Here is a 112,885-nt window from a genome sequence, read left to right as displayed (position 1 = left end):
AGCCACTCATCGCTTATCTTGAGTGCGTCACCTTGAATCGTGACACTAGGAACTTCAAACTGGTTTTCGTATCCATCGCCGCCATCAAGAATATCCACCGTTAATATAGCATCGGGATTCAACCGCTCAGGAGCCTGAGTCTCAGAAGTTGGGTTCTCTCTTTCTTGCACTGCTGGCCTAGTAACATAGCCATTAGAAACGAGTTGCTCAGGTAAAACAGCGCGAATATAGGCAACAAAACTTAACCCACCAGAAGACTCACTAAAATCTCGAACGCTCTGATTAAAAGTGGATTCAATACCGTTTTGAGATGCAATTAAAAGATCATTCGAACTCGATTCATCCTCACTTGTTGTATCTTCATTAAATGCAATATCGAGAATGTCAGTATTAAGAACAACCACCTCTACTTCTGGAACTAATTGTTCGTTGGGCAACATTTGGATCCAAGAACCGTCACTTAAAACCGCCCAAAGAACATTACCGATTTGAATGTAGAGTATTGGCTGCATAATTCGCCCCATATGAAACAACGAACTTTAAGTATGGTCGACGAATATGACTGTTCAAATGAAACTAGAAAAAACATGGCCCTAAATGGCTCTAATGAGATATTGAACCAAAAACATACCTCATGTATGCGAGAAAGAGCCATTGGGGTAAACTACTTCTGGCGTAATCCATCCACTGGAAATTGATTGAAATTCCCCTTGCTACAATCGGGCTCATATCCAAATGGAGCAGGGAAAGGAATCGTATCGCAGCTTGTTGAAACGGAAGATTCAAACTTTACTCTCTTTCCTATCATGATAGGAAATAACCATGTGGCATTATTTCTTAAATCAAACTCCTCTTTAGGGTCATCAATCAAATTGTATATTTCAGGGATCTGTAATGGGCGCCCTTTCTCCGGCATGATATCTTGATCAATAAAGTGCATCTTGTAATTTTCCCACTTATAAGCGTAGGTTTCAGATCCATTGTTAACGATGAAACCATCTCGATTAGACTTTTCACTATCTCCCTTTAAAAAGGCCCACTGATCAATACTATCTATTGTTCTATCGCTTGGTAATTTGTATCCACCGACATGAGAAAGTGAGGCAAATAGATCCACAACATGGATAATTTCATCACTCACTCTGCCCGGTTTGATGTGGTTAGGCCAAGAGGCAATAAATGGTGTTCGGAGAGAGCCTTCAAGAGCCGTAAAGTACGCACCACGCCATGGTCCGCTAGAGCCTTGGTATGGCATATGCCACTCTGGACCGTTGTCAGAAAACCAAATCACTAGTGTATTGTCTTTAATTCCTGCTTTTTCTATTGCACCAATAACTTGCCCAGCTCGAAAATCTATCTCAGCTAACACATCTGAGTAATTTCCTTTGCCTGTTTTACCAATAAAATCAGGATGAGGTAGCGTCGGTAAATGTGGTTGAGTAAAAGTAATTACAGAGAAAAATGGCTTATTCTCTTTCACATTTCGATTTATAAAATCTGTGGCATGTTCAACTAGCTCACTGTCAATCGTTCTACGTGAGTCCAAATTATATTCTTTGACCCCTTTAGGGTCCTGCCCTGCTCTAGCTGAAAGGATTTGAGGTTTAGGTAATATAGCTTTATAACCGGGTTGAGAGCTATATTCTGACTCATCCGTCGTATTTGCAATGCCATACCATTCATCAAAGCCTTGATCCGTTGGAAAGCGCCCTTTTTGGTCTCCCAAATGCCATTTCCCGTAAAGGCTCGTGTTATATCCTTGTTCCTTAAACTTCTCTGCAATGGTTATTTCCCAGTTCACCATACCGTAAGGCACTCCCCAAACAACCTTATCTGTCCCAGATCTAAGCGCTCGCCTCCCCGTCATGAATGAGGAGCGAGTTGGCGTGCATTGCGGTTCCACATTAAAATTAGTAAGGCGTACACCTTCTCTAGCAAGTTGATCTAAGTTTTTAGTTTCAACACCTCTGGTACTCCCATAGGAACTTAGTTCCCCCCACCCAAGGTTATCAACCAACATTACCACGACATTTGGTGTCTCTTCCGCAACCACTTCTAACGGGATACATAGAAACAGGATAGTTGCTATTTTATTTTTCATAGTGTCGCCTTTCATTGAAATTCAATCCTGTAAGTGCGTCTTATCACACTTAAAACACACTAAAGTCTAGTCCATGTTAGTTAACATTTTTGAAAAACAGGGATTACTTGGAAGCAACAAAAAACCTCTACTATATTCAACTGACTACATTGTCTCATTTGGTGTCATCTCACTCGACTTCGCCATGATGAACACAATTAGTAACGTTATATAACGATAATGGACTCATTTATCGCGGAGGATTTTCATGCGAAACTCGATTAAAAAGGTAATGGCATTGGTCGGTACATTAGCTGCGTCCACAGCCTTTGCTGCCGATAAGCCCAACATCCTTGTGTTCTGGGGTGACGATGTAGGTGTATACAACATTAGTGCGTATCACAATGGTATGATGGGAGGGAAGACTCCTAACATTGATAAAATCGCCAATGAAGGTGCCATTTTCACAGACGCTTACGCACAACAGAGTTGTACTGCCGGACGAGCCTCATTTATTCTGGGTCAACATCCGTTTCGTACCGGTCTATTGACTATTGGTATGCCCGGCGCAAAAGAGGGTATTCAATCGAAAGATCCTACTATCGCAGAGTTACTTAAAAATCACGGCTATGTGTCTGGTCAGTTTGGTAAAAACCACCTTGGTGATCAAGATGAGCACCTACCAACTAACCATGGGTTTGATGAGTTCTTTGGTAACCTATACCATTTAAACGCGGAAGAAGAGCCTGAGTCTGAGTTTTATCCAAAAGATCCAGAGTTTCGTAAAAAATTCGGACCTCGAGGCGTGTTGAAGGCGACTGCGGATGGCAAAATCGAGGACACTGGTCCCCTTACTCGTAAGCGTATGGAAAACGTAGACCGAGAGTTCATGGATGCTAGCTTGGCATTTATGGAAAAAGCAGTAAAAGAAGACAAACCATTCTTTATTTGGCATAACTCAACCCGTATGCACGTCTGGACACATTTGAGTGAAGAATATCAAGGGAAGTCAGGTTACGGCTTATACGCCGATGGCATGATGGACCTAGATGATCAAGTAGGTGTCATGCTTGATAAACTTGAAGAGCTAGGCGTAGCAGATAACACCATTGTTGTTTTTAGTACCGATAATGGCGCTGAGAAATTTACCTGGCCAGATGGTGGTACTACACCGTTCAAGGGCGAAAAAGGTACGACTTGGGAAGGCGGATTCCGCGTTCCGATGATGGTACGCTGGCCTGGAAACATTAAACCAGGAACGGTTATCAACGATATCTTTTCACAAGAAGACTGGATGCCAACTCTACTCGCAGCTGTGGGCGAACCTGATGTGAAAGAAAAACTATTGAAGGGTCATAAAGCAGCGGGCAAAACCTTTAAAGCACATTTAGATGGCTACAACCAACTTGATCTGCTGACTGGTAAAGCTGATGAAGGCGCACGCAAAGAAATCTTTTACTTCGATGCTGGTGGTAATTTAAACGCCGTTCGTTATAAAGACTGGAAGATCCACTTCAGTATTATGGAGGGTGCCATTAATGAGGCATACCGCAAAACACCTAGTTGGCCTTTGATTGTAAACCTTCGTATGGATCCATTTGAGGTCGGTCCAGATGCAGCACTTTACGTCAGACATTTTTACGCTGATCAAATGTGGATGTTCGTTCCTGCTCAAGCTATCGTGCGTAAGTTCCTAGAGACATTTAAGGAGTTCCCTGCAACGAAAGGTAGCTCGTTAAGTATTGAAAAAGTGGTAGAAACAATGACACAGCAACCTAGAAACTAGACCCTAGGTATCGAAGCTATTGTGGAATTAACTAAGGCCTCAATTGTGAGGCCTTTTATTTCGTTGCAATTGTTTGGTTGCAGCAAGTTATGGTCAAACAAAGATTATCATTTAGTGCTCTCTTTAAACACTTGATTCCAATCTTGTTTCATATCGACAAATAGCCAACCTTGCTCTTCACCTACTTTAAACGATTTATCTAACTTACCAACATGAGAATCTTTATCATACGCCCATTCACGCTTGTCATCCGTGTGATGGATAATCGCAGAAAATCTTGGACCTGAACCTGCTTTCGTCCACTCTAACATCTGTAAATCACCATCAGAATTACCAAAAGCCATGACCGGACGTTTGCCAATGAAGTTTTGAATCGTCACAGGCTTTACTGCTTTGTCATTGACAAAGTCTATTTCCGGCATGCGTTGGATGGTAGGTTTTCCATCAACACTTTGATATTCCGCCTTTAACGTCGTTCCCACGATGTTTTGCGTTGGAATGCCGTATACTTCCGGCGCCCAAACGCGCATAAATTCAATTCCGCCTCCAGAAACGATGTAGGTCTGATAGTCGTTCGCTCTTAAATAGTCGAGCAGTTCGAGCATAGGTTGATATACCATTTCAGTGTATGGTCTACCCGTTGTTGGATGGACAGCCGTTTTCAACCATTCCTTAACTTCTTGATGAAACTGTTCAGTAGACATTCCAGAATGGGTTGCCATAACAAGCTTCATTACACCTTCGAGTCCTTGTTTACCAATCCCCTCCATGTCACCTTTTAATGCGGAAGCAAAGGGTTCGGTTGTCTTCCAATCAGGATGCTCAGAGGCCATTTCTTTTACTCTATCGATCGCAAAAAACAACTGTAGATAAACAGGCTTTTCTGCCCAAAGTGTTCCATCATTATCAAACGTCGCGATTCGTTGGCTTTCAGGAACATAGGAATCCGAACCTTGAGTCGTTGTTTTCGTAACAAACGCCATAATAGCTTGCTTAGAGTCAGTGTTGTTCCATGACGGAAGTGGATCTTGCATATCAGCAGCAACAGCGTAACTAGACAGAGCAAAACCTGTTGCTAAGACAATCGTCTTTAACTTTATAGCCATCTTAATTCCTTATATTGAGGTGCTAGGTGCGAATCCAATCAAAAGTATAGTTCAATTGAAACAGGCGCATATTGAACTGACATATCCAACGGCCACCAAAGAGTGACACCGTCACTAAATTGGTTCACTATTTTATTGAAATAGGAACATGGAATTTACCGATTAGAGTTTAAATTCATTGGCTTCAACTGATGTAGAGGCACTTTTACGTCCCTTTTTCTGATTGAGCTCTTCAATAACATAGTCGGGAGCGACCTTCGTTAGCTCTGTTAAACAGTCATCCGTTTTAGGGTTGCCGTATCTGACATAGATGTCACACACGGCATACAATTGTTCTGGAGCACCGGATATCAAATACGCTTGCTCAAAAGCGTTGACAGACTTCTTCAAGTCTAACTCTTCTTGCAGAACACCATTTAAATACCAAAAGTAACTGTTCGTCGTTGCCATCGTCGCAGCTTTGTCTATTTCAAACGCCGCTTCTTTCTTTTTGTCTAATCTAACCAAAGCGAGAGATTTAGAATAATGCAGCGAGGCATCTTCTGAATTTAGCTTGATACCCTCGTCAAGCACGTTGATAGCTTTTTGGTCTAGCTGTTGCGCTCGGAAGTTGTCTGCATAGCTTAACCAAACTTGAGGGTTGTTTGGCTCAAGCTTAGTTAACTCTGGGTATATCAGCGCCGCTTTATCCCAATCACGATGCCAACGGTAAACGTCTGCAAGTAATAACTTGGAAACATTATCGTTCTTACTGGACAAGTGTGCTGTCAGCTCTGAAACAGGCCCCTCAAGTGACTGCTGTTGCTCCGAACTCAAATTGGCGTAATCTCGAACGAGGTTAATCGCTGCTGTAATTCGCACCATGGCGGCGTCATCACTCAATAACGGTGAAATCAAACGCCAACGGTGCTCAATCATATATGGCTGTGCTCCCACGATCGCAGCTTCGCGAATACCTGCATCTTCATCCTGCAACCCACGCGCAACTGCAACCAATGCATTTTGGCTTGGATAGTTGGCTAACTCACGTAAAGCATCAATACGTTTTTCTGAAGACAACTTTTTATTTTGCGCATCATAAGACAGCTTTTCGACTCGTTGCGCCGGTGTCATTTGAGCTTCTTGTGGAGTGACAACCGTTGTCGGCGATACTTGATCTGGGTCTAGCAATGTTGTTTCTTGTGCCACTGCTGTTTGACTCGCAGCAATGCCGATCGAGATCACGAGTAATGATTTAGAGAGCAGCTTAATTTTTTGCATTCAATAACCTATATTCTTTCATTTCCGGGCCTGTAGCAGGCGTAGTGACTATCTTAAAACTTCGTTTCAAACACAGTCTGTGTTTGAGTAGCTTGCTGGTGTAGAATCTGGTCACTGTATTTGCCGTGAACCACTGGGTTACCTGTCGCTCGTAAGATGTACGCCATCGACTGATCAACATGGGTAAAAAACTTCTTCCAACCCGCGCAGAGATAATTAAGACCAGGCTCACCTTGCCTAGTACGGATAAAACGGTTTTTGGGACATTCTCCAAAACATGTAAATTGATAATCACATTGAAGGCACTGTTGGGGCAGCGTACGACTTTTAGCAAACCCAAATTTCTGCTGCTCAGAGCTATAAGCGAGCGTATCGAGCTTTTCGTGATGAATGTTTCCAACCTTATATTCTGGGTACACGTAATGATCACACGCAAACACATCACCATTAGGCTCCATTGCTAAGCCCTTCCCGCAGATTTCACCTAACGTACACAGTGGGTTTTTTCTGCCCATCCAGGTTTCGATACTGGCTTCAAAGTACTGCACAAACACGTTGCCGATATCGTGTAAAACCCATTCATTGAAAATCGCGATCAGAAAATTTCCCCATGCTTCATCCGCAACGCAAAAAGGCTCAACAACGGCATCTTTATGACCTGGGATCAACCGTTTATCTCCTTGCTTTAGTTGCTCGTTTGGCTCCCAAGTTTGAGGGGCGGTTGTTCTGAATGTTTTCTGCTCAACTATTGGAATAAACTGCATTTGAGGGGAGCGTACTTCATCTCGCAAGAATCGGTACACTTCAAGTGGGTTACGGCCGGTCAAGTTGTTAACACAAGTGAGCGTAGCAAACTTTACTTCGTGCTTATGTAATAATTCAACCGCATTCATAACTTGCCGGAATGTGCCTCTACCAGCTCGGTTTGTTCGGTAAGCGTTGTGCATCATTTCTGGGCCATCAATGCTTAAACCGACGAGAAAGTTGTTCGCCTTTAAAAACTCACACCATTCATCGTTAAGCAGTGTGCCATTAGTCTGGAGGTCATTGGAGATCGTAATGCCATCGGGACGGTATTTATTCTGTAGCTCAACAATTGTCTTGAAATAATCCAAACCTAGCATTGTCGGCTCACCACCCTGCCAAGAGAAAATAATTTCAGGTGTATTTTGTCCCGCTATATATTGACGGATATAGGTCTCGAGCGTTTCCTCATCCATGACTGGTGAGCAGCCTGGCTTGTACTCAAGTAAATCTTGTTTGCTTAGGTAGTAACAATAGGTGCAATCGATATTGCACACTGCACCGATAGGTTTCGCCATGACATGTAATCGCTTGGATGCTTTTCCATTGAACTGCGGACCTTGAGTTATGTGCATTCATCACCTTCTTAGTTGCTAGCCTGTGCCCAACGGCGCTAAGACTAATCATTAAGTTAATCGCCTAGTGTGATGATAATGTTCAATTATTCGTGGCGCTTGTTATAGTGTGTATAACTGTTTTTCATAGACTTGCCTGATAAAATTCTTTGATCATAAATGTTGATGGAGCTCCCCTATGAAGCATTCCAAAAGTAATACTCTTTACCTTGGTGCCGCTATTTCGATTTCGCTAATTATGACTGGATGTGCAACAACACAACCTAGCCCTCTTGCCCAAAAAATCGATCAAGATATGGTTCTTATTGAAGGTGGACAATTTACGATGGGCTCGGATAATCCGTCAGCAAATAAATCCGAGCGCCCGGCTCGCACCGTTCGCGTGGAAGATTTCTATTTGGCAAAATTTGAGGTAACCCAAGAGTTATTCGAATCGGTTACAGGATCTTCTCTGAGTTATTTTAGAAACCCAAATACGCCCGTGAATAACATTAGCTGGCAACAAGCCAATTATTTTATAAAGAAATTGAATGAAAAAACGGGAGAGCACTATCGTTTACCCACCGAAGCAGAATGGGAGTTTGCAGCGAAAGGGGGGAATCTAAGTCAAGGATTCACTTACGCGGGGTCTGATGATATTAACGACGTTGCCTGGTATGCCAGTAACTCAAACAATAAGGCACACAAGGTAGGTCAGAAAAAACCGAATGAGCTTGGCTTATACGATATGACGGGTAATGTTGGTGAGTTTGTTATTGATGCGTTTGATGAAGGCTATTACAAATCAGCACCAAGTGATAATCCGGTAAACGCAAAAGATGAAAAAGAAAGCCTGGCACACAAGTCTGTACGAGGTGGTAGCTTTGCCTATGATGCTGACGAATCCGAAAACTATCGTCGCGATTTTGCTAGCCAGTCAGTCATCATGTCCGACATGGGGCTGAGATTAGCGAAAGACGCTGATTAAACCAAGTAAGAAAAAGTGGAGCGATAAAAGCTCCACTTTTGGTAATTAGCTTCTATTGACCCCGACAATAGAGGCTTTAAGCTGATCAATAGCTTGTTTAGGCGCATAGTGACTAAGCTCTTGTATGCACCTGTCGAAAGCAAAAGCGACAGCGCCTTTTTTATGATTTCTCGCTAGAACCTCGCATTGAGCATACAAGTGTTGTGGATTGCCACCGACTTCAAATGCTGTATGCAACGCTTTACTGGCTTCTAGAACATCGCTCTTTTCTAAAGCTAGACCGTACACGTACCAATAATGCGCATTAGTTTCACCAATTTCTGCGGCGCGTCTAAGTAGCTTTTTCGCATCATCAGCTTTGCCTTGGCGTAACAAAGAAAGACCTGCGCTGTATGGTAATGTGCTGGATTTAGGTTGAGCTTTCATCCCTTGTTGTAGCACCGTGAGCGCAGCTTCTTCTTTACCTAGGTGACGATACAAATCTGCTAGGTTAACGTAGCTATTTTCGAAATAGGGTTCGATGCTGATCGCTTGTTTATACAGCTCGGCCGCTTTGTCGATTTCACCTAAGCTGCGGTACACATTCGCCAAATTGGTTCTTCCGAAACCACGATCGGCATTAAACTCTTGAATTTCCATGTACTCTTCTAAAGGCGATTTAATGATATCTTTTTGTAAAGGGGTCATTTGTGCGTAGTTCGCTACCAGCACCGAGGCAGCTTCCGCTCTCACTGAAAGCACCGGGTCACCAAGCAATGGCTCTAGAATCCGCCACCGATCATGAAATTCATAACCAGACGAGCCTGAAATTGCCCCTAATCGAACCATTTCATTCTCATTCTTAACGGCCCTAGCCAAAGATACTGTTGTATTTTGGTCAGTATTGCCCCCCATTCTCTCCAGGGCTGAAGCACGAATAATGTCTTTTAACGACGAATCCTGAGCAGAGTATGCCAACGCATTTGCTGCTCCTTGATGACCAATTGAATCCGCATAAAATGCGACAGCAAAATGTTGTTGATTACGATACTTCGAATTCGGGTACCATTCTGCTATCTGTTCATCGGCCCATTGATTGCTTTTATCTTCATGGCATGACATGCAAACATTGGGCGTTCCAATATGTTTGCTCAAATCCGGTCGTGGAATATGCCAACTGTGGTCTCTACGAGGATCGACTTGCATGTAAGTCGTTTCTGGCATGTGACAAGTCGTACATTGCGATGCTTCAGATCCAGCCTTATGAAAGGTATGCTTTTCAGGTGTATATTCCGATGCAATATGGCATTGCGAACATACTGCCTCTTCTGGGATCGTTAACTCTGCCGTGTGTGGATCATGACAATTAGTGCACGTGACCCCCTTCTCCGCCATTTCAGATTGAAGAAACGAACCATAAACATAATCTTCGTCGTAAATCTGTCCATCATGATAGTAGAGTTCAGGTGTTATAAGACTTAAGCGATATTTATCAAAAAAGGAACCTTTAACATGATCACCTGTTTCATTTAACTGGGTTCGGCGACTATGGCATTGAGCGCATGTTTGCACTTGATTGGTTGCTTCAATTGATTTCGGCTGTAACGTACTATGGCCTTCCTCAAACACCCAATCCGACACTGCTTTAGACAAATTTCGATCAAAGCCATAATGGCTGTCATGCTCAAAAGAAGTGCCAGCATTTTTGTATTTCTTGGCCAGCTCTATGTGCTGACTAGCGGGACCATGGCATGCTTCGCATCCCACATTAATCTCTGACCATGAGCTGTTGTAAGTGTTTTTGTCAGCGTCGTAATTCTTCTTTAGATTCGTTGAATGGCAATCAGCACACATGAAGTTCCAATTTTGCCCGGTATTGGTCCAATAGAATTCATCCGTTGTTGTCGTTTCTGGATAAAGATGAAACCAACGCTGTCCCCCTTCAACTTTAGCTCTTGTGTCCCAAGCAAAAGGAATAAGCTGCACGCGGCCATCTTCAAACTCGACCATGTACTGCTGTAGTGGCTCCCAGCCAAATGTATAGCTGATCTTATAGTCATGCCATTGCCCGTCAGAGCCTTGAATGTTGACCCAATATTCGCCGCCTTTTTTAAAAAACCGATTAGGCATTCCTTTGTGCGTTACAACATGGTTATCAAAATCACCACGTACAGAGGTTGTACTTGCATGCTTCATGGCCATATCGTGATGTGACCCTTTCCAAGCCTCCACCTCGTTTTGGTGGCACTCTGCACAAGCTTGTGTGCCAGCATATTCTGGATTTAAGCCTGAAGGAATATTTGGTTTCTCTGTGAATAACTCTTGAGAAAAAGCCATAAAACTGACAACAACGTTGACCAGCAATAAAATGCGAAACCGGCCTGCCCACTGACTCATAGATATCCTTATATTTATAATGTACAACCTAAATCAATATAGACACTAAATCACTGGTTATACAAATAATTACAAGCAATACATAACGACTTTAGTATTGCTTTAGGACCGTAAAACAAGCGAGCATCCTATTGTTTTTCATTTCCATCCCCTCTTCTACTACGCAATAAAAATAAGGCTCTTCAGTGATCTAAATCTACTTTACGAATCTCTACAAACTAACAGGACAATCCTATTTCTTCTTAATTAACAAATAGTTACCACCAAGCAATAACTTATGGTTATATCGAGTATAAGAGGATTTTTCTATATACATCATTAACTTATGCAGCAACTAAGCATAAGGCTCACTTGTGCTTATCTTTACTCTCAACAATCTGGAGTTTTTATGGCAAATCAATTGAGCAAAATCGCTGTAGGCGCAGGACTGTTAGCGGCGTCCAGTGCTGCTATGGCAGCCGACAAACCGAATATTCTGGCAATTTTTGGTGACGATATCGGCTACTGGAATATCAGCGCATACAACCAAGGTATGATGAGTTACAAAACGCCAAACATCGACCGTATCGCGAATGAAGGTGCGTTGTTCACAGATCACTACGGACAACAGTCTTGTACTGCTGGTCGCGCGGCCTTTATTACGGGTGAAGAGCCATTTCGTACGGGTTTGTTAACAATTGGTATGCCAGGCTCTGACCACGGCATACCTGATTGGGCGCCAACCATTGCAGATCTGTTAAAAGAACAAGGTTACATGACGGGTCAATTTGGTAAAAACCACTTAGGTGACCAAGATAAGCACTTACCGACAAAACACGGCTTTGACGAATTCTTCGGTAACTTATATCACCTAAACGCAGAAGAAGAACCTGAAACTTATTACTACCCTAAAGACCCAGAGTTTCGTAAAAACTATGGCCCTCGTGGTGTCATTAAGTCTTATGCCGACGGTAAGATTGAAGACACTGGCCCAATGACACGAAAACGTATGGAGCACGCAGATGAAGAGTTCCTAGAGAGCTCTTTGGCATTTATGGAAAAAGCAGTTAAGGCGGATAAACCCTTCTTTATTTGGCATAACGCCACTCGTATGCACGTTTGGACTCGCTTGCAGGAAAAATACCAAGGTAAATCAGGTGTAAGCATTTATGCCGATGGTATGCTGGAACATGATGATCATGTAGGTGTTTTACTCGACAAGCTGGATGAGCTAGGTGTTGCCGACAACACTATCGTTATCTACTCAACGGACAACGGCGCAGAAACCATGACTTGGCCAGATGGTGGCGCAACACCATTCCATGGTGAAAAAGGTACAACTTGGGAAGGCGGTATGCGTGTTCCTCAACTGGTTCGTTGGCCAGGCGTAATTAAGCCAGGAACCAAGATCAATGAAATGATGGCACACCAAGACTGGTTGCCTACATTATTGGCAGCTGCTGGCGTACCTGATGTAAAAGAAAAACTGGCAGAAGGCTACAAAGCAAATGGCAAAGAGTGGCGTGTACATTTAGATGGTTATAACTTCATGCCATACTTTGAAGGTAAGGAAGAAAAAGGCCCTCGTGAGTCGCTGCTTTACTTTACGTCTAATGGTGAATTAAACGCTGTCCGCTGGAATGACTGGAAACTTCACTTTGCAACGCTTGAAGGGAACCTAAGTAACGCAGTTCGTTTTGCTCCGAACTGGCCTAAAATCATCCACCTACGCGCTGACCCATTCGAAAAAGGCCCAAGCGAATCACAAATGTACTTGCGTTGGATGGCTGACAACATGTGGCTATTTGTACCTGTACAAGACGTTGTGGGAGAGTTCTTTAAAACACTCCCAGAATACCCAATGCAGCGTGGCACAGCGATGAACCCTGCTTCACTAAACTACGACTCTCTAAAAATGCAAGAGAAGCTGCAACAACTAGACAAAGTTGAACAAGAAATCAGCAAGTTTAAGTAAACTAAGTTAACGTTAGTTAATCAGTAACATAAGCCAGCAGACCATTCTGCTGGCTTATGTGTATCGCCACATAGGAACTTACTTAAATCGCCTGTTTAGCCTATACAAAGTGGGCATTGTGAGTACAAACTGAAAAACAAAAAAAGGAGAGCTAACCTGCTCTCCTTTGTATTTTAACCGTGGATAAACTAAGCCACATTAACCGATTTAGCTAAACTGCTACTTTGGAAAAACTCATCATGCAATGCGCAAATCGCGTGCTGGTATTCCTTATCACCGACAACAAATTGCACATTTACATTTCTCAATGATGAGTGCAGTGCAACTGGCGTAACGCCATTATTCATCAATGCAAGTACACCTTTTGCCAACGTCTTGTTGGTATCAATTTGAGAACCAATGGCTGAGATAAGCGCGACCATACGACCTTTAATCGAGGCATTCGGATAACGTTTCTCGGCTTTATACAATACTTTGTTTAAGCTATCAGTACTGCCACCTAGATAGTAAGTAATAGAGTTAGCGTTCATCTCTTTACCAACCAAACTTACACGAGCATCGGAGATGATTTCCATCAATTCGTAACTAACGTTATCGGCTTTTCCTACCATTGCTTGGTCAAACAAATGCAGTGCAAATACTTTCTCTTTACCTGCGATGATCTCGACTTTGTCTTCTTCCGGACGATAGCTTGAAGAGATCAAAGTACCTTCGTGTTCAGGTTCGAATGTATTTTTAATCTGTAGCTCAATACCACTTTCACGTAAACCCGCAGCGGCATTTGGGTGAATCGCTTCCATGCCAAGGTTCGCAAGTTGGTCTGCTACGTCATAGTTTGTACTACCAATTGGTAATACTTTTTCAGGACCAACAACGCGTGGGTCCGCTGAGCTCAAGTGGTACTCTTTGTGAATTACTGCTAAATCCGCTTTTGTTATTGCTGCAATTCGGCTAAATGTCATCTCACTATAACCTCGGTCATAAGTGTGCATTAGGCCCTCTTTACAGTAAGCATAACCTGTCACGATTGGCAGTTCTTTTGATACATCGATATCAGCAAACGCGTCACTAATCGACTCATCAAGGCTTCTTGGCGCTTGATTATCCCAACCAGACAGGTCAACGAACTTAGCGTTAATACCCATATTTTTTAGTTTTAGTGCTGTGTTGTAAGCACTATGTGCCTCACCGATAGACGAGAGAAACTCTCGAATTTGAGGCAAGTACTGGCGCAACGAAAATTGACCGTACTGACAGGTTTCTAAAATATTCGCGATACAGTTTTTCGCTTCAGCAATGCGGGAGCGAATGAATTTATCCGCACGGATACGATTCATTGGGTCCGCAAAAATATTTTCATTGGTCAGCAACATACGGCTTTCAACGTACGCTAACGCTTCTTCCCATTTGTCGTCGCGTTTCGCGATAAGCTGATAAACGCCTGGTTTACTGGTTTTTTTACACTCGAGCAGCGCATCGGTCATACCACCGTATGCAGATACGACAAAAATACGATTGTATGGCGTTTTGGGACGAAGAATAATATTGTCGAGAACAGCATCAAATGCTGTCATTGATGTACCGCCGATTTTTTCTACGGTAAATGTCATGATAAGCCTTTTTTGATTGGTAACTTTAAAAAGAAAAAAGAAGAGATAGTAAAGTGTGGGGTGGCAAAGCACCCCACCATCATCTTTTAGTCAACGAGAGGATAAACACCGTTTTCATCGTGCACTTCAGCGCCAGTAATCGGTGGGTTAAACACACACGCCATTACCATTTCTTTATTCTTATAAGCTCTCAAGTAGTGCTCATCGTGTTTATCAAGGATGTATAATGTACCTGGTTTGATTGGGTACGTTTCTCCACCTACAACTTCAATCTCACCTTCACCACTCATACAAAACACCGATTCAAGGTGGTTTTGATAGTGAATATGAGTTTCTGTATCTTCATAAATCGTTGTGATGTGGAAAGAGAAACCCATGTTGTCGTCTTTCAACAACATGCGGACACTTTCCCAGTTATCTGAAACAACACGTCGTTCGCTGTTGCGGCATTCATCTAGAGTTCTGACGATCATAATTAAAATCCTTATTAAGATGCTTGTTTGAAATGTTTCGCAGCGATAGTCTCTACTGCATTTTCAAAGATGCTTAGTCCTTGATCTAGCTCTGATTCGCTAATGGTTAGTGGGCAGAAGAACTTCACAACTTCATCGTCTGGACCCGCTGTCTCTATCACCATTCCATTCTCGAAACAGTTTTTCGCAATTTCAGATGCCATGTCACCATTGATACATTCAATACCAACCATCATGCCGCGGCCTTTTTTCTGCACAAACATTTGTGGAAAGCGACGAACACAACGGTCAATAACAGCACTTACCTTGTCTGAACACTGCTTGATGTGTGTTTCAAAATCATCGTTTGCCCAGTAAATTTCTAGTGCTTTTGCAGCAGTAATAAAGGCGTGATTATTGCCACGGAACGTACCGTTATGCTCGCCTGGCTTCCACTGGTCAAGCTCAGGCTTAAGTAATACGACAGCCATCGGCAAACCGTAACCACCGATCGACTTCGATAGCGTCACGATATCCGGTTGGATACCAGACGGCTCGAAACTAAAGAAAGTACCGGTACGTCCACAACCTGCTTGAATGTCATCGACAATCACAAGAATGTCATTGGCTTTACAGATTTTGCTCAAACGTTGTAACCACTCGTTTGAAGCAGCATTTAAACCACCTTCACCCTGCACAGTTTCAAGAAGTACAGCGGCTGGTTTATCCATACCTGCAGAGTTGTCATTTAGCATGGTTTCGAACAGCGCGAGACCATCTACGCCAGCGTAACCTTCAAATGGAATACGAGTGACGTTACTTAGGCTAGAACCGTTACCTTGTCTGTGATGCTGGTTACCCGTTGCAGCCAGTGCGCCAGCAGTACAACCATGGAAACCGTTAGTAAACGCAACGACGCTGTCGCGGCCTTTTACTTTTTTAGCCAGCTTCAATGCCGCCTCAACAGCGTTAGTGCCTGTTGGGCCCGTAAACTGAACCTTGTAATCCAAGTTTCTTGGTTTAAGGATGTAAGTATCCAACGCTTCCAGAAACGATGCTTTCGCTTCTGAGTGCATATCCAAACCGTGAGTAATACCGTCCATTTCAATGTACTCAAGCAACGCTTGTTTTAGTACTGGATTGTTATGGCCGTAATTTAGAGATCCCGCTCCAGCAAGGAAGTCTAAGTATCGTTCACCTTGTTCTGTTTCTAGCCAGCAGCCTTTCGCTTTACGAAAAACGACCGGGAAATTGTTTGAATATGAGCGTACGTTGGATTCCTGCTTTTTGAAAATATCCATGATGAGACCGTTTTTAATTCCTATTGTTTGAGGATTATTTGAGAGGAATGCGATACAAATATTCTGTATCGTGTTTGCCTTTAAAGTGGGCTTCTTCATCCAAAAATGTGCTTACTTGGCCAGAATTGCCGTTCATCGCATCTAACTTTTTGAACAGTGCCCAAGAGGCTTTATTATCTTCCGTGATGGTAGTTTCTACCGATTTAACACCGCCTAATTCCTCTCGGGTGAGAAGTTCTTTCAACATGCGGAATGCTAAACCATGACCTCTAAAGCGAGGTGAGACTGCAACTTGCCAGACAAATAAAACGTCTTGCTCGTCTGGTTTCTGATAACCGGAAATGAAACCTGCGATTTCGCCTTTTTGCTCAACCAAAATACTGGTTTTGCTGAAATGCGTAGACTGTAGGAAATTGCAATAAGATGAGTTCATGTCCAATGGAGGACAGTCTGCAATCAAGCTGTAAATGTCGTCACCATCAGAGATTTTAGGCTCACGAAAAATCCATTTTTTACTTGAGTCTTCTCCAATCTCTGGATAAAGGACCCAAGGTGCTGATGTGATCATGTGAAAATACATATCCTTTGAGGTCTAATTAAATTTCCTTTTTATTATGGGCATCCCTCGCGACTAAAAATCAAATAATCCGCCTTTTTATCGGTATTTTTGTGATTTGCATCACAAAAATAAACCTATTAACCAAAAGTTAAAATAGTTTGAGGTCTAATTTATTAAATAGTCACCTAAATGCGCAGTACAAAAAACAACCAGAATAAGACCATTTTCCATGCTGTTCATTTCTCAGAAAAAAATAGAAATCCAAAAAAAAAAGCGGCATGCTTTCGCATACCGCTTTTATCAATAATTTAACTGCTGATACTAGTTATTTTGATTTCTTAGAAACCGCCTTTGGACGAGGTTCATCCATCAAACCTTTTATCAAAGATACCGTTGCAACAAGCAAAACAATAGTAAATGGTAAACCAGTCGTCACCGCCATTGCTTGAGCAGCAGCTAGACCACCACCCAACATCAATGCAATCGCAACCAAACCTTCAAACGTACACCAGAACACGCGTTGTGGCGTTGGTGCATCGACCTTACCGCCCGCAGCAATAGTATCAATAACCAGTGATCCTGAGTCAGAAGAGGTAATGAAGAACACCACGACTAAGATAATGCCGACAAAAGATGTTATCTCAGCCAATGGCATAACATCTAACATGGCAAAAAGTTTTAAAGGTAGTTCTGCGTTAAACACCGCCTCGTAGCCATCATTAACGTATTGGCTAATTGCGTTACCGCCAAAAGCCGTCATCCATAACACACAAACTGAAGATGGGATAAGAATAACGCAAATAATAAACTCACGAACTGAACGACCGCGAGACACACGTGCGATGAACATACCCACAAATGGTGACCAAGAAATCCACCACGCCCAGTAAAACGCCGTCCAGCCTTGAGAGTAATTCACATCCTCTCGTCCAAATGGCATAGATAAGGCAGGGATATTAGCCACATAGGAAACGATGTTCTCGAAGAAACCAGTTAAAATCGCAATCGTCGGGCCAACAACAATAACAAATAGCAATAGCAGTGCTGCAAGACCCATGTTGATTTCAGATAAGATTTTCACGCCCTTATCGAGTCCAGCCACAACAGAGATTAAAGCGAGCGCAGTAATACCAATAATCAATATAACCTGCGTGGTATTGGTCATTGGGACATCAAACAGGAAGTTCAAACCCGTTGCGGCTTGAGATGCACCGTAGCCTAGCGATGTTGCTAAACCAAAAACCGTCGCTACCACTGCAAGAATATCGATAATATGACCAGTCCAACCCCATACACGCTCACCAAACAAAGGGTAAAAAATTGAGCGCATGGTGAGTGGCAAACCTTTGTTAAATGAAAAGATAGCCAGTCCAAGAGCCAAGAGCGCGTATATTGACCACGGATGAAGTGCCCAGTGGTAAATCGTCGCAGCCATCCCTAATGCCGAAGCTGCAGTTGCATCGCCCTCTGCACCACCTAGCGGTGCCCAGTCAGTACGTACACCATTCTCAACGCTCACGCCACCAATCGCAGAACTAAAATGGGACATCGGTTCTGATACACCGAAGAATACGAGACCAATGCCCATACCTGCAGCAAATAGCATTGCCAACCATCCGGCATAGGAGTAATCCGGTGTTGCTTCAGTACCACCGATTCGCACACGGCCCAATGGTGTGAAGATCAATCCGACACAGACAATGACAAAAATATTACCTGAAGCGAGAAAAAACCAGTCTAAATTGTGTAACAAACCCGCTCGTAGGTCTGCAAAAAACGGCTCTACCTGTTCTCGGAATAATAGTGTTATCACAACAAACATGACGATTGCTAAGCCAGAAATTGCAAAAACACGGTTGTGAATATCAAGGCCAAATGGGCCTACCTTTAGCGCAACGTTATCCTGACCAATTTGATAGTCAGTATCTATTGCGTTTACTTTTCCATCGGGGCGTTGAATGCCACCGTTATTATCGGTGCTCACGGATAATCTCCTTAAAAATACGTGACCAAGTTTAAATTACTTTCGTCGGAGTTCGAGTAATGAAACGTCTTCATCACTACCAAGCACATGTTCATAAAACATTGTTCTTATAAGCGGTTACTCAATCCGCCATCATAATCTTAAAGCCCCCTATCTCTCATTGCATTTTATTGTTTTCACCATAAATAACGCCTATTGCCAAACCGAAGATATTGGGATGTTTCGATTAAAGTGATACTGCAGTTGCGCTTGAAACAGCTCCGCAGTTGCTAACGCATCCGTCAGGGCATGGTGAGGTTGATAAGCAGGGAGGCCATATCTTTCACGAGCGTGCCCTAATCGTACAGAACCGGGTTTCTTGCCTTTCAACTTATTGATAAAACCTCTGCATTCACGGCGTTGTATCGCATACTCAATATCTAACGTATCAACAACAGGAAACTGTATCCCCTCTCCGATGCTATTTAGCAAGGCGTTATTAAAGAACTGCCTTTCAATGTTCTTATAGTGAACGAGTACCACTTTGCCTGACAACGCATCCAATATTTCACCCAAGATCTGAGACAGCTGCGGCGCGTTTTTAACCTCAGAGTCAGTGATACCGTGAATAATGACAGACTCGTGGTTTAACTCTCTGTTTGGGTTAACGACCCAATGAGCAGAGCCATTACATTGAACACGATCAATAGTAAACGGGACAAGTCCGATCGTGAGAATGACATCCTCTTCCGAGTTCAATCCTGTTGTCTCAAAGTCTACCGAGACAAATGGCACTTGTTCAATTGGTGTTTCCCCATTAACCATCGGTGTCGAATAATAGCGTTTGAGCCTCTCGTCTTTCGCTTCTTTAGCGAGTTGCTTGAACAACATTGACCACTCTGGCGTCTGGGATGTATCCAACAAGGGATGTTCTTTTTCTGCCTTTTTTGAGAACCACATCATTTGCTACTTCTCTGGTATCGAAACTTAATGAAGTTCTGTGCGTTACTTAGAATTTGAAATGCTGCTTTTAAGTTTCGACGTTCAAATTCAGACATGTTCTCCGGCTCAATATTGTTGTCTGGCTCTTCTCCATTTTCTATATCAAGGGCTTGGTGACGAATTCGAACCATGTAGATTAGCTCCATCGCATCCCTTAAATCCAAACCTCGACCTTTCGGTAAAATGCCAGCATCATTAATGTCATCTAAACGGTCGAAAGAGTTTTGCGATCGCGAACCGATTGCCAAAGAATGCACCCGTATTAAATCGGCCAACGGAGCCGTCCCCCTTCGCTTCAAGTTAATCGAGTTGCGATGACGACCATCTTTCTCCATCACAAAGTCTTTGAAAAAGCCCAGTGGAGGCGTCCTACGTATTGCGTTATACGCCATACAAGCAAGAAAGCGGTTATTTCTTTTCGCTCGTCTCACAATAAAGCTGCTTAATTGCTCCGCCCATTTCACTCGCCCATGAACACCGAGGAGATCAAAAAAGATATTACTATTTAACAATCTCTCAGGGGTTGGATTGTCTATCCAGTTTCCAAAGCATTCCTCCCATTCTGCACGAGTTTTTCGCCATTCTGGGTTGGTAGCCATAATGTCTCCAGTACAATAAGCATAGCCGCATGCCGCTAAACCATCACAAACAAATTTAGCAAACTTTTCAAAGTACTCTCCGTGAATCTCAACGTCATAACTGTTATCGAGAATAAGGGCGTTATCTTGATCTGTTACAATTAACTGCTCATCCCTCGCCATTGAACCCATTGCGACTAAACAATAAGGAATGGGCGCTGGGCCGAACTCTTGCTCAGCTAATTCAGCGAGGCGTTGTTTGAAACTACTGCCTATAACCGACATGGCTCGACCAATCATGTGCGCGTTGGCATCTTCATTGACCATTCTTACGAAACAGTCTTTTACTTGTTCAGAAACCTGCTTGAGATCCTCGACACTGGTTTGCTGAAAAATAGAGCTCACTAGCAATAGGCTGTTCTGAGATTCGTAACGAACGATGTCCGTCATGCCAATAATTCCTATCGGCTTTTTATCTTTTAAAATTGGTAAATGATGCACGTTGTAACGCAACATGGTTAACATGGCCTCAAACACATAGGCGTTATAATCCAATGAAACCACGTCATAACTCATGACCTCACTCACTGGAATATTGGTATCAATACCTTGAGCTAGTACGCGAATGCAAAGATCGCGATCAGTCAATATTCCAAGCAGCTGTTCATCATCTTCTTCTGTGAGCTCCTCTGTCGGGCGAATAATGAGCAGAGAGGTGACATTTTCCTCTGCCATTAGTATCGCAGCTTCCTGAATTGAAGCCGTTGCCTCCAGAGTTACTGGATCTCTTGCTAAGATTTTACGTGCCTTAGCGGTGGTAAAGTCATTGCTTTCGGAGCGGCTAGATATTGCGCTTCGCAAACGCGCGCTATCTTCCAGTTCCATGTAGTCCGCAAAGTTTTCAAACTCATCACAAAGTTCATTGAAGATGTTTTCCGGAATACAGTAAACGAGAGTGTCTTCTATCGCTTTGGCTGGCATACGTACGCGGTTGTTCATCAACAACCCCATCTGACCAAACAGTCCACCAGCATCAATCCTGTTGTAAAGTTCACCTTTACGTCGATAAATCTCTACCGCCCCACTTCTCACCATATACAAGTCGCGGATCGTATCTCCGAAGTTAAGGATTTTTGTTCCTTGCCGAAAGTATGCAACCTCGGCATTGAGAGCAATTTTTCTAAGCTGCTCTTCAGGTAGGTCATCAAAAGGTGGGTACTGGCTAATGAAATTGAGCACTTCTAACTGTTCGGCTTCCATTTTTTATTCCATACGCTGCCTAAACTACAGCGATAAATATCACCCTGAGTGAAATCAAGCAATAAATAAATCTAAGGATAACAGTACCTAACCGATTTCACAGGACCAAGCCTTAACCAAAAATTAGAGCTCTAACCTTTTTATATGTAGAGCTCTAAGCTATCACAGCTTATATCTATGCAAGCGAGTTGAGTTGAAATGTACAAAAAAATTCAAAATAAATTCAACCCTACGTCAGGGCAACGTTATGGCGGATAAAAACATATCACAAGCAATTGTTTTAAATATAAAAAATAAGAATTGAACATACCTTGCTCAACGAATTCTCTATGCACGGCAGAACTAGTTAACCAACCCCCTTTCGTTGAAAGTTGAACTAAAATTAATTAGAGTACAAATCGTTAAACAGTTATAAACACACGAAAAAGGACAGATAACATGGATCCCATACTGGAAGTTAAGGGACTGTATAAAGTGTTTGGAGAAGACCCAGAGAGAGCCTTCTCGCTTATCGACAAAGGCGTCGATAAAGACGGTATTTTTGAACAGACAGGTTTAACAGTCGGCGTAAACGATGTATCTCTCACCATAAATGAAGGGGAAATTTTCGTAATCATGGGCCTTTCTGGCTCCGGGAAATCCACCCTTGTTCGACTTCTTAACCGGCTCATTGAGCCGACTAAAGGCAGTGTTTATCTCAAAGGAAGAGATATCGCCCACATCTCCGAAAATGAACTTCGAGAAGTTCGTCGTAATAATATCTCAATGGTGTTTCAAAGTTTCGCACTCATGCCACACATGACGGTGATTGAAAATGCCGCCTTTGGTTTAGAACTTGCCGGCATCGATGTTAATGAGCGTCAGAAAAGTGCCCTTTCCGCCTTAGAAAGAGTGGGTTTAGACCCTTATGCAGAATCTTTCCCTGACGAATTATCCGGTGGTATGAAACAGCGCGTTGGTTTGGCGAGGGCGTTAGCCTGTGATCCTGACATCCTATTAATGGACGAGGCGTTTTCCGCTTTAGACCCATTGATCCGTTCTGAGATGCAAGATGAGCTTATTCGTCTACAGAACGATGACAAACGCACAATTGTCTTCATTTCTCATGATTTGGATGAAGCAATGCGCATTGGCGACCGTATCGCCATCATGCAAAACGGTGAGGTTGTTCAGGTTGGTACACCTGATGAAATATTACACAGTCCAGCAAATGATTATGTCGAAGCGTTTTTCCGCGGCGTAAACATCGCAAGTGTCTTGACAGCAAAAGATATCGCGCGCAAGAAGCCAGCGGCTGTTTTTAAGAAATCGGAAAATGACGGTCCAGGCTCTGCGATGCAGATTCTGATGGATCACGACCGTGATTACGGCATTGTCGTCGATAAATCTAGCCGATATTCCGGCATCGTATCTCTTGATTCACTGCGTTTGGCTCATAAAGAAAACCGTTCGTTAGCCAGTGCTCAATTACCGGATGAAGTTACTCTTCAGCCTGATCAGTCAATTAATGACATTTTGGGTCTGGTTGCTGGTGTTCCTTATGCCGTGCCTGTCGTAGATGAGAAAGGAACTTACTTTGGTGTCGTGACTAAATCACGTCTTCTACAAACACTAGATAAGGATTAACACGATGTCTTCAGAGCAAACTAACAATGATCCCTGGTCAAATACTGCTCCTGCGCAAGATGATCCTTGGTCGCAAGTTACAGAGGCCGCACCAAGTAATGATTGGCTCAACTCAGAAACTGTAGAGCAAGCGCCATTCGATATTATGAACCCATTCCAAGATGCGGTTTTACCCCTCGATAGCTGGGTAGAGTCCGGTTTGAACTGGCTGGTGGAACATGGTCGACCTGTTTTCCAAGCAATACGAGTTCCAATCGACTTTATTCTAACGTCGTTTGAAACTGCTTTGGTGTCTACACCTGCGCCTATAATGGTACTCATTTTATTTTTGCTAGCGTGGCAGTTTTCCAATGTAAAACTTGGTTTTTCTACTCTTGTATCCCTTGTTTTCATTGGCCTAATTGGTGCGTGGTCACAAGCGATGACAACGCTAGCACTGGTGTTAACCGCCGTTTTCTTCTGTTTGCTTATAGGGCTACCAATGGGGATATGGTTGGCAAGGAGCCAAACCGCTGCCAAATTTGTTAGGCCAATATTAGATGCAATGCAAACGACTCCCGCGTTCGTTTACCTTGTACCAATTGTTATGTTGTTTGGTATTGGTAACGTTCCTGGCGTAGTAGTAACGATCATTTTCGCCCTGCCTCCCGTTGTGCGCCTGACTATTTTGGGTATTCAGCAAGTACCTGAAGAGCTTATCGAAGCTGGCCACTCTTTCGGGGCAAACAAAAAACAGATGCTTTATCGCATCCAGTTACCGTTGGCGTTACCAACCATCATGGCAGGTGTAAACCAAACCTTAATGCTGTCACTTTCTATGGTAGTGATTGCTTCAATGATTGCTGTTGGCGGCTTAGGCCAAATGGTACTTCGTGGTATTGGCCGACTTGATATGGGTCTTGCTGCCGTTGGTGGCTTAGGCATCGTTATTCTTGCAATTTTGTTAGACCGTATCACCCAGGTGTTAGGGGTTAATGCGGGCAACACTAAACTTCGCTGGTATCACACAGGTCCTGTTTCATACCTATTAAAACTGAAAACAAAGACGAACCAAGACGATCTAAAACTTAGGAGAAACATCAATGAATAATTCATGGAAGAAAGCGCTCTCTGTTGGAGCTCTAAGTACTATCGCATTTTCAACTTATGGTGTGGCAAGTGAATTACCGGGTGAAGGTGTCACTGTTCAGCCTGTTCAATCAACCGTTGCAGAAGAAACATTTCAAACGTTGATCGTAAACCGCGCACTTGAAGAGCTTGGTTACGATGTTAAACCGACCAAAGAAGTGGACTACAACGTAGGCTACACCTCTATTGCTAAAGGTGATGCTACTTTCTTAGCGGTTGGTTGGTTCCCTCTTCACGCCGATAAGTACACGATGTCTGGCGGTGATGATAAGTTCTTCCGTAAAGGCCAATACGTAAGTGGTGCTGCGCAAGGTTATTTGATCGATAAGAAAACCGCGGAAAAATATAACATCACGAACATTGGTCAGTTAAAAGATCCAAAATTGGCGAAGCTATTCGATGCAAACGGCGATGGCAAAGCGGACTTAACTGGTTGTAACCCAGGTTGGGGTTGTGAAATGGTTGTTGAACATCAGTTGGATGCTTTCAAACTCCGTGACACAGTAACACACAACCAAGGTAACTACGCAGCGATTATCGCTGATACGATCTCACGTTACAAAAAAGGCGATCCGATTCTTTACTACACTTGGACACCGTACTGGGTAAGTGGCGTTTTAGTTCCAGGGAAAGATGTTGTGTGGTTAGAAGTGCCATTCTCTTCACTTCCTGGTGAGCGTAAGGACATTGATACGACACTAGAGAACGGTAAGAACTACGGCTTCGAGATGAACTCTATGCGCATCGTTGCCAATAAAGAGTTTACGGAAAAAAACCCTGCTGCTGCGAAGCTATTTGAAATCATCAAACTAAATATCAATGATGTTAGTGCGCAGAATATGATGATGAGCCAAGGTAAGAACAGCTCAGCGGACATCGAGTCTCATGTAAATGGCTGGATCAAAGCGAACCAGAAAAAGTTCGACGCATGGGTCGAAGAAGCGAAGAAAGCCGCAATGTAATCATGCCTTTATCAACCTCTAGAGCCAGTTGGTGTTATCAACTGGCTCTTTTTTTTTACACAAACGCCCCTCCCCCTTACATAGACATACCAACACTTACACTACTCGACCATAAACCCACATTATAATTCACGTTTATTTCACGCTTGCTTTGCTAAAAACAACACAACATAACAATTAAACTATTCGAATAAATATGAAAAAATTATCAAAGAGCTCTGTGTGGGGGCCTTTGCAGCCAATTGCTGCCTTTTCTTTGTTTTCGCTTCTATTTCTGTCTATCTCAAGAGTTTTGCTAGCCTTTTGGCAGATTGACCGTATTGACTCTCTAAACGACTTAATTTACATCCTAGGTCAAGGTTTGCGCGTAGATATTGCAACGCTTTGCTGGTTATTTATTCTTCCAGCACTGCTTTCAACCTTCATGCCATTAACCGGTAAGATGGGAGAGTGTTGGAAGCGAATATTACGCATATGGATGGTTTTAGGGCTTTGGGTGCTTGTATACATGGAGCTAGCAACAGCGCCATTCATTCAGGAATACGACCTACGTCCAAACCGCCTGTTTGTGGAATATTTAATCTACCCAAAAGAAGTCTTGAGTATGCTCTGGACTGGCTACAAATTAGAACTGTTTATTGGTGCGTTAGGTACAGTTTTAACCATCACTTTAGGTTGGAAGTGGAGTAAGAAACTGACCGATAAGGCGCAGCAGGTCAACTGGAAATGGCGACCACTATTGGCACTTTTCGTTGTTCTTTTTGGGGTTGCAGGTGCTCGCTCATCTTTAGGGCACCGCCCGCTAAATCCTGCTATGGTCGCCTTTTCTAACGATCCACTGCTTAACGACTTAGCACTGAACTCATCTTACTCATTGTTGTTTGCGGTTAATAGCATGAAGTCAGAAAAGAGCGCGGAGCAGTTCTACGGAAAAATGGACACTCAAAAGATGTTGGAATTAGTTCGCACTTCATCAACAAAGTCCGACTTCACCCCTTCATTACTCCCAACCATGAACAGTAACCCCGCGACTTACCAAGGTAAACATAAAAACTTAGTGATTTTGCTACAAGAAAGCTTAGGCGCCCAATTTGTCGGTGCTTTGGGTGGTTTGCCTCTAACACCAAACCTTGATGAACTCATGAAGGAAGGTTGGCAGTTCACACAAATGTACGCCACTGGTACTCGTTCTGTTCGTGGAATTGAAGCCGTAACCACGGGCTTTCCTCCATCTCCATCTCGCGCGGTAGTGAAGCTGAGTAAAAGCCAAACGGGTTTCTTTACCATCGCGGACTTACTGAAAGCTCAAGGCTATCACACGCAATTTATTTACGGCGGTGAAGCCAACTTTGACAACATGAAAACTTTCTTCTTTGGTAACGGTTTTGATCAAATAGTAGAAGAAGATGATTATAACAACCCAAGCTTTGTTGGCTCTTGGGGTGTTAGTGATGAAGATCTATATAACAAAGCAAACGAAGAGTTTGAACGCCTTTCAAAAAGCGACAAACCTTTCTTTAGCTTAGTTTTTACGTCAAGTAATCATAGCCCTTATGAGTATCCGAAAGGCAAAATTGAGCCATACGATTCAGAACATATGACGCGTAACAACGCCGTAAAATATTCCGATTACGCTTTGGGCACTTTCTTTGAAAAGGCGAAAAAGTCATCTTATTGGGATGATACCATTTTCATTGTAATTGCAGATCATGATGCACGTGTTTCTGGCGCTAACCTTGTTCCGGTTAAGCACTTTCACATTCCAGCATTGATCCTTGGTAAAGGCATTCAACCACGTAAAGATGACCGCATAGCAAACAACATCGACATGCCGCCTACACTGTTATCTCTAATTGGGGTAGATGCTAAAACACCGATGATTGGTCGTGATTTAACGAAGCCACTAGCTCGCGAAGATGAGCGCGCAATGATGCAATACGACAAAAACTTTGGTTATTTAACGCGCGACAATCTAGTTGTGCTTTCCCCTGGTGAAAAGATATCGACCCTGGCGTACGACTTTAAAGACCAAACCATGAAGCCGCTAGAGGTGGACGAGTCTATTATCGAGCGTGCAAAAGCAAACGCATTATTTGCATCTAAAGCGTATCAAAACAACTGGTATTCTTCCAAACACACTCATTAATACCAATGATTCCGCTGATAAAAAGGAGCTAAACGGCTCCTTTTTCTTATTCTGTCACTCACCTCGGGAATGTTCTGCTGACAACTCCTGTCGTTCCTTTACGTTAGATTGCCCCTACTATTTCTAATTGATTAAGGAACAAACCATGCTGACTATCAATTCATTCGTTCTCTACGTTGAGGACATCCACATAAGCCAAGTTTTTTATTCGAAACTGTTCGAACGCAAAGTCACGCAGTTGTCTCCAACCTTTGCCGCTATTCCAATGACCGAAGGCTTAACGTTGACACTCAAGCAAAGAGATAATCTTTCACCCCACAGCGGAATTAGAGGTGGTGGCACCGAGCTGTCTTTATCAGTGCCCAACAGGCATACGTTAGAGCGCATTTACAAGCGCTGGAAAGACCTAGGTGTTGAGTTTGTTCAACCACCAGCGACATCAGTGTATGGGTTAAATTTTATGGCTATCGATCCAGATAAGCATCGCATTCGTGTTTTCATAAATGAATAAAAATGCGTTAAAAATGCTTTTTACCCATTCCCAATGTGACTTCAATAAATTAGACTCAAGGAAACATTAAAAGCGGCGTAGTAATAAGAAGGAATGCCCATGAGCTCAAGTATGATCCTTAGCGAATCCCTAATCGAGAGCGGAAGAGATATCCCCCTCAAAGAACTGCTTTATGCAAAGCGCGTGCTGGATAACTACATGGCAGTAGCCAAAGAAAGTAGCCCGCTTGAGCTATTAACTGAGATGAAATCGGCAGCAAAGCAAGTAGAATACTTTACAACGACGAGTAACCCGTGTGAGGCTCGTAATGTCATCAGTCAGATGATTGATAAAATCGACACCGCGGAATCTTTTGCTTCGTTCAAAGCATTAGCAGGTAAGCCATCTCAAGCACTCAATGAACTAATTGAAGATCGAGCTCAGCTGATTAAACACGAACGAGAGCTCCTGCTCGCCTCAGGCTATGACGCCTCACGAATCTAATATACGCGACAGGCTAAAAGTCATAGCTAACAACGAAAAAGGAGCTCTTAAAGAGCTCCTTTTGCTTTTCAAAAACCGGATACAAAAGACTTAAAGGCCGATATCTTCCGTTATTGCTTTGATTTGTTTGAGGTCCATTTTATAGACTTCAATCATTTGATCGACCTGACTTAGTCGTGAATTAGCTTCGTCATGTTTATCACACGCGTCCGACTTCACGTCCCAAGATTTGCCTTCTAAAAATACGTCACACTCTTTCTTGAGTTTCTCAATCTTAGGTAATAATTTCGACCGTTCTTTCTCGAGAGACTCTAATTCTTGCGAAATTTTTAGCTCTTTCTGGAATACTTCGCGGGACCGCTCAAACATAGTCGCTTGCATATCCGCTTGACGACTCAGCTTCTCATTTTCTGACTTCGTCGTGTTGATCTTATCTGCCTGCTGCTTCAATTGAGACTCTAGTGACAAGTTGACCTTCTCGACCTCAGTCAATTGCTTTTGCAACTTCTTAAGTGCTTTCTGGTGCGCTTCGTCTTTCGCGGCAAGTAACTCACTAACTTGGTTTTGTATTTCTTGGTCAAGCGCCTCTTCACGCACTTTTACTTGAGATGCCAACTGGGTTTTATCTTGCGTTAGTGCTTGATACTTTTCTTCTAATACGTGGTAAGTCGATTCCCACTTGTTCGCAGTGACAACCGATCCAACAAGGCCACCAAATGCCAAGCCTAACACCGCAGCGATTGCGATATAGATATGCGTACGTTTGTCACGCTCTTCAATGACAACTACGTCGTCTTGCTCTTCCATTTTGTTCTGAGAACTCACCGTATACTACTCCAAGGACTCTTTTACTTTGCTAGCGGATCAATTCCGCAAACATAATTGATGCTGTATAAATCAGAAATGCGCCAATTAATGTTATAACGGTCGCTTTTTGGACTTTTTCATTGGTTCGATAACGAAACAGCACAAATGCTACTGCAATCAACACCGCAATGGCTAATAATCTGGTCATACCGCCTCCTTGTCCACTCATGAAAAACTGCCTAGGTCCGTAGACTGTTTCACAAAGATTCATTGTAACCCATTTATACGTACCATAAGGTCAACTTAGCGTAGATTTTAAAATAAGTGCTCCGATTTTAATCAATTTTGTGTCCTTAATTGAATAACTTATGTCGTAACGATCGAAACACATTTATCGTTCTGAAGTGTTTTTGGGTTCCATTCCCTAACCCAATAAATTTTATTTATGCCGTGACTCGCACAAAAAGATTGGCAAACATACCTTCATGAAAATTGATGAGGTTATTTCATTGAAAATAAATTGACATAGGGTGTTGAAATGGACCAAAAACATGATAGAGTTCACAGGTTAATGATGACCAGCATCATTAACTAACCTTTACTCATTTAATTGAGTAATTGTTCCGATGAAGACTGCAGGAGAGTGGTTATTAATCAAATTTTAACATTTGATTAGCATAACTCGCCGAAGAATTAACTATTTCAGGTGCTACCTAGGTAGCGGGGACTGTAGTTGGAGGAACCTCTGGAGAGAACCGTTAAATCGGTCGCCGAAGGAGCAAGTCTTGCACTCACGCAAGGTGAAACTCTCAGGCAAAAGGACAGAGGAGTGGAAAGTTACAACCTAACTATTTTGCTTGGCCTTCCCGCCTACAACCAATAGCTTAGTTCTTTTAGAGATCGTTGATCTCGTCCTTTCCCTCTTCTCCTTATTAGTTGTTTTATTAAGGGGAAATCATGAACAACCTACAATCTTTACTACAAACCATCGATAATTTTGTCTGGGGTCCACCGCTGCTTATTTTGCTAGTGGGTACAGGTGTTTACTTCACTTTTAGCCTTGGCTTGATCCAGTTTAAACACCTCCCAACAGCGCTAGCGATGGTATTCAGTAAAGATAAGTCATCTAATACTCAAGGTGACGTTTCTAGCTTTGCAGCTCTTTGTACTGCACTCTCAGCAACAATTGGTACTGGTAACATTGTTGGTGTTGCCACAGCAATCAAACTCGGTGGACCAGGCGCTCTATTCTGGATGTGGCTCGCTGCCCTTTTCGGAATGGCGACTAAATACGCCGAATGTTTGTTGGCGGTTAAGTACCGAAGAGTCGATGATAAAGGCCAAATGATTGGTGGCCCAATGTATTACTTGCAATACGGTGTTGGCTCAAAAGCTCTCGCGATCATGTTTGCAGTGTTTGCTTTGGGTGTTGCTTGTTTTGGTATCGGTACGTTTCCACAAGTAAACGCGATTCTGGATGCAAGTGAGATATCTCTTGGTGTTAACCGTGAGCTATCTGCCTTTGTACTAACTCTTTTGGTTGCTTTCGTAACTTTGGGTGGCATCAAATCCATTGCTAACGTTGCAGGAAAAGTGGTTCCTACCATGGCTGTATTTTATGTGTTGGCGTGTTTAAGCGTGATCATCATGAATGCAGACCAATTGTTCAATGCCGTTGAATTAGTGCTGGTTTCAGCCTTTACATCAACAGCAGCGACGGGTGGTTTTTTAGGTGCAAGCATCATGCTGGCAATCCAATCAGGTATCGCTCGCGGTGTGTTCTCAAATGAATCTGGTTTGGGTAGCGCGCCTATGGCAGCAGCAGCAGCGAAGACAGACTCTTGTGTTAAACAAGGCCTAATTTCAATGACGGGTACCTTTTTCGATACCATCATTATTTGTACCATGACAGGCCTTGCTCTAATCCTGACTGGTGCATGGCAAAGTGACTTTGCAGGTGCCGCGATGACGACTCATGCTTTTGCGGTGGGTTTAAATGCAGATACATTTGGTCCTATGCTCGTCTCAATCGGTTTGATGTTCTTCGCTTTTACCACCATTCTTGGTTGGAACTACTACGGTGAGCGTTGCGTTGTGTTCCTGTTCGGAACTAAAGCTGTGCTTCCATACAAACTGATTTTCGTCGGCTTGGTGGCATCTGGTGCATTCCTTCACCTCGATATGATTTGGCTACTGGCTGATATCGTAAACGGTCTGATGGCAATTCCTAACCTAATTGGTTTGATCGCACTGCGTCACGTCGTACTGGCAGAAACCAAACTGTTCTTTAGCTCAACATCGCAATCAGGTAAAGTTGAAGCAGTGAAAGCTTAGTGAAACGGCAGGTTTGCGGTCACAAACTGTCAGTCACAGAGAGCAAGACACATTAGAAATGGTAAAACACAAAGCCCGCTATTATTTAGCGGGCTTTATTTATCTTCGGTTAAATGGTTAATCTCTCAACCATTGATGCTCAACGTTTTCTCCACGTTCTTCAAAAAACTTCGCATTTTTTTGCTTGAATTGATCCGCTTTCAACTCTGATAGCGGCCAGTCTAAAAATGCTTCTGTTACAAAAGAGTCGCCGACACCCACTTCAATCGATTCCAGATGTTTCCCGATGTAGCGATAAAAGTAGCCTTGCCCAAACGCATCGCACACCATAGGTACATGCCTAACACGTTGATGATTGACAGAGACCGAAGCCCAAGTCGTCGTTTTAGGTTCACAGGTTTGCTCTTTTACAACGTCAACCTCAAATTTATTGTCCATAGTTGTCGAAACAAAAACGACAATAGCGTCATGCAAATACACACGCCTGAGCAATAACTGTTTAGTATCTTGAGTTCGCGTTTGTTGTATTCCATTAGCAAAAGGCTCGAAGTAGCCCCAGTGCCAAGACCAGATCATGCCGCGTTGCGCAAACTGTACTTGTGGCCACGTATGCCAAGCAACAGCGGCACCTATCCCCACAATAAATACAGCGAGTAGTATCAACAATCGATAAATATTAAGCATTAAACGGGTTTTTCAATTAATAACTTCACACCAAGTGCGACTAATACTGCGCCCGTCGCGCCTTCCATCCACTTCATAAAGCTTGCATTCTTTAGTAGATTTTTAGCCGAGTTAAGCGCGCCAGCTAAACCACACTGCCAAACCATCGCAATAGCAAAGTGTACAGATGCCATCATCATTGATTGAAGCAAGGGTGAACCTTCTGGATTCACAAACTGTGGCAAGAAAGCCAAATAGAAGACCGCCGTTTTCGGGTTCAAGACGTTAGAAAGAAAGCCCTCTCTAAAAGAGCGCTTACCATTAAACACTTCGTGAATCTGCTCGGTCACGGTCAATCCATCTTTCGACGACATTAGCGCTTTTAAACTGCTCAAACCAAGCCAGATAAGATAAGCCGCGCCAATCATTTTTACGATTTGGAACAACTCTGCTGATTGCGCAAGAATCGCCGAGATACCAACCGCAGAAAAAAAAGCATGTACGAATAAGCCAAAGCAAATCCCTAGACTGGTTGTACATCCATCTTTTAGGCCCGAGCGGCTAGTGTTACGGATAACAAGTGCAGTATCTAAACCTGGCGTTAACGTTAAAATCGTAATGGCAATAATAAATGCCTCGAAATTCAAAATATCCATATTATCGTGATAATTAATTGTCAATCCTTCATCAATACCGCCAATCCACAAGATTCGCAAGCTTCTTTTTTAAGAGAGCTATACAACTGGGTGAGTTTATGGACAATGGGTTGGAGTTAATTATTAATAAATTAACGTAGGTTGCTTAGTGCAACACCATATGAAGGACCCGTTATCGGGTGTTTAGGGAAAGAACAAAAGAATAAGAGTAGTCACATGAACGCATTTACAAAACTCGTTGAACATTCCAAAAAAGTGGCAAATTTTGAGCATCTATCTGCCATCATAGATTGGGATCAAGCAGCGGTCATGCCACCTGGTGGCGCTGAAGCACGATCGAATGCCACGGCAGAGCTCGATGTACATATCCATTCTTTAATGACTCAACCGCACTTGGGAGAGCTTTTCGCTCAGGCAGAAGAAGAGACGCTGTCTACAAAAGAAAAATCTATCCTAAGAGAAATGAAGCGTGGGTGGCAGCAAGCTAACTTACTACCAGAATCATTAGTTCAAGCTCAATCTCTTGCTGGCTCCAAATGTGAACATGCATGGCGTACGCAACGTGGAGAAAATGACTGGGCTGGTTTTGAAAAGAACTGGGCTGAAGTAGTAAAGCTATCGCAGGAAGAAGCGCAAATTAGAGCCGAAGCAAATGGCACGACTCCTTATGATGCCATGCTCGATGTTTATGAACCTGGCACAACGTCTGCGTCGTTAGACATTCTTTTTGCTGACGTGAAAACCTGGCTTCCTACTTTGATCGATGAAGCGCTTGAAAAACAACAATCAGACAACATCTTATTGCCAACTGCACACTACCCTGCGGAAAAGCAAAAAGCGCTCGGTTTGGAAGTCATGAAGCTACTTCAATTCGATTTTGAACACGGTCGACTTGATGAGAGTACCCACCCATTTTGTGGCGGTGTACCGACAGATGTGCGTATTACGACACGTTATAATGAAAACGAGTTTGTCCAATCATTGATGGGGATTGTCCACGAAACTGGCCATGCTCGATACGAGCAAGGGCTACCAAAAGATTTATCAGGAACACCCGCGGGAGAAGCTCGCTCTATGGGTATTCATGAATCACAATCACTCTTCTTTGAAATGCAAATAGGACGAAGCAGCGCGTTTATCGATCACCTCGCTCGACTGGCTTCTAACCATTTTTCTGGTAGTGAATTCGAAAAAGACAATTTAGCCAAAATTTACACTCGCGTAGAAAAAGGCTTTATTCGCGTAGATGCTGACGAACTAACATATCCTGCTCACGTTATTCTTCGATATGAAATTGAGCGAGATCTCATGAACGGCGTCATCAAACATACAGATGTACCAGAACTCTGGAACGAAAAGATGAAAGCGTACTTGGGGCTATCAACCGAAGGAAACTTCAAAAATGGCTGTATGCAAGATATCCATTGGACAGACGGAAGTTTTGGCTATTTCCCGTCCTACACGCTCGGTGCGATGTACGCTGCACAATTTATGGCAGCAATGAAACAAACCGTCGATGTAGATGCGGTTATTCGTTCTGGCGACTTAGCTCCGATATTCAATTGGCTCTCGGAAAACATCTGGAGTAAAGGTAGCTTATTCACCACTGATGAGTTGGTAAAACAAGCCACGGGTGAAACACTGAATGCTAAACACTTTCAAGCTCACCTAAAAGATCGCTACTTATAAAGCGAAAAGAATAGAAAGTAAAAGCCCAAGGTTCTTATGTTCCTTGGGCTTTTTGTAGGCTCTCTATGTGTTATGCCAAGCTAGGGATGAGCCTAGGCTTGTACAAACAGTCCTCACCCTCTGGTCTAGTTTTAAACCGACGATGAAGCCACATATACTGGCTCGGACTTGCCATGATTGATGTTTCAACTATTTGATTCACGAATGCGGCGGCACGTTGATGATCCTCTTTCGGGAAACCTTCGACGGGCGCACTAATGGTTAGGGTATAGTGTCCGTCTTTTCCTCTTACCATCGTAAAAGGCACAATGGCGCAATCTGTAGAATCAACCAACAAACTTGTGCCTGTCGTAGTACAAGCATTTTTAACGGCAAATAACGGTGCAAATGTCGAGCGTCGGTTACCATAATCGTGGTCCGGTGCATACCAAACCCGCTCACCCGTTTTAAGTGCTTCAAGCATGGCTTTGACGTTTTTACGATCAATCAGTGTACGATTAGAGCGAGAGCGTCCCTTATACTGAAAATAATCAAAGCACGGATTATTGTTTGGGCGATAAACACCGGTTCCAGACTTTTTAATGCCAAAAGCTCGAGCACCTAACTCTAGATTCATTGAGTGTACGGCCAACATTAATGCACCTTTGCCTGACTTCTCTAAAGCCTCTAGATGCTCCATGCCTTTTATCGTGACGTGTTTGTTTACCCGTTTATCTGACCAAAACCATGCCATTGCGGTCTCAAAAAGTGCGATGCCAGTATTGTCGATGTTGTCTTTTAGAATTGCTTCGCGTTGGCATTCTTCCATATGAGGGAAGCAAAGCTCAAGATTGCGTCTGATCGTAACTTGACGTTTTCTCATGAGTCGCATAGCTAAACGACCAATGTTGCGTCCCAAAGCTAGTTGAACTTTAAAAGGAAGGAGGCTAAGTAAGTACATCACGCTAATGATAATTAACGTTCCCCAGTAACGAGGCAAAAGAAATTCGGCCTTGAATGCAGGCTTTTTGTATTTGTTCATGTAAGTATTGTCAGATGTGCCCATCTATAAGTGATAAAAACAATGATAATGGACTGCACTTTTATCATTGATAACGCTAATAACATAAATTAAAGCGCGCGGATTCTATGGTTCTTCGACACACTACACAATAAGAACTTTGCAGAAATATGTAGGGAATGAAAAAGCAGTAAAGATGAGTCGCCACGTTAACATCTATCGGAGTGATTTATCTACTGCCCTTTCCTAAAGTTTGAAGAAACATAACTTTGTATTTTCAATGCGCTAAATAATGTCTATTTTTCAATCACATAATGCGACCGTGATGAATACAACAATAAGACGTCATATCAATACTCGCCATTAGCGATTGAATTTGCACTAAAAAGCCGCAGCAATTTCTCGCTGCGGCTTCTTATTCACTTAACAAGTAGAGTGGCGTTATTCGTGCCCTACTGTTTTGGATAATAAATTTACGATCAACACACCAGCGATGATAAACCCAATACCAACTAGGGCTGGTAAGTCTAGACGCTGTCCGTAAACAAAGTAACCAACCGTCGCAACCAAAACGATCCCAGCACCACTCCATATGGCATAAACAACCCCAACAGGCATTGTTTGCACTGTGACGGAAAGCAAGAAGAAAGCGATGCCGTAACCAATCAAAACGACTGTGCTCGGCATTACTTTCGTAAATTGCTCTGTTTTAGGAATATAAGAAGTGGCAATCACTTCACATACAATCGCGATCGACAGCGCCAACATTGGTGGCATAGAGACAAGCATTTTGAACATAAGGCATTAACGCTCAACAGAAATGTAACCGACAACATGTCCGGATAATTAGGCCGCGCATTATACCCAACTCATCTCACGATGGAATACCACTAACGATGTTTACACACCATCACTTTCGCTTACTTTTTGATGACCAGGTGAAAGGCTGACGTTTTGGTGCTGACGAGAAATTTCAAAGTAGATATGCATATCAATCGGCTCAGGTGTATTGAGTAGCATCTTACCTACTTCACGTTGGAAATGACCATAATTACCTAGCTCATCCGTTAGTTCTAGGAGCTCGTAAGAGGCTTCATCGGCAAACATTCCATACGCATACTGATAATGACTGATATCCTTGCTCTTATCATAACCCAGCTTTTGAAGAGCTTGATCAATCTCTTCCGGCGTATAAATGTCTTTATCACCAAACGAATGCAGTAGCACGCAAGGAACTTCTTGAGCTATGCTCTGAATCTTTGTCTTTCTCTTGAAAATACCGAACATAATGTCCTCCACTGACGATGTTTCCAAATATGCACATTAATGCAAAATGGTGAGCTGATTGTTTTTAGTATGGCTCATTAATTTGAGACTTCCTTACTACGAAGTCACCTTCACATATTAACGTGATCGCATAATTACCAGCAAATAGTACACACTGCGTTTCAAACCTATCTCATCAGAAACTCTGCTTTAGTCACAATTGTGTGACAACCCCGAGTACGGTTTACCATAATGTAAAGAGTAGATTGAAAAGTCGGATTTCGTATCGACATCTAAACTTAATTAAGTTAGCTTTAGAAGTATAGACGTCTAGATTGACTATACTTAGGGAGAGAAAGTCGTGCCAATTAGAATTCCAGATCAATTACCAGCTACCGATGTATTAAGGACAGAAAACATCTTCGTGATGAGTGAAACGCGTGCAGCGAGTCAGGAAATACGTCCTTTAAGAGTGCTGATCCTTAATCTGATGCCAAAAAAAATAGAGACTGAAACTCAGTTTCTGCGTCTACTCTCAAACAGCCCACTACAGGTTAACGTCGAATTACTGCGCATTGATAACCGCCCGAGTAAAAATACGCCAACTGAACATTTAGACACGTTTTATCGCCAATTTGAAATGGTGAGAGATAAAAACTTCGATGGCATGATCATTACTGGAGCTCCATTAGGTTTGGTGCAATTTGAAGATGTCATTTATTGGGATCATCTCAAAACCATCATGGAGTGGGCAAAAGATCATGTGACATCTACTCTTTATGTTTGCTGGGCTGCGCAAGCAGGGTTAAAGCTACTCTACGATCTACCTAAAAAAACGCGTAAAGAAAAACTTTCAGGTGTTTATCATCATCAAATCCATCATCAGTTTCACCCTATCTTACGCGGATTTGATGACACGTTTTTGGCTCCTCACTCGCGTTACGCAGATTTTTCGCCTCACTTTCTAGAAGAGCATACTGACTTAGACATTTTAGCGACATCGGATGTCGCAGGTGTGTACTTGGCCACCACAAAAGACAAACGCAATGTCTTTGTCACAGGACACCCTGAGTATGATTCTCACACCTTACATAATGAATATATCCGAGATTTAAGCGAAGGTATGGAGCCCGCTATTCCTGTCAACTATTACCCAAACAACAACCCAGATAACCCACCAATTGCAAGCTGGAGAAGCCATGGACACCTCCTCTTTTTAAACTGGCTGAACTACTGTGTTTATCAGCAAACACCGTACGACCTCGATCACTTCAGTGAAGATGCTTTCACTAAAGACGATTAGCTTCAAAATAAGCAAACAAAGCACTCATCATTACCGAAATGTAATATGTGAACCAAGCCGCCATATGGCGGCTTTTTCATAACAGTTTGCAAACCTGATCGCATAGTGTTTTTTCCTCAATAGGCTTTTGCTAAGTAATTCATATCATGCAGAAAGATTCAGGGATGTAGGGATAAAGAATGAAAACAGCAAAGCTCGGTGCACTATTATTATTGTCTCAGTTTGCACTAGTGGGTTGCGTGACGGTGAAAGAAGATGGAAGCCCTGTCGTTAAAGCCGATCCTGTGGCAATGGCAGAATCACGTATCGCACTTGGCTTAGGTTATTTAGACGGCGGTAACATGATTCGCGCGCATGATAACTTACAACAAGCCTTAAACCACGCACCTCAATACTATCGCGCGCAATTATCTATGGCTCACTACTACGAAACGGTTGGTGAAGATATTAAAGCCGAACAGATGTATAAACGCTCTCTACGCCAACACACTAAAAACGGAAATGTGCTCAATAACTACGGTACTTTTCTTTGCAAGCGAGGTGACTTCGAAAAAGCCGATCAGATGTTTAATCGAGCCATTGAGCAGCCTTATTACTACCTTATTCCAGCGAGCTATGAGAATGCAGCTTTTTGTGCGCTAAAATCACAAGATAAAGACAAAGCGAGATACTACTTTACTAGAGCTATCGATCATGACCCCCATAGACCAAAATCGATTTTGCAACTCGCTAAAATAGAAATTGATAGCGGTGATTATACTGAAGCTAGAATTCGATTAATGAGATTCAATCAAATGTATGGCGTGAAGAAGCCCTCTTTGCAACTCATGATTCAACTTGAACGTGCAGCAGGCAATGAAGCTCTCCAGAAAAAGTATCAAAAACAATTGGAGAATTTTTCTTAGTACAAAATAGCGATACAGATGGCGCATTAGCTCACAGCCAATACTGCGCTTGACCAAGAATCCGGTGAATTCAGACTCACGGTGATACATTCATCCTGTACATAAACGTCAAATTCGGTACTATTTGAACGGAATAAGTGACCAAGTCACATTATAAAAAGTGCGCACACAACGAAATTTGTACATCATACTGTTTTTAAGATTGATTTCGGCACATTGATAAATACTAAATATTACTGACATGCACCAGAAGGAAGTTGAAGCCGGATGAAACCTGCCTGCACTCTGTTATTACTCACTTTGCTGAGTTCACCTTTTGTCGTCAGTGCACAAGAAAATATTGAGAAAACATTCACATTTGGCATTGTGTCCAATAAAGCCCAAAGCAAAATCAAAAAAGCGACGCCCCTTACTCAGTATGTAACTGAAAATATGGCTGAATATGGTTACGCAAAAGGGGCGGTAAAGGTATTTAAAAATTATCGTCAGCTCGCGGTTGCGCTTGAAAATGGCACCGTTCAAATTGCAACGGCGACCCCCTTTAATGCGATGACCTTAGAAAAGGAGTCTAATAGCCAAGTCCTCGCTATACGATGGAAAAAAGGCCTGCAAAAATATCATACGGTGTTCTTTACTAATAAAGAGAGTGACATTGAGTCACTTTCTGACCTGCGCGGAAAAACGCTTGTTTTCGAAAAGCGCACGTCTACCAGCAGCTATTACCTACCTGCGATTACATTGCTGAATCACGGAGAAAAACTGCAATACCTTCCCTCTCCTGATGACAAACCGGCCAAAGACAGCATTGGTTATTTATTCCTTGATGAGCAACTCGCTCAGTCAAATGAAATCAACCTATCTGTATGGGTATATAAACAGAGAGTTGCAGCAGGAGCATTCAGTAACTTCAACTGGAACAATCCCAAAGATTTGCCAGAGAACATGAAAGACAAACTAGCGATTTTTTCTCGTTCTGTTGAAATACCCAGGGATTTGATTCTCGCTTCTCCAAGCATGAGCCTAGAGCAACAGCGTAAAATCACGTCAATACTGCTTGATATGGATACAACTCACGAAGGCTCTCTCGCACTTAAAAAGTTTCAGAACACCAAAAAATTCAGCGCGCTTACTCCAGAAATGCGAGCCTCCTTAAGTACAGTGCGCAAGTCAGTTCACTTGTTACCGAAGGTGGATTGATGTTTAAAAAGCTCTCACTCGAAACCAAATACATTTGCTCGACAATGTTCGTTGTCTTGTTTGTTGTGGTGATAAACCTTGCGTTATACATGCACGGTTACGATGCGTATTCAAATAGCTTAACTCAACAAATCACGAACAACTCTCAAGAAAAAACAGAATCTTACGTTAAGCAAAAAGGGTTGGTTTATGCAGAGCTATTATCAAAACAGCTTTTTGATCCACTCTATACAGACAATATCAGTCAAGCGTATGAGCAAATTAAGGCAACATTGAGCCAGCCAGATGTCTCGAAAATACATGTTGTTGACAATGAAGGGCTAATCTTTCACGACGGCACTACTCAGCTAAGGATGTTTGCCCAACCTCATTACCGCTCTCCTTTTATTTTGAAAGCAATAGAAGAATCCAGAACTCTCGTTTCCTTTTCCAAGCATCAGTTGGAGATCGCAGCGCCGATTCAGCAATCAAATATTACTCTTGGGGCGGTGTATCTTGAGCTTAACTTGATACATCTACTGGAAGAGAAAGAACAGAACATTGAACAAGTCCAAGCGATTACCTCAAATGATAAACAGAAGATGTTTAACTTGCTGCTAACGATCAGTGGGATATCCGTTCTATTCGGTAGCATCATCGCTTATGCTTTGGGGCGGTCGTTAACTAAGCCACTCAAGCAACTAAAAGATCAATTTTCAGAGTCAAATACCCAAGCGCTGCCAGTCACCGACATACAAAGCAAAGATGAAGTGGGAGAACTTATTTCGGCGTACAACAAAATGTCAAACAAAGTGAACCGATACACCAGCCGAGTTGAGTTCATGGCGTACCACGATATTCTGACTTCCCTGCCAAACCGAGAAAAGTTACTCATTGATATTCAAACGCAAATAACTGACCACAAATCCCCCTCACTTGCGGTTGTGTTTATTGACTTGGATGACTTTAAGCACATTAACGATAACTACGGACATAACATTGGGGATAAATTGCTAGGCCATCTTGCTTCAGAGCTTCAAGGCCGTTTGCCGAGTTATTTTAAGCCGCTTTACCGCCTTTCTACCATCGTAAGTCGAGTAGGTGCGGACGAATTTGTACTGGCCTTTCCGTGCTCGGACAATCATGAAGCTAGAGAAAAAGCGCACGCTATTCATCGCCAACTACTCTCTCCCTTTAGTTTGGAAGAGAACGATATTCAAATTACGGCAAGCCTCGGAGTTGCTGTGTATCCAGAATTTGGTTCAAACGCTGAGTCTCTTTTACAGCTTTCCTCTCTTGCGGCGCAGGAATCCAAAAGACGCGGTAAAGACATTATGACGATATACGATTCCACGTTTGATGAAACGATTAAACAACGTTTATACATAGAACGAGAACTGCGTCGTTCAGTACGTGACTTGTCTCAATTCGAGCTGTGGTATCAACCACAATTTGATCTAAAAACCTATCGCCTAATTGGGGTCGAAGCATTGGTTAGGTGGAATCATCCCGAGAAAGGTTATATCAGTCCAGAATCGTTTATCCCGACCGCAGAGCAAAGTGATTTAATATTGGAGCTTGGAGAACATATCATTGAGACGGCAGTTGCTCAGCGGGCAATGTGGGCAGAACATTTTGGTACTGATTTTCACATCGCATTAAACTTGTCCCCAAGACAAATCTATCGCCAAGATTTAAGTCAATTATTTTCTAAGTATTTACGACGACATGATGTCGCCCCTCAAACCATTCATGTTGAAGTGACAGAGTCACTTTTTATTGATGATACAGAGAAAGCTCAATATGTGCTTAAAAAACTACAAAGTATCGGAGTGGAAGTTTGGCTAGATGACTTTGGTACGGGGTATTCAGCCCTTGCCTACCTACAACATATGGCTTTTGACGGGCTCAAGATTGATCGTTCATTTATCGCTCAAATCCGAAAAAGCGATCAAGACGATTCATTAGTTCGCGCGATTGTATCCATGGCTCACAACCTAAGAATGAAAGTAGTAGCCGAAGGCGTAGAAACTCGAACTCAACTCACACGAATGGAGTCTCTCCACTGTGACGTCGTACAAGGCTTTTTCTTAGGTAGGCCTGTACCTGCTGAGGAATTGATTGCATTTGAATACCAACGAGGGAGTGGCGCTCAAAGCGTCAATCACTTTGCTTAGAACGCCGTTTTGTTAACTATTGCCGCTTAGCGCGTTAGTACTCGTAATGCAATATCGGTCACACTTCCCCCACCTCATTAATATGAATTTTCTCTTAAAATCTAACATCTGAGATAAATAAACTACACTTTTCATATCAACTTCTTGGATATGGAAATGCGCGTGGTAGGAATCTTTTCTTGGAACAACCTGTCGGTAAAACAAAAGCTATTTGGGTTGGTTTTGCTGCCAATTTTATTGTTGCTTGTCCTCGCGGGTAAACATGTACAAAGCCTTTCTATCCAGGCTCAGGAACTACAAAAAGCACAGTTATTCTCTGTCTACATCGACCGCGTATCTTCGCTTTATCACCTACCGAATAACCCTGATGTAATAGATAAGCAACTAAAAACTCAGCAGATATCTCAATTGTTACGCGACACCGCTGCACCAGTATTCGGTGAAAACGCTGAGATACTAAACCAGTTGACAAGCTTTGAGGAAGCAACCCTCTCGATGCTCTCTTCGCAAAATCAAGAAGAAAAGTTAGATGCGGCAGAGTGGCGCGCTGATACGTTCAAAGAAATCCTCATGAGCTTAGACAAAGTCTATTTTAGAAATGTGAGTTATGAAACAAACACTCACCTGTCTTCTTTGATGCAACTTGAATGGTTGATGTTTTGGTCCACTGAAGAGCATAGATTAAGCGAATATTTGATTCGATCTTCAGAGGAAAATAACGAGTATGACCTCACAACACAGGCTTCTATCCAATCTTTAATCCAGAACCAACAACTATTTCTAGAGCGTTTTGTGACGCTAAATGCCAATCAACAACAAGTAGATCTGCTCATTGAGACGTTTACGGGTGAAGTCTTTATCAAAAGCCAAGAGTTTCGTGCTTATTTATTGCAACCAGCTCAACTCAAATCATTAACCCCGGATGAGATTGATGCGGGGTTATCTGCACTCAACAAACGCTTATCGTTATTACAAAGTGTTGACGACAAAATGGAACAACAGCTGAGTGATGATATATCAAAGACAATCAACACGACGACACAGCACCGCTTTACCTTTATCGCAATGATGAGCCTTTTAACGCTGTTGGTCGTAAGTTTAACGCTAAGATTGGTGCGAAAAGTTACTGGAAACTTGAATCTAGTCCTCAAATTTCTCAGTAACGAAAGCAATGAACAAAGTAACACTGAAAATTCACCTCTTGCTCAACTAATAAAGGGTAAAGACGAGCTGAGTAAGTTTGCTCGAGAGGTAAAAAAGCTTAGTGATGAGCGGATGTTGTCCAGACTAAAGCTCACACAAGCTAAAGAAGATGCAGAACAAGCAAAAGATGATGCAATTAAGGCGAGTAAAGCCAAAAGTAGCTTTTTGGCCAACATGTCCCACGAGATCCGCACGCCGCTAAATGGCGTTATTGGCATCTCTGAAGTCTTATCCGATACTTCCCTGACTGCCACACAACGCGATTACGTCGACACGATTGAAACCTCCTCCCAACTGCTTTTGAGTTTAATTAATGACGTTCTAGACTTCTCAAAAATTGAATCTGGGATGTTGCTCATTAGCCCACATTCAACTTGTGTTCGAGAGTCTATCTATGACATTGCTTCTATCATTTCACCGAAAGCAAAGGAAAAAGGCATCGATGTGCAAGTCAACATTAGCCGTAACACGCCTTACCACGTAATGTTGGATGACCATCGTATACGCCAAGTTGTCATGAACTTCATGTCTAACGCGGTAAAATTTACCGAACAAGGCAGTGTAGAGCTATCGGTCATCACCCGCGAAATAAAAAATGGTGAAGCGGTCATCGAGTTTTCCGTTAAAGATTCTGGGATTGGTATTGATGCCCAGCAGCAAAAGAAAATATTTGCTCCATTTGCCCAAGAGGATAACTCTACTACCCGACAATTTGGGGGAACTGGACTTGGGCTTGCCATTAGCACGCAATTAGTTGAGCTAATGGGTGGAGAAATTCAACTTGAATCCGAGAAAGGTAAAGGCAGTCGCTTCTTCTTTGAACTAACTGCTCCTGTTGTGACGCAAGAGTTTAACGCTTATCACGCTCTGAATCACAACGACATATGGATTGTATGCAGCAGTACTCAACTAGAACAAAAACTGCGTAACGAGTTAAGTTTTTTCAACATCAATATAACGCAGTCAGTAGATACCTTAAGTGCGTTGCCAACGTGGATTGATAACGAGCGCGTTATCGTTATTCATGTAGAAGCATCACCAAATGCAGCGGCGATGCATATCGATGAGATAGAAAGCCTTTGTAAACGAAACATTCGTGTCTGCCTCATCAAGCACCTTCATAGCCCACAATTCGACTTTAGAAACAGTATCAGCGCCTTGGTCACTCAGCCACTACTAGGGCAGCGCTTAATTAAAGCACTTGAAAGTTGTGCGGCAAATTTCTCGCACGCACAACAAGAGAGCACTTCAGCGCAACATGTTAAATCTTTGCCGAAAATTTTGGTCGTTGATGACAATACGGTCAATCAAAAAATCGCGGGGCTACACGTCACAAAAGCTGGCTTCGACTTTGATGTCGCAGTAAACGGACAAGAAGCGGTTGAGAAATTTCAACAGAATCAATACAGCCTAATTTTAATGGACTGTATGATGCCCGTAATGGATGGATTTGAAGCCACCCAAATAATTCGTCAAATAGAAGTAAAAGAAAAACGCGCTTTCAGAATTCCGATTATTGCTCTAACGGCAAGTGTGGTCGATGACGATATACAAAAATGCTTTGACGTTGGAATGGATGACTATGTGCCCAAACCGTTTAAAGCAGGGTTGCTTAAAGAGAAGTTAGATAAGGCAATTGGGTTACGTGTTTCCAACACGACGCCTGCTGAACCACACCAAGAGAATACTACTCCCGATAAAACTCATAAACTACCTGCGAGTTCAGAGCAACCAGAAGCAACGGTAACGCCTATTCGCTCCGAACGTATCTTGCTTGTCGAAGATAATAGAGTGAACCAGAAAGTGGCTTCTCTATTGCTATCTAAAGCAGGCTATCAATTCGAAGTCGCAGAAAACGGACAAATTGCAGTCGAAATGTTCCAAAAAGATGGAAAGTTTGATGTTATTTTGATGGATTGCATGATGCCCATAATGGATGGGTTTGAAGCTTCTAGGCAAATTAGAGCTTATGAAGCGAGTAAAGGATTAGCTAAGACGCCCATTATCGCATTAACAGCAAGCGTCGTTGATGATGATATTCAACGCTGCTTTGATTCAGGAATGGATGCCTACGTACCAAAGCCTGTGCGCAAAGAAAAACTGTTGTATCAAATTGAACAAGCAATGTAGGTGGATTCTATGAGTAGAAATCATTCTCGCGTTGCTTTTCCTTTGCGTTACATAAAACGCTATCTGTTTATTCTGATTGCCCTTCTTTCATTAAATTGCCAAGCTCTCGCTGCGGAGAGCTACGCCGTTTTCTCATTTAATGACGAATTCTCTCCGCTCACTGTCAATAAAGCGCGAAAGTTGTACAGAGGGAAGACGCAACTTTTACAAGGCCAGCGAATTGAACTCTCTGACTGGCCTGCGACATCAACAGAAAGAGCTGAGTTCTATCGTTATCTTCTCAACAAAAATTTAGCGCAAATGAACGCGCATTGGGCAAGCTTGTCTTTTTCAGGTAAAGCTAGACCGCCAAAAGTGATTGCACGCTCCAGCATTGATGACCTCATAGCATGGATGCAAGAGAAGCCGAATAGAATTGGTTATGCCCCAACATCGAGCGTCCCTAGTAATGCTCATGTTTTATGTGTGGTTAGCTCGGAGAATTGATATGAAAAAATATTTAACCATGTTATCGCTGAGTATCGCGACCTTTCCGAGCTCAGCCACGATTGAACTAACAGAACAACTTTCTTTAAGTGGTTTTGGCTCTACGTCGTGGGCAAAATCCGATAATCCAACTACGGTACTAGTTAACCGCTTTATTGGCGATGAATCTTGTTTCGATTGCGATACCACTTTCGGCATGCAGCTCGATTATTTTCACAAGGCATTTCGGGCATCCGCACAAGTCGTAAAGCGCCCGCAAGACCATTGGAGCTCGCCTCAGCTCGAGTGGGCGTATTTGGCTTATACCTATAAAAACATAGAAATACGAGGAGGACGCTTAAGACTGCCACTGTTTTTGATGTCTGAGTACAACTATGTCGGCCACGCTTTTACCCAAGCCCGCCCACCGAATGAGGTATATGACAGCATTCTAGGTATCACGGCTTATAACGGCCTATCTGCACGCTGGATTCATGACCTTAATGAGCAAACCGTACTTACCGCCATGCCGTTTGTCGGGTTTAAAGACAATAGTGACGTAACCATCAATGAACGTACTGAATTGGAAATTGAGTCAAACAATACTGCAGGGATGAACTTAACGCTAAGCGGAGAGAGTTATCGTTGGAATTTTTCCTACCTCCACGGCGATTATGATCAAACAACGACGCTCTCTAACATTGAGCAATCCACTCCCGGTGGCGGAACCACAATCATTGACCGTCTAGTTGAAACAGAAAAAAACAACACGATCGATCTGTTTTCTCTAGGGTTAAGATACGAGCTCGATAACATTGTGATTATGGCAGAAGGACAGACCAGCAATCTTTCCTCATCTTGGTACGCGACAACAAGTTATAATGTAAACAAGCTAACTCCTTATATTGTTTACGGTCAGCAGTTTAATAGTCGGGATAAAAAAAGTGGAGACAGTTTCTTACTCGGATTGAGATACGACCTAGATTACAACGTTTCCCTAAACGCAGAATGGCAAAGGTTCAACGCCTACAATAATAGCTCTGGCGCGTTTTCATCAGCCCCAAAGGATGACAGTGCGAGCCTTTATACGCTAATGCTCAACTTCGTTTTTTAATGTTTCTTACAGTACCAATTTCCACAACGCTAGGGGCTGTTGCATTAAGAAGGCTTTTTGCAACACGTAACTAAACGCTAAACGACTGGAAGGGGTAAAATCGAACAGTTCAGATAGGTAAGTGGCAATCCAAACAGAGACAAAGGTTACTCTATTTCGGTTTGTTTTGATTGCCTTTTAACCGCTTTTCTTTGCGTCGCAGTGCCCGGAAAAACTTTGACTCTTCGTGGTACCAACCAAGGACACTAATTGGGAAGCCCACGAGCATCATAATAAAAACATCTGCAGGGAGTTGTTCCCAAATGTCGCTTAAAGAATGCAGCTCTCCAAAAATGAACAAACCGATGACTTTACCAAGCAGTAATGCACAACAAATCATAAAGAAGGACTTTAATATATAGTGCCATTTGCCTTTTTTACGCTCTTCTCTCCAATAGGCATATTTATATTGTCGGTCGTACATTCATCCCCCTAAAGTAAACTTGCCGTAAGTTTAAGTATCTCGATAGCGTAAAGTGCGTTGGCACCTCTTTAATCATAGTGCGTATCTAAAGTGAATGCTTGTCGTGGCAATAAGAAGGAGAGGTATTATGTAGTAAGAGCTACATAATCTCTGAACGTTATATGTCTTGTGCCATTCGGATGATGCCTGATTTTGCTTATCGCTAGTGTTTTCTGAACACCCAAATCGGGCCGATGAGTAGAAACTGTAAATCCTCAAAAAACGACGGTTTTTTACCTTCAATCTTGTGACCGATAAATTGCAATATCCACAATACACCAAACAAGAGCATAGAAATATGCAGAACGGGCAACATCAATACCTCTAGAGACCAAATAAGGCCAATGCACGCTAATGTGTAGCCGATCATCATCATGAATACGCTCAGAGACAAACGAAAATAGAAAACCCAAGTGGGGATCACTGCTACCCAAACCCAATTAAGTTCGAAGCCTAATAATGAAATCTGGGGAATCGACCAAATAAGTCCAACCACAGAAAGGTAGATACCTGGAACTGCGATTGTGTGAATCTTTTGGTTGATAGGGTTTTGGTGACTCTCCCCGTATTCTTTTAGCCATTCAGATAATGCTCGCATATCATTCCCCTTTTCCACCTTCTTATTCTTATATAGCCCGAGGATGAAAAAGGTGCGAATTTTTCCGTAAAGGCTACGAGCAACGAGCGACAAAACAACAGAGGCCAGTGCGTTGCCAATTACTCACCAAGCAACGCTCGTTGTGCTTTCGGCAGCTTGGCAACGACAAGAGCATAAGAGCGTTCACACAAGTCTTGAATCAACCCATCCTCGACATCACCGTTAAAATAAACCGTTATCCAATGACGCTTATTTAAGTGATAACCCGGGATAATGTCCGTAAACTGCGACGTTAAGACTTCTCCATCTTCTGGTTTTACTTTTACGCTGACATACTCCCGACCGTTTCTCTCTGCAATGATGGCAAACATCTTGCCTTTGATTTTGTATACAACCGCTTCAGGCCCAAATGGGAAATCACTTTCTGCACACATGAAGGTACTTAAGTATTGTTCTAGTTCTTTGCTTTTCATATCCCCTACCTCCTTCTGCGTTCTCACTCAAATTGTGGCAATAGCAATTTTAACGCCTGGTTAACCTGCGCTTTTTCATTGCCTTCTAGACCATGCAATAACGATTGCTGAACGTCTACATGCTCCAAAATTAGCTTGTCAATTAAGGTTAAGCCTTGCTCTGTTAGTTCAACGGTGACGCTACGTCGGTCTTCTTTACTATGGGTTCTGCTAATAAACCCTTTCTTCTCAAGTTTATCTAAGCGATTGGTCATCGCACCCGAAGTGAGCATCATCGACTCTATTAACGCTGAAGGAGTAAGACAATATGGTGAACCAGCTCGACGCAGTGTCGCTAACACATCAAATTCACCCATTTTCAGATCGTACTTCTTATGTAGCTCGGCGACCCTAGATTCCATGTGTTTTGCAATTCGCATTAGTCGACCCATTATTGCCATCGGTTCAGTGTCGAGGTCTGGCTTCTCCCTAGCCCACTGCTCTACCACTCTATCAATTGCATCCATTATTTCTCTCCAAACATCATATATTTTTTATTTTAACATAAAGATACTTTACAAAAAGCCACCTTGCCGATATCGTTACATTTAATTATCTCTACATAAAGATATTTAACATGAACATTTTACTTGCGATGATTCCTGCCTTTTTTTGGGGGACGACTTACGCTGTTACTCAGTTTACTCTACCGGACTGGCCTCCCGTTTTACTTGGCGCTCTAAGGGCACTGCCTGCGGGTCTTTTGTTGCTGGCAATAAAGCCCTCGTTTCCAAAAAGAAGTGAGTGGAAGGTGCTGCTTGTTTTAGGAACCATCAACATCGCTTGCTTCTTTGGTCTTATTTTTGTCATGGCGTTAACGCTTCCTTCTGCCATCTCTGGTGTTGGTATGGTTTCGGTCCCCGTTTTTGCGATGCTGTTTGGTTGGGCGGTCTACAAACGTCAGCCTAGTGGCATTCAAGCGATAAGCGGCGCAACTTTGATTGCTTTAGCTTGGTTCTTATTTGATCCTAGCTCTATTTCTCTCGACCCCGTGGGCTTACTTGCGATGATCTCCGCCATTATGTGCATCGTGATAGGAAGTAGCGTAACAAAGTCACTAGGTACAAAAATGCACTGGTGGACAGTGTTAACATGGCAGCTCATTTTGGGTGGCGTGATTATGTCTATCGCAACAAGTGTGCTGGCGATAAACAATCCAGAGCCATATGCTACGGTCGTTCAGGACGTATCCATGACGAATATTCTAGGGTTACTTTGGGTAATTATTCTGAACACCGCATTAGGGTATGGCATGTATGTATGGTTATTACAGCGGATGTCGGTCGTAGATTTTACCTTTGGTGGTATTGCAAACCCAGTCGCAGGCATTGTTTCGGGTCTACTGCTATTGGGGGAAACGTTCACTCCTCTGCAATACAGCTTAATGCTGGGAATGATCGTAATGTCATTACTACCTCAGCTCATTACGTCAATCAAAACGAAAAGAGCCGCACTCTCCTCCTAAGTAACGTTAATTCCTAACACTCTAGGAGTAATGAGAGTGTTAGGAATCCTCAAGTGTGAGCCCATCAGCAGAATTCAGCGCTAACCTAGGAAACTGGCACCTTTAAAGCGGGATGTTATGGCTGTTAAGCGCTTGCAAGGTTAATCAGGGGCTCAGGTTTAGCGTAAACATAACCTTGAATAAGGTAAATCGCATGCTGAGCCAGGTATTCGACTTGAGCCTGGCTCTCTACACCTTCTGCAATCATCTCACATTCCGCTTTGTTCGCTGCAGACACAATTGAGTCCAGCACTTTCAATTTTTGGTCGTCAGATCCTATTGGATCAATGAACATCTTATCCACTTTTACACACCGGATGCCCAAATCTTGTAGGTAAGAAAAGCCACCATATCCGGTACCAAAATCGTCAATTTTGAACTTGTAGCCTTTATTCGTTAAATACAAAATCTCTTTTTTCGCGGCCTCAGTGTCTTTTACTGGTATTCTCTCGGTCAATTCAAAATGAATTCTATTAGAGATTGGCCAATTTAACTCCGACAGTAACTTCGTTAATACACCTGACTCTAAATGGGAGGAAACAATATTGATGCTGACCCACGTATGCTCGGGTAAGTCACTTAAGTCTCGTATGATTTTACGAATAAGCTGATTGGTCATCGGGATAATCAGGCCACTTTCTTCTGCAGCACCAATAAACATATTTGGTGGCACCATTCCATCACGCCGCGACCATCGAATCAGAGCTTCATATCCTACTGTCTTACCATCGCGACTATCGACAATCGCCTGGTAGTAAGGAATAAATTCTGCATTACTAATCCCATTTTCAATTAGACCTGTAATGGATTTTCTCAAGCTTTTACCAGATATGTATGCAAAGGCAGTCACAAGACCAGCAAGCACACTTACAAGACCGCCCCACAAAAGTACTCTTTCCTGAGCATAATTTTTAAGTTTTTCACCGCTGTATATCTTGATGAGCATGTTGGCTTGAGACTCTCCTGAAAAGAAAAACTCTTTTGACAGTGCGTTTTCTTCTCCTGCAATATTCGCTTTGCCACGGCTTATCGTTAAATCACCAAATATTGGTTCATCATACTTAAACTCTACAAATAGGCAGTCTTTGCAAGGCGTTTTTATTACCTCGTTAACCCAACTGTTATCAAGTACCCAGAAGACTTCAACGTGTTCATTATCATAAATGACCATCCACTCTATTTGGTCATTCTGTTGCGGCAAAATGAGTGATGCGAAAAAGTTCTCATCCATCTGAAATCGTTCACTACTAGATGGGCGAGACACTTCACTACCAACCGTGGAACACGTTTTTCCGCCTTCTGTGGTCATCGCAATAAAACGAATGTAACGGTTATAAAAACGTGGGTCGCGTAAAGTTCTTACATCACTATCACTACAAGTAAAATCTAACTGAGCAATCTGCTTCACTATTGCTCTGTCCAAATAGGCAGACCTTTGATTTAAATATTCTACGTAAGCATCTATTTTCGACGCTTTTACCGAGTTGACGTAAAAGTTGGTTATCGAATGAAAGGCCACTACAAATATGGCGATGGGAACTAAGCCGAGTAAAATGGCATACCTTGTATTCTTTGTTATCAAAGTTCGTCCTGCTAATCTGACAAGCAACCTAAGTGGGATATGAATACTATCTCATTTTTATAGTCCAAAAAGTGAGGAATGACGCTCAATAAAATTATAGACTCAAGTGGCTTTCAGATGTCGGGATTTAGAATGCGAGCACCAAACCACATTCGAGGAGAACAAAGTAGCGACTAAGTGGAAAGTAAGAACGAGCCCAATTGTTAAGTCATCCGTAATAAAAGTGACGACTTGGAGCTTGAGCAATACTTTTTAGATAGGCAGCAGATACGCTAAAAAATAAAAAGGAAACGATTGATGCCAACCGCTTCCTTGATTTGTTATTGCTATTTAAAAGCGCGTGAATTACGCCACTTCAAGAATCACTTTTTCCAACTTATCTAAGCCTTCGTTCAGTACGTCAGATTCGATGGTCAGTGGAGGTAACAGACGAATCACGTTCGCTTTTACTCCACAAGAAAGCAGAATAAGGCCGTTTTCTTGCGCTTTAGAAATCACCGCTTTGGTCATCTCTTGCAGTGGTTTGCCTGATTCTGGGTCAGTAAACTCAATCGCCATCATTGCACCCGTGGTACGGATTTCACCAATAGCAGGCACAGATTGTTGCAGTTTGGTCATACGTGCATTGACCACTTCACCAATGCCCATCGCTTTAGCACACAAATCTTCTTCTTCGATAATTTTCAGCACTTCAAGACCAGCAACACAACCAAGTGGAGAGCCCGCGTAAGTGCCACCTAAACCACCCGGCAGCGCAGAGTCCATCACATCCGCTTTCCCAACCACCGCTGAGATTGGGAAACCACCAGCAATGCCTTTCGCCATTGTCATTAGGTCTGGTTCAATGCCTAGGTACTCTGTTGCAAACATTTTACCGGTACGAGCAAAACCCGTTTGGATTTCATCGGCAATCAGCATAATACCGTGCTTATCACACAGCTGACGCAAGCCTTGTGCAAACGCTTCAGGTGCTTTGTAGAAGCCGCCCTCACCTTGCACTGGCTCGAAGATGATCGCCGCAACGCGTGAAGGTTCGATATCGCAAGCAAATAGATCGTCGATCGCTTGTAAGCTTTGCTCCACACTGATGCCGTGGAACGCATTTGGGTACGGCGCGTGGTAGATTTCGTTCGGGAAAGGACCAAAGCCCGCTTTGTACGGCGCAACTTTACCAGTTAACCCCATAGTCATGTTAGTACGACCGTGAAAGCCGCCTTTAAATGCTATCACGCCGCTACGACCCGTATGAGCGCGCGCTACTTTCACTGCGTTTTCGACCGCCTCGGCGCCAGTGGTTAGAAAGATCGCTTTCTTCTTAGTCTCACCTGGTACAAGTTCTGTCAGCTTTTCTGCCAGCTCAACGAATGACGCATACGGCGTAACCATCGCACACGTGTGCGAGAAGTTATCCAACTGAGCTTTTACCGCTTCACTGATACGTTTGTGAGAATGCCCGGTGTTAGTTACCGCGATGCCCGCTGCAAAGTCGATGTATTTGTTGCCTTCGATATCCCATACGTAAGCGTTTTCTGCTTTCTCGACGTAAAGTGGGTATAGTGCGCCCATGCCTTGAGCGATAACTTGGCTTCTTCTTTCGTGTAGTTGTTGGTTTGTCATTGTTTTGTCCTTAATTAGTTGCCGCCAAAGCAGAGATATTTCACGTCCATGTATTCATCGATACCTTGTTTTGCTCCTTCGCGTCCGATGCCGGACTGCTTAACACCACCGAAAGGAGCAACTTCAGTAGAGATCATACCTTCGTTAATGCCGACCATGCCGTATTCGAGCGCTTCTGCGATTTTCCAAACACGGTGGATGTTTTGGCTGTAGAAGTACGACGCAAGACCGTAAATGGTGTCGTTCGCCATTTCGATCAGCTGTGCGTCACTGTCAAAACGAATCACTGGCGCGACAGGGCCAAAGATTTCCTCAGAGACAATCTTCATGTCGTGAGTAACGTCTTTGAGTATCACTGGCTGCATAAATAGACCATCCAGCTTTTTGAGTTCTGAAACTGGCTTAGCACCTTGCTCGATAGCACCATCGATCAACGCTTGAATGCCTTGCTTTGCCGATTCGCTGATCACAGGACCGATGTTTACGCCCTCTTCTAAGCCGTTACCGACGTTGAGCTGCTGAACCGCAGCGTCGAACTTAGCAACGAACTCGTCATACACTTTGCTGTGTACGTAGAAACGGTTCGCACACACACACGTTTGACCTGCGTTACGGAATTTCGACGCCATCGCACCCGCCACGGCTGCATCAATGTCGGCATCATCGAATACGATAAACGGCGCGTTGCCACCGAGCTCCATTGAGGTACGTTTAATGTCCGCCGCGCTTTGCTGCATCAGCACACTACCAACTTGGGTAGAGCCAGTGAAAGACAACTTACGAATCAACGGATGCGAAGTAAAAATAGCGCCTACCTGACGTGAATTTTCACCCAGAACCACTTGCAGCACATCGCGAGGGATACCCGCTTGATAGGCAAGCTCTGCGACCGCAAACGCAGACAGCGGCGTAGATTCAGATGGTTTTACGACAAAGCTACAACCGGCCGCTAAAGCTGGCCCTGCTTTGCGCGTGATCATCGCAATTGGGAAGTTCCAAGGCGTAATCGCACAGGCGACACCAATTGGCTGTTTGATGGTCACCAAACGCTTGTCCGCACTTGGGGCAGGAATCGTCTCACCGTAGGTACGTTTCGCTTCTTCAGCAAACCATTCGATAAAACTCGCGCCGTAAAGCACTTCACCTTGAGCTTCAGCCAGCGGCTTACCTTGCTCTAACGTCATTAAGCGGCCAAGGTCGGCTTTGTTTTCTAACAGAAGTTGGAACCAACGATTGAGCATGCCAGCGCGCGTTTTTGCTGGCAGTGCCGCCCACTTTTTCTGCGCCACACTGGCACGTTCAATGCCATTTAAAATGTCGTTTTCGGTTGAGACTGGTGCGTACCCGAGGAGTTCTCCGGTCGCCGGATTAGTCACTGCAATGCCCTGTTGTGGATTCGCTACCATAAACGAAACAAGGCTTTGGTTTTGTATCTGTTGCATGGTCATTCCTTTTGACAACTCATCATCGCCGCTAAGCCAGCGGCGAGTTTATGTTTAAGCAGGGATCTGCTGCGTAATACAGTGAATGTTCCCTCCGCCGAGTAGAACCTCTCTCGACGGTATCGCGATGATTTGGTATTCCGGCATCGCGTTTTGCAAAATATCGATCGCCATAGCGTCGGTCTCTTCGTCCAGCATCGGCAAGAACACATGCTCGTTGACGATAAGAAAGTTCGCATAAGAGGCACTTAGACGTTCGCCAGCTTGTCGACTCATTCCTGAACTGGCGTCAATGCCATTGGCTTCGCGCTCGCTGTAATGCAACGGACCCGGTAATGGCAAACGGACAATTTCAATCTCGCGCCCTTTCGCATCGTGCTGAGATTTCAGTACTTGTTCCGCTTGACGAGACAACGCGTATTGCGGATCGCTTGGGTCATCGGTCCAACTTAGTACCACTTTACCCGGTGCGATAACGTGCATCAGGTTGTCGATATGGCCGTCTGTTTCGTCATTGAATAAACCATTTGGCAACCAAATGACTTTTTCGATACCGAGGTACGCCTTTAACTGCTCTTCGATTTGCGCTTTACTCAATTGCGGATTTCGCCCCGGACTGAGTAAGCACTCTTCTGTGGTGTAAAGGGTGCCTTCACCATCGGTGTGAATCGCCCCTCCTTCAAGTACAAACGGAGCACGGTAATGATCAATACCGATGATGTCGCATACCGAGCCAGCGACAAGATCGTCCTGCTGCCAGTTATCGTAAAGCCCGTTGTATTCGCCGCCCCACGCGTTGAATTGCCAACTAATCCCACGGCGCTCGCCCGCCTGATTCACGAGCACGGTCGGTCCAATATCGCGCATCCACGCATCGTTAAATGGGATTTCCACCAAACGTACATCTGAGTGAAGCATTTGACGCGCTCGGTCAAAGTTGTGCGAGCACACCGCCACACACACTTTGGTCACTTCCGCGATTAAGTTCGCGATTCTGGCAAAAGTTTCTTGCGCGGGTAATGCGTCATCACGCCAATTGTCTTTCCTTTCTGGCCACGCTAGCCAAACTTCACTAACCGGCTGAAACTCAGCCGGAAAATAGAAGCCATCTTGCGCTGGTGTTGTCGATAACTTCATACTAACGCCTCTTTAAACAGCTAGCTTGCCAACGCTGGTGTAGAGGTCTGGACGACGGTCGCGGAACAAGCCCCACGCATGACGCGCTTTCGCTATCGCAGCGAGATCGATTTCTGCGTAAATGATGGTTTCACCTTCACGTGGTGCTTCGGCAATTTTTGCACCAGTGTGGTCAGTGATAAAAGAAGAGCCGTAGAACGTGGTCTCGATACCATCATCGACCTCAGTACCAACTCGGTTTGACGCGATGACTGGAACGAGGTTTGCTGCCGAGTGACCTTGCATTGTACGTTGCCAGTGATCACGTGAATCCAGTGTCGGATCTTGAGGCTCAGAACCGATTGCAGTTGGGTAAAAAATCGCTTCCGCGCCGTGCAGAGCCAAGCTGCGCGCAAGCTCTGGGAACCATTGGTCCCAACAAATGCCAGCACCGAACTTACCGAACTTGGTTTGCCACACTTTGAAACCGGTATCGCCAGGGCTAAAATAGTACTTTTCGCTGTAGCCCGGGCCATCAGGAATGTGTGACTTGCGGTAGTTATCTAGTACCGTACCATCGGCATCAATCATCACTAGCGAGTTAAAAAACGTGTTGCCCGCTTTTTCAAAGTAGCTGACAGGAATCACCACGCCGAGCTCTTTAGCCAACGCACTCATCTCTTTAATAAGACGACAATTCTCCGTTTCTTCTGCAAGCTCGAAATACTTTGCTTCCTGTTTTTTGCAGAAGTAAGGCGCAGCGAACAGCTCTTGCGGAAGAATCACGTTCGCACCGTTTTGTGCTGCTTCACGAATCGCCTTTTTTGCTTTGGCTAGGTTATCTTCCAGATCCCAGCTTTTCGTCAGTTGAAGGGCTGCAAATTTCACCACTTTGCTCATTGGATATTCCTTATCTCTTAAATCGCCAGTTTGTCACGTAGGTTGTAGTAAGCCGCGCCCATTGCCGTAAACGGAATTTGGAAGTGGCGGCCACCTGGGAAGGAGTAATGTTTCAGTGCAGCAAACGCATCGAAACGTTCAGCGTGTCCGGTCAATGCTTCTGCCAGCAACTTGCCTGCGAGGTGAGTACACGTTACACCGTGACCGCTGTAGCCTTGTAGGTAGTAAATGTTGTCTGCAAACGAGCCAAATTGCGGCATGCGTGAGTAAGTCAGCAAGAAGTTACCCGTCCAGGTATAATCAATCTTGATGCCTTTCAATTGTGGGAAGACTTTCTCCATCTTCGGACGAATCAATGCTTCAATGTTTTCTGGGTCACGTGCGCCGTAAACCACGCCACCTCCGAATAACAAACGCTTGTCGGCGGTTAAGCGGAAGTAGTCAAGCAAGTAGTTACAGTCTTCAACGCAGTAGTCACTGGTCAGCACTTGTTTTAGCTGCTCATCACTCAAAGGCTGAGTCGCCACCACTTGTGTGCCACACGGAATCGCTTTGTTGCTGATGTTTGGTGCCAACCCACCAAGATACGCGTTACCTGCCAAAACCACGTACTTGCTCTTCACGCTACCTTGCGCCGTTTTGACTACTGGGTTAATCCCTTTGTCAATCGACACGACCGCCGACTGTTCGAAGATTTGGCCACCCAGAGAAATAAACGCAGCGGCTTCACCTAACGCGAGTTTAAGCGGGTGAATGTGACCACCGCGCATATCCAACAAGCCACCAGTGTACACTTTGGTCCCTACCGCTTGTTCTACTTCTCCTGCGTCAAGCAGAGTCAGTTGGTCGTTGCCGTAACGCTCCCAGTTCTTCTTATGCTCTTCTAGCCCTTTGAGTTGTTTACTATTCAGTGCCGTGAACAAGCCGCCTTGCTTGTAATCACAGTTGATGTCGTATTTGTCGATCAGACCACGGATGATATCGCCGCCTTCAAAAATCATATCGCACAGAGCTTTAGCTTGGTTTTGGTCGTAACGGCTTTCAATCACGTCAACATCTCGGCTGTAGCTATTAACGATTTGGCCGCCGTTACGACCAGTTGCCCCAAAGCCCACTTTTGCGCTTTCTAGCACAACAACTTTAAAACCTTTTTCCGCTAGGTGCAGTGCAGAAGAAAGACCAGAGAATCCCGCACCGACTACACACACATCGCACTCGATGTTGTCTTGTAATTGTGTGTATTCCGGCATGTTTGGCACAGAGTGCGCGTAGAACGAATCCGTATGCTTGTTCATAGAACTATTCCTTTATTTATCGTAATCGTCAGCAGGCTTAAGGATGGAGGCGAATCCAAGTGGTTTTGGTTTCGGTGAATTTTTCAATCGCGTGGAGAGACTTGTCTCGACCGTTTCCGCTCATTTTGAATCCACCAAATGGAACCGTCATGTCACCTTCGTTGTAGTTGTTAACCCAAACCGAGCCGGCTTGCAGTCGTTTTGCTACGCGATGAACGCGGTTGATATTGCTACTCCAGAGTGCCGCGCCTAAGCCGTACTTCGAATCGTTAGCGATCTCGATTGCTTGCGCTTCGTCTTTGAATGGAATGACACACAGCACCGGACCAAAAATTTCCTCTTGGGCGACACGCATCTTGTTGTCGACGTTGTCTAAAATGGTTGGGGAAACAAATGCGCCCTGCCCATCGACATCGCCGCCACAACGTACGTTTGCGCCTTCTGATTCACCTAACGAGATGTATTCCAATACTTTTGATTTATGATCTTGGTCGATGAGCGCACCCATTGATGAACTTGGGTCCATTGGGTCTTTTGGCGTGAACGCTTTCGACGCTTGAATAACTTTTTCTATAAACTGCTCTTTGATGCTTTCGTGAACAAGCAGGCGGGTTGCCGCGACGCACACCTCACCTTGGTTGTAAAAACACCCTGCAGCGGTGTCTGCTGCTGCGCGGTCTAAATCATCACAATCTTCAAACACGATGTTCGCGTTCTTGCCGCCCGCTTCTGCAAACACACGCTTTAGGTTGCTCTCACCCGATCTGACCATCAGTTGACCTGCAATGCGCGTCGAGCCTGTGAAGGCGATGCAGTCTACGTCTTGGTGTTTCGCCAGCGCGTCGCCAGCTTCATGACCAAAACCCGTAACGACTTGGAAAACGCCTGTTGGTAAGCCCGCTCGAGAAGCAAGTTGACCTAGGAATATCGCGGTGAGAGAAGATTTTTCTGACGGTTTTAGAATCACGCTGTTACCAGCGGCTAAAGCAGGGCCAAGCTTCCAGCACGCAAGCCAAAGGGGGAAGTTCCACGGCACAACCGCAGCGACCACGCCAATTGGCTGATGGGAAATAAAGGCATGTACATCTTTTTCGGTTGGGGCAACTTCGCCGTATACTTTGTCGATTGCTTCTGCGTACCAGCGTAATGCACTCGCCGCGCCAGGAATATCGGTAGAGAAGCTGTGAGAGATAGGCTTACCGGTATCAAGCGTTTCTAGCAGAGCCAATTCTTCTTGGTTTTGATCAATCAAGTCAGCAAACTGTTTAAGCACTGCTTTGCGATGAGCTGGGCTGCTCTCGCTCCACTGACCGGATTGAAATGCTTGGCGAGCGTATGAAACCACGAGATCAACATCTTCATTTTGGCAACGGGCGATTTCGGTGAATATCTCATCTGTTGCTGGGTTAACTACCGGGATGGTTTGCCCTGTTAAAGCGGCACTGTATTCACCGTTAATGTACGCCCTGTTTTCGATGTTTAGATTGTTTTTTAGTTCAATCCATTGCTCTTGGGTTTTCATACGCTCTCCTTGTGATCACACAAGGCAAGCCCCCACTAAAATGTGGTTGGCGTATGCGCACTTATCATTCGACAAGCCTTGTCTGTGTGATTTGTAAATCGATGGGGCTTCGTCGTATCAATAATGTACGACTCGCCCGCTGTTATGACATGAGATTGCCCTTTATATTCCAGAGTGATTTCACCCTCTAATACGGTGCCAATCTCTTCGCCTTCGTGTTTGATTTCTGCCGCACCAGTGGTTCCATAAGGTGCGTATTCCTCGATCAAGAATCCGATGACTTGATCTTTGTCGCCATTCGTTACCAGTTTCATGGACACCGTCTCGCTCCCGATTTCCACAAGATCTGACGGCTTGATGACTACTTTCACTTCATCGTTCGAAGGTTGTTCAAAAGTGAAAAACTCTGATAACGATAAAGAAAATACATTAACGATTTTTTGTAGTGAGCTGACCGACGGGCTCACTTTGCCATTTTCAATGGATGAGATTGCACTGTGGGTAATACCAGCGCGCTCGGCTAGTTCCCTTTGTGACAATCCATGTTTTTTTCGTAACTGAACAATATTTTTACCAATCTCTTGATTGTCCATTCATACAGCTCCAAACGTTTAACGAGAGGTAGCCATCATAAATTCATTGAACAAAATTTGAGAGAAATGATTGGTTTTTGCTTCCCATTCTGGGTGCCACTGCACGCCAACGAAAAATTTTTGATTAGGAAGACTAAATGCTTCTACCAAGCCATCCGGGGCTTTAGCTTCTACTTGTAATAGAGGAGCAAGCTGATCGATGCCTTGGTTGTGTAGTGTGTTCACTTCAAAGAAGGTGGTGTTTTCCCAATGATTTTGCACCAGCCATTGTTCAAATAAGCTCTGCTTTTGAACTAGCACAGCGTGTGCTGGCGCGTATTTTTGTTCGAAAACTTCAACAGGCGCTTCACGATGGTCATTGAAGCCGGAGTCATGAACGGCTGGGTTTAACGAGCCACCAAGTGCGACATTCATCTCTTGAAAGCCGCGGCAAATACCAAGGCACGGAATGTTTTGGTCAACCGCATGACGAATTAACGTGAATGAGAGCTCATCACGAGCTTCATCTTTGTAGCTCTCTTCGTGCGTTGCATTGTATCGATGTGGCGCAACGTTAGAGTGGCTGCCAGGAAAAAGAAAACCATCACATATGTCTAGGATGGTGGTTACGTCATCGCCCGACATGTCGGGAGCCAACATAATCGGTAGTCCTCCAAAATCCTTTATGGCGCGAAGGTAAAAGTCGTTGACCGCTTGTATCTGATAGCCACCCAACTCTTTAGCGCAGCTAACCACACCAATGATGGGTTTGTGTGTATCTGCCATGATATGTCCGTGTTCAATTTATTTAACACAAACCCTACAAACCATGTACAAAATTATCAACACAGATGACCATTATTATCGTCACAACGTGATCTGACGCACTTTTTAGGCTTCAAAACTGAATATTTATGCTCATTATATTGAACAAAACAAAACCAACTGTTACAAAATGGTTAACAGAAAGACATAAAAACCAGCCGTTAAACATCAAAAACACAGTGTAAGTGCATGTTTAAATTAAAAATAACCTGAAAAACAAACAACTCGTTCAGAGTGCTGTAATTTATTTGTTAATTTGGTTATTTCTAATTTCTACTCGTCAGGCTATTTGGAGAAGAAAATGGAATCGTATCTACAGGAAGTACAAAATTTTAAACAAAAATGGCCCGATATTGAATTTATCGATCTCATCTTTACCGATATAAATGCCACCCCAAGAGGAAAACGCATCCCGATAGATGCTCTAGAAAAACTGAATAAAGGTGTTGCCCTCCCCCTTTCGACCATCACCCTAGATACCAAAGGTAACGTCGTTGAAACGGCCGGGTTGGGAGAAGATCTCGGAGAACCAGATAATCTCTGCTATCCAATCAGCGGCACCTTAATGCCGACGGCAAAAGAACAAGTTGGTCAGCTACTGCTTAGTATGATGGATGAAACCGGGCAGCACCCTAACCCACTGTTCATCCGAAACATTCTCGCTTCTATATTGCAAACACTGCATGCTAAAGACCAATATCCTTGTGTCGCGCTCGAGCTGGAGTTCTATTTAATAGACAAAACCCGCGGCGAAAATGGCGAACCATTAACGGCAATTAACCCCACGAAAAAAACTCGAGAAAAAGATACCGAGGTTTACGACCTTGATGGACTAGATGACTACGCTGATTTCTTGGCCGACCTTAATCGAATTGCATTAGAACAAGGTTTAAACACTTCCGGAGCCCTATCTGAATCGGCACCAGGGCAGTTCGAAATCAACTTCAACCATTCTAAAGATGTACTTCGAGCATGTGATGAAATCATCATCGCAAAACGCTTGATTCGCCAAGTCGCTCATCAGCACGGATTTGACGCCACATTTATGGCGAAACCTTTTAGTGAGCAAGCGGGTAATGGCATGCACATTCACCTCAGCTTGGTTGATACAGATGGTAACAACCACTTTAGCCAACCAGACGGTCAAGCGAGCGCCTTCTTCTATCAAACCATGGCAGCGATGCTGTCACAAACATCCGATGCCATGGCCCTAATCTGCCCTAACGTTAACTCTTACCGTCGCTTTGTTCCTGGCGCTTACGTCCCGACCAAAGCCGATTGGGGAGAAAACCACCGCGGTGTTGCGTTGCGTGTGCCTATCAGCGATAGCAAAAATCGCCGTATAGAGCATCGTATAGCAGGCGCTGACGTTAACCCATACATTCTCGCTGCAGTAGTACTTTCCGCAGTATTAGCGAGTGAAAGCTACACCAAAGATCAATGTCCACCGACTCTCAGTGATGATGCAATTGAGTTACCTCTGCGTATGTCAGAAGCTCTAGAGCGACTGGAGCACAGTGAGCTGGCTCAATACATCTCAAGAGACTTTATCGATTTGTATCTAGCTTGCAAACAGAGTGAACTCGCAGAATTTGAGCGAGCTATTACTCCATTGGAAATCGACTGGATGTTGCACTCGGCATAAACAAAGGAAATGAACTTTATGACTACGCAGACCAAGGCGCTGGATGCGCCTCTTAAAATCAACTCTCAACACATTATTGTTTCTTTAATCTCGGTTGCGACGTTTGTCTTTTTTACCACAATCGGTTTGAACCATGAGGAAGGCGAAGCCTACGGATGGATGAGCCTTTTACCAACGGCGTTGGTATTGGTCTTTGCGCTGACAACACACCGAACTGTGGAAGCCCTCTTTAGCGGCGCTATTGCCGGTGTTCTTCTGCTTAACCCAACTGAAGCGGTAGAACAGATTGTTGATATTTCCATGAGTGTAATGATGGATGAAACTATTGCCTGGATCATCCTCGTTTGTGGTTTGATGGGCGGCCTAATTGCTATTTTGGAGAAAGGCGGCAGTATCTTAAGCTTCTCCGACATGTTGGTCACGAAAGTAAAAAGCCGTAAGCAATCGATGCTGATGACCTTTGCGTTAGGTATTCTGATCTTTATCGACGATTATTTGAATGCGATTGCAATTTCTTCCTCAATGAAAAAAGTTACGGACGGCTACCAAATCTCGCGTGAAAAACTCTCATATCTTGTGGATTCAACCGCCGCACCTATCTGTATCCTCGTACCAATTTCCACTTGGGCAATTTTCTTCAGTTCTTTGCTAGAAGCAAACGGAGTAGCAGAAGCGGGAGATGGTATCAAAGCATACATTGAAGCTATTCCATACATGGCTTACGGCTGGGTAACGCTGGTGATTGTTTTGCTGGTTGCAATGGAAAAGATCCCTGATCTAGGCGCGATGAAAAAGGCAGAAAAGCGTGCGAAGAATGGTCAAGTTCGTCCAGACGGTGCAACAGATGTCGACTTTGGTCCCGATGTCTCTGCACATACCAACCCAACCATGGGCCTTGTCAACTTCTTGTTACCAATGATCGTACTTGTTGCCGCAAGTTGGTATTTTGGTATCGATCTACTTGCTGGTGTTTTCGTCGCGTTAATCTTTACTATTAGCTTTTACGGCGCACAAAAACTGATCTCGATGAACGACATGTTCGAAGCTGTTTATGATGGCATTAAAGTTATGCTACTGCCGCTTGCGACCGTTATTGGTGGTTTCATGTTGAAATCGGTCAACGACTCATTGGGCGTCACGCAGTATGTCATTGAGACCGTCAGCCCTTACCTGTCAGCGTCTTACTTCCCTGCGATTATCTTTATGATTACGGGCGCGTTGGTATTTGCAACGGCATCGTCTTGGGGAACGTTTGCAGTCGCGATGCCAATTGTTCTACCTTTGGGCGAACAGCTTGGTGTGCCTCTACACTTAACCGTTGCAGCGCTGCTTTCAGCATCAGCGGCAGGGAGCCACTCTTGTTTCTTTAGTGACTCAACCGTGTTATCTGCACAAGGTTCAGGCTGTACAGCAATGCAACACGCAACCACACAGTTTCCTTATGCGTTGATTGGTATTGTTGCAACCGCGATTTTCTTCTTCATCATCGGTTAGCCCCTTTATCTAATTGCAAAACCCTGCTCAAAAATAGCGGGGTTTTGTTCTATCAAGTCAAATGATCCTCTTAAAACTACTTTACGCCCGTTCAGTATAAAAATACTCAAAGATATACAACTGCACTCAATAAGGGTTTGGTAAACCTAATATTTTTGGTTTACGCTTAGCGAAGCGTTTATTGTGCAGCAAGGCAGCTTTTGAGTAACTAAAATGCCGCCTTAATACAGTGTTAACGGTTGGAGAGACATGAAAAAGTTAGCCCATGAGATATGGATATTTGACGGAGATCCCGTCCAATTCTTAGGACTCCCATACACCACTCGTATGACTATTGTTAGGCTTTCTGATGGTGGCCTTTGGGTTCATAGTCCAATTAAGTTATCAAATTCGATTAGAGAGCAAATCAACAATCTAGGCCAAGTGAAATACTTAATCGCTCCTAATCATTTACACCACTTGTTCTTATCTGAATGGGTATTTGCCTATCCTAGCGCAGAAGTTTATGGCACAGATGAAGTCATCAAGAAGTGCCGTGATATACACTTTCACGCTTCACTTAACCAAGGCGGTAATGCTTGGAACTCTGAGGTTGAACAAGAACTATTTTCTGGCTCTCCATTAATGGAAGAGTGTGTGTTTTATCATCGACTTTCAAAGACCTTAATTGTTACTGACCTCGTCGAGAATTTTTCTGGCCAGGACTTTAACTACTGGCAGCGGTTTGTGGCTAAAGGGGCCGGTATTCTTGCTCCGAATGGAAAAATGCCTTTGGATTGGCGCCTAAGTTTTATGTTTAGCAAACAAGAGGCTCGAAAACACTTAAATAAACTGCTGTCTTGGAAACCTAATATATTGGTTATGGCTCACGGTGAAATCGTCCTTGATAATGCAGACGAGTTCTTACAGCGCTCTTTTAAGTGGCTAGTATGAGACAACATTGAAAACTCACACAACAGAATAGACAAGAAGCTATTTTAAAACATTAGGCCCTTTTAGCTTAGTCTTAGGGGGCAATTTACAGAACTACACGTTATGTTTAACGATAAGCTCCCCTATTCCTCTTAATTGAGCATTATGCAGCAATTTAAAATTCCGTTAGAATTGCACTTCAAAAACTTCAATGCGAAGAATTCTGAACATTGATACGGACATAAGTTCAAGAGTTAACATAACGCTATAGCAATCTCTTACTAATTATTTTGCTTCGAGACATTGGCATACTCCCGAAACAAACCCTTCGACTCTAAAGGTTTTGTTAATAACTGTTGCCATGCTTGTTAGTTATTCTCGTTGAACTCAGTATCTTGAAGTTGTTTGAATATATAAATTTAAAAAAGAGACATAAGATGCACAAAAAACTCATCATTCTAAGCTTGCCTATTCTATTAGCCGCATGTGCGGCACCAAAGTATACGGTAGAAACAATCTCGAAAGAAAATCAGAGCAAGGAAATCACCATCGTAAAAGACAACGCCACGCGAGATGTTTTCTTAGATTCGATGCAAGACTGGTGTTTGGATACCGCCCATAAATGCACAGTCGTAAGCGACGGCACTCCTCCTGTTAGCTCTGAGCTGACACTTACTTACGTATCACGCTGGAGCTGGGATTTTAGAACATTTATCGCTGATGCTCAGATCAAAGCCTACAAAAATAACGAAAAAGTAGGACAAGTTGAATTTAAAGCACCAAACAGCGCGAATCCAGATAAATGGGGTAAAGACAACAAACGAATCATTTCGATGATGGATTTGTTATTCGGTAAACAAACCGTGAGTGAGGCTCAATCCAAGATTAAGCTGGGCGAAATGTAATGAGCCGAACAATTGCCCATTTAACCGGCATCATATATTTGTAGAGAAAGATAGGAATGTTTAAGTGACTGAAGTCAAAACCATTGGGCTTTTCTTTATAACCGCCATTGCAGAAATATTAGGCTGCTACTTACCTTATCTCTGGTTGAAGGAAGATAAGTCAGTTTGGCTTTTGGTACCAGCAGCGCTATGCCTTGCTATGTTTGCTTGGCTTCTATCTTTACATCCTACCGCAACTGGCAGAGTTTATTCCGCTTACGGTGGTGTCTATATTTTTGTCGCAATTCTATGGTTGTGGTGTATCGACGGCGTTCGACCAACGCTCTGGGACATAGTGGGGGTTTCTGTCGCTATGCTTGGCATGTCAATCATCATGTTTTCACCCAGAGCATCCTAAACGTAACCGAGGGAAACCCTTACGCTTAGTATTTTGGCTATGTGCTAGATTTATTGATTAATAACATTATGACGTAATTGCTACATAGCCAAAGTACGCTTGGGCTTCACCCCAAAACAGCGCTATTTATAGGAGATACCAATGAACCATGCAGTGAAGGCAAGATTTGATGAGTATCCAAAACATGTGCGTATTCGGATAGAAGAGCTACGAAATATCGTCTTAACTATCGCTTCTGAATTAAAACTGGGGGAAGTTGAAGAATCTCTAAAATGGGGAGAGCCAAGCTACAGTGTGAAAACAGGTAGCCCGGTAAGGATGGATTGGAAACAGAAAACGCCTAGTCGTTATTATCTGTTCTTTAATTGCCAAACTAAGCTCGTCGACACATTCCGCGAACTGTATAGTGACTCACTTGAGTTTCAGGGTAATCGAACAATAATTCTATCTTTATCCGCTCCTTTGCCAGAAGCTTCAATCAAGACCTGTTTAGAATTAGCATTAACCTATCAAAAGCGAAAGAACTTACCTCTTTTAGGTATGTAAGATCGCTTAATAAAACTATTTACGGCCGATTAACCATATTCAACTACTCTACCTTTGTATCCTTTTTAATGCTTCCGCAGTAAAGTTTTAGATTAAGTGGTCACCTTAATAGCGCCGTAACCAAACGAGTAATATCGAAATTAAGAAGAGTTTATGAAATCAAAAATCTTGTTCTTACTTATGCTTGGAGCTCATTTCAATGCTTTTTCAGCGACGAACTATCAAGTCAATGTGGTAGTAACAGAGCCTCAATCAACATTCATTTTTCCGACTTTTGAAATATCCTCTAAAGGAAAAAGCAAAACCAGTTTTGTCGACGGCTGCGCGTACTTAGGAACCCTTTCAGAACCGAGCAAAAATAGCATACAGCTTGAAGCTACCATGTCATGCAACCGAGATGGCGCTACGTCAAGGATGGAAATGCCGGTATTTGTACTCAACTCCGAGGGTCAAAGCGCGAGTTATGATCTTGTAGAAAACGGGATCGTGATGTGGAAATATTCTGTAGAAGTTAAGCCGTCACTTAAAAAGTGATATATCAGAAATACTAAAGTAACAATCAGCACTATTAACCGCCGCTTAAGTGTAATAGGTATATTCTTTACGACTTAATGACGTTACTTGTTGCCGCAAGTCTCCAACTCATGTACAAAACAGCCCTAAATTTAATAGGAGCTAAGTGGCATGAATTTAATTGTACGTCAGGTAACTTTAGGTGATGCTGAAGGCATTACAAACGTCCTCAATCCCATCATTATTGAAGGTTTATACACTGTATTAGATACGCCTTTCACACCTGAAGAAGAAAAAGAGTTCATTACTCATTTCCCAGAACGGGGCGTGTTTACAGTCGCTTTATCCGAAAATAGCTCACAAGTCATTGGTTTCCAAAACATCGAGCCCTTTGCACAATATACAAAAGCTTTTGACCATGTTGGCATAATTGGTACGTTTGTTAGTGACGGTGCTCGTGGCCAAGGTGTGTCTAAACAGCTTTTCAAATCGACATTCGAAGTAGCCAAACAAAAGGGTTACGAAAAACTATTTGCGTACCTTCGCAGCGATAATGAGCGAGCGTTATCAGCCTATCTCAAACAAGGCTTCGAAATCGTAGGGACCGCGAAGAAGCATGCAAAAGTTCGTGGGAAATACGTAGACGAAGTCCTCATTGAGAAGTTTTTGTAGGTGTTAAGTCGCTAAACACTAAGCACGCATATAAGAACATTTGAACCAAGACTCAATTTCCGTCGTAACAATGTCTTTTCTAAAATAGGTTATTTAAAATGAAACTGACCTCGGAAACTGAGTCAAGAATAATAGAAATGGCATGGGAAGACCGCACCCCATTTGAGGCTATCGAATTTCAATTTGGTTTGAATGAATCCGACGTGATTCAGTTTATGCGTAGCCGGCTCAAATCAAGTAGCTTTAAATTGTGGCGTAAAAGGGTTTCGGGGCGCAATACAAAACACAACAAGCTACGAAACTCAGACATCATTAGAGGTTATTGCCCAACTCAATATAAGCCACGATAGCGAACTGCACTTGGCATAAATTTTTATTACGAATCGCAACATTTATCGCCCTACCTTTGAATCAACTTCATGATTGGAGGGGAATAGTCACCACTTAAATCAACCTAGGTGTTTCAGGGCGATAATAAATTCAATGGGAGTCATATTAACATCCTCAGACGCCATCAAACTAATGATTCCACAGAAAAGATTAACACCAAACGCCCACTAAAAATAACTCAGATTACGGCGTCATTTAACCTGTGTATCAATCTCTTTTACCTTCTATTTAGGCACTAGAATCACTAACCTTCTATTTTATCTTTGAAGGCACAGATAAAAAGCTGCATGATTGAAAAGGAAAAATAGCGGATAACGGTTTAACAAGCACTCGGAGCTTGGAGGCAATTTTGAACAAATTACTTATAATATTTGCGTTGGTTTCTTTACCTTGCTTGGCTTCTGATGATGTTGAAGATCCCTGCAAAGTAAAAGGCGGTGGCGTTATGGCTGGTTATCAGTGTGTAGAAAAGAAGATGGAATCTGCAGATAAAGAGCTTAACGAAAGTTACAAGGAAGCAATCGCTAGAATAGGTGAGGAAGAAAAAGCACTAAGGGAAACATGGTCTCAGACCGAACTGGTAGAGCCATTTCGAAAGGCCCAAAGAGCTTGGCTAAAATACAGAGACGCCGAATGTGAATTTACGGGCCTGTCTTCCACACCCTCGCCCTGGCAAGGTGTCCAGATTGAAGAATGTAAGTTAAGAATGACGTTAGAACGCGTCGAATACTTCAATGGTGTATACGTAGGCTAAACGGATTACATCTAACAAGGCACTTCAATAAGATTCGCAACTCTTGGCAATTTCAGTTTAAATGTACTCGGTGTTTAAGATGCAAACGTTCAGGTTGAGTGGTCGCTCCGCTTACTACTTAACCCTGCGTTGTGCGTAAAGCTAATATGGGTGTGAAATAATTATGGAAAAAGACGATTTAGTTGGGATAGTAGTTAAGTATTTCGAGAAAATAGATGCCGGTGATCCTAGCTATCTGGATCTATTCTCAGAGGATGTTGATTTTTTCTTTCCTAAATTTGGGCAAGCGAAAGGAAAGAGTGCCTTAGTGGAGTTTGGCAATAGGATTGGTAGCTCGTTGATTAGTATCTGGCACGACATAGACGGCTTTCAAATAACGACTGCTGGAAACAAGGTCATTGTTGAAGGACAGGAAGGCGGCGTAATGAGTGATGGTACCTCTTGGCCGGACAACAAAGTTTCCACAGGGCGTTTTTGTAGTGTATTTGAGTTTGAAGGAAAAATGATAAGTCGTATGTTTGTGTACGTAGACCCTGACTTCCCGAGTCGAGATTTTGAGAGAATTTCCGTGCTGTCAGGCGAGAGCAACGTGCGACAAACTGTTCAAGCCTGAATACTACCGTTACCGCATAGCATCTTTGTTATGCGGTAGTATTCGTAGTTAAGGTGTGTTGAGGGCTTTGATATCGCTTTACTCACACCTTATCAGTACGTTAGCCACATTCCCTTACTGATAGAAATGCTACTTTCTTCAATCGTCCTGTATTATGATAATGAAAAAGATTGCATTAATTTTAAGATTAAAATGAACCAAAAATTTTTTCTAAAACTACTCCCTGTCCCTTTTCTTCTAGCCGGTTGCCAGTCTACGCAAAGCCAGCTACAGCCTATACCTGAAAACGTATTATCAAACCTATCGACTCAATGGGCAGTGGTAGAGGCCTGTTTTCATTCCGATGCTTATAGCTTAGAGCAATCGGTAAACTATCGAGAGGCCATTAACTATTCTTTTTCTACTTGGCTAGTCGATCAGTCCGATATCGATCAGTCGGTAAATGAAGCTCGTGTAGCGTTATCAGAATATCAGTCTCAGAATGATGGTTTAGGAACAACATGTAAGGATTGGCACCTACCCCTAGAATCTGGATTGCGAGAAGTTAACAATCATAAGAATCAAGTGGCGATAGACCAGCAGCGAGCACATGAAATACATAAAGCAAACGCTTCTAAACCTGTGACGTATTCAACACCAGCATCTACTTCGACTAGTAATGTTGTTCACTGTTACAAATTGGAAGACGTTAGCTTGAATAAGAACATTCAAACGTTTAATGGAATGATATGCCCTATAGGCTGGCTTAAATATTATGGCTATTAATGTATTTGATTAATGCAGTACTTAAGAATGAACTCTAAGTTTAATTTTTAGTTCAAGATTGGGTTTCTTGTTTACAATGTTATGTTTCCAGTTGGATTACCGTATTCGAATAGATTGACGAAGTTAATCAATATATGTGTATTGATGCTTACTTTTTATCGAGTTATCTTTGTTTGATAGCCATTAAAACGAGTAAGGAAACAAAGTGACTGTGTTAACAAAAGGCATACACCACGTAGGTTTAACCGTATCTAACCTAGAAGCAAGCGCGAAGTTTTTCACTGAACAATTAGGTTGGAGTGAAGTAAAAAGAAATCCAGACTACCCGGCAATATTTGTGAGTGATGGGCATATCATGCTTACACTATGGGCGGCTAAGGCTGATGCCGCCACTCCATTTGACAGAAAAACGAATATTGGTTTGCATCACTTAGCTTTACTGGTAGAGACTGAGAAGCAACTCTATGAGTTGCGTGATCAATTTATGGCGTCGGGAATCGAAATTGAGTTTGGTCCCGAGCTTGTTAAAACAGGACCCGCAAAACATTTAATGTGTTACGACCCAAGTGGTATTAGGGTTGAGTTTTTCTGGGCGGGCTCATAAAACAAACATAACAAAGTTTTATAATAGGGATTTGGTACACATGGCATTGTTAGTTTGCACCGCCTTTGGTGTTTAAGGTGCTCAGCAGAAGCTTGTGTATTGAATGCCCTCCCCTCCTACTACACATTTTGCGACTTACGAGTAAGTCCAAAAGGATAAATGTTATGTATAAAATCGGCGTTGTTTTATTTGATGATTTCACGGATGTCGATTTCTTTCTTATGTATGACTTGCTAGGGCGCACAACCGACAGTTGGACGGTAAGTATACTTGGAACTAAATCTGAACATCATTCCCACCTCGGTATGAAAGTTAAAACAGACGGACACCTTTCTGAGGTGACGAATCAAGATGTCGTTCTTATTACAAGCGGCAAACGGGGTATTCCAGCCGCTTTAAAAGATGCTGAATTTATGTCAGCGTTGAATCTTGATCCAAATAGGCAGCTAATAGGTTCGATTTGTGCGGGATCATTCATCCTCCATGAACTCGGTTTACTAAAAGGCAAGCGATTAACAACAAACCCAGATGCAAAGGATGTTCTACAAAGTATGGGAGGAGATGTTCAGGATCTGCCTCTCGTGATAGACGGTAATGTAGCGACGGCCGGTGGCTGCCTTTCACTGATGTATCTAATTGGTTGGTTAACAGAGCGGCTATTTGACTCAAACAAACGAAAAGCTATACAAAATCAATTGATACCTGCTGGGCAATTAGAGCTGTTTGAAGAGCTTATTGCCACAACTATTCAATCAGCAGAGTTAGCAAGCTCGGATCACAAGGCGTTAAATAATCATTCATAACATGTGGTGTTTTACATTACGTTCGTTTTAGTGTTTAGGGTAAGTCACACATCAGTCTTGTGTGACTTACCCTTGAACATAACGCCACTTGGGGAAATTAACTTACAGGGAGTAAATCAATTGGTAAAAATGTACGGTTCTGAAGAGACAAGAGCGTTTTGCTGTAATTGTAAAGAAGTAACGCTACATCGGTACGAAAGCTTCTCTAAAGCGCAGGAAAAGACCGAGAAAAAAGCTAAAGGTTTCTTCTCTGGTCTATTTGCAGCAATAATTAGCTCATTAATGGAAGGCGAAGCGACTGGTGACTACAAATGTACAATATGCGGCACCAATCTTCACACGCCAGATAATTTAGATTAATAGTCATTGTCTCTAATGCCACGGCTAGTGGCACGCAACATGATTTATAGACGGCTCTAGTGGGTTTGAAGCGTATACACCTTATGCATTGCATTTAGGGTTTTGAGGTTGTGTTGCGGATCAAGTAGTGCGCTTTTATCTCTAACAAGGGGCTAAAGCAGAGCAAAAACAAGGGACAAGAAAAGAAGTAGTTTTACTTGAGTATCAATGAATTACAGACACAAAAAAGCCCACCAAAAGGTGGGCTTTTTCTAAAATTTGGTGGGTCCGGGCGAACTCGAATCGCCGACCCCTACCATGTCAAGGTAGTACTCTAACCAACTGAGCTACGGACCCAAATTTTTATGTTCCTAACCATTCAATTCAGAATGGTGCGTCCGAGTGGACTCGAACCACCGACCCCCGCCATGTCAAGGCGATACTCTAACCAGCTGAGCTACGGACGCATTTCTCTGGAACGACGAGGATATTAGCTATAAGCGAACGGTGGTGCAAGCACAAATTTACCAACTTTGAACCGTTTGGCGAAAATGTAAACTCAACACGCGTTTTCAGATGATTTTATCAGCAAAGCTGAATCCTTCATGGATTAAAAGTGTGATCTATATAACTTTTATTATCTCACTTAATTGTCGTAAGGCACTTCACTGAGCATCCAAATCTGTAAGATTTGCGATACCTTAGGGCAAGTGCCGAACAAAATCTGATATTTAGGTTTAAATGGTTCGCCGATATAGGTTGTACGGATCAACTCTCCTGTTTTGACGTCTACTTGAGTGCTCACCCTGCCTTTGAAGTTTTGAAATATGACAAACTGCTCACTGTGGTAAACCATTTGCTCTCGGTAAAACAAGAAATGATCTTGGGGTGTCTCTGTCAATTCACACTCCAGTGGTTTCAAATTAGGTATCGCACTAACATTCGATGCGATGAACAACGCCGATAAAATCCATCCGTATCGCATATGGCTGCCCTATTCTGCCCTCTTTTTCAAAGTATAGGCCCTGCCTTGATGACTGATACAAAAAAGGCTTTGATCATCTCTAATCAAAGCCCCTTGTTTCTGCTGGTTAATTGTCGTGTTTAGTCGTCCGCCTCAAACACAACGTTATAATTTTCGGTGTATGTACAATTCGGCTGACGGCTACAAGTAAAGAAACGTCTCCCTTTGAACTCACCTTGGCTTGCGGTTTTAATGATCATCGGACTGCCGCATTTTTTACAAAAACGCACTTCTTTATCGGGCTCAATCAAATCAATGTGTGCCGCAAGCAAACGACGTAATCGCCCAACTTGATAACTGTGCTTTATCGAAGCGCCGATTAAAGGCAGGTTGGCCGTCTTACAAACATGAATCAATAACTTTTGTCTTTCTATCTTACCCTTGTTTAGCTCCTGCCCATTATCCAATTCAACGATAACGCGCGGCTCTAGTGTCCTTGGGTCACAAATAACGTAATCAAAATAGCTTCGAGATATACGATTGTTCGCGACAAAAAACTGCTTCTTATTTTTGATTTCTTTTGGCGTAACCAAACTGGACATGTTTACTTTCGCGAATACTACGGCATGCTCCCCGACCGCCGCTCTTAACGCATTATAGAACGCACCCTCTTGACCTCTGAGCAGAGGGCCTTTCGAGCGATAAGGATAATCACGCGTGTCATCGTGCTTAATCACGTACTTTTGAATAACAAAGAAGAATAAAACCAGAAGAACAACAATGATAAAAATGTTGGTCATAAATAAAGTGCATCCAAAACAACTCGTTGCTCAAAGCGTAAATGGAAATGTTATGCAGAGCAACAAAACCTCGCAATTTTGAGGCGCCACGACGATAGCGAGAAACAGAAAATTTTGCTCACCAATAAAAACGAGCCAATCACACACTTGGATTGGCTCGTTTAAATTTTGTTAATACATTATGTATGCTAAGAATCAACTATTAGCGTCTGGCTGATTCTCTGGCATCGCATCAATAAAAGCTGGTAGTTGATTGCATGACTGCACAACAGCGTTAATGGTTGGATAAAGAGAGGTATCTACACCAAAGCGTTGTGCGTTGTAAAATTGTGGTACCAGACAAATATCGACAATAGATGGCGAGCTTGTCAGGCTAAACTTGCAATCACCATTTAGTTTACGATGCTTCTGAAGTTTCTCTTCTAATGCTGTAAAACCTTTGTGGATCCAGTGATGAATCCAAGCGACTTTGCGCTCTGGCTCGCAAGCTAACTCCCCCTCTAAATACTGTAGAACTCTTAAGTTATTCAGGGGATGAATCTCCATTGCAATATCCTGAGCCAAAGCTAGCGCTTGGTATCGAAGCGGCGTTTGCTCGGGGATCACAGTGACATCCGGGTAGTGTTCTTCTAAGTATTGAATGATCGCCAGTGACTGGGTTAACTGAACCTCCCCATCCACCAGCAAAGGAACCAGTTCAGAAGCGTTTAACTCATGGTACTCGTCACTATGTTGTTCGCCACCATTGCGCACCAAGTGTACCGATTTTGAATCATACGATAACTCTTTAAGATTCAAGCAAATACGCACACGATACGCCGCCGATGATCGCCAGTATCCGTATAAAATCATGCTATCGCTCATATCGTCTCCCAACCAGCACTATTAGTGCTTGAGATATTGGCTAACTTGTTGGTCAATCGAACCGAATATGTTGTTGCCATCCGCATCGAACATTTCCAATCTGATTGAATCTCCAAACGACATAAAGTTAGTCGACGGCTTACCATCACGAATGGTTTCAATCATGCGAACTTCCGCGATACATGAATAGCCAACGCCACCTTCTTCAATAGAAGTGCCATGTTCGGTGCCTTGCTTATTAGATACCGTGCCAGAACCTATAATTGCCCCAGCAGATAGCGGGCGCGTTTTAGTCGCGTGAACAATTAAGTCTGCGAAATCAAACGTCATATCGATACCCGCATTTGGGCGACCAAACGGCTTGTGGTTGTATGTCGAGACCAGTGGTAAATGCACTTTGTTTTCGTACCACGCATCGCCTAGTTCGTCAGGTGTTACTGCCACAGGAGAAAACGCAGAAGAAGGTTTAGATTGGAAAAAACCAAACCCTTTAGCTAACTCTGCCGGAATTAGACCGCGCAGTGAGATATCATTCACCAGCATGATCAAACGAATCGACTCCTGAGCCTCTGCAACACTCGCGCCCATTGGTACGTCACCAGTTACCACAGCAACTTCACCTTCGAAATCAATACCCCATTCATCACTCGCAAACTCGATGTTGTCACAAGGTCCAATAAAGGCATCAGAGCCTCCTTGGTACATCAACGGGTCCGTCCAAAAACTCTCTGGCATTTCAGCGCCGCGAGCTTTTCGAACCAACTCAACGTGGTTTACGTAAGCACTGCCATCAGCCCACTGATAAGCGCGAGGAAGCGGCGACTCACAGTAGTGCGCTTCAAACTCTTCATACCCTGCAACCGTGCCATTGTTCAGTGCAACGTATAGCTCTTCCAGTTGTGGTGCTAGCGTCTCCCAGTTATCAAGCGCCACCTGCATCGTCGGAGCTAAGTTCATGGGGTGGAAAATTTCTGTCGCAGGTACGCAGCGCGTTAAGTCTTTGCTCACGACCATCAACAAACCGTCACGAGTGCCATTTTTCTTGGTTGCTAATTTCATCCTTGCCTCTTACTTCTCTTGCCAGCTATAGACGTATTCTTTGTTTTCTACTTTTTCCAGCTCATCCGAAAACTGAAGTGCGTGACGCGTATCAATCATGACCGCGACTTCGTCGGTAAAAGTCTTCTTATGCTCTCGCCCTGCTTTGAAAGCTTTCGGGTGAGGGCCATGTGTAAATCCTGCTGGATGGAATGTCACCATACCCGCTTCAATGTTGTCACGACTAAAGAAGTCACCTGCATGGTAGAACAAGACTTCGTCATAATCGTCATTGTTGTGGTAGAACGGTACTTTGAGCGCTCCAGGATCACTTTCAATTGGACGAGGAACGAAGGTACACACCACAAATCCTGCTCCTACAAATGTAGTATGTGCAGAAGGCGGTAAATGGTAACGATGTGACATAAGTGGACGAATATCACGCCAGTTCACTTTTACTACCGCCAAATCACCATGCCACCCAATCGCATCCAGCGGGTTGAATGGGTAAGTGATAACACTGACTTTATCGTGGCGTTTCACCTGAACCTGTGTTTGATTCTCAGAATATTGAGCACGGAACTGATCGTTGATCGACGGCGTTTCTAAAACCGCTGGATCAAACACCGCGTGGTTTCCAACCATGCCTTTTTCGGGCAATGTATAAGCCGCATCGGTGTTTTCAATCATCAGAATGAACATCGGCTCGCTTGGTTCTAAACGCCAGCTCGTTGAGCGCGGGATCATGACATAATCCCCTTCGCTCACTTTCAAATGACCATAATCACAGTAGAGATCTGCCGTACCTTGGTGGATGAATAGCAGTTCGTCGCCATCTGCATTTCTCACCAAGAAGTCCATTTTTTCATCCATACGCCAAACACGAACTTTACAATTCGCGTTGTGTAATAGATGCGGGACTGCCCACGGGGTAATATGGCTGGCTTTCTCGACTAGATTAAAATCGAACGCTCGTGGACGTAGCTCTCCCTCCCACTCAGACCACCCCGTTGGGGCATGTTGATGATGAAAATGTGTTGCGGGGCCGAAGAAGCCACTTCGACCTGCCTCACGTTCATAAATTGCCTCTTCCGGGAAGTCAGCATGCGCTTGTTTAGAGCACACTCCCTCCCGGTGAGGGAATGTGATCCATTTATGCATCGCTCAATACTCCTCGACGAATTTGGTCTTCTTCTATCGATTCAAACAACGCTTTGAAGTTACCCTCGCCAAAGCCTTCATTGCCTTTACGTTGGATGATTTCGAAGAACACAGGGCCGATAACGGTTTGAGTAAAGATTTGTAGCAAGATGCCATCTTTCGTTGGTGCACCATCAATAAGAATCTGCAAATCACGAAGCTTGCTTACATCTTCACCGTGACCTTCAACACGCTGATCGACTTTCTCGTAATAAGTATCTGGCGTTGGCATAAAGTCCATGCCTCGCTCACGCAAGGTTTTGACCGTTTCGTAGATGTCGTCAGTGGTCAATGCGATGTGTTGAATACCTTCGCCATTGTATTCACGGATAAACTCTTCAATCTGTGATTTATCATCTGACGACTCATTGATAGGAATTCGGATTTTGCCGCAAGGTGCGGTCATCGCACGGCTGACAAGACCAGTCAGCTTACCTTCGATATCGAAATAACGAATTTCGCGGAAGTTACCAATGCGCTCATAGAAACCAGACCAGACATCCATGTTGCCTTGCTTAACGTTGTGCGTTAAGTGGTCGATTTCGTAAAGACCAACATTCGCTTTTGACAAACGCTCATCAGCATCATCATAAAAACGAAAATCGACATCATAGATGCTCTGCTTTCCATAACGATCGACAAAATAAAGCAAGCTTTCACCGATGCCATAAATAGCAGGAATGCTAAGCTCCATCGGCCCAATTTCCGTTTTATATTCTTTACCGCCATTCTCTAACGCATGCGCCAGAGCAATGGTGGCGTCTTTCACACGAAATGCCATGCCACAAACCGACGGACCGTGAACTTTGGCGAATCCCTCAGCTTGGCTATGCGGCTGCGCATTCACAATAAAGCTAATGTCACCTTGTCGATATAACCACGCTTCTTTTGAGCGATGCTTTGCAATCTCCGCAAAACCTAACGATATAAACAGATCTTTAAGCTGTTGAATGCCTTTGTTGTCAGCAGCGGTATATTCAACAAACTCAAATCCGTCTGTTCCTAGTGGGTTATATGCATCAACCATGACTTTCTCCTTGTCTCAGTAGCTTTTGTTTGGACTTATTTTTCTAACTTGGCGCAGGTCTTGAGAAATTGGAATACGTGGGGAGAAATCTTTACCTTGGCGATTTTTACGCATAGTTGTAAAATATATGTTACACATAGAGAGCGCATCGAACCCACTTTCGTAAACATCAAACAAACTGCTTATTTTCAATATATTAGATTGATATTTTCGGCTTTACGCCAACACACAAAATGTAAACAAGTTGTTACCTTGGCATTTTATCTTGGCAACGTAGCTCAAAAAGTAAAAGGGGATGGAAAGTCTATTGCACCCTATCTCTATCCGATTTATTCATTTGATCCTGCAAAACATCAAAAGTAATGTTTCGTGACGCTTCATACAGTTCGAAAGGCTCATCGGTCAGAATCGTGTCATGGATACCCCTTTATTGATTCACCTCAGTTTTATTCAAAAGTAACTGTGCCATAAGTGGTGCTCTGTTCCCTATCGAGCCGAGCTACAAGGCTTCACGCTCGATCAGAAAAAGAGACATCTAATGACACACATCAATCAAGAACGCTTAGTTGAACACTTTTGCCAACTAGTACGTATCGACAGCGAATCAAAAAACGAAAAACAAATTGCAGAAACACTGGCAGAACAGCTAGGCGAGCTAGGCTTTACCGTACGCAAACTTCCAGTACCTGAGCACATTTCTAACGGTTTTAACGTGTACGCCCGTTTAGACGGCAAAAAAGACGGCTCTATTCTAATGAGCTGTCATATGGATACGGTCACTCCAGGTATTGGCATTGAGCCAATCATCGAAGACGGCATTATCCGTTCAAAAGGCAATACGATTCTCAGTGGCGATGATAAATCTGGTATTGCTGCCATCATGGAAGCTGTTCGTTGTATTCAAGCGGAAAACCGTGAGCACAAAACGTTAGAACTTGCTTTCACCGTGTATGAAGAAGGCGGCTTATTCGGTTCACAATACTTCGATATGTCACACGTCACTTCAACGGAAGCAATCGTGTTAGATACGGGTGGCCCTATTGGCACCATTGTGACCGCAGCCCCAGGCCAGCAAAAGATCATGGCAAAAATCAAAGGTCGACCAGCACACGCAGGGCTTGCGCCAGAAGAAGGCATCAGTGCGATCATGGTGGCGGCTGATGCTATCAACCAAATGAAGCTACTTCGCATCGACGAAGAAACGACAGCCAACATCGGTGTAGTGAATGGCGGTCAGGCCACAAACATTGTTATGCCTGAATTAAAAATCGTGGCAGAAGCACGCTCCCTGAATGGCGATAAACTAGATGCTCAGGTCAATCATATGATCTCAACATTAGAGTCTGTCTGTAAAAAACACGGTGCAGAAGTCGAAATTGAATCTAGCCGAGCCTACGACGCTTTTGTTATTGAAGAAAACCACCCACACGTAAACGCTATAAAAACAGCGTTTTCAGAGTTGGGAATTGACGCCTTCACAAAAGGCACTGGCGGCGGTAGCGATGCCAATAACTTTAACAAGAAAGGTCTCACAACGGTCAACCTTTCAACTGGCATGGCAAAAGTACACACGACAGAAGAGTTTATCGCGGTAAGTGATATGGTCAAAATCACTGAGTTCGTGAAACATTTCCTAGTCAGTTAACGTCGTGCCTTTTGAAGAGCAGACTGACTATCTTCCCCTTCTAGCCTGTGCTTGAAGGGGATTTTAATTTGTATCGAAGCAAAATTACTTCCCGTCATGCCAACTTGATATCAGATCTTCAAAGAAATTCCCCTAGCTCACTTTTTGAGACCAGACAGCTCAACACCTGACACCCTGTTACAGTAATGTTAAAACTCGATTGTGTAGACAATTTATACAATATACATTTTTGGCACCTTTCAGGATGAAAAGAGTGAGACAAGGATGAAATTACCTAAGTTGCTTTTATTAGCGTCGATGATGAGTCCAATACTGGCAACATCAAGCTATGCCGCGCCGTATCCCGTAGGTGTGACCCTCGATGAGACACAAGAGATTACGCTAAACAATGGGGCTGAAGTTACTTCTATTGACCCAGCCAAGCAAGCCGCAGAGCCCGCTTTCAATCTCGGTCGAGACCTGTTTGAAGGTCTGGTCATTCAAGATAAGCAAGGTAAAACCATTCCTGGTGTTGCTGAATCTTGGTCAGTCAATGACAACAATACAGTTTATACCTTCCACTTACGTGATGCAAAATGGTCAAATGGCGAAACGGTCACTGCACAAGATTTTGTCTACAGTTGGCAACGCTTACTGAATCCAAGCACTGCTTCACCGTACGCTTGGTTTGCGGCCATTCCAAATATCGAAAACTCGCAAGCGATTATGAAGGGCGAAGCCGAACCCGAGTCCTTGGGCGTGAAGGCGCTGGATGAAAAAACATTCCAGGTAACACTCGAAGAGCCTATTCCCTTCTTTACGAAACTATTAAGTCATCCAGTGCTTGCCCCCGTTCACAAAGCGACCGTTGAAAAACATGGCAACCGTTGGACCCAGCCTGAGCATATCGTTACAAATGGTGCGTTTACTGTCTCTGAATGGAAAGTTAACGAAAAACTGGTGATGGTTAAAAATCCACATTATTGGGACGCAAGCAATGTAGTGCTGGAAAAAGTCACCTGGCTACCAATTGGTGATGCAAACGTAGTGCTAAACCGCTACCTAGCTGGTGAGATAGACCAAGCGGTTTCCATTCCTGCCGCTCAGAAGAAAAAGTTAATTCAACAACGCCCACAAGAAGTGGCAAGCACCAGTGCGTCTCTTGGCTCCACATTCTATTACCTCAACACTCAACAAGGGCCAACAAAAGACGTGCGGGTTCGTAAAGCCCTTTCATATACCATTGACCGTCAACTGTTAACGAGTGCTATTTTGAGAAACGGTGGGGTTCCAATGTATACCCTTGTGCCACCTCAAACAGATGGTTTTAAATCTCACACTCCTGAGTTCGCAACTTGGAACCGCCATAAACGTATCGAAAAAGCGCAGCAATTACTGTCAGAAGCTGGATACGATAAAAGCAATCCGCTTAAGTTAACGTTTACCGTACCAACTTTCTCGATGGACGTAAAAATGGCAACCACCATGGCAGGCATGTGGAAAAGCCGATTGGGTGCGCAAGTCACGATAAAACAGCTAGAACCGAAAGTGTTCTACGCACTTAAAGAGCCGACCGACATTACTCGCGGCGGCTGGACGGCCGACTACAATGAAGCCTCTACATGGTTGGATATCTTCGTTTCTAGTGGCGAGTACAACGATTCTCGTTATAACAACCCGCAATACGACGAGTTAATGGCTCGCTCAAAGACCATGAGCAACCCATCAGAACTGTATCTACAAGCAGAAAGCATGCTGATTGAAGACATGGCCATTATTCCTATTTATCGTCCGGGTAACGATCAATACCTCATCAAGCCTTACGTGGGCGGCTACGAACTGACAAACCCTGAGTCGTCGTACTACCGCAAGAATGTCTATGTAAAAGCCCACTAAAAGCATGTTTCGGTCTGAGTCGGCAAGTTCAATGTTTACTTGCCGTTCCTCATATCTCTCGGTGGAGAAGGCAACCTGAGCTCAGACCATTTTTTATTCATAACCGTTCGAAGTGATTTCGGATGACCAAAGGATGATGGATCATGATTTGGTACATTGTTAAGCGATTAGCTATCGCTATCCCCACGCTTCTATTCATCGCACTCGTATCATTTTGGCTGATGCACATTGCACCAGGGGGGCCATTTGATATGGAACGGCCTATGCCAGAGGTGGTACGTGCGAATATCGAAGCAAAATTCCATTTGGACCAGCCCTTCCTTACTCAGTTTTGGATTTACATTGGTAATTTCATACAAGGAGATCTCGGTCCGAGCTTCGTTTATCAAGACTTCAGTGTTACACAGCTCGTCGCACAATCATGGCCAGTTTCAGCAGTATTAGGCGTACTCTCTTTTTGTATCTCCGTTCCACTTGGCATGCTACTTGGCACCATTGCGGCATTGAACCGAAATAGCCGCCTAGATTACGGCCTGATGACACTTTCGATGACTGGAGTTGTGGTTCCGGCTTTCGTGCTTGCTCCAGTTTTAGTCATGATCTTCGCTATTCAGCTCGGCTGGTTCCCTGCTGGTGGTTGGGAAGGAGGAAAGCTGGCTTTTCTTGTTCTTCCCGTGCTCAGCCTGGCGATTGGCTCCATTGCGAGTATTGCACGCGTCATGCGTGGCGCAATGATTGAAACGCTCAACCAACCATACATTCGAACGGCAAAAGCCAAAGGTTTGTCCACAACCTACATTTTATTCCATCACGCTTTGCGACCATCCCTGATTCCCGTCGTTGCGATGCTCGGCCCTGCGTTTGTGTCTGTCGTGACAGGCTCGGTAATTATCGACATTTTCTTTGGTACAGGTGGCATGGGACAACACTTTGTGTCTGGGGCTCTCAACCGCGACTACGGCCTAGTAATGGGCATTACTCTGATTGTCGCTTCACTCACTATCTTCTTTAACCTTGTGGTCGACTTGCTATATACGATTATCGACCCTCGTATACGCGTTTAGGAGTCCGGCATGTTAACGATCAAAAAACTGGATACACAAGCTCTTCAAGATCAAGTCGTCGACAATATTGAAGCCGTCGAAGGTCGCAGTCTTTGGCAGGATGCATGGACTCGATTTCGTAAAAACAGAGCCGCGATGACATCAGTGTATGTTTTGGCGTTCATTACCTTATGCATCACTTTCGGCCCCTCTCTTGCCGCTTTTGGCCATGATGAAATTGACTGGGAAGTGCTCATCGATCCATACGAGCTAGGGAAACCTTCACTGAGCAGTGGCCATTACTTTGGTACCGATGATCTCGGGCAAGATGTTTTCGCTCGCACGATGCAAGGTGGCAGGCTCTCTATTTTGGTAGGTTTTGTTGGCGCCTTAGTCGCCGTTGTTATTGGTACGATTTGGGGAAGTATTTCCGGCTATCTTGGCGGCGTTGTCGATAGCGTAATGATGCGCATTATTGAGGTGCTCGATTCGGTGCCATTTATGTTTATGGTTATCCTGTTTGTTACCCTTTTTGGCAACAACATCTACCTGATTTTTATCGTGATCGGAATGGTATCTTGGCTGGGCATTGCCCGTGTTGTACGTGGTGTCACCTTCGGTCTAAAAAAGAGAGAGTTCATCGAAGCCGCACACTCTATTGGGGTTTCTAAATTGACAATTGTCCGACGCCATGTTCTGCCTAATGTTCTTGGGATCGTGATGGTTTATTCCTCCTTAATGGTACCAGGATTCATTATGTTCGAATCGTTTTTGAGCTTCTTAGGGCTTGGTGTTCAACCACCAGACACGAGCTGGGGAATCCTAATTTCCGAAGGCGCAAAAACGATTGACGTTGCATTGTGGATGCTGCTTTTTCCCTCTCTGTTTTTAGTTGCCACCCTCTTTTGTTTTAACTTCATCGGCGATGGCTTGCGTGATGCTCTTGACCCGAAAGACCGATAAGGACAAACCCATGCTATCTATTGAAAACATGAACGTGCGCTTCGATACGCCAGATGGGCAAGTGCAAGCGGTCAGTAATCTCTCCTACTCGATTAAAGCGGGCGAAACTCTTGGGATTGTTGGGGAATCAGGTTCGGGAAAAAGCCAGTCTGTTTTCGCATTAATGGGGTTAACCGCGGATAACGGCGCCGTGTCTGGAAGCGCAATGTTCCACGGTGATGATTTACTCGCGATGTCTAAAAAGCAGCTCAACCGCATCCGTGCAGAGAAAATCGGAATGATCTTTCAAGATCCGATGACGTCACTCAACCCATTTATGAAAATTGGCAAACAGCTTTGTGAAGTTCTCATGATTCATAAAGGAATGACCCGAAAACAAGCAAAAATTGAATCGATTCACATGTTGGATGCGGTGCGTATTCCCTCTCCCGAAACTAGGATGAATCAATACCCTCACGAATTATCTGGCGGAATGCGTCAGCGAATCATGATAGCGATGGCCTTGTTGTGTAAGCCCGAGTTGTTAATTGCAGACGAACCAACCACCGCGTTAGATGTAACCGTTCAAGCTCAAATTTTGACGCTATTACGAGACTTACAACAAGAGTTCAATACGGCTATTTTACTGATCACTCACGATATGGGCGTCGTCGCCGAGATGTGTGATCGCGTATTGGTCATGTATGGTGGTCAAAAAATGGAGCAATCAGATACCGAGACATTGTTCGCCCAACCTGCGCACCCCTACACTCAAGGCCTGCTAAAGGCGATTCCTTCCATCACTGAAGATATGCCGCGTTTACCAACCATCCCAGGTAACCCACCAAGTGCGTTGATTAACCATCAAGGGTGTCCGTTTAGAGAGCGGTGCGAGCATCGAGAGACGCGTTGCCAATACGAAACCCCACGGTTTTCTCCATTAAACATGAGCCAGTCCATTGCCTGTCACGTTAAAGCACCCAGTGTTATCACTCCCATTCAAATAAAAGCTTAAGGAGGCGTTATGAATAAAAAAGAAGTCCTCATGTCTGCTCGTGATTTAAACGTCCACTTTCCTGTTTCACGTCATCTTATTCCAAGTCGACGTAAAATCGTGAAAGCGGTCAATGGTATCGACTTAGATGTTTACCGAGGCGAAACACTTGGCATTGTGGGGGAATCAGGCTGCGGAAAATCAACGCTTGCACGCGCCTTACTTCGCTTAATTGAACCTACACATGGCGAGTTGACTTGGAAAGGTCAAGACATACTCGGGTTTAGTAAAAAAGAGCTTTCCTCTCGACGCAGAGAATTTCAGATGGTGTTTCAAGACCCATCCGCTTGTTTGAATCCGAGATTAACCATCTCAGAATGCATCGCCGAACCACTGCTCACCCACGAGCCGCAACTTAAACGGGCAGAGGTAGAAAAGCGTGTCATCGCTATGATGGATAAAGTGGGTCTCTTGGCGAGCCAGCGAAACCGCTATCCACATGAATTTTCCGGAGGTCAATGCCAGCGTGTGGGCATTGCTAGAGCGTTAATTCTCAATCCAGATATGGTCGTGTGTGATGAACCTGTTAGTGCGCTAGATGTCTCCATACAAGCTCAGGTCATCAATCTTCTAGACGATCTTAAACAAGAAATGGGGTTAACACTGGTGATGATTGCGCACGACTTAAGCGTGGTGCGCCATATCAGCGACCGCGTTATGGTGATGTATCTTGGTAAACCTATGGAAGTAGGACGTTACGATAAAGTATTTGATGATGCACAACACCCCTACACCAAAGCACTGTTATCTGCTGTCCCGATAGCTAATCCGCAATTAGCACGTGACCGTGAAATACAACTATTGCCCGGCGATCTTCCTTCTCCACTTAACCCACCGAGCGGTTGCGTTTTTCGTACTCGATGCCCAGAAGCCACCGAAGTATGCGGGCAACAGAACCCAATAAAAACAGGCTCGGAGCAGCATCATATCTATTGCTCAAATATGACTTTAGGAACCATTTAATGAACAATACTAACTCAGTAAACCAACGCCTTACGTTATTGCGTGAGGCAATGTCCTTTCACAACGTGTCTGCATATATCGTGACCAACAATGACCCACATAACAGTGAATACTCAGCGGATCATTGGTTAGCGCGAAGCTGGATTTCAGGTTTTACCGGCTCAGCAGGCGATGTCGTCATTACCCAACAAGGTGGTGGCCTGTGGACTGATGGTCGTTACTATATTCAAGCTGAAGAACAGTTACACGGCACAGGACTTGAACTGTTTAAAGCCAAACAACCAGAAACACCGACAATTGCCAAATGGCTGGCTACCACGCTCCCAGAAAACAGTATTGTCGCGGTTGACGGGCGCGCCATCAGTTACGCTTTTTATCAAGGCCTCAAACAAGCCTTTGAAACGAAAAACATTAAGATCATTGTCGACCTGGATTTACTCACACCGATTTGGCTTGAAAGACCACCTCGCCCAAGTGCACCCGTATTCGAGCACCCCACCGCTTTTGCTGGCGTTGACACTGAAAATAAGTTAGCGAGAATCCGTTCTTGGTTAACCGAGAACCAAGTAGATAGCTTATTAGTGTCAACGCTAGATGATGTCATGTGGACAATGAATATTCGAGGTGGTGATACGAATTACTGCCCAGTTTCTGAAGCCTATCTAGTCGTAGAGCAATCACTTGCGACACTGTTTATTGATAAAGCCAAACTGCCTCAAGACGTTGAAAGAGCGCTGACCGAGCAGAGTGTACACATTCGCCATTACAACTACGTAAGTCAGTATTTGAATCAGCAATGTGAGGGATTATCGCTCGCTTTTAACCCGACCCACACAGACAGCTTATTGGTGAGTTCGATTGAACAGAATGTGAATCTAAAGCCAATGGCTTGCCCTGTAACGGCAATGAAGGCCATAAAAAATGCGACCGAGCTAACTAGCCTAGAACAGGTATTAACAGATGATGGTGTGGCAATCGTAAGGTTTATGAACTGGCTCGAAGAGCAAGTTCCAAGCGGACTCGTTACAGAATTGTCTGCTGAGGCACAACTGAATCACTATCGCCGTCAAACCCGACATTATGTGAGTGACAGTTTCCGCACTATCGCAGGCTTCGCAGCTCACGGTGCAAAAATGCATTATGCCGCCGATGAAGAAAGCAATGCGGCAGTCAATGAAAGCAACTTCTTTCTCGTCGATTCTGGTGGCCAATACCTTGGCGGGACAACAGACATCACCCGTACTTTCCACTTCGGGTCACCGACCATTAAGCAGCGCAAAGATTATACCTTGGTGCTCAAAGCGGTCATCCGACTGACTCAGACTCGATTCATGAAAGGCTCTACGGGTGCCAATCTTGATATAATGGCGCGTGGCGTCTTATGGCAACATGGTATTGATTACAAGTGCGGCACTGGACACGGCGTGGGCATTTGCTTGAATGTTCACGAAGGCCCACAAAATTTCTCGCAAAGCCACCATGAGGTTGAGCTAAAACCGGGTATGGTCATTACTAATGAACCAGGCGTTTATCGCGAAGGTGAGTACGGGGTAAGAATAGAGAACATTCTTAAAGTTGTAGAAGTAGAACAAAATGAGTTCGGCACGTTCTACGGTTTTGAGACCATCACTCTTGCTCCAATTGCGACCAACGCCCTTGATTTATCAATGCTAGATCAAGCAGAGCTAGACTGGCTCAATCATTACCATTCACGAGTCTATCAAGCACTTAGCCCTTTTCTTGATACGCAAGATAAAAACTGGCTTCAACGCACAACCCAACTTATTGAGAAATAGGATATCAGCAAGCTTTATAACGTTTTCATTTTCATCTCAAACTCCTTGTTTGCCAGCCTTCGGGCTGGTTTTTTTTATAGAGATAACGGCGTGAAAAACAAAAACGCCCCGCAATGTTAGCGAGGCGATCAATTAAATTAAAATGATGCAGTTAAAATGCCCTACTGACGACACTTCTGAGCATCAAAATCAACGACGATGGCGGCATTCTCAAAGTCACCAGATACTTTAACATAGCCCCAGTAGTTACTCTGATTTGACAACGTAATACACTCTCCATTACCAATATTATCTGACCACCCGTGAAGATTAGCACCATCCGGCCAACCAGAGTTACTGTATTCAAGCTTTAGGTTGCCCGTACCATTCCCCGTCGTTATCGCCAGATTTGAGCTCTCATTCACCGCTGGCACGCTTAGCCAAATGGTTTGTTGATTTGCCAAGCAAACGGGCTCTCCTGCTGTTAGGCGCCCACCGCTTACTTTACTTTGCACCGCGCAGTCTTGTGGCAATGTGTCATTACCGCCCAACGTTGAGATAACAACACTATGAGTGGCGGTTGCCGTCAAGCCTTCACTGTCTGTCACACTTAGACTGACCGAATACTCCCCTTCACTCCCATATTGGTGCGTCGGCTTGGTTTGTGTACTTGTCGAGCCATCACCGAAGTCCCATAAGACGCTGACGATCTTCCCGTTTGGGTCTGTACTGTTTTCACTGCTAAATGTAATGCTTTCACCGACTTTCCCCTTACTGTTTGCGGTTATGACTGCATTAGGTGCACCATTTGAGACAAGGGCTTGCTGCCACTGCTCAAACTCACTTTGATACAAATTCGCCCATTGGGTGATCGTGGCCTTGTAATTGCTCCAATTCCCTTGGCGCGTTTCCACCAGCATTTGGTTTACGTCATCTTTATGATTTTCAAACATAAAACGTACAGCTAAGTACCCCCAACGATAAATTCGATCGACATCAAACCCATCATAAGTAGTCTCGAAAATCTCACTTAAGGTATATGTCGAGCCGTCTAGAATCGTCTCAAGTGCTGCTTGGTTGTCATTTTCTTGAGCGACATACTCTGCAATGCCTTCACTCCACCACACTATTTTTTCAGTTGGATGACTAAACCCTCCATAGAGATCAAATCGACCATCTAAGTAATGCACGTATTCGTGCTCTAAGTTCCAGACAAAGTGATCCGCGTTCGCATAAGAGGCTTCATAAGCAATAAAGTTGGGAATATTCCCCGGCTGGGAAGGGTCGCCCTCCAAGTACATACCGCCATTGTCAGTACTAATATCGAAAATTGGCCCTGCGTACTTACCATAATCAGTGCTTGAATCGAAGATATTGACTTGGAGCTGAGTGTTGTGGTCATCTTTTACTGGCTGTTCACCCGTTTCTAAAGACTGATGAAAGTAACCCTCTTCGTAACCCATTTTAGAACATGCGGCCGCGTGTTGCTCTTGCGTCATATTCTGGGACAATATTCGAATTGTCGGACTACAGGTATAAGTTTGCGATAGCACCAAGCCTTTTAGCTCAGTTTCGAAATTACAAATTCCGAACTCACTACAATCTGCGTAATATGAGGCGGTGTCCGCCGCCGCAAGCCAAACCGCGTCACCCCGACCATACATTTCATACTGTTCAAAGATTCGACTCAGCTGACTCTTCACAACAGAACTCGCGTTACCCGTATACTTGGTCAGACGCCCGAGCTCTCGCCCCGCATTCGCGGCCATAAACTCATCTTCAGCACCGATTGATGACGCCCTTAGAGCGAAATCGCCTAAAGCTTTGGCAAGGTCCGTTTGGTTGCCAATTATTTGCACAAATTGCTCGTTCCACTGCCCACCAAACAAAATAGTAAAAACACCGTTAACCGCATTGCGCATATACCAGTGCTGGGCGTATTGATCATTCCAACGAGTAAGCCACTGGGTCACTTGTGGTAAGTACGCGTGCTGCAAGCCCGCACTATCCATAGTGATGATGACTTCACTAAGCACTTTGCCGTGACGATCGCTGTTCTCGTAGAAGTTTGCGTTGTTAACAAACGCATCCACTGATTCTTTCACCGCTGGTGTAACCCATTCAATAAATAAGATGTTGTCATTGTAAAACTCGGCGTAATAACCCGCGCGCAAGTATAAGAACAACGTTTCTAGTTCATCGCTCCCGCCACCTGTATACCCCTTCGCCAATGTCGTAGTACGCTTCGCAATGTTGTACATATGATCGGAGCTAAATACCGACTCTTGAATCCGACTTTCAGCAGAGAATAGCTGGTTCACACACGTCGCGCCCTGACTTAAAATTTCGCCGATCAATTGGTTACTGCTTTCGGTAACCAATGCTTCCAAATCACAAGCAGTGCTCGACTCATCAAGGCTTTCAAGTGACTGTACTCGAGTTGCCTTGGAGGGCTGAATAGGGAGAGTTGCGGTTGGTTGGTATTCAACTCGATTGGATTCAACACCGTGTGTATGAGCCGAATGTGCATGTTGCTCTGTAACTTGAGAAACTGGCTCGCTTAACGCAAATACGCCAGTGCTGGTTAATGTTGTCGCAATCGCGACACTCAAAGTCTTCAGTTCCATCTAATTTCTTCTATATTGAGTTTTCCTTAGATGCATTACGTCTTTTGCATCGCCACTGCCCTTATTACTGCAAGAGCATCACCATATAATCTACTCGCAAGACAAGAAGAAACATTTTGTTAACAACTAGATGTGGCGGTATCAGTTTTTGGTACTCGAGTTGCCGTTACACGGGCTTGCCAGAAATCGATTTGCTTTAGTAATATTGATCAACTAGTTGTTTATCTTTCCATTCAAATATCTTTTATTGCTCCTCACAAAAGCTATAAAATGGTTTCTTTTCTTTTTGCTAAACAACTCCTATGACCGACGCTGATATTGAGCTACAACACCTTTGGTTAGAAGTCCAAGCCGAACGCTGGCAAAACCTGCCACGCTTTTTATTCAGTTACTACTGCTACAAGCACAACCTTATCAGTAAAACCAACAAAGTTTGCTGGGAGACGGCACGTGCAAACCTGCCCGCTTCAACGTCAATAAAAGAGCGAAAAAACGCGGTGGTTGAACCGTTAGTTTCTGAGGAAACCGTCGCTGGGTTATTGAAAGCCATCAGCAAAGATGGGGAAATGACATTCGACGTGATGGGAACCACACTTGATACGTTTTTGCATTATGTTGTGATTAGCAAGGAAGAAAAAGCGCGACTTAAATCAAACATGCCAGCTAGTTGGTATCAGCGATCAAACAAGTCGCCTTTGGCACGTTTCGAGGAGGCTGGCATTAATCTACCAGAGTGATATGTCAGTCATCGCTGAAGATAAACACAAAAGACAAGCGCCTACAATGAGGCGCATTTGGTCAAAAATTGAGGTGCCCCTAAACAAAAGTGCAAAGTGACCAACAAAGCAAAAGTTTGGTTATTCTTGAATGCCTCGAATGCGTACATTACGTCTACGTAAAACTTCTAATGTCACGAGCAAACACACCGACATAAAAATCAACAACGTAGCGACCGCCAATATGGTCGGACTAATTTGCTCTCGAATTCCTGACCACATCTGCCTAGGAACGGTTTTTTGTTCTGCCCCAGTCAGGAATAACGCCACCACAACCTCGTCGAACGAAGTGCCAAAAGCAAACAAGCCGCCAGAAATCATCCCCGGACGAATCAGAGGAAAGGTAATGTGTCTGAAAGTATAAACAGGGTTTGCTCCTAAGCTAGCCGCCGCTTTTACCAAGCTATGGTCAAAGCCGCTTAACGTCGCAGTAACGGTAATGACGACAAAAGGCGTACCTAACGCAGCGTGTGCCAAAATGACGCCTAAATAAGTTTGTGATAAGCCAAGGCGTGTGTAGAAAAAGTACATCGCAGCAGCAGAGATAATGACTGGTACGATCATGGGTGAGATCAACAGCGCCATAATCGTATTGCGAAAAGGCAAATTACTACTTGCTAAACCCAACGCCGCCAGAGTTCCTAGCCCTGTTGCAACGAGTGTCGCCATAAAAGCAATAAACGTGCTGTTTTTCAGCGCCAACAGCCACTGATCACTAGTAAACATTTCTTGATACCAGCGAGTAGAATACGCTGCCGAGTCAAGGTTTAACATCCCCTCGGTAAAAGTAAAGTAAGGCGTTGCATTAAACGATAACGGGATGATGGTCAGAATTGGAGCGATTAAAAAGAACAGCACCACCCCACAAAAAGCTAAGTAACCTGCGTAAGCAACTCGCTCTACTTTTGATGCATAGTTTGGTAATGCCATGGTTATCCCCCTACCTTAAGGTTGTTAATGCCAACCACACGGTTGAACATATAAAACAGAACCGGTACTTTAACGATGAAGTGACCAACGCTCTCTACTTCGACGACCAGACGATAATGATCACCGTGATAAATCAATTCTCGTAGGACGCCCGAGACTTGGTTCTCACAAGACGCTTTCTCTGGTTGAATAACAATCTTTTCTGGTCGAATGGAAAGTGTTGTTCTCTGCCCTTGCTCAGAGACTCTGACAGGTTTCGCAGTAAATAACTCTTTCCCAACGAGCACTTGGCAATACTTTCCGTCCCACTCTTTGACTAAACCTGAGAGTTGGTTGTTTTCTCCGATAAACTGCGCAACAAACGTATTACTCGGAGATTCATAAAGCTCGGTTGGTGTCGCGAGTTGTTGCACTTCGCCGTGATTAAAAACCGCAATACGGTCGGACATAGTGAGAGCTTCGTCTTGATCGTGCGTCACATACAAAATGGTGATACCAAGCTTTTCATGCAAATGTTTAATTTCCATCTGCATTTGCTCACGCAGCTGCTTATCTAACGCGCCTAGTGGTTCATCCATCAAAACGAGTTTAGGCTCAAACACTAATGCTCGCGCTAACGCAACACGCTGTTGTTGACCACCTGATAACTGCTTCGGGTATCGAGTCGCAACATGCTCAAGCTCGACCATTTCTAATACACTCTGAACTTTGCTTTGAATCGTGTCACTGTCGAGTTTTCGCACCTTTAGAGGAAACGCAAGATTCTCAGCAATGGTCATATGTGGAAACAACGCATAGTTTTGAAACACCATACCAATATCGCGCTTGTGCGGCGCGAGATGATTGACAGGAACGCCATCAATATAAATGTCTCCACCGGTCGCAGTTTCAAAGCCTGCTAGCATCATCAAGCAAGTGGTCTTGCCCGATCCTGACGGCCCCAACATAGTAACGAACTCTCCAGGAGCAATATCTAAGTTGAAGTCTTTCACCACCAAATTCGTGCCATCGTAGGTTTTCTTAACGTGTTGAAAGCTGACATAGTCCTTGTTTTCCGTGCTCATGACTTCCCTCTTCTCATTTTTTTGAATATTACGAATGAGTAGAGCGTCAGTTAACGCTCTACTAAACAGCACAATTACAGATTGTATTTGGATAGGTCTAAGCGGGTTTCTAACGCATGTTCAACCATTTGAATGACTTGTTGACGCTCTTCACCTTGTAAGAGTTGGCGTGGCGCACGAACTTGTTCAGAGCCACGTCCGCAGACTTGCTCGGCCAATTTTATGCACTGAACCAGCGTAGGAATGGTGTCTAAACGCAGTAGGGGTAAGAACCAACGGTAGATCTCTAACGCTTCAGCATAACGACCTTGGCTTGCCAGTTTATAAATCGCAACGGACTCTTCTGGGAATGCGTTGGTTAAACCAGAAATCCAGCCGGTCGCACCTAGCATCAATGATTCAAGAGCGATGTCATCAACACCACTGAACACGGTAAAGCGGCCATCAAATTTATTGTAAAGCTCGGTGATACGACGAGTATCAGTGGTCGACTCTTTGATAGCTACAATACTTTCAAACTCAGCCAGTTTCGCCATGATATCGAGGTTTACATCGACACCATAAGCAACCGGGTTGTTGTAAATCATGATTGGCATTTCTGGCGTTGCTTCTGCTAGCGTGCGGTAATATTCGAACGTTTCGCTCTCAGACGTGCGGTAAACCATGGCAGGCATCACCATACAACCATCGATACCAATTTTGTACGCATCCTGCATGTAATCAACAGCTGCTGTGGTAATAGACTCTGCTGTACCAGCAATCAAAGGCACACGGCCATTTACGACTTCTTTTGCCGCTTGCAAGACCTGGCGTTTCTCCTCCGGGTACAACGCGCAGTTCTCACCGACGGTACCCAAGCAGATAATGCCATTCACACCATCTTTAATTTGGTTATCTATAACAGTTTGCGTTGCGTCTAAGTCGATTGACTGATCTTGACGAAATTGCGTACTGACCGCCGGATAAACACCTTTCCAATCAATTTTCATGAACTACTTTCCTTATATGTATATTGTATGCAATTTAAATGAACGAGCGAAAATGCTCAGACATGGCTATCTATGCCATTTTCTAACAACACCGCCTTTACAGCGGCCAAATCAGCCAAAGCACTGCCAACTGATTTGTATAAAGTAATGACCTCATCGTTTTGACGTACTGAGATTTGTTGGGCGCAAAGCTGCGGTAATTCCCCTTTGATATCGTCTGACGTGAATACGCCCTCTTGAATTGGAATGAGAAGATCGCCCGCTTCGGCTAATACATTAATACGGCTATCAACATACACCTGTGCTCGTTGCACTGCTTTAGAGTCGCATTCACGCTTGTCCAAGTCATGATTACCGACCAAATCAATATGGGTGCCCGGCTGCACGTCTGCGCCATTAAACAAAGGCTCTGCTGATGCAGTAATACAGCTGATGATGTCAACGTGTTTGATAACGTGGTCCACTTTTTCTACGACTGAAACGCGAAACCGACGCTCATCAGGAAGCGACTGATACTCTGAAGATGACACAATGGCATCTACCGTCGCCTCGGCTTTATCTGAGTTACGCCCCCAAATATAAACCTGCTTAAGTGGGCGAACCGCAGCGTATGCCCACGCAAAATAAGGCGCAAGATTGCCCGTTCCGCAGATCAACAGACGATCAGCATCGGGACGCGCCAAATAGTCCGCTGCCAACGCAGAAGCTGCGGCGGTGCGCCAAAACGTTAAAACTTTACCGTCCACGAGTGCGAGCGGCTCACCATCGTTTCGTCTAAAAACAAGCAGCTTAGATGCAAGCGTATCTTTGCCTTGCTCAGGGTTATGCGGGAAATACGTAAAGGCTTTCACCGCAATTAACTCCTGGTTCCAAGCTGGAAGTAGCGCAAACGCCTCGTATTCTCCCTCTTCTAAGGGCATGACTCGGCGTTGAGGTATTGTTGCTGGCCGCGAGTACATTTCACGCATCGTTTCAATAAGAGACTTCATTGTTAAACATTGCGCGACTTGCTGTGCTTCGATGACTTTCATCATTTCTCCGAAAACATAAATACAGTTGAGGAAAAGTACGGAACCTCGCTTATGGATGAAAACTCGGCCCCATACAAAAATTAACGCCTAGTTAAGCAGCCAGGTGTTGAACTCTTCATTGAGTTCATCAGCGTAGTCTGACCACCATTCATCGTTAATCAGGAAGGCGGTTTGGAAGTTTTGAGGTGCGGTAGGAAGGTTCGCTAAAATGTCTGGGTTCACCTCCGCCGAAGACGACTTACGCGTAGGCCCATAGGCAACGTACTTAGCTTGATCAGCTAATGGTTTTGTTCCTGAAGAAAAAGCAATGAAGTCCAATGCAAGCTTTGTGTTCTCACTCCCTTTAGGTATCGCCCATCCATTCATGTAACCCATTTGACGGTCCCATATAATCCGAAATGGTTGACCTTCATCTTTACGGGCATTGTGGATTCGGCCGTTAAACGCCGAGGCGATCACCACTTCTTTATCTGCAAGCATTTGAGGTGGCTGGGCACCTGTTGTCCACCACAGCACTTCTGATTTGATCGTATCCAACTTAGCAAAAGCACGCTCACGCCCCGCTTCGGTTTCGAGCAGGCTGTAGACCTCTTCTGGCTTTACACCATCAGCCAATAGTGCCCACTCAAGATTGCCCTGAGGTTGTTTTTGCAATGCACGTCGACCTGGAAAAGTTTTTAGGTCAAAAAGATCGGTCAACTTGCTAGGCAAAGCCTTACCTTTAAACGCGTCTTCGTTCACCGCTAATACTGTGGACACAACGATGGTATTGATTGCGCATTCGTGAATCGCACCATCAATGAAATCCTCTTGTGCTGGTGTTCCATCTGCGCCCGGAGGCAAAATACTTGGGCTCACTGGTTCTAGTAACCCTTCGGCGCAACCACGAACAATGTCTGGCTTGTCGAGAGAAACCAAATCCCAGCGCACGTTGTTCGCTTCCACCTGTGCTTTAATTTCAGCTAATCCGCCGCTGAAATCCTCGGATACGATCTCAACACCTGTTTTTTTAATGAAAGGCTTATGATATGCCTCCACTTGGCTCTTGGTGAATGCACCACCCCAAGATACGACCGTCAATTTGTCTTCAGCATAAGCAGAGGCCCCCAACAGCATTCCTGAAATCAACAGCGCCAATGGTGCTTTGGTCATTCGTGACATGTTTTACTCCTTTTGGTTGTTTTTCTGGAGGCATCCGAGTACGGCTGTTGGACACCATTTTTGTTAAAATTAAGTTAACATTAGCATTTAATATATTTTATACAATATTTAATATTAAATTTTTCAGGCGAATCGTTGTAATGAAAAAGGTGATAGATCAATCGATGTCGGCTTTCCTTCGATAAGCTCTAAAAGGAGATCTGCCGTAATCGCCGCTTGAGTTAATCCAAGGTGTTGGTGGCCAAATGCCAGTAATACATTTCCATCCCAAATGCTATCAATAACCGGTAACGAGTCGACTGTTGAAGGCCGATTACCCATCCACTTTTCTCCTTGCTTGAGTGGATTTAACTCCGATTCAAACATCTCATCACCTAACTGAAAAAGCATTTCTGAACGTTTCATATTGGGTAGTGATTCTACATCGGCATACTCAACAGTGCCTGCCAAGCGTAGCCCGCCAGACATCGGAGTCATGATGAATTTTCTATCTGCAGAGCTAATAGGAAATGGCAGTACATCACGCTTGTCATCCACCATTAGGTGATAACCACGCTCGGCTTGAATAGGCACTTTGACTCCGGTTAGCTGCCGTATCAAAGGCTTAGAATGTACACCAGCAGCAACAATGATTCGGTCAAATGAATACGTTTGAGACTCAACCAGCACCTCGCCATTTTTCGCCAACGCAGATACATCTTTTTGTAAAACCTTACCGCCAATAACTTCAAAAGCTTCACTTAGCTCAACACAGAGCTGATAGGGGTCTAGCGTATGACCTGTATCGGGAAAAAAGACGCCGACACGAACCTTATGGCTGAGATCAGGTATCCGCTCTCGAATCTCCTCTTGTGTCCAAACTTGATACGCCACACCGTTTTTAGCCAGTGAGTTAAGCGTGCTTTGATAATTCTGAAACAGTTTCTCGTTTTCAAAAGTGAGCAATGAACCATTCATTTTTATTAGATGCGCTTTTCCGATTGAATCAAGCACGCCACGCCAACTTGCCACTGACCGCTCGTTAAGACTCTTAATCGCGTTTTTTGCCCGCTCCGCGGCTGATGGCTTGGTTTGTAATAGAAAACGAATCATCCACCCGATTGTGTTTGGAATATCTTGCCAACGGATCGAAACCGGACTTTTGGGATCTAGCAGCATTTTAGGTAATTGTGGAAGCAGCGCTGGCGTTGCAAGAGGGAAGATTTGCTCAGTCGCGATATGGCCTGCATTTCCCTTAGAGCATCCATTCCCCACGCCATTGGGATCAAAAATCGTGACTTGATAACCTTGCTGCTGCAATTTCAAGCCAATTGATAAGCCAATAATCCCCGCACCTATCACAGCGATCCTTTCCTTTTTAGTTTCATCCTTGACCAACATAAATATGCTCCGAGTCACACTTGAAAACGTAGATTGTATACAATATATTTTACATTACGTTAACATCACTATTGTTTAATTCAACCATTTTTTCAGCAAGGAGCGAAAAATGAGACAAGGAACTTTTTTCTGTATTGATGCCCACACCTGCGGCAACCCAGTTAGGCTGGTAGCAGGCGGTGTGCCTCCACTCGAAGGCAATACCATGAGCGAAAAGCGCCAATACTTTCTTGAGCATTATGATTGGATTCGTCAGGCACTCATGTTTGAGCCTCGCGGACACTCAATGATGTCGGGGTCCGTTGTCTTGCCTCCTTGCAGCGATAACGCAGACGCTTCAATTCTGTTTATTGAAACCAGTGGCTGCTTACCAATGTGTGGCCACGGCACCATTGGAACCGTCACTACCGCTATCGAGAATCGCCTTATCACTCCCAAAAAAGAAGGCCGTTTGATACTTGATGTCCCAGCAGGACAAATCGAAGTGCACTACCAAACAAAAGGTGACAAGGTCACGTCGGTGAAGATATTTAACGTACCAGCTTACCTTGCCCACCAAGACGTAACCGTGGACATAGAGGGCTTAGGTGAGCTCACTGTCGATGTTGCTTATGGCGGAAACTATTACGTAATCGTCGATCCTCAAGAAAACTACGCCGGACTTGAACACTACTCTCCAGATGAAATTTTGATGCTTTCACCAAAAGTTCGCGAAGCGGTATCTCGAGCGGTTGAGTGCGTACATCCAAAAGATCCAACAGTGTGCGGTGTTTCTCACGTGCTATGGACCGGAGAGCCCACTCAAGAAAACGCCACCGCCCGAAATGCTGTGTTTTACGGCGACAAAGCGTTGGATCGTTCGCCATGTGGTACGGGAACAAGTGCACGTATGGCGCAATGGCATGCAAGAGGCAAACTCAATCAAGGGGAAGACTTTGTTCACGAAAGTATCATCGGCAGCCTATTTCAAGGACGTATAGAAGGCATCACCGAAGTGAATGGCAAAGCCGCTATTTTGCCAAGCATTGAAGGATGGGCACAAATATACGGTCACAACACGATATGGGTAGACGATGAAGACCCATATGCGTACGGATTTGAAGTGAAGTAATAAGGATAGTAAGGAAGAATGATGACCCCACAAGAACCAACCACTTTTTACGCAGTCAACGCCTTTACTGGTGAGCCTCTACCTATAGCGTTTCCGGTACATGGAGAGCAAGAAGTTAATCAAGCCGCCTCAGCCGCCCAAAGCGTTGCGCGTGAGTTTCGCCAACTAAGCAATGCAAAGCGAGCGAGCTTACTTTGCTCTATCGCCTCTGAATTGGAAGTGAAGAGTGAAGAAATCGTTGCTCGTGCTCATTTAGAAACTGCCCTTCCCGAAGCACGTTTAAGCGGTGAAATAGGACGTACCGCCAACCAATTACGACTATTTGCCGAGGTTGTGAGATCAGGTAATCACCATCAAGCAATTTTCGATACGCCAAACCCAGACCGTCAACCACTGCCGAAACCAGATATTCGTCGTCAGCAAATCGCAATTGGCCCTGTCGCCGTGTTTGGTGCGTCTAATTTTCCGCTCGCATTTTCTACTGCAGGTGGTGATACGGCTTCGGCACTGGCAGCTGGCTGTCCTGTGATTGTAAAAGGCCATACCGCCCACCCTGGCACCAGTCAACTTGTTGCTGAGTGTATTGAGGCTGCACTTGAGAAAGAGTGCTTACCGCAAGCCATCTTCACGCTATTGCAAGGCAACAAACGCGCACTTGGCCAAGCACTCGTTACCCATCCAAAAATTAAAGGGGTTGGTTTTACAGGCTCAGTCGGTGGTGGCCGTGCGCTGTTTAACCTAGCTCAGCAAAGACCAGAGCCAATCCCCTTCTATGGCGAACTAGGGGCGATTAACCCAACATTTATTCTCCCTTCAGCCATACGAGCAAACGCATCATTGGCTGAAGAGTTTGTGGCTTCTATGACTTTGGGCTGTGGACAATTTTGTACAAAACCAGGCGTTGTATTTGTCTTGAATAGCCCAGAAACGCAAGCCTTTATCGAAACTGCTCAAGGGTTAATTCGACAACAATCAACGGCCACTTTGCTAACGCAAGGAATCCGAGAAACGTATGAATCAGAAGTTAACAAGCGAGCTTCCGAAACGGGCATTAATGTAATTCGCTCTGAACAAGCAGAAGCGACCAATGTCTCACCAGCACTGTTCGTGACGGACAGTAAAAACTGGCGTAAAAACCCGCAATGGGAGGAAGAAATATTTGGTCCTCAATCGTTAATCGTAATCTGTGAAGATTTCGATAACATGTTGAAACTGAGTGATTCACTGACTGGCTCGCTCACCGCAACCCTTCACGCTACCGCTGAAGACGAAGAACAAGCGAAGCAACTGCTTCCAAGTTTGGAAGAAATCGCGGGACGCATTGTATTCAACGGTTGGCCAACTGGCGTCGAGGTTGGTTACGCTATGGTTCATGGTGGACCATATCCTGCTTCAACCAATTCTGCCTCAACATCTGTCGGTGCGGAGGCTATTCATCGTTGGTTGCGTCCGGTCGCTTATCAAGCTTTGCCAGAATCTTTATTGCCGGATTCATTAAAAGCGTCGAACCCACTGGGTATCCAACGCGCCATAGATGGCAGTGTGTCCCAATAAGATCAACAAATGGCTCAAAAAGGCATCAACTGATGCCTTTTATTTCACTCTACTTCTCAAAACCTTCTTTCCTAGTTGGTTTGTGCCAGAAAAACAATAAACTACTAAAGTAAAATGGATTGGATACAATATTAATTTCACGGGAGACTTCAATGTCACAGAAACCTGTTTTTAAAACGCGCACTCAGCTCGTTGAGGAAGCAATTCGAACTCAGATCTTGAAGGGCGAGTTAAAAACTGGTCAACCTTTACGTCAAGATGCGTTAGCAAAAGAGTTTAATGTTAGCCGAATTCCTGTGCGTGAAGCGTTAGTTCAATTGGAAGCACAAGGACTCGTTAGCTTTGAACCTCACAAAGGTGCGACGGTCACTGAGCTATCTCCAGAGAAAATCAATGAGCTATTTGAACTGCGCGCTGTCGTGGAATGCCACATTTTAGAGCGCGCGATTCAAAATATGACAGACGCTGACCTTGAACGCGCGCGCGAAGTTCGCGAACGTTTCGAGTCAGTAGTGAACAGTGGCGACGAAGTAGAAGAATGGAGCAACTACAACTACGAGTTCCACAAAGCCCTATATGCGCCAGCCAACATGCCTGAAACTATGGACGTCATTTACAACCTGAACACAAAGTGTGACCGATACATACGCATGCAGCTATTGTTTACTACAGGCATTAAAAAGGCAGAAGAAGAGCACTTAAACTTGTTTGAAATGTGCCAAAATCGTGATATCGAAGGCGCCAAGTACCTGCTGAAAAAACACATTCTAGAAGCGGGCACAGCGATTCGAAACCTGCTGCTTGAAAGGCAAAATATCAGCCAGTAAACGGAATAACGAATAAGGTGATATTCAAGGATGAATGTTGGACCAAAGTTTTTACTTGCAGCGCTACGACAAAAGATTAAAGAAGAAGGGCTTTGCTACAATTCCTTGTCAGAGAAAAGTGGCATCCCTTTATCTAGTATTAAACGCCACCTACATAATCCAGCTTTAGGTTTGGATAAAGTACTTATTTATCTGAACTACCTGAATACCGATCTCATCGAACTCGCAACCTTAGCCAACGAGCTTCAGCACCAAAACGAGCAAATGCTAACAGATGAAGAGAGCGCCCTTTTCGTTGAGCATCCTTATTTACTTGATTTTATTTATATGCTGACTTCTCGTGATATTAAACCGCAAGAGATAGCCCAAACTTACGGACTTTCTGATACAAGCTTACGATTCTATTTGCGTATCGCGGAAATTCTAGGATATGTCGAAAACTTCGGAGACGGCTTGTTTTACCGTTCTGGTCGTCGATTTATTATGGAAGAAGGTACGGCATTAGACACCTTATTCAAAGAGCGATTTCAACAAGATTCGCTTTCTCATGATATCAACCCAGGCGTATGTATAGGTCGCATTAGGCTCACCGAAGAGCAGAAAGTGCAAATAGAGGACGAGCTTTGTAATAAATTAGCGAAACTTAACGCAGTTAACACTTCCAACAATGAAGGTGAACTAACAAATATATTAATGCGCTGCACTCCCGGTGCTCAGATATTTTTCGCTGATGATTTACCTAACATTGACGGAAGCTTATTAAAGCACGTCGCTCAACTCACTAAATTAAGTTAAAGCATCAGATAAATAAATCAAACACCCCCGAGATAACATCATATATCCCTACCAAACTATTGATTCAAAGCGTTTCCTGAATCTAATTCTGATTTTTTATTTAGCAAGCGTCGCTTAGTCAACTAAGAACTTGTCTTAATTTCACACTTATTAATTGTCTTGTTAGCTCTTTTGAAATAGACAGAAAACTTAAGTAATGACTAATTTAGCTTAAGTATAAAAGACAACTTTTTTACGTTATTTACCTCACACTATTTAACTATAAATTTGCAGACGAACAAATTAAATTAATACATTCACCTAGCTAATAAAAACAAAAGCAAAACACATAATTATAATTCTATTATTTATAAGGACATAGAAAAGTGAAATTTAAGTATTCTTTAGCAACGGCAGTCACTCTCGCATTATTACAAGGCTGTGGCGGTGGTGGCGGTGATAGCTCATCACCTACTCCGTCCACTAGCAGTGCAAACGGTCCAACGTGGAAAGTTCATGATTTTAGCCAACCGTCGAAAACGTTTATCAACCAATGTGAAACGCCCCGCGTCGGACTGGACCCATATGACAACTATGCCGCCTATCCAGATAAATTGGGCTCTGCATTACACGAAAAACTCTTTTTAAGAGCTTTTACTAACGAAACGTATCTATGGTATGACGAGGTTCCTGATAATAATCCAGCAAACTACAAAACTGTTACTGATTACTTCAATACGCTGGTCACCTCTGCTACTACCGCGACGGGTAAACCAAAAGATCGCTTCCATTTTACCGTCCCTTATGAGGATGATATGAAATCATCGCAATCCGGTTTAGTTGCTGGATTTGGTTTTAACTGGGCATTCCTACGTGGCGTACAACCTCGAGACGTTCGTATTTCCTACACTGAAGAAGCCTCGCCAGCTGATAGAAGCGGCATTGCTCGTGGTGATAAGCTTCTGAAAATCAATAATATTGATGTGGTTAACACCGGTAGTCAGTCCGACATTGATTTTATTAATAAAACGCTCTTTAACCCTGACATCAATCAAGATTACACCTTCACATTTGAGAGTGTTGGCGGTCTAGAGAAAACCGTGACGCTTACCGCCTCTGATGTCATGACCTCTCCAGTTAAAAATGCCAAAGTGATTACACAAAATGGTATGCGGATCGGCTATCTGCAATACAACTCCTTTGAACCAAGCGCTCAAGCCCCGCTTATTGAGGCGTTCAGTACGCTCTCAGCAGAGAATGTTGACGAGATCGTCGTTGATTTACGTTACAACGGCGGTGGCTTAGTCCTTCAGTCCTCGCAAGTAGGCTACATGCTAAGCGGTGCTGGTCAGAACCGAGTCTTCAGTGAGTTGATTCATAATGACAAAGTGATGCGTACCATTAAAGATGGGGATAACATCTATCGCTTTACGAATCTAGCAATAGACTGGGCAGCACAGAAATATTCGGACCAAGTGCTTCCGACACTGAACAAAAAGCGCGTATATGTACTGACTTCAGGAGGCACGGCTTCCTCAAGTGAACTGTTGATCAACGCTTTGCGCGGCATTGATGTGGAGGTTATCCAAATAGGCTCAACAACCACAGGTAAACCGTATGGGTTCTCACCAGAACAAAACTGCGGCACTATGTACTACACTATTCAGTTCAAGTCGGCGAACGAGAAAAAATTTGGCGACTTCGCTGATGGTTTTATTCCTACTCCAAAGAGCCAAATCAATACCGAGTTAGGCTTAAACAACAGAGTGGAAGGTTGCTGGGTCAATGACGACCTAACAAAACCATTAGGCGATCCGTCTGAAGGTATGCTTTCTGCGGCACTAAACTACATGGAAACTGGAACCTGTCCGCCAGTCTCCTCTTCAAGTTTCAACGCCATGCCGCGTAACATTTCATCTCCGGAGTTAAGCGATCTTCGCTCTCCGCTACGAACAGAGGCAATTCATGTTGAGATCAACTAACTTTTTACGAATACTGATTCGGGTTGCGCTTTTCTTAGGCACTTCGATTTCTTTGATAGGATGCCAAGCTATGTCACAAGAACCCGTTGAAGCATTGAGTAAAAAGAACTCTCCGGAAACAGTCATAGAGATTCAAAACGCGATCGCAGAAATCCAAGGGACACCAGCACCTAGAATCGCAAATAACGTATTTGAATCCTCACCGCATGTGTTGATTGAAAAAGGACGAGTAAAAGGGAAAAACAATCAACTGTTGGATGGCAGCTATACGGATCTTCCAGACCAATATACGTTGCAGATCAGAGGTGAAACCTGTGGCTTGTACTATGCCAAAACAGATACTTTTGTCTCTCTCAGTTCACTAGATTGTGAGCCCATCATTAAGTTTTAGATCTCCCAAAATAGAAGCCCGCTGATATCAGCGGGCTTTCTACTTTATTGTTCAGTGTGAAACGGTCAACGTTACTTTAGTTCAATCCATGCTTTGCGCTGTTGCTTATCCATGTATGACCAAGCTACAAAGCGGCTCACTTTCTGCCCTTGACTCATTTCAACCACACGAATGGCCTTCACACCCAATTTTTCAAGCTGCTTGCGCATCGGGCGAACGTTGTCTTTTTTGGATATAAGTGTCGTAAACCACAAGACCTGTGCGGCAAAAGCTTGGCTTTCATTCGCCATTTTTCGGATAAACGCCGCTTCTCCGCCTTCACACCACAATTCAGCGTTTTGACCGCCAAAATTCAACGCAGGTTTACTTGTCTTTACTTGTGCGGTTTGAGGTTTTAGCCCTTTCTTACGCTGGTTTGCTTTTAGATTATCGATTTTACGCTGGCTGCCCATAGCGGCATCTTCCGCCGAACGGTGGAATGGCGGATTACATGTCGTCACATCATAACGATCATTCGGTTGAATGATACCTCGATAAATATTGGCATCATTGTATTGCTGTATCAGTGCAATTTTTCCCGTCAAAACACGATTGTGCTCTACGATCGTTTGAGCCGATTGGATGGATTTTGGATCGACATCGCTGCCCGTATAGTGCCAACCGTATTTTGTTACACCAACAATCGGATAAATACAGTTTGCTCCCACGCCGATGTCCAACGCTTTCACTTTTTGGTGCGCGTACTGACCTTTTACTTCACTATCAAGTAGTTCTGCCACTCGGTGAATGTAATCAGCGCGGCCCGGAATCGGTGGGCAAAGGTAGGTGTCGGGAATGTCCCAGAACTCGACACCATAATACGCAGCAAGCAATGCTTTATTGAGCATTTTAACCGCGTTAGGATCAGAGAAGTTTATGGAATCTTCCCCTTTCGGATTTTTGATAACGAATGGCTTTAACTGTGGTTCACTTTCCACGAGTTTTTTAAAATCGTAACGACCTCGATGAACATTACGCTCATGCAAACCATTCTTCGCTATTTTTATGAACTCGACTTCGCTCTTTCCTGCAGGCTGAGGGGATTTGCGCGCAACTTTGTCTTTAACACGCTGCGGCTTGTCTTTATTCGCGTCTTTCTTCTGACCCGCCATTGAAGCCTTTGGCTTTGCTTGCTTCGCGTTGTGATTATTGTTCTTCATTCAAATTCGCTTTTAAATCGAGGTAAATCATAAACAAACGAGCATCAAATTCGAGTTGGTGATACTCAGGCTCCATATAGCAACATAACTGATAGAACGCCTTGTCGTGGTTTTTCTCACGAGTATGTGCCAACTCATGTACCACCAGCATTCTTAATAGTGGCTCGGGCGCATCTTTAAATACATTGGCAATGCGAATCTCGTTTTTCGACTTCAGCTTACCGCCATGGTTTCTACTGATTACACTGTGCAAACCAAGCGCGTTGTTTACCGCGTGAATTTTCTTATCGTAGACAACTTTACTGATTGGCGCGGCTTTCTTCATGTAGCGGTTTTTGATTGCCATGGCGTACTCATAGAGCGCCCTTTCGCTTTTGATTTGGTGCCTATCGGGATAGCGCTTTTCGAACCAAGGAACAAACTTGCCACTCGTTATCAATGAGCTCACCTGCTCTACAATGTTTTGTGGGTAGCCTTGAATGTATCGAAGTGACGGATGCATAGAATTAACGTCTGTTATGACAAAATAAAGGCGCTCAATATACCTGAGATAAAGGACAGTTTCACCTTAGCTTTCGCCTTTCATTTATTGTGAAAGGCCGTTAAACTTCGCCTCCCAATGATAATGGAGAGAAACTCAATGAAACGTGTCGTTCTTTACGTCAAAGACAAATGCCCTCACTGCAAAGATGCTCAACGTTATCTGGATTCGAAAAATATTAACTATCGTTTGTGCAATGCTAAGATGCAACGCGGTCGCAAAGAACTTGATGCGCTTGGTGCTCGTTCAGTGCCAGTTTTAAAAATTGGTGATCGGGTAATGATTGGCTGGAACCCAAAGAACTTCGAGAAGATGTACAAAGGCGACTAGTGCTCGGACGATGAACTTGCGCTGCGTTTAAACGTAGCGCTTGATAAAGTCGATAAACGTTCGATCTGCTATTGATAAGTACCCCTGCTTGCGCCAAGCAAGTGCCAGATCCAGCGTCACTGGTGGTTCAAACGGTAAGCCAACAACGCCCGACTCATGTTGAGTCACCAATTCCAGTAACGCGGTAATCGCAAACTCTTGTTTTACAATACTCAAAATCAAAGGCAGTAAGTTGGTCTCGAATGATGACTTCATGGTAAACCCATGCTCCTCACTCACCTGATCCAAAAATTCACGGTGAAAATAGCCATGCTGAAACATAACCAAATCGTGTTCAAAGAACTCATCAAAAGTAAGAGCGTGTCGCTGGGCTAACTCATGCTCATGTGAAACAACTGCGACCATTTGGCTAGTAAACAAATGGTCAGTTTCTAGGTCATCAGGCACGTTATCACAACTGATCACACCGATATCGAGTTGACCATTGAGCAGCATACGACGAATCGATTGAGTCCCAGCTTCGACCAAGGTCAATTTTAACTCCGGGAACTGGCTTTTAAACGCCATCACAATTCGTGGAAAGAAATAACTGCCCATCATTGATGGCGTCCCGAGCCTTACTTCGCCTTTCGCTAAGCCTTTCAACTCATCAATCGCGAGCTGCGCGTCGTGCAACTGTTGAATCACCCGCTTGGCATGTATAAGTAGCGTTTCGCCCTCTTTCGTTAAGCTGATTTTTTTATCATCACGGCGAAATAGGGTAACGCCCAAAGACTGCTCAAACTTTTTGATAGAAATGCTTAATGCGGGCTGGGCAATATGCAGGGCTTTCGCCGCATGGGTAATATTTCCATGTTCAGCGACCGCCAGAAAATGTTTAAGTTGTTTCGATTCCATTAGATCATAAATATATGGTGTCCATATTTTTAATATATTTTTTTAATTTATAACGAACTGATAGATTGATCACAGTCTCTCCATTTGCTCACATTAGGCAGGATTCATGGTCAGTTTTGGCACACCGGAATACAAACGCATTACGCTCTCGCTAGCGCTTGGTTCCTTCTTGGTTTTTTCAAATTTATACCTACTACAGCCAATGCTGCCCACTTTTGCCCAAATTTTCACGATCTCAGAAACGCAAGTGAACTGGTTATTTGCGGCCTCAACACTCGCTCTCTCTTTTAGCCTCGTTCCGATGGCTGTGTTGTCAGAATCAGTGGGACGAAAGCCAGTCATGATGGCTGGTCTGTTTTCGATTCCTACCCTTTCCGCTTTGATGCTGTTTGGTGACTCATTTCTGTTTTTGGTGGTATGTCGAGCACTGATCGGTGTCGCGCTCGCAGCTTTTGCTGCGGTCGCCGTGGCTTACATGGCAGAAGAGCTCGACAAGCACGCTTTCTCGATGGCAATTGGAACGTACATTGCGGCTAACTCATTAGGCGGTATTGCAGGGCGTATTAGCGGCGGCTTATTGGCGGACAATTTCAGTGTTGATGTCGCCATTGAAGTTATGATGGTGTTCACTCTTCTTGGTGTCATTGGCGTTCACTATTTATTACCAACACAGCGCAACTTCACCCCGTCATCAAGCAGCTTGCGCCATCAAAATCGTGCGCTTATTGGTCATTTTAAAAACCAACGCGTGTGGTTCGCGATGCTGATAGGAGGACTCAACTTTGCTTTGTTCGTCAACCTTTACTCCGTCATGGGTTTCCGTCTGGTGAGTGAACCTCACAATGTGCCCGTCGGGTTGGCCTCACTGATCTTTATTTGTTACTTGGGAGGGACTTTCTCCTCTCGTTGCGCAGGCCACTGGAGTAAACGTTATTCATCAATCCTCGGTATGTTCTTAGGCACGATAGTAAGCATGACGGGGATGTGGATTGCGGCGGTTGAAAGCTTGACTGCAATGCTATTTGGGTTGTTGCTGATAAGTTTTGGTGCCTTCTTTACTCATACCCTCGCCTACGGTTGGGTCGGTCAGAACGCCACTCGCGCCAAAGCCACCGCGACAGCGCTCTACTTAGTACACTACTACGTAGGCGGTAGCTTAGGAGGATTCTTACTTCTTTATTGTTGGCAGCATGATGGTTGGTCGAGTGTTCTTATGGGGGGAAGCGCCGTCTACCTAGCGATGTTTGCTGCGATTGCTTATTTGAAACACATTGCCGAAAGAAAGCACACTGACCAAACACCTGACGCTGCGAGTTTAAAGAGTAGCTAAGGTACGCTCACTTGCGTAATACCTCTCTGGTTACTTGGATAACCAACTCTGCTATGCTTGCGCTACTTTAATAAAAAACCAGAAAGTCGTATGTCAACGCGTTCAACACAAAACACAGATATCGAAGCGATCACTCAACAGGTCGATCAATGGCTCAACGATGTAGTAATCGGTCTCAACCTTTGTCCGTTTGCTGCCAAGCCGCAACGTAATAAACAAATCAAAATCTTTGTTAGTGAAGCGACTCAAGAAGAAACGCTTCTTGAAGATATTTTATTGCAACTGATTGAGCTGAGTAACACAGAGCCCGAACAACTTGAGACCACGTTGGTTGTGGTTCCCAACATGCTACAAGATTTCTGGGACTACAACTTTTGCATAGATTGGGTTGAAGGATTAATTAAGCAGCAAAACTGGGAAGGTATTTTCCAAGTAGCGACTTTCCATCCTGATTACTGTTTTGGCGGCGCAAAGCCTGAAGACGACGAAAACCTGACCAATCGTTCTCCTTACCCGATCTTCCATTTGATTCGCGAAGAGAGTATGGAAAAGGTACTAAAACACTATCCTGATCCTGAATCCATTCCCGATACAAACATCGCTCGTGTTTCCTCCCTCTCAGAGGAAGAACGTAAAAAGCTGTTCCCTTACCTATTTCGTTAAGCCCCACCATTCCCCAAAGGCAGATTTATCACCAGTTAGATGCAATGCCCTTGGGGTTCAAAGTGCGGTTTGGTATCATTGCCGCTTCAATCGATTCAATGGAAATTAGAATGCAACTGTCAAAGCTAACCCAAGAGATTTTTGATCACTTATACCGTGATATCACCGAGTTCCGTAGTACGTTCGACTTACCAGTCGCAGACGCTGCAAGCCTTGATACGCAAGCAGACACACTACACACCTCTTTGGCGATCGAAGAGCTAACAGAGCTAGCAGAAGCAGATTGTAAAACTGAGCAAGCAGATGCCATCGTAGACAGCGTGTATGTATTAATGGGCCGTCTCGTTCATCTTGGCCACAGCAAAGTAGAAGACAACCTAGCGATCAGCTACTTAATTGATCTTCTATTAAACGTTGCAGTAAACCGTGGTATTGAATTTATTCCTTGCTGGGATGAAGTGCACTCAAGCAACATGAGCAAAGTATGCCGTAACGAGCAAGAGTACTCAGAAACAGAAGCATTCTACGCAGAACAAGGCATCAAGTTGATGGCGGTGCAGAAAGGTGAATACATCATCGCGAAATGCGCCGAAGATTTCGTATCGGAAGGTAAAACCATTCGTAAAGGCAAAGTACTCAAATCTGTTTACTACCGCCCAGCAGATCTAAAACCGCTAACTCAGTAAGCGTTGAGTTTGGCTTTCTCGATTAAAAAAACGACCTCAAGTAGGTCGTTTTTTTATTGTCCCTAAATACTAATCAAAGATTAAATAAGGTTGCTCATCTACGATGACCTTTTTGACTTGAGTATTGAACACTTCCCCGAGAGCTTCTTCCGTTAGCACAGTATCGGCACTTCCTGATGAGTGCAGCACACCGTTGTTAAGCAGCAATACTTTATCTGCGTGCTTTAATGTGCGATTGAGATCGTGATTAGCAACCAATACTCCAATTCCCTGCGCCGCCATAGCGTTAATCAATTGATAGAGCAGACCCTCTTGCGCAATATCTAACGGTGCTGCTGGCTCATCCAAAATTAAAAACTGCGAAAAAGGATTAATGGTACGCCACACCTGCAAACATACACCTGCTAATCGGACACGCTGCCACTCACCACCGGATAATGTTTGAATACTGCGATGAAGCTTATCTTGCAGTTGTACCAGCTCCACCACCATATTGACGGCATCACGCACTTTGATATCCGCAATCTCAGCACCACTTGGCAGAGATAAAGCGAGATACTGAAACACATCAACATTAAACGCTGGGCGCGATTGCTGACACAAATAACCTCGAACATGAGCTTGCTCTGACAACGGTAAAGTAAGCAAGTTTTTGTTGCCAACGTACACTTCACCACTCATACCGTCTCGGTGACTTAACGTACCAGAAATCGCAGCCAATAAAGTACTCTTACCGGAACCATTAGGCCCAACGATATGTACGATTTCGCCAGCTTTGCATTCAAAAGAAAGAGGCAATAATCGACTACCAACCGACATATGTTTAACGTGCATCATGACTCTTCACCAGCATCCAGATGAAAATAGGTGCGCCAATCGATGTTGTCATGACACCTAAAGGTAACTCTGCGGAGTCCAATAACAGTCTTGCGCCGATGTCAGCAAATACAAGCAACGCAGCACCAGATATTGCAGAAAGTGGCAATAAATAACGGTTTTCCGTACCAAAAGCCAAACGCAACAAGTGCGGCACCACCAAACCAACAAAACTGATGATGCCACCCAAAGCGACTGAACTACCCACCAAAACAGAAATGGCGAGGATCAATTTCCAACGCATTTGATGCACATCGACACCCAATTGGGTCGCATGAATCTCACCCAGCATCAATTTATCAAGCGACTTGCCTTTACAACATAACCAGATAAGCACCGGTAACATCACCAAAGTAACGGTATGTTGATACCAACTTGCACCGCCAATACTGCCCATTAACCAATACATCAGTTGGCGTAAACTGAGATCATCACTAAAGTAAAATGCCCACGTCACAATCGCGCTCGATAAAATACCCAATGCGACCCCTACCAAAAGCAATCGAGCCGTCGTCAGGTGCATTGCCCTTGCTATCGCCACCAAAACAAACGTGAATACCATCGAGCCAGCAATCGCTGCCAACATAAAAACAATCGGGGTAGGAAGAACAGGTGACGCGAACATGATTAAGACCATTGCTAAGCTTGCGCCACCAGAGATACCAAGCACGCCAGGTTCAGCCAACACGTTCCCAAGCAACACTTGTAACGTCGCGCCAGATACCGCTAACGCAGCACCAATAATTGCCGCAGACACTAACCTCGGTAAACGCAAGTCCACCAATAACTTCTGTTCAAATGCAGATAAGGATTGAAAAGGAGAAAGAAAAATTTCTCCGACCATCAAGTGAATGGCAGAGAGTACAGCGAGCACGATCGACATAACCATCAGGTTACGTTGCCAGCGTCGCTCCTTGTTCAGGATAAGTTGTCGAAAATCCATAGCAGCCGATACAAACAAACGAGGCTTAACCTTACAGTTAAGCCTCGGTAAATTGCAATTAACTTCTCAAAGCAATGTTGGATTAATCGTAAACCAACTCACCCTCTTCAAAACGGGTTTTCACTTCACAAACCATCAGAGCTGCGCGTTGACCTATTGCGACGTGGCGATTCGGGAAGACAATCGCTTCGTTTTCATTCTTCGCCATTAATGGTTTGTCGCCATCATGACCAAACACTTCGCCGTGAACAAATGAGGTGAAGTTTTCAACATTGTCGTCGAACATAAAGTCAAAGTCTTCGTTCAAACGAACGATTGTGCGACTTACGCGATACTTAATGCATGGTTTTGGTAGGTGTTCTGGCTTCGTTTCCGCAATCAAATTACGTAAAGACAAATCAAACGCGGTCAGTTTATCGAGGTCATTTTCACCAATACGAGCCACGCGTCCAAGCTCCATCGTGAGAGCCTGCGCACCAAAGTTCTCGGCACTGTACCAGCTAAACGTACTCGATGGTGAGTTTGACAGGAGCACTGCTTCAATGTGTGCACTGTCCAAGAAATCGATCAATGCCTTGCTGCGCACAGGATGACGAGTCTTAGGACTTACTGCAAACGTATAGTGCTTCGAGCCTCTAATCGCGCAGTGTAAATCAAGGTGCCAGCGTGTTGTCGGGTCGGTATCCTGATAAAAATCTCGAACAAGCAGCTTAAGCGTATCGGCGATAACAAGCTCTTTTGTCTGTTTGTGTTCTTTTTCGTCAAACAGACGGTTGAGGTTTTCTTCGAGGAATCGCGTGTGCGCCAGAGTGGATTCTGGGTGAGCGATAATGAACAGACAACGGGTATCGACCGTCTGGAACCCAGATTCTATGTCTTGAATAATGGAATCCACCAGCTCCATCGGTGCGGTTTCA

Annotated in this window: 104 protein-coding genes, 2 tRNA genes and 1 riboswitch (1 of these 107 only partly in view); of the genes, 52 read left to right on the top strand and 54 right to left on the bottom strand. The window is 44.0% G+C overall.

From position 1 onward, the window contains the following. Together R7O03_RS07560 and R7O03_RS07555 are read right to left on the bottom strand one after the other, a co-directional pair. The coding region (locus R7O03_RS07560; protein ID WP_171343225.1) for a hypothetical protein at positions 1-512 on the bottom strand (512 nt) is incomplete at its 3' end. A 152-nt stretch (positions 513-664) separates the two neighbouring features. Next, positions 665-2,101, bottom strand: a complete 1,437-nt coding sequence (locus tag R7O03_RS07555; protein WP_225452467.1) for an arylsulfatase — start codon at positions 2,099-2,101, stop codon at positions 665-667. Positions 2,102-2,348: 247 nt separating this feature from the next. Between R7O03_RS07555 and R7O03_RS07550 the strand changes: the two genes are divergently transcribed. Beyond that, complete coding sequence (locus R7O03_RS07550) at positions 2,349-3,866, top strand: arylsulfatase (protein WP_005377761.1); 1,518 nt, start codon at positions 2,349-2,351, stop codon at positions 3,864-3,866. A 107-nt stretch (positions 3,867-3,973) separates the two neighbouring features. On the opposite strand, the gene R7O03_RS07545 is transcribed toward R7O03_RS07550, so the two are convergent. From R7O03_RS07545 to R7O03_RS07535, 3 genes are all read right to left on the bottom strand, one after another. Further along, entirely contained in the window at positions 3,974-4,972 is a 999-nt protein-coding gene (locus R7O03_RS07545; protein WP_213987258.1) for an HAD family hydrolase, read from the bottom strand. A 162-nt stretch (positions 4,973-5,134) separates the two neighbouring features. Continuing rightward, the gene (locus tag R7O03_RS07540) at positions 5,135-6,232 is read right to left on the bottom strand and encodes a hypothetical protein (RefSeq protein WP_017821946.1); all 1,098 of its coding nucleotides are present in this window, start codon (positions 6,230-6,232) and stop codon (positions 5,135-5,137) included. A gap of 53 nt (positions 6,233-6,285) precedes the next feature. Continuing rightward, positions 6,286-7,611, bottom strand: coding sequence for an anaerobic sulfatase maturase (locus R7O03_RS07535; RefSeq protein ID WP_213987257.1), 1,326 nt, complete (start codon positions 7,609-7,611; stop codon positions 6,286-6,288). Between the two features lie 238 nt (positions 7,612-7,849). Here R7O03_RS07535 and R7O03_RS07530 point away from each other — a divergent pair, with 238 nt between their 5' ends. Further along, positions 7,850-8,578, top strand: coding sequence for a formylglycine-generating enzyme family protein (locus R7O03_RS07530; RefSeq protein ID WP_372034459.1), 729 nt, complete (start codon positions 7,850-7,852; stop codon positions 8,576-8,578). A 45-nt stretch (positions 8,579-8,623) separates the two neighbouring features. On the opposite strand, the gene R7O03_RS07525 is transcribed toward R7O03_RS07530, so the two are convergent. Next, positions 8,624-10,954: a tetratricopeptide repeat protein gene (locus R7O03_RS07525; RefSeq protein ID WP_213987256.1), complete on the bottom strand. Its 2,331-nt coding sequence runs from the start codon at positions 10,952-10,954 to the stop codon at positions 8,624-8,626. A gap of 388 nt (positions 10,955-11,342) precedes the next feature. On the opposite strand from R7O03_RS07525, the gene R7O03_RS07520 reads away from it, so the two are divergent. After that, positions 11,343-12,908 carry an arylsulfatase gene (locus R7O03_RS07520; RefSeq protein WP_005377767.1) on the top strand — a complete coding sequence of 522 codons (1,566 nt, stop codon included), beginning with the start codon at positions 11,343-11,345 and terminating at the stop codon, positions 12,906-12,908. 188 nt (positions 12,909-13,096) lie between these two features. On the opposite strand, the gene R7O03_RS07515 is transcribed toward R7O03_RS07520, so the two are convergent. From R7O03_RS07515 to R7O03_RS07485, 7 genes are all read right to left on the bottom strand, one after another. Further along, positions 13,097-14,518: an aspartate kinase gene (locus R7O03_RS07515; protein ID WP_005377768.1), complete on the bottom strand. Its 1,422-nt coding sequence runs from the start codon at positions 14,516-14,518 to the stop codon at positions 13,097-13,099. An 86-nt stretch (positions 14,519-14,604) separates the two neighbouring features. After that, positions 14,605-14,991 carry an ectoine synthase gene (locus R7O03_RS07510; protein WP_005377769.1) on the bottom strand — a complete coding sequence of 129 codons (387 nt, stop codon included), beginning with the start codon at positions 14,989-14,991 and terminating at the stop codon, positions 14,605-14,607. A 14-nt stretch (positions 14,992-15,005) separates the two neighbouring features. Beyond that, entirely contained in the window at positions 15,006-16,271 is a 1,266-nt protein-coding gene (gene ectB, locus R7O03_RS07505) for a diaminobutyrate--2-oxoglutarate transaminase (RefSeq protein ID WP_017820939.1), read from the bottom strand. A gap of 34 nt (positions 16,272-16,305) precedes the next feature. Beyond that, positions 16,306-16,839: a diaminobutyrate acetyltransferase gene (gene ectA, locus R7O03_RS07500; protein ID WP_005393379.1), complete on the bottom strand. Its 534-nt coding sequence runs from the start codon at positions 16,837-16,839 to the stop codon at positions 16,306-16,308. A gap of 316 nt (positions 16,840-17,155) precedes the next feature. Then, positions 17,156-18,814 carry a BCCT family transporter gene (locus R7O03_RS07495; RefSeq protein ID WP_005377772.1) on the bottom strand — a complete coding sequence of 553 codons (1,659 nt, stop codon included), beginning with the start codon at positions 18,812-18,814 and terminating at the stop codon, positions 17,156-17,158. A gap of 192 nt (positions 18,815-19,006) precedes the next feature. Further along, positions 19,007-19,756 (bottom strand): 3'-5' exonuclease, encoded by a 750-nt coding sequence (locus R7O03_RS07490; RefSeq protein WP_318131628.1) that lies wholly within the window; start codon positions 19,754-19,756, stop codon positions 19,007-19,009. After that, positions 19,753-21,633, bottom strand: a complete 1,881-nt coding sequence (locus R7O03_RS07485; protein WP_005377775.1) for a DUF294 nucleotidyltransferase-like domain-containing protein — start codon at positions 21,631-21,633, stop codon at positions 19,753-19,755. The genes R7O03_RS07490 and R7O03_RS07485 overlap by 4 nt, the downstream gene beginning before the upstream one ends. 438 nt (positions 21,634-22,071) lie before the next feature. On the opposite strand from R7O03_RS07485, the gene proV reads away from it, so the two are divergent. The 6 genes from proV (at position 22,072) to R7O03_RS07455 (ending at position 28,489) form a co-directional block, all read left to right on the top strand. Then, positions 22,072-23,259, top strand: coding sequence for a glycine betaine/L-proline ABC transporter ATP-binding protein ProV (gene proV, locus R7O03_RS07480; RefSeq protein WP_005377777.1), 1,188 nt, complete (start codon positions 22,072-22,074; stop codon positions 23,257-23,259). 4 nt (positions 23,260-23,263) lie between these two features. Beyond that, positions 23,264-24,349 carry a glycine betaine/L-proline ABC transporter permease ProW gene (gene proW / locus R7O03_RS07475; RefSeq protein WP_318131627.1) on the top strand — a complete coding sequence of 362 codons (1,086 nt, stop codon included), beginning with the start codon at positions 23,264-23,266 and terminating at the stop codon, positions 24,347-24,349. Then, positions 24,342-25,349 carry a glycine betaine/L-proline ABC transporter substrate-binding protein ProX gene (proX, locus tag R7O03_RS07470; RefSeq protein WP_054865582.1) on the top strand — a complete coding sequence of 336 codons (1,008 nt, stop codon included), beginning with the start codon at positions 24,342-24,344 and terminating at the stop codon, positions 25,347-25,349. The genes proW and proX overlap by 8 nt, the downstream gene beginning before the upstream one ends. A gap of 196 nt (positions 25,350-25,545) precedes the next feature. After that, the gene (locus tag R7O03_RS07465; RefSeq protein ID WP_318131626.1) at positions 25,546-27,495 is read left to right on the top strand and encodes an LTA synthase family protein; all 1,950 of its coding nucleotides are present in this window, start codon (positions 25,546-25,548) and stop codon (positions 27,493-27,495) included. Positions 27,496-27,640: 145 nt separating this feature from the next. Next, complete coding sequence (locus tag R7O03_RS07460) at positions 27,641-28,006, top strand: VOC family protein (RefSeq protein WP_017820936.1); 366 nt, start codon at positions 27,641-27,643, stop codon at positions 28,004-28,006. Between the two features lie 99 nt (positions 28,007-28,105). Continuing rightward, entirely contained in the window at positions 28,106-28,489 is a 384-nt protein-coding gene (locus tag R7O03_RS07455) for a hypothetical protein (protein WP_005377782.1), read from the top strand. 90 nt (positions 28,490-28,579) lie between these two features. Here the strand turns inward: R7O03_RS07455 and R7O03_RS07450 are convergent, their stop codons facing one another. Continuing rightward, the gene (locus R7O03_RS07450) at positions 28,580-29,314 is read right to left on the bottom strand and encodes a chromosome segregation ATPase (RefSeq protein WP_017820934.1); all 735 of its coding nucleotides are present in this window, start codon (positions 29,312-29,314) and stop codon (positions 28,580-28,582) included. A 31-nt stretch (positions 29,315-29,345) separates the two neighbouring features. Further along, the gene (locus tag R7O03_RS07445; protein ID WP_005377784.1) at positions 29,346-29,504 is read right to left on the bottom strand and encodes a hypothetical protein; all 159 of its coding nucleotides are present in this window, start codon (positions 29,502-29,504) and stop codon (positions 29,346-29,348) included. A gap of 527 nt (positions 29,505-30,031) precedes the next feature. Further along, a riboswitch (glycine riboswitch) is annotated at positions 30,032-30,131 on the top strand. 122 nt (positions 30,132-30,253) lie between these two features. Here R7O03_RS07445 and R7O03_RS07440 point away from each other — a divergent pair. Next, positions 30,254-31,630, top strand: coding sequence for an alanine/glycine:cation symporter family protein (locus tag R7O03_RS07440; protein ID WP_104975278.1), 1,377 nt, complete (start codon positions 30,254-30,256; stop codon positions 31,628-31,630). 117 nt (positions 31,631-31,747) lie between these two features. Here the strand turns inward: R7O03_RS07440 and R7O03_RS07435 are convergent, their stop codons facing one another. Further along, positions 31,748-32,314 (bottom strand): threonine transporter RhtB, encoded by a 567-nt coding sequence (locus R7O03_RS07435; RefSeq protein ID WP_158156301.1) that lies wholly within the window; start codon positions 32,312-32,314, stop codon positions 31,748-31,750. Next, positions 32,314-32,949: a LysE family translocator gene (locus R7O03_RS07430; protein ID WP_017820932.1), complete on the bottom strand. Its 636-nt coding sequence runs from the start codon at positions 32,947-32,949 to the stop codon at positions 32,314-32,316. Before R7O03_RS07430 ends, R7O03_RS07435 begins: the two co-directional genes overlap by 1 nt. Positions 32,950-33,165: 216 nt before the next feature. Between R7O03_RS07430 and R7O03_RS07425 the strand changes: the two genes are divergently transcribed. Further along, positions 33,166-34,638, top strand: a complete 1,473-nt coding sequence (locus tag R7O03_RS07425) for a carboxypeptidase M32 (RefSeq protein ID WP_005377788.1) — start codon at positions 33,166-33,168, stop codon at positions 34,636-34,638. 70 nt (positions 34,639-34,708) lie between these two features. Here the strand turns inward: R7O03_RS07425 and R7O03_RS07420 are convergent, their stop codons facing one another. The 3 genes from R7O03_RS07420 to R7O03_RS07410 form a co-directional block, all read right to left on the bottom strand. Beyond that, positions 34,709-35,659 carry an LpxL/LpxP family Kdo(2)-lipid IV(A) lauroyl/palmitoleoyl acyltransferase gene (locus R7O03_RS07420; RefSeq protein ID WP_064369089.1) on the bottom strand — a complete coding sequence of 317 codons (951 nt, stop codon included), beginning with the start codon at positions 35,657-35,659 and terminating at the stop codon, positions 34,709-34,711. A gap of 420 nt (positions 35,660-36,079) precedes the next feature. Then, positions 36,080-36,415: a DMT family transporter gene (locus R7O03_RS07415; protein ID WP_069593657.1), complete on the bottom strand. Its 336-nt coding sequence runs from the start codon at positions 36,413-36,415 to the stop codon at positions 36,080-36,082. Positions 36,416-36,538: 123 nt separating this feature from the next. Continuing rightward, positions 36,539-36,925, bottom strand: a complete 387-nt coding sequence (locus R7O03_RS07410; protein ID WP_005377791.1) for a DUF6559 family protein — start codon at positions 36,923-36,925, stop codon at positions 36,539-36,541. A 340-nt stretch (positions 36,926-37,265) separates the two neighbouring features. Here R7O03_RS07410 and metA point away from each other — a divergent pair, with 340 nt between their 5' ends. From metA to R7O03_RS07375, 7 genes are all read left to right on the top strand, one after another. After that, positions 37,266-38,207 carry a homoserine O-acetyltransferase MetA gene (gene metA / locus R7O03_RS07405; RefSeq protein WP_005377792.1) on the top strand — a complete coding sequence of 314 codons (942 nt, stop codon included), beginning with the start codon at positions 37,266-37,268 and terminating at the stop codon, positions 38,205-38,207. A 179-nt stretch (positions 38,208-38,386) separates the two neighbouring features. Continuing rightward, the gene (pilW, locus tag R7O03_RS07400; protein WP_258515664.1) at positions 38,387-39,112 is read left to right on the top strand and encodes a type IV pilus biogenesis/stability protein PilW; all 726 of its coding nucleotides are present in this window, start codon (positions 38,387-38,389) and stop codon (positions 39,110-39,112) included. 267 nt (positions 39,113-39,379) lie between these two features. Then, positions 39,380-40,309, top strand: a complete 930-nt coding sequence (locus R7O03_RS07395; protein ID WP_318131625.1) for a phosphate/phosphite/phosphonate ABC transporter substrate-binding protein — start codon at positions 39,380-39,382, stop codon at positions 40,307-40,309. Next, complete coding sequence (locus R7O03_RS07390) at positions 40,309-42,465, top strand: EAL domain-containing protein (protein ID WP_318131624.1); 2,157 nt, start codon at positions 40,309-40,311, stop codon at positions 42,463-42,465. Before R7O03_RS07395 ends, R7O03_RS07390 begins: the two co-directional genes overlap by 1 nt. 156 nt (positions 42,466-42,621) lie before the next feature. Then, positions 42,622-45,798, top strand: a complete 3,177-nt coding sequence (locus R7O03_RS07385) for a response regulator (RefSeq protein ID WP_017820926.1) — start codon at positions 42,622-42,624, stop codon at positions 45,796-45,798. Positions 45,799-45,807: 9 nt separating this feature from the next. Beyond that, on the top strand, positions 45,808-46,284 hold the full coding sequence (locus R7O03_RS07380; RefSeq protein ID WP_017633987.1) for a hypothetical protein: 477 nt from the start codon (positions 45,808-45,810) through the stop codon (positions 46,282-46,284). A 1-nt stretch (position 46,285) separates the two neighbouring features. Next, positions 46,286-47,377, top strand: coding sequence for a sulfate ABC transporter permease (locus R7O03_RS07375; protein WP_136976944.1), 1,092 nt, complete (start codon positions 46,286-46,288; stop codon positions 47,375-47,377). Positions 47,378-47,528: 151 nt separating this feature from the next. Here R7O03_RS07375 and R7O03_RS07370 read toward each other — a convergent pair whose 3' ends face one another. From R7O03_RS07370 to R7O03_RS07355, 4 genes are all read right to left on the bottom strand, one after another. Further along, positions 47,529-47,840 (bottom strand): hypothetical protein, encoded by a 312-nt coding sequence (locus R7O03_RS07370; RefSeq protein WP_005377799.1) that lies wholly within the window; start codon positions 47,838-47,840, stop codon positions 47,529-47,531. Positions 47,841-48,042: 202 nt separating this feature from the next. Then, on the bottom strand, positions 48,043-48,477 hold the full coding sequence (locus R7O03_RS07365; RefSeq protein WP_005377800.1) for a DUF962 domain-containing protein: 435 nt from the start codon (positions 48,475-48,477) through the stop codon (positions 48,043-48,045). Positions 48,478-48,596: 119 nt separating this feature from the next. Beyond that, entirely contained in the window at positions 48,597-48,950 is a 354-nt protein-coding gene (locus R7O03_RS07360) for an MmcQ/YjbR family DNA-binding protein (protein WP_005377801.1), read from the bottom strand. A gap of 23 nt (positions 48,951-48,973) precedes the next feature. Then, positions 48,974-49,456: a MarR family transcriptional regulator gene (locus R7O03_RS07355; RefSeq protein WP_318131623.1), complete on the bottom strand. Its 483-nt coding sequence runs from the start codon at positions 49,454-49,456 to the stop codon at positions 48,974-48,976. Positions 49,457-49,566: 110 nt separating this feature from the next. Between R7O03_RS07355 and R7O03_RS07350 the strand changes: the two genes are divergently transcribed. Continuing rightward, a complete protein-coding gene (locus R7O03_RS07350) occupies positions 49,567-50,454 on the top strand; it encodes a DMT family transporter (RefSeq protein ID WP_213961178.1) in 888 nt (295 codons plus the stop codon). A gap of 124 nt (positions 50,455-50,578) precedes the next feature. Here the strand turns inward: R7O03_RS07350 and R7O03_RS07345 are convergent, their stop codons facing one another. The 9 genes from R7O03_RS07345 to R7O03_RS07305 all read right to left on the bottom strand — a co-directional run bounded on the left by R7O03_RS07345 (position 50,579) and on the right by R7O03_RS07305 (position 61,325). Continuing rightward, positions 50,579-51,901 (bottom strand): EAL domain-containing protein, encoded by a 1,323-nt coding sequence (locus R7O03_RS07345; RefSeq protein WP_318131622.1) that lies wholly within the window; start codon positions 51,899-51,901, stop codon positions 50,579-50,581. Positions 51,902-52,420: 519 nt separating this feature from the next. Beyond that, positions 52,421-53,692: a 4-aminobutyrate--2-oxoglutarate transaminase gene (gene gabT, locus R7O03_RS07340; RefSeq protein WP_064368218.1), complete on the bottom strand. Its 1,272-nt coding sequence runs from the start codon at positions 53,690-53,692 to the stop codon at positions 52,421-52,423. A gap of 14 nt (positions 53,693-53,706) precedes the next feature. Further along, positions 53,707-55,134 carry an NAD-dependent succinate-semialdehyde dehydrogenase gene (locus R7O03_RS07335; RefSeq protein WP_065274436.1) on the bottom strand — a complete coding sequence of 476 codons (1,428 nt, stop codon included), beginning with the start codon at positions 55,132-55,134 and terminating at the stop codon, positions 53,707-53,709. Between the two features lie 54 nt (positions 55,135-55,188). Then, positions 55,189-56,271: an agmatine deiminase gene (aguA, locus tag R7O03_RS07330; protein ID WP_318131621.1), complete on the bottom strand. Its 1,083-nt coding sequence runs from the start codon at positions 56,269-56,271 to the stop codon at positions 55,189-55,191. A 12-nt stretch (positions 56,272-56,283) separates the two neighbouring features. Continuing rightward, positions 56,284-57,150 (bottom strand): N-carbamoylputrescine amidase, encoded by an 867-nt coding sequence (aguB, locus tag R7O03_RS07325; protein WP_033905196.1) that lies wholly within the window; start codon positions 57,148-57,150, stop codon positions 56,284-56,286. A gap of 17 nt (positions 57,151-57,167) precedes the next feature. Beyond that, positions 57,168-58,445, bottom strand: coding sequence for an NAD(P)/FAD-dependent oxidoreductase (locus R7O03_RS07320; protein WP_206970034.1), 1,278 nt, complete (start codon positions 58,443-58,445; stop codon positions 57,168-57,170). Positions 58,446-58,482: 37 nt separating this feature from the next. Beyond that, on the bottom strand, positions 58,483-59,967 hold the full coding sequence (locus tag R7O03_RS07315; RefSeq protein WP_065274433.1) for an aldehyde dehydrogenase: 1,485 nt from the start codon (positions 59,965-59,967) through the stop codon (positions 58,483-58,485). Positions 59,968-60,002: 35 nt separating this feature from the next. Continuing rightward, positions 60,003-60,560 carry an HTH-type transcriptional regulator PuuR gene (gene puuR / locus R7O03_RS07310; protein ID WP_005377813.1) on the bottom strand — a complete coding sequence of 186 codons (558 nt, stop codon included), beginning with the start codon at positions 60,558-60,560 and terminating at the stop codon, positions 60,003-60,005. 18 nt (positions 60,561-60,578) lie between these two features. Further along, positions 60,579-61,325, bottom strand: coding sequence for a gamma-glutamyl-gamma-aminobutyrate hydrolase family protein (locus tag R7O03_RS07305; protein WP_318131620.1), 747 nt, complete (start codon positions 61,323-61,325; stop codon positions 60,579-60,581). A gap of 340 nt (positions 61,326-61,665) precedes the next feature. Between R7O03_RS07305 and R7O03_RS07300 the strand changes: the two genes are divergently transcribed. The 15 genes from R7O03_RS07300 to R7O03_RS07230 all read left to right on the top strand — a co-directional run bounded on the left by R7O03_RS07300 (position 61,666) and on the right by R7O03_RS07230 (position 72,737). Beyond that, positions 61,666-63,009: a glutamine synthetase family protein gene (locus R7O03_RS07300; protein ID WP_017820915.1), complete on the top strand. Its 1,344-nt coding sequence runs from the start codon at positions 61,666-61,668 to the stop codon at positions 63,007-63,009. A gap of 18 nt (positions 63,010-63,027) precedes the next feature. Then, positions 63,028-64,503, top strand: coding sequence for a Na+/H+ antiporter NhaC family protein (locus R7O03_RS07295; RefSeq protein ID WP_005377816.1), 1,476 nt, complete (start codon positions 63,028-63,030; stop codon positions 64,501-64,503). 249 nt (positions 64,504-64,752) lie between these two features. Then, a complete protein-coding gene (locus tag R7O03_RS07290; protein ID WP_186584308.1) occupies positions 64,753-65,436 on the top strand; it encodes a DUF4336 domain-containing protein in 684 nt (227 codons plus the stop codon). Positions 65,437-65,852: 416 nt separating this feature from the next. Then, positions 65,853-66,320 (top strand): Sbal_3080 family lipoprotein, encoded by a 468-nt coding sequence (locus R7O03_RS07285; protein WP_005385757.1) that lies wholly within the window; start codon positions 65,853-65,855, stop codon positions 66,318-66,320. Between the two features lie 64 nt (positions 66,321-66,384). Next, positions 66,385-66,717, top strand: a complete 333-nt coding sequence (locus R7O03_RS07280; RefSeq protein ID WP_318131619.1) for a YnfA family protein — start codon at positions 66,385-66,387, stop codon at positions 66,715-66,717. A 141-nt stretch (positions 66,718-66,858) separates the two neighbouring features. Further along, on the top strand, positions 66,859-67,263 hold the full coding sequence (locus R7O03_RS07275) for a DUF1801 domain-containing protein (protein ID WP_213970458.1): 405 nt from the start codon (positions 66,859-66,861) through the stop codon (positions 67,261-67,263). Positions 67,264-67,416: 153 nt separating this feature from the next. Continuing rightward, complete coding sequence (locus R7O03_RS07270) at positions 67,417-67,797, top strand: hypothetical protein (protein WP_025766737.1); 381 nt, start codon at positions 67,417-67,419, stop codon at positions 67,795-67,797. Between the two features lie 150 nt (positions 67,798-67,947). Beyond that, a complete protein-coding gene (locus tag R7O03_RS07265; RefSeq protein WP_318131618.1) occupies positions 67,948-68,448 on the top strand; it encodes a GNAT family N-acetyltransferase in 501 nt (166 codons plus the stop codon). A 98-nt stretch (positions 68,449-68,546) separates the two neighbouring features. Further along, a complete protein-coding gene (locus R7O03_RS07260) occupies positions 68,547-68,798 on the top strand; it encodes a TIGR03643 family protein (RefSeq protein WP_005377824.1) in 252 nt (83 codons plus the stop codon). A 389-nt stretch (positions 68,799-69,187) separates the two neighbouring features. Further along, on the top strand, positions 69,188-69,592 hold the full coding sequence (locus tag R7O03_RS07255; RefSeq protein WP_318131617.1) for a lysozyme inhibitor LprI family protein: 405 nt from the start codon (positions 69,188-69,190) through the stop codon (positions 69,590-69,592). A 163-nt stretch (positions 69,593-69,755) separates the two neighbouring features. Further along, entirely contained in the window at positions 69,756-70,205 is a 450-nt protein-coding gene (locus R7O03_RS07250; RefSeq protein WP_138939937.1) for a nuclear transport factor 2 family protein, read from the top strand. 192 nt (positions 70,206-70,397) lie between these two features. Further along, on the top strand, positions 70,398-70,970 hold the full coding sequence (locus R7O03_RS07245; protein ID WP_225466652.1) for a hypothetical protein: 573 nt from the start codon (positions 70,398-70,400) through the stop codon (positions 70,968-70,970). Between the two features lie 205 nt (positions 70,971-71,175). Further along, positions 71,176-71,574: a VOC family protein gene (locus tag R7O03_RS07240; RefSeq protein WP_031780991.1), complete on the top strand. Its 399-nt coding sequence runs from the start codon at positions 71,176-71,178 to the stop codon at positions 71,572-71,574. 164 nt (positions 71,575-71,738) lie between these two features. Further along, positions 71,739-72,377 carry a DJ-1/PfpI family protein gene (locus tag R7O03_RS07235; RefSeq protein ID WP_206959177.1) on the top strand — a complete coding sequence of 213 codons (639 nt, stop codon included), beginning with the start codon at positions 71,739-71,741 and terminating at the stop codon, positions 72,375-72,377. A 129-nt stretch (positions 72,378-72,506) separates the two neighbouring features. Continuing rightward, complete coding sequence (locus tag R7O03_RS07230) at positions 72,507-72,737, top strand: hypothetical protein (protein WP_017820907.1); 231 nt, start codon at positions 72,507-72,509, stop codon at positions 72,735-72,737. Positions 72,738-72,996: 259 nt separating this feature from the next. On the opposite strand, the gene R7O03_RS07225 is transcribed toward R7O03_RS07230, so the two are convergent. From R7O03_RS07225 to hppD, 8 genes are all read right to left on the bottom strand, one after another. Continuing rightward, a tRNA-Val gene (locus R7O03_RS07225) sits at positions 72,997-73,073 on the bottom strand. 33 nt (positions 73,074-73,106) lie between these two features. Further along, positions 73,107-73,183, bottom strand: a tRNA-Val gene (locus R7O03_RS07220). Between the two features lie 179 nt (positions 73,184-73,362). Then, entirely contained in the window at positions 73,363-73,701 is a 339-nt protein-coding gene (locus tag R7O03_RS07215) for a hypothetical protein (RefSeq protein WP_085569546.1), read from the bottom strand. Positions 73,702-73,820: 119 nt separating this feature from the next. Continuing rightward, positions 73,821-74,480 carry a DUF2726 domain-containing protein gene (locus R7O03_RS07210; protein ID WP_005377831.1) on the bottom strand — a complete coding sequence of 220 codons (660 nt, stop codon included), beginning with the start codon at positions 74,478-74,480 and terminating at the stop codon, positions 73,821-73,823. Between the two features lie 195 nt (positions 74,481-74,675). Further along, complete coding sequence (maiA, locus tag R7O03_RS07205; RefSeq protein WP_005377832.1) at positions 74,676-75,344, bottom strand: maleylacetoacetate isomerase; 669 nt, start codon at positions 75,342-75,344, stop codon at positions 74,676-74,678. Positions 75,345-75,365: 21 nt separating this feature from the next. Then, on the bottom strand, positions 75,366-76,403 hold the full coding sequence (locus tag R7O03_RS07200) for a fumarylacetoacetate hydrolase family protein (protein ID WP_262601947.1): 1,038 nt from the start codon (positions 76,401-76,403) through the stop codon (positions 75,366-75,368). Positions 76,404-76,412: 9 nt separating this feature from the next. Next, positions 76,413-77,543, bottom strand: a complete 1,131-nt coding sequence (locus R7O03_RS07195; protein WP_005388948.1) for a homogentisate 1,2-dioxygenase — start codon at positions 77,541-77,543, stop codon at positions 76,413-76,415. Further along, positions 77,536-78,609 carry a 4-hydroxyphenylpyruvate dioxygenase gene (gene hppD / locus R7O03_RS07190; protein ID WP_318131616.1) on the bottom strand — a complete coding sequence of 358 codons (1,074 nt, stop codon included), beginning with the start codon at positions 78,607-78,609 and terminating at the stop codon, positions 77,536-77,538. Before hppD ends, R7O03_RS07195 begins: the two co-directional genes overlap by 8 nt. 538 nt (positions 78,610-79,147) lie before the next feature. Here hppD and R7O03_RS07185 point away from each other — a divergent pair. From R7O03_RS07185 to R7O03_RS07155, 7 genes are all read left to right on the top strand, one after another. Then, positions 79,148-80,254: a M20/M25/M40 family metallo-hydrolase gene (locus R7O03_RS07185; protein WP_318131615.1), complete on the top strand. Its 1,107-nt coding sequence runs from the start codon at positions 79,148-79,150 to the stop codon at positions 80,252-80,254. Positions 80,255-80,518: 264 nt separating this feature from the next. Beyond that, positions 80,519-82,129, top strand: coding sequence for a peptide ABC transporter substrate-binding protein (locus tag R7O03_RS07180; RefSeq protein ID WP_318131614.1), 1,611 nt, complete (start codon positions 80,519-80,521; stop codon positions 82,127-82,129). 143 nt (positions 82,130-82,272) lie between these two features. Next, on the top strand, positions 82,273-83,193 hold the full coding sequence (gene oppB, locus R7O03_RS07175) for an oligopeptide ABC transporter permease OppB (protein WP_005377838.1): 921 nt from the start codon (positions 82,273-82,275) through the stop codon (positions 83,191-83,193). Between the two features lie 9 nt (positions 83,194-83,202). Continuing rightward, entirely contained in the window at positions 83,203-84,135 is a 933-nt protein-coding gene (locus R7O03_RS07170; RefSeq protein WP_005377839.1) for an ABC transporter permease subunit, read from the top strand. Between the two features lie 10 nt (positions 84,136-84,145). Continuing rightward, positions 84,146-85,129: an ABC transporter ATP-binding protein gene (locus R7O03_RS07165; protein ID WP_171342696.1), complete on the top strand. Its 984-nt coding sequence runs from the start codon at positions 84,146-84,148 to the stop codon at positions 85,127-85,129. A gap of 9 nt (positions 85,130-85,138) precedes the next feature. Continuing rightward, positions 85,139-86,131, top strand: coding sequence for an ABC transporter ATP-binding protein (locus R7O03_RS07160; protein ID WP_171342697.1), 993 nt, complete (start codon positions 85,139-85,141; stop codon positions 86,129-86,131). Beyond that, on the top strand, positions 86,131-87,927 hold the full coding sequence (locus tag R7O03_RS07155) for an aminopeptidase P family protein (protein WP_151514720.1): 1,797 nt from the start codon (positions 86,131-86,133) through the stop codon (positions 87,925-87,927). Before R7O03_RS07160 ends, R7O03_RS07155 begins: the two co-directional genes overlap by 1 nt. Before the next feature lie 161 nt (positions 87,928-88,088). On the opposite strand, the gene R7O03_RS07150 is transcribed toward R7O03_RS07155, so the two are convergent. Continuing rightward, positions 88,089-90,533, bottom strand: a complete 2,445-nt coding sequence (locus R7O03_RS07150; RefSeq protein WP_318131613.1) for a collagenase — start codon at positions 90,531-90,533, stop codon at positions 88,089-88,091. A 302-nt stretch (positions 90,534-90,835) separates the two neighbouring features. On the opposite strand from R7O03_RS07150, the gene R7O03_RS07145 reads away from it, so the two are divergent. Then, entirely contained in the window at positions 90,836-91,270 is a 435-nt protein-coding gene (locus tag R7O03_RS07145; RefSeq protein ID WP_171342699.1) for a hypothetical protein, read from the top strand. Positions 91,271-91,390: 120 nt separating this feature from the next. Here the strand turns inward: R7O03_RS07145 and R7O03_RS07140 are convergent, their stop codons facing one another. The 6 genes from R7O03_RS07140 to R7O03_RS07115 all read right to left on the bottom strand — a co-directional run bounded on the left by R7O03_RS07140 (position 91,391) and on the right by R7O03_RS07115 (position 97,864). Next, positions 91,391-92,239, bottom strand: coding sequence for an ABC transporter permease (locus R7O03_RS07140; RefSeq protein WP_006741629.1), 849 nt, complete (start codon positions 92,237-92,239; stop codon positions 91,391-91,393). 2 nt (positions 92,240-92,241) lie between these two features. Continuing rightward, the gene (locus R7O03_RS07135; RefSeq protein ID WP_318131612.1) at positions 92,242-93,303 is read right to left on the bottom strand and encodes an ABC transporter ATP-binding protein; all 1,062 of its coding nucleotides are present in this window, start codon (positions 93,301-93,303) and stop codon (positions 92,242-92,244) included. 74 nt (positions 93,304-93,377) lie between these two features. Then, positions 93,378-94,292: a dihydrodipicolinate synthase family protein gene (locus R7O03_RS07130; protein ID WP_145474130.1), complete on the bottom strand. Its 915-nt coding sequence runs from the start codon at positions 94,290-94,292 to the stop codon at positions 93,378-93,380. Positions 94,293-94,348: 56 nt separating this feature from the next. After that, positions 94,349-95,323: an ornithine cyclodeaminase family protein gene (locus R7O03_RS07125; protein WP_054577903.1), complete on the bottom strand. Its 975-nt coding sequence runs from the start codon at positions 95,321-95,323 to the stop codon at positions 94,349-94,351. A gap of 87 nt (positions 95,324-95,410) precedes the next feature. Next, positions 95,411-96,484, bottom strand: coding sequence for a polyamine ABC transporter substrate-binding protein (locus R7O03_RS07120; protein WP_005377854.1), 1,074 nt, complete (start codon positions 96,482-96,484; stop codon positions 95,411-95,413). Between the two features lie 123 nt (positions 96,485-96,607). Then, positions 96,608-97,864, bottom strand: coding sequence for an NAD(P)/FAD-dependent oxidoreductase (locus tag R7O03_RS07115; protein WP_171342700.1), 1,257 nt, complete (start codon positions 97,862-97,864; stop codon positions 96,608-96,610). 109 nt (positions 97,865-97,973) lie between these two features. Between R7O03_RS07115 and R7O03_RS07110 the strand changes: the two genes are divergently transcribed. From R7O03_RS07110 to R7O03_RS07085, 6 genes are all read left to right on the top strand, one after another. Further along, positions 97,974-98,975, top strand: a complete 1,002-nt coding sequence (locus R7O03_RS07110) for a 4-hydroxyproline epimerase (protein WP_171342701.1) — start codon at positions 97,974-97,976, stop codon at positions 98,973-98,975. Positions 98,976-98,996: 21 nt separating this feature from the next. After that, the gene (locus R7O03_RS07105; protein ID WP_318131630.1) at positions 98,997-100,529 is read left to right on the top strand and encodes an aldehyde dehydrogenase (NADP(+)); all 1,533 of its coding nucleotides are present in this window, start codon (positions 98,997-98,999) and stop codon (positions 100,527-100,529) included. Between the two features lie 152 nt (positions 100,530-100,681). Then, positions 100,682-101,356, top strand: coding sequence for a GntR family transcriptional regulator (locus tag R7O03_RS07100; protein ID WP_053303155.1), 675 nt, complete (start codon positions 100,682-100,684; stop codon positions 101,354-101,356). Between the two features lie 30 nt (positions 101,357-101,386). After that, positions 101,387-102,151 carry a hypothetical protein gene (locus tag R7O03_RS07095; protein WP_005377865.1) on the top strand — a complete coding sequence of 255 codons (765 nt, stop codon included), beginning with the start codon at positions 101,387-101,389 and terminating at the stop codon, positions 102,149-102,151. 365 nt (positions 102,152-102,516) lie between these two features. Continuing rightward, the gene (locus R7O03_RS07090) at positions 102,517-104,112 is read left to right on the top strand and encodes a S41 family peptidase (RefSeq protein WP_054577907.1); all 1,596 of its coding nucleotides are present in this window, start codon (positions 102,517-102,519) and stop codon (positions 104,110-104,112) included. Between the two features lie 70 nt (positions 104,113-104,182). Continuing rightward, positions 104,183-104,503 (top strand): hypothetical protein, encoded by a 321-nt coding sequence (locus R7O03_RS07085; RefSeq protein WP_025766761.1) that lies wholly within the window; start codon positions 104,183-104,185, stop codon positions 104,501-104,503. 71 nt (positions 104,504-104,574) lie between these two features. Here R7O03_RS07085 and rlmF read toward each other — a convergent pair whose 3' ends face one another. Further along, positions 104,575-105,702 carry a 23S rRNA (adenine(1618)-N(6))-methyltransferase RlmF gene (gene rlmF, locus R7O03_RS07080; RefSeq protein ID WP_104975263.1) on the bottom strand — a complete coding sequence of 376 codons (1,128 nt, stop codon included), beginning with the start codon at positions 105,700-105,702 and terminating at the stop codon, positions 104,575-104,577. Beyond that, positions 105,689-106,204: a M48 family metallopeptidase gene (locus R7O03_RS07075; protein WP_138939949.1), complete on the bottom strand. Its 516-nt coding sequence runs from the start codon at positions 106,202-106,204 to the stop codon at positions 105,689-105,691. Before R7O03_RS07075 ends, rlmF begins: the two co-directional genes overlap by 14 nt. Before the next feature lie 138 nt (positions 106,205-106,342). On the opposite strand from R7O03_RS07075, the gene R7O03_RS07070 reads away from it, so the two are divergent. Next, complete coding sequence (locus R7O03_RS07070) at positions 106,343-106,573, top strand: glutaredoxin family protein (RefSeq protein ID WP_005377871.1); 231 nt, start codon at positions 106,343-106,345, stop codon at positions 106,571-106,573. A 27-nt stretch (positions 106,574-106,600) separates the two neighbouring features. Here R7O03_RS07070 and R7O03_RS07065 read toward each other — a convergent pair whose 3' ends face one another. After that, the gene (locus R7O03_RS07065; protein WP_151514714.1) at positions 106,601-107,470 is read right to left on the bottom strand and encodes a LysR family transcriptional regulator; all 870 of its coding nucleotides are present in this window, start codon (positions 107,468-107,470) and stop codon (positions 106,601-106,603) included. A 106-nt stretch (positions 107,471-107,576) separates the two neighbouring features. On the opposite strand from R7O03_RS07065, the gene R7O03_RS07060 reads away from it, so the two are divergent. The 3 genes from R7O03_RS07060 to R7O03_RS07050 all read left to right on the top strand — a co-directional run bounded on the left by R7O03_RS07060 (position 107,577) and on the right by R7O03_RS07050 (position 110,149). Beyond that, positions 107,577-108,800, top strand: a complete 1,224-nt coding sequence (locus R7O03_RS07060; protein WP_151514713.1) for an MFS transporter — start codon at positions 107,577-107,579, stop codon at positions 108,798-108,800. 90 nt (positions 108,801-108,890) lie between these two features. Next, positions 108,891-109,463, top strand: a complete 573-nt coding sequence (locus R7O03_RS07055) for a DUF1415 domain-containing protein (RefSeq protein WP_005377874.1) — start codon at positions 108,891-108,893, stop codon at positions 109,461-109,463. 110 nt (positions 109,464-109,573) lie between these two features. Continuing rightward, the gene (locus R7O03_RS07050) at positions 109,574-110,149 is read left to right on the top strand and encodes a nucleoside triphosphate pyrophosphohydrolase family protein (RefSeq protein WP_005377875.1); all 576 of its coding nucleotides are present in this window, start codon (positions 109,574-109,576) and stop codon (positions 110,147-110,149) included. A gap of 69 nt (positions 110,150-110,218) precedes the next feature. On the opposite strand, the gene btuD is transcribed toward R7O03_RS07050, so the two are convergent. From btuD to R7O03_RS07035, 3 genes are all read right to left on the bottom strand, one after another. Then, on the bottom strand, positions 110,219-110,986 hold the full coding sequence (btuD, locus tag R7O03_RS07045) for a vitamin B12 ABC transporter ATP-binding protein BtuD (RefSeq protein WP_017820884.1): 768 nt from the start codon (positions 110,984-110,986) through the stop codon (positions 110,219-110,221). Next, positions 110,973-111,968, bottom strand: a complete 996-nt coding sequence (gene btuC, locus R7O03_RS07040; protein WP_151514712.1) for a vitamin B12 ABC transporter permease BtuC — start codon at positions 111,966-111,968, stop codon at positions 110,973-110,975. The genes btuD and btuC overlap by 14 nt, the downstream gene beginning before the upstream one ends. 82 nt (positions 111,969-112,050) lie before the next feature. Then, positions 112,051-112,885 carry the 3' portion of a succinylglutamate desuccinylase gene (locus R7O03_RS07035; protein ID WP_005377878.1) on the bottom strand. 194 nt of this gene lie beyond the right edge of the window, so the window shows 835 of its 1,029 coding nt (coding positions 195-1,029); the start codon falls outside the window, past its right edge; the stop codon is at positions 112,051-112,053.

Origin of the sequence: Vibrio sp. Vb2960 (assembly GCF_033337665.1) — a bacterium.
Classification (GTDB): domain Bacteria; phylum Pseudomonadota; class Gammaproteobacteria; order Enterobacterales; family Vibrionaceae; genus Vibrio; species Vibrio alginolyticus.
This window is presented reverse-complemented; position numbering and strand designations above follow the sequence as displayed.

Excerpts from the sequence above, each read along its gene's own strand:
- R7O03_RS07085 (WP_025766761.1), top strand. The coding sequence starts at position 104,183 with ATGTCACAAGAACCCGTTGAAGCATTGAGTAAAAAGAACTCTCCGGAA.
- aguB (WP_033905196.1), bottom strand. The coding sequence starts at position 57,150 with ATGAGCAAAGTGGTGAAATTTGCAGCCCTTCAACTGACGAAAAGCTGG.
- pilW (WP_258515664.1), top strand. The coding sequence starts at position 38,387 with ATGAAAACAGCAAAGCTCGGTGCACTATTATTATTGTCTCAGTTTGCA.
- R7O03_RS07425 (WP_005377788.1), top strand. The coding sequence starts at position 33,166 with ATGAACGCATTTACAAAACTCGTTGAACATTCCAAAAAAGTGGCAAAT.
- R7O03_RS07540 (WP_017821946.1), bottom strand. The coding sequence starts at position 6,232 with ATGCAAAAAATTAAGCTGCTCTCTAAATCATTACTCGTGATCTCGATC.
- R7O03_RS07215 (WP_085569546.1), bottom strand. The coding sequence starts at position 73,701 with ATGCGATACGGATGGATTTTATCGGCGTTGTTCATCGCATCGAATGTT.
- R7O03_RS07465 (WP_318131626.1), top strand. The coding sequence starts at position 25,546 with ATGAAAAAATTATCAAAGAGCTCTGTGTGGGGGCCTTTGCAGCCAATT.
- aguA (WP_318131621.1), bottom strand. The coding sequence starts at position 56,271 with ATGAAGTTATCGACAACACCAGCGCAAGATGGCTTCTATTTTCCGGCT.
- btuC (WP_151514712.1), bottom strand. The coding sequence starts at position 111,968 with ATGGATTTTCGACAACTTATCCTGAACAAGGAGCGACGCTGGCAACGT.
- R7O03_RS07210 (WP_005377831.1), bottom strand. The coding sequence starts at position 74,480 with ATGACCAACATTTTTATCATTGTTGTTCTTCTGGTTTTATTCTTCTTT.
- R7O03_RS07185 (WP_318131615.1), top strand. The coding sequence starts at position 79,148 with ATGACACACATCAATCAAGAACGCTTAGTTGAACACTTTTGCCAACTA.
- R7O03_RS07110 (WP_171342701.1), top strand. The coding sequence starts at position 97,974 with ATGAGACAAGGAACTTTTTTCTGTATTGATGCCCACACCTGCGGCAAC.
- R7O03_RS07140 (WP_006741629.1), bottom strand. The coding sequence starts at position 92,239 with ATGGCATTACCAAACTATGCATCAAAAGTAGAGCGAGTTGCTTACGCA.
- R7O03_RS07305 (WP_318131620.1), bottom strand. The coding sequence starts at position 61,325 with ATGGCAGATACACACAAACCCATCATTGGTGTGGTTAGCTGCGCTAAA.
- R7O03_RS07250 (WP_138939937.1), top strand. The coding sequence starts at position 69,756 with ATGGAAAAAGACGATTTAGTTGGGATAGTAGTTAAGTATTTCGAGAAA.
- R7O03_RS07200 (WP_262601947.1), bottom strand. The coding sequence starts at position 76,403 with ATGAAATTAGCAACCAAGAAAAATGGCACTCGTGACGGTTTGTTGATG.
- R7O03_RS07530 (WP_372034459.1), top strand. The coding sequence starts at position 7,850 with ATGACTGGATGTGCAACAACACAACCTAGCCCTCTTGCCCAAAAAATC.
- R7O03_RS07070 (WP_005377871.1), top strand. The coding sequence starts at position 106,343 with ATGAAACGTGTCGTTCTTTACGTCAAAGACAAATGCCCTCACTGCAAA.
- R7O03_RS07120 (WP_005377854.1), bottom strand. The coding sequence starts at position 96,484 with ATGTCACGAATGACCAAAGCACCATTGGCGCTGTTGATTTCAGGAATG.
- R7O03_RS07350 (WP_213961178.1), top strand. The coding sequence starts at position 49,567 with ATGAACATTTTACTTGCGATGATTCCTGCCTTTTTTTGGGGGACGACT.
- R7O03_RS07320 (WP_206970034.1), bottom strand. The coding sequence starts at position 58,445 with ATGAACAAGCATACGGATTCGTTCTACGCGCACTCTGTGCCAAACATG.
- R7O03_RS07460 (WP_017820936.1), top strand. The coding sequence starts at position 27,641 with ATGCTGACTATCAATTCATTCGTTCTCTACGTTGAGGACATCCACATA.
- R7O03_RS07365 (WP_005377800.1), bottom strand. The coding sequence starts at position 48,477 with ATGCGAGCATTATCTGAATGGCTAAAAGAATACGGGGAGAGTCACCAA.
- R7O03_RS07245 (WP_225466652.1), top strand. The coding sequence starts at position 70,398 with ATGAACCAAAAATTTTTTCTAAAACTACTCCCTGTCCCTTTTCTTCTA.
- R7O03_RS07385 (WP_017820926.1), top strand. The coding sequence starts at position 42,622 with ATGCGCGTGGTAGGAATCTTTTCTTGGAACAACCTGTCGGTAAAACAA.
- R7O03_RS07395 (WP_318131625.1), top strand. The coding sequence starts at position 39,380 with ATGAAACCTGCCTGCACTCTGTTATTACTCACTTTGCTGAGTTCACCT.
- R7O03_RS07125 (WP_054577903.1), bottom strand. The coding sequence starts at position 95,323 with ATGAAAGTCATCGAAGCACAGCAAGTCGCGCAATGTTTAACAATGAAG.
- R7O03_RS07285 (WP_005385757.1), top strand. The coding sequence starts at position 65,853 with ATGCACAAAAAACTCATCATTCTAAGCTTGCCTATTCTATTAGCCGCA.
- R7O03_RS07060 (WP_151514713.1), top strand. The coding sequence starts at position 107,577 with ATGGTCAGTTTTGGCACACCGGAATACAAACGCATTACGCTCTCGCTA.
- R7O03_RS07170 (WP_005377839.1), top strand. The coding sequence starts at position 83,203 with ATGTTAACGATCAAAAAACTGGATACACAAGCTCTTCAAGATCAAGTC.
- R7O03_RS07525 (WP_213987256.1), bottom strand. The coding sequence starts at position 10,954 with ATGAGTCAGTGGGCAGGCCGGTTTCGCATTTTATTGCTGGTCAACGTT.
- R7O03_RS07050 (WP_005377875.1), top strand. The coding sequence starts at position 109,574 with ATGCAACTGTCAAAGCTAACCCAAGAGATTTTTGATCACTTATACCGT.
- R7O03_RS07275 (WP_213970458.1), top strand. The coding sequence starts at position 66,859 with ATGAACCATGCAGTGAAGGCAAGATTTGATGAGTATCCAAAACATGTG.
- R7O03_RS07445 (WP_005377784.1), bottom strand. The coding sequence starts at position 29,504 with ATGACCAGATTATTAGCCATTGCGGTGTTGATTGCAGTAGCATTTGTG.
- R7O03_RS07155 (WP_151514720.1), top strand. The coding sequence starts at position 86,131 with ATGAACAATACTAACTCAGTAAACCAACGCCTTACGTTATTGCGTGAG.
- gabT (WP_064368218.1), bottom strand. The coding sequence starts at position 53,692 with ATGACAAACCAACAACTACACGAAAGAAGAAGCCAAGTTATCGCTCAA.
- R7O03_RS07355 (WP_318131623.1), bottom strand. The coding sequence starts at position 49,456 with ATGGATGCAATTGATAGAGTGGTAGAGCAGTGGGCTAGGGAGAAGCCA.
- R7O03_RS07180 (WP_318131614.1), top strand. The coding sequence starts at position 80,519 with ATGAAATTACCTAAGTTGCTTTTATTAGCGTCGATGATGAGTCCAATA.
- R7O03_RS07370 (WP_005377799.1), bottom strand. The coding sequence starts at position 47,840 with ATGTACGACCGACAATATAAATATGCCTATTGGAGAGAAGAGCGTAAA.
- R7O03_RS07100 (WP_053303155.1), top strand. The coding sequence starts at position 100,682 with ATGTCACAGAAACCTGTTTTTAAAACGCGCACTCAGCTCGTTGAGGAA.
- R7O03_RS07435 (WP_158156301.1), bottom strand. The coding sequence starts at position 32,314 with ATGCTTAATATTTATCGATTGTTGATACTACTCGCTGTATTTATTGTG.
- R7O03_RS07535 (WP_213987257.1), bottom strand. The coding sequence starts at position 7,611 with ATGCACATAACTCAAGGTCCGCAGTTCAATGGAAAAGCATCCAAGCGA.
- hppD (WP_318131616.1), bottom strand. The coding sequence starts at position 78,609 with ATGGTTGATGCATATAACCCACTAGGAACAGACGGATTTGAGTTTGTT.
- R7O03_RS07160 (WP_171342697.1), top strand. The coding sequence starts at position 85,139 with ATGAATAAAAAAGAAGTCCTCATGTCTGCTCGTGATTTAAACGTCCAC.
- oppB (WP_005377838.1), top strand. The coding sequence starts at position 82,273 with ATGATTTGGTACATTGTTAAGCGATTAGCTATCGCTATCCCCACGCTT.
- R7O03_RS07420 (WP_064369089.1), bottom strand. The coding sequence starts at position 35,659 with ATGAACAAATACAAAAAGCCTGCATTCAAGGCCGAATTTCTTTTGCCT.
- R7O03_RS07515 (WP_005377768.1), bottom strand. The coding sequence starts at position 14,518 with ATGACATTTACCGTAGAAAAAATCGGCGGTACATCAATGACAGCATTT.
- R7O03_RS07440 (WP_104975278.1), top strand. The coding sequence starts at position 30,254 with ATGAACAACCTACAATCTTTACTACAAACCATCGATAATTTTGTCTGG.
- R7O03_RS07265 (WP_318131618.1), top strand. The coding sequence starts at position 67,948 with ATGAATTTAATTGTACGTCAGGTAACTTTAGGTGATGCTGAAGGCATT.
- R7O03_RS07195 (WP_005388948.1), bottom strand. The coding sequence starts at position 77,543 with ATGCATAAATGGATCACATTCCCTCACCGGGAGGGAGTGTGCTCTAAA.
- R7O03_RS07165 (WP_171342696.1), top strand. The coding sequence starts at position 84,146 with ATGCTATCTATTGAAAACATGAACGTGCGCTTCGATACGCCAGATGGG.
- R7O03_RS07095 (WP_005377865.1), top strand. The coding sequence starts at position 101,387 with ATGAATGTTGGACCAAAGTTTTTACTTGCAGCGCTACGACAAAAGATT.
- R7O03_RS07415 (WP_069593657.1), bottom strand. The coding sequence starts at position 36,415 with ATGCCACCAATGTTGGCGCTGTCGATCGCGATTGTATGTGAAGTGATT.
- R7O03_RS07380 (WP_017633987.1), top strand. The coding sequence starts at position 45,808 with ATGAGTAGAAATCATTCTCGCGTTGCTTTTCCTTTGCGTTACATAAAA.
- R7O03_RS07550 (WP_005377761.1), top strand. The coding sequence starts at position 2,349 with ATGCGAAACTCGATTAAAAAGGTAATGGCATTGGTCGGTACATTAGCT.
- R7O03_RS07145 (WP_171342699.1), top strand. The coding sequence starts at position 90,836 with ATGACCGACGCTGATATTGAGCTACAACACCTTTGGTTAGAAGTCCAA.
- R7O03_RS07455 (WP_005377782.1), top strand. The coding sequence starts at position 28,106 with ATGAGCTCAAGTATGATCCTTAGCGAATCCCTAATCGAGAGCGGAAGA.
- R7O03_RS07520 (WP_005377767.1), top strand. The coding sequence starts at position 11,343 with ATGGCAAATCAATTGAGCAAAATCGCTGTAGGCGCAGGACTGTTAGCG.
- R7O03_RS07300 (WP_017820915.1), top strand. The coding sequence starts at position 61,666 with ATGGAATCGTATCTACAGGAAGTACAAAATTTTAAACAAAAATGGCCC.
- R7O03_RS07055 (WP_005377874.1), top strand. The coding sequence starts at position 108,891 with ATGTCAACGCGTTCAACACAAAACACAGATATCGAAGCGATCACTCAA.
- proV (WP_005377777.1), top strand. The coding sequence starts at position 22,072 with ATGGATCCCATACTGGAAGTTAAGGGACTGTATAAAGTGTTTGGAGAA.
- R7O03_RS07430 (WP_017820932.1), bottom strand. The coding sequence starts at position 32,949 with ATGGATATTTTGAATTTCGAGGCATTTATTATTGCCATTACGATTTTA.
- R7O03_RS07375 (WP_136976944.1), top strand. The coding sequence starts at position 46,286 with ATGAAAAAATATTTAACCATGTTATCGCTGAGTATCGCGACCTTTCCG.
- R7O03_RS07105 (WP_318131630.1), top strand. The coding sequence starts at position 98,997 with ATGACCCCACAAGAACCAACCACTTTTTACGCAGTCAACGCCTTTACT.
- R7O03_RS07410 (WP_005377791.1), bottom strand. The coding sequence starts at position 36,925 with ATGTTCGGTATTTTCAAGAGAAAGACAAAGATTCAGAGCATAGCTCAA.
- R7O03_RS07360 (WP_005377801.1), bottom strand. The coding sequence starts at position 48,950 with ATGAAAAGCAAAGAACTAGAACAATACTTAAGTACCTTCATGTGTGCA.
- R7O03_RS07235 (WP_206959177.1), top strand. The coding sequence starts at position 71,739 with ATGTATAAAATCGGCGTTGTTTTATTTGATGATTTCACGGATGTCGAT.
- R7O03_RS07075 (WP_138939949.1), bottom strand. The coding sequence starts at position 106,204 with ATGCATCCGTCACTTCGATACATTCAAGGCTACCCACAAAACATTGTA.
- R7O03_RS07335 (WP_065274436.1), bottom strand. The coding sequence starts at position 55,134 with ATGCAACAGATACAAAACCAAAGCCTTGTTTCGTTTATGGTAGCGAAT.
- R7O03_RS07295 (WP_005377816.1), top strand. The coding sequence starts at position 63,028 with ATGACTACGCAGACCAAGGCGCTGGATGCGCCTCTTAAAATCAACTCT.
- R7O03_RS07315 (WP_065274433.1), bottom strand. The coding sequence starts at position 59,967 with ATGAAAACCCAAGAGCAATGGATTGAACTAAAAAACAATCTAAACATC.
- R7O03_RS07290 (WP_186584308.1), top strand. The coding sequence starts at position 64,753 with ATGAAAAAGTTAGCCCATGAGATATGGATATTTGACGGAGATCCCGTC.
- R7O03_RS07130 (WP_145474130.1), bottom strand. The coding sequence starts at position 94,292 with ATGAAAATTGATTGGAAAGGTGTTTATCCGGCGGTCAGTACGCAATTT.
- R7O03_RS07510 (WP_005377769.1), bottom strand. The coding sequence starts at position 14,991 with ATGATCGTCAGAACTCTAGATGAATGCCGCAACAGCGAACGACGTGTT.
- R7O03_RS07545 (WP_213987258.1), bottom strand. The coding sequence starts at position 4,972 with ATGGCTATAAAGTTAAAGACGATTGTCTTAGCAACAGGTTTTGCTCTG.
- puuR (WP_005377813.1), bottom strand. The coding sequence starts at position 60,560 with ATGGACAATCAAGAGATTGGTAAAAATATTGTTCAGTTACGAAAAAAA.
- ectB (WP_017820939.1), bottom strand. The coding sequence starts at position 16,271 with ATGGATATTTTCAAAAAGCAGGAATCCAACGTACGCTCATATTCAAAC.
- maiA (WP_005377832.1), bottom strand. The coding sequence starts at position 75,344 with ATGAGCGATAGCATGATTTTATACGGATACTGGCGATCATCGGCGGCG.
- btuD (WP_017820884.1), bottom strand. The coding sequence starts at position 110,986 with ATGATGCACGTTAAACATATGTCGGTTGGTAGTCGATTATTGCCTCTT.
- ectA (WP_005393379.1), bottom strand. The coding sequence starts at position 16,839 with ATGATCACATCAGCACCTTGGGTCCTTTATCCAGAGATTGGAGAAGAC.
- rlmF (WP_104975263.1), bottom strand. The coding sequence starts at position 105,702 with ATGAAGAACAATAATCACAACGCGAAGCAAGCAAAGCCAAAGGCTTCA.
- R7O03_RS07270 (WP_025766737.1), top strand. The coding sequence starts at position 67,417 with ATGAAATCAAAAATCTTGTTCTTACTTATGCTTGGAGCTCATTTCAAT.
- R7O03_RS07490 (WP_318131628.1), bottom strand. The coding sequence starts at position 19,756 with ATGATGTGGTTCTCAAAAAAGGCAGAAAAAGAACATCCCTTGTTGGAT.
- R7O03_RS07230 (WP_017820907.1), top strand. The coding sequence starts at position 72,507 with ATGTACGGTTCTGAAGAGACAAGAGCGTTTTGCTGTAATTGTAAAGAA.
- R7O03_RS07135 (WP_318131612.1), bottom strand. The coding sequence starts at position 93,303 with ATGAGCACGGAAAACAAGGACTATGTCAGCTTTCAACACGTTAAGAAA.
- R7O03_RS07485 (WP_005377775.1), bottom strand. The coding sequence starts at position 21,633 with ATGGAAGCCGAACAGTTAGAAGTGCTCAATTTCATTAGCCAGTACCCA.
- R7O03_RS07115 (WP_171342700.1), bottom strand. The coding sequence starts at position 97,864 with ATGTTGGTCAAGGATGAAACTAAAAAGGAAAGGATCGCTGTGATAGGT.
- R7O03_RS07260 (WP_005377824.1), top strand. The coding sequence starts at position 68,547 with ATGAAACTGACCTCGGAAACTGAGTCAAGAATAATAGAAATGGCATGG.
- proW (WP_318131627.1), top strand. The coding sequence starts at position 23,264 with ATGTCTTCAGAGCAAACTAACAATGATCCCTGGTCAAATACTGCTCCT.
- proX (WP_054865582.1), top strand. The coding sequence starts at position 24,342 with ATGAATAATTCATGGAAGAAAGCGCTCTCTGTTGGAGCTCTAAGTACT.
- R7O03_RS07390 (WP_318131624.1), top strand. The coding sequence starts at position 40,309 with ATGTTTAAAAAGCTCTCACTCGAAACCAAATACATTTGCTCGACAATG.
- R7O03_RS07065 (WP_151514714.1), bottom strand. The coding sequence starts at position 107,470 with ATGGAATCGAAACAACTTAAACATTTTCTGGCGGTCGCTGAACATGGA.
- R7O03_RS07555 (WP_225452467.1), bottom strand. The coding sequence starts at position 2,101 with ATGAAAAATAAAATAGCAACTATCCTGTTTCTATGTATCCCGTTAGAA.
- R7O03_RS07150 (WP_318131613.1), bottom strand. The coding sequence starts at position 90,533 with ATGGAACTGAAGACTTTGAGTGTCGCGATTGCGACAACATTAACCAGC.